The organism is Pseudomonas sp. UV AK001 (assembly GCF_046097675.1).
GTDB lineage: Bacteria > Pseudomonadota > Gammaproteobacteria > Pseudomonadales > Pseudomonadaceae > Aquipseudomonas > Aquipseudomonas kribbensis.
In genome coordinates this window covers 1-115,343 of sequence record NZ_JBJUVZ010000006.1, presented here as the reverse complement: position 1 = coordinate 115,343, position 115,343 = coordinate 1, and the positions used below count along the sequence as shown (strand labels likewise).

Sequence of the window (115,343 nt, the reverse complement as noted above, 5' to 3'; positions counted from 1 at the left end):
GATCTTGATCCATTGAAGACGAAAAATCAGAGCCCGGAGGAAATCAGGAAATTGCTTACAAACGTAAGCAAAGAAGTACTACAAATTATTCCGACATACCTGCCTCCGGAAAGGCAGGCTGCTTAAACCCGGAAGGCGCTGATCAACTGCTTCAACTCAACCACCTGCGCCGACAGGGCCCGACTGGCATTTTCGGTCTGACAGGCACCTTCGGCCGTGCGCTCGCCGGCGCGGTTGATCTCGACGATGTTCTGGTCGATGTCATGAGCCACGGCGGTCTGCTGCTCCACGGCAGCGGCGATCTGCTGGTTCTGATCGACGATCATGCCTACCGCACCGAGGATGTTTTCCAGCGCCTGCTGGACCTTTTCCGATTGTCCGACCGTGCCGCTGGCCATCGAATGACTCACACCCATGGCTTTCACCGCTGCACCGACCCCGCCGTGCAGCTTGGCGATCATCTGCTCGATTTCTTCGGTCGATTGCTGGGTACGTTTGGCCAGCGTCCGCACTTCGTCCGCCACCACCGCAAAGCCCCGGCCCTGCTCACCGGCCCGCGCCGCCTCGATCGCCGCGTTAAGCGCCAGCAGATTGGTCTGCTCGGCGATGCTCTTGATCACCTCCAGCACGCTGCTGATCGACTGACTGTCGCTGGCCAACTGATTGATTACCCGCACCGACTGATCGATCTCGCTGGCCAGTGCCGCGATGCTGCCCTGCTGCGACTCCACCAGGCCACGTCCGCTGATGGTTTCGTCGTTGACGCTGTGGGCGCTGCTCACCGCAGCCGCCGCACTGCGCGCAACTTCCTGCGAGGTCGCCGACATCTGGTTCATGGCCGTGGCCACCTGCTCGATCTGGCTGCGCTGACCGGCCACGGCCTGGTTGCTCTGCGCCGAGACGTCTTCCACTTGCCCGGCCTGACGCTCGACCTCGCCGACCGTATGGCCGACCCGCTCGATCAGGTCGTGGATCTTGCGCACCGTGCCATTGAACACCTCGCCCAGCTCGCCCAGTTCATCGCGGCTATGGGCAACGAAGTTGACCGTCATGTCCCCGGCCGCGACTTTGTCCATCATCGCGCCAAGGCGTTTTAGCGTATTGCGGGTCGAGGCGTAGAAGCCGCCATAAAGGTAGAAAATCAGTACGAACACCACCGACAGCGCCACAGCCTGCAACACCATGTGCGTGCGGTTCTGCGTCAGACGTTGTTGTAATTGGGTGTCGAGGAATTTCAGAGTGGCTTCGTTGAGCTGATACGTGCGATCCATCAACCCGGTGACCTGATCGTAAAAAGCCTGCCACGGCGCATCGAGGGTCTCGGCGACCACCACTTGCTCTTCGAATATTTCGCTGGCCTGCTTCAGCGTGGCCTTGCTGGCGTCGGCCGCCGCACTCAACGAATCCCGCGCAGCCTTGCTCGAGCCCAGCGCGTCCTGCAGTTTCAGCCCGTACTCGCCCTGAAGCTTTTCGATCTGCGCCAGCAGTTCATCGAAGCGGGTGCTGGAGGAGCTGTTGAGAAACCCCTGCCCCAACGAGAAAGATCCCATGGCCCGGCCTTCGCCAAGAGTCTGGGTGATGGCTGGCGTGATCGCGGTGACCAGTTCACTGAGTTGGCGGATGTCGCTCTGGTTGTCTCGGCTCAGGCCGGCCTGGCTGGCGACGATCTGGCTGAAAATCTGCGCACTGCCCAGCAGCTTGCCGATCAGCGCACTTTTGCTTTGCAGGGAGTTCTCCGCTTGCTGGGCCTTGAACGCGGCGATCATCTCATCGCGCTTGGCATCGAAGACCTTGATCTGTTCCGGGTCCTCGGTCATGGCCGTCAGTCCTTGCAGGCGCGCCAGAACGTTTTGCTCGAGGCTGGTGATTTGCGACTCGACATTGCCGGCCTTGCCCGACTGGCCGAGGGTGACGTTGATCTGCACCAGGTTATTCAGGGTTTCCAGATCCCGACGCAGGGTCAGGCTGCTGCCCAGCAGGTCGAGGCTTTGCAACTCCACCCGGGTGCCCTGGAATTCGCGATAGGAATCGCGCACCAGATAGAAGTTGGTCACCAGCATCGGTACCAGGAACAGCACGCTGATCAGGCTGAACTTCATGCCGAAGCTCAGGCGGTTCATCAGCGAGACGGCGGGATAGAGCAAGCTCTTCACTGGAAGTCTCCCTTGGTTTTTTCTTGTTTTTATTGGCAGGCGCGGGGCGACAGCAGATAGCCACTATCGGGCGCTATCTCTGTATAGCTCAAATCGAAGGGAGGTTTTGTAACTTAAGGTTAACGGCAGAGAATCGCCCGAACGCGGGCTGCGTTCGGGCGACATTTTGATCTTCAGGCAGGCATCAGTGGATCAGGACGGTCCAAAGGGCAAACCCGGCGTACCACAACACCGCTGCACGCAACAGCAGCTCCCACAGGCAATCGAGGGTGTTGATCCCTTCCGGGCCGACGACGGCGGGCGGAATTTCTCCGGCGGCCAGGCCGACCCTGTTGATCAATTGCGCGGCGCTGATGTTCCAGTTCAACAGCTCATGCAGCATGATCCGGCTGACCGCGACGAAGTTGCCAACCAGAGCCAGACTCGCCGCCAGCAGGCGCACCGGCACCCAGTCGAACGCGTGCCGCAGCTGCCCTGCCCGCTCGGCCAGTGCCGGGTTTTGTGCGTTTTCTTCCGCCAGCGCCAGCAGGCGATAGCTCAGCGCTGCGACCGGGCCAAGCAGGAAGTACCAGAAAATCACCGCAAAAAAGCTCTGGTAGGCCTGCCACAGCAGATGGCGCTGCACTTGTTCCAGCAATTGCTCGCCACTCTCGGCACAGATATCCAGATCGCGCTTGGCCACGTGAGCGGCGGCTTGCAAGTCTTCCCGGCGCCAGGCATCACGGAACGGGCCGAGACCGCCGAGCAGATCGCCGCGCCCCAGGCTGTAAATCACCACCAGCAAATGCACCGGCAGGGCCAGCAGGCCATAGGCAACCGGCTCCAGCACCAGCAGCAACAACCCCAGCAATGCCACCGGCAGCAGCACCAGAATGACCAGCACCAGCCACGGCCGTTTTGCCAGGTTGCCGCTTTCAAGCTTGTGCAGTTCGCGGATCCATCCGCCATCGCGTTGAACCCGATGGCGCAGGGCCGAGAACTTCTCGATCCATACCGCCAGCAGTAACACCAGAAAACTCATTGTCCTTCCTCTTGTGCCAGGGCGGCGCGGTAGCGTGCCCAGTCGAATGCGGGTCCAGGGTCGGTCTTGCGTCCGGGTGCGATGTCGCTGTGCCCGCAGATACGTTCGACAGTGATCGCTGGAAACGCTTTTTGCAAATGCCGGGTCAGCACGATCAACGCCTGATACTGCGCCTCGGTAAATGGCAGATCATCGGTGCCTTCGAGTTCGATGCCCACGGAAAAATCGTTACAGGTTTCCCGTCCTTCGAACACCGACACGCCGGCATGCCAGGCACGCTCAAGGCAGGAGACAAACTGGGTGACCTTGCCGTCACGTTCGATCAGGAAATGCGCAGAGACGCGCAGGTCGGCGATCCCTGCAAAATAGGGATGCTCCGTGACATCCAGACGATTCTGGAAAAATTCCTGCACCTTGCCGGTGGCGAACTGCGCCGGCGGCAGGCTGATGTTGTGGATGACCAACAGGGAGACTTCGCCCGCCGGGCGTTCATTGAAGTTGGGCGAGGGGCAGACCTGCACCCCGTGACACCACCCGCTTGCGGGATCCAACTGCATACCGATTCCTTCAACGCCGACTGTGTTGCGCCCAGTATGCCGTGATCGGCCCCCGGCGCGCGATCACTTGCCGCGATTGAGCCGTCGCAGATTGCCGAGCACCGACTCCAGCGCGCGGTCAAAGAGCAAGGTGTCATCCAGCGCCCGCACCGTCCCGCGGCGGAACTCCATGGCCAGGGCGATGCGGTTACGCTCCTGCACTTTCGTTCCGGTGCGGTCGACAAACACATATTTGCCGGTGGCCTCGATAATCGCCGCCAGTTTGCAGCGCAAGGTGTGTTCCTCATCCTCTTGGAACGCCACCCAGCTACCCAGGCGCAACTGGTCGACCTGACGCAAACTGGCGTCATCGGCCGGCAAACGCTCCGGACCCAACATCGGATGACCTTCGTCGGCGGACTGTAAAACGATGGCCTGAGACACCTGGATCATCGGCGGCGACTCGGCCTGATCCGGCTCCGCGGAAGGCTGGAGCAAACGGACGTGCAATGCTTCCAGCGCGCTGAAAAACTCGCTGGTGGCAAACGGGTCGAACGCCGAACTGCTCAGCCCGTCACGCAGCGACTTGAGCAGTCCCGGCACCAGCGACAGCAAACGCAGGCCCGACTCGGCATCCTCGTGACGCTGCACGCTCCAGATCAACTGCTCCATGGTCTGCACGTCGGCCTGCCATTCGGCGGACTGATCGCCGTGCTTGAGGCACGTCAGCAGCAAGACTTTGCTCCAGGCCGCCTGGACGAAAGTCACCACCGTCGGCGGCAGGACTTTGCCGAGCATTGCCTGGTTCAACGCCTGCTCGACACGCAGGCGGGCCAGTTCGGTTTTCGCCCGGCCCTCTTCGGCATCGCGCAGGCGCTGCTCTAGCAGTTCGCTGCGGCGGCGCTCGTCGCTGGTGAAGGTGAGGAAGTCCGCCAGCAGCTCGGAGAAAATCGCCGGGTCATCGACGAAATCCGTCAGCAAACGCTGCACTACTTGCTCGATGCGCAGATAGAGGCTGTCGCGCGCGTCGCCGTCGCATTCACCCCAGCCCATGGCCGCTTCAGCGATTTCATTGAGCAGGCGTCGTGCCGGATGGCTGCTGCGACTGAAAAAACTCTTGTCGATCACCGCGACTTTCAACATCGGGATCTGCAACCGGGCGATCAGCGCCTTGAGCGAATCCGGCAGGTTGCGGTCGTCGAGAATGCAGTCGAACACCATGGCGACCAGGTTGATCACATCCTCGTCCGCACCGCCGACGATCCGCGACTTGCCGCTTTTTACGCTGACCCGGGTCAGCAATTGCTCAAGCTGATTGCGCAGATCGAAGTCTTCCTGCCCCGCCAGCGCCGGCACGTATTGCTGCAAGTGCGAAAGCAGACGCAGCAGGTCACGGGTGGAAATCGGCTGGGGAGCCGCACTCGGTTCAAGGGTCGGCGCGACACTGCCACGCACGTGCAACAGCAACTCCTGGAGTGCGGCGAAAACTTCCTGCACGCCCGCGTCCGCCGGCGATTGATCGCGTTCGTCGAACTCGCTGTGCGCGCTGGCCGAGGCGTGATCCCTGGCCCGGCGGGCCGGTGCAGGCTTGAGCTCGGGCAACACCCCGGTGGCGACCAACAGTTGGTTGGCCTCCGCGAAGAGTTGGTCGGTGTCGGCCAGCACATAGCGCTCGAACAGTTTGAGCAGGATCAGCTTGACCTTGATCTCCACGCCCAGATTGCGCCCTGCCTGGAGAAAAAACTCACACAGCATCGCCGGGCCCAGCGGGTTGTGTTGATCGTCCAGGGATTTGCCGAGCAGCGCATTGAAGCGCGCGGTCAATTGATCAAGGGCGAATCCGTCGCGATTCAGCACACGACCGACCATCGTTTCGATCGCGACGCTGCGCTCCATATCGTCGGTGCGCGCCGTGGTGTCCTCGTACTGCAACGCATGAGGCACGACGTTTGGTACGGGATCATATTGAGTGAGGCCGACAAAGGCCTCGAAGAATTGTTCGAGAAAGCCGCGCTCGATGTTCTTGCGCTTGAGGCGCAGGTCGCGCATGGCTTCGAAAAAGATGTTCTGTTCGACGTCGTTGCGGGCCCGGTCGGCCATTTCGAACAGGGTATCGTCGGCGTTATCGAACAGTTCCTGCAGGCCGTTGCGCAGGCGCTGTGCAGCCTTGTCGCGAACCTGAAGCAGAATCACAGGCAGGCGGGCGAGCGGCGAGTGAGTCGCCTGATCGGTAGCAGCCTTGTGCAAAGGCACTACATTCCCGTCGTTGTGCATCCAAGCCTCCTGGAACGGTGATTTGCCGACGTCAAAGTCATGGCGTCAAATGCAAGGCGGATTATCTTGCAAAAGCTGTCTCCGGCGCCAGAGCCGTCAGGGTTTCCCCTATACGCCGTCACCTTCCAATGACCACGACGGAATCGGGTTTGCTCAAAGAAAATCGACCGGATGCAGCTCTACGGGGGAGTTCTCGCCTTGGGTTGGCCGGCGCCATGCCCCTATAATCGGGCCACTTAGTTTGTGGAGCCCGTTATGCCGAATCTACGTCTCGCCGATTTGACCGCCGAAATCGAAGCCAACGTGCGCCGTGCGTTGCTCGAAGACATCGGCAGCGGCGACATCACCGCGCAACTGATCCCGGCCGAACGCCTGGCCAAAGCCACCATCATTACCCGCGACGCGGCTGTCATCTGCGGCACAGCCTGGGTCGATACGGTGTTCCGTCAGCTCGACCCTCGGGTGGCGGTGCACTGGCAAGTGCGCGATGGCGAACGGGTTTCGCCGAACCAGCCTTTGTTTCATTTGGAAGGCCCGGCCCGTTCGCTGCTGACCGGTGAACGCAGTGCCCTGAACTTCCTGCAGTTGTTGTCCGGCGTAGCCACCCGTGCGCAATACCTCGCGGACTTCGTCGCCGAAACCGACGTGAAACTGCTCGACACCCGCAAGACACTGCCGGGCCTGCGACTGGCGCAGAAATACGCGGTCACCTGCGGTGGCTGCCATAACCACCGAATCGGTCTGTACGACGCGTTCCTGATCAAGGAAAACCATATTGCCGCCAGCGGCGGAATCCCGCAGGCCATTGCCGCCGCGCACAAGATCGCGCCGGGCAAACCGGTGGAAATCGAAGTGGAAAGCCTGGATGAACTGAAGGAAGCGCTGGCGGCCGGCGCCGACATCATCATGCTCGACGAACTGAGCCTCGACGACATGCGCGAAGCCGTGCGCCTGAACGGCGGCAAGGCGAAGCTGGAAGCCAGCGGCGGCATCAACGAAAGCACGCTGTTGCCGATTGCACAGACTGGGGTGGATTACATCTCGATCGGTGCGATGACCAAGGATGTGAAGGCCGTGGACCTGTCGATGCGCCTGAGCCTCTGAATCGAGCGCGCAATAAAAAACGCCAGCCCTTTCGAGGCTGGCGTTTTTGTTTCAGACCACCAGATTGTTCATCTCGCAGTACTCTTCCCAATCGACACCCAGCACTTCGGCCGCCTCCTTGTGCAGCTCCAGGCGCTTGGCCTCGAACTCTTCAGGGCTGCTGGTGTACTTGAGCGTCAATTCCCACGGTTGCAAACCCTGGGCTTCGGCTTCGTCTTCGAACGCCCACTGGATCTGGTCCTTCTGCTCATCGGGACTCAGGTCCTTGATCTCGTCCATCAACTCCGGCGCATCAAGTTTGTACTTCTCCAGCGCTTGTTCGTGGCGTTGCTCTTGGGTCAATTCAGTCATGGCGTTCTCGCTGATCGTAAGAATGGAAGATGGATCTGGATCATCAAGGATCTCTCTGACGCGGATTGTCCGGCCTTCGGAACCATTCGGGATCATCTGAAAACTGCTGGGCGATGCTCATGCAGACAGCGAATATAGGACGTTTGGCGAGCGAATTACACGGGTCTTTACATCTCTCCCACAAAAAGTTGACCTGCGGAACATAAACCGGATTTCCAAGTCATAGCGATGTGCCATATCGGCACTCACCTTCGCTGTTCACAAGGAAACCCAGTGATGCGCAGCTTTTCGAAGATTTCTTCTGTTGTGTCCGCCACCGCTCTGAGCGCCCTGCTGGGCACACTGGCCCTGCCGGCCAGCGCAATGGCCGTTGAACTGAGTAGCAGCAGCCCTTCCTATGGAGACCAGATCTCCGCCATTCACAACGATTTCGGCAAAGACGTGGTGATCAAAAGCGGCATCGGTGTCGAAGACCTGAAAAAGATGCGCGACACCGTCAACGACCAGTCGCGTCAGATCGAAGAACTCAAGCGCAACAGCGGTTCGAGCTCAAGCTCCAGCGGCAGAGAGATTGATGATCTGAAGAGCAAGGTCAAGGAACAGGACCGTCAGATCGATACGCTGAGCCGTCAGGTCGACGACCTCAAGCGCAACAGCGGCTCAAGTTCCAGTTCGAACAACAGCGAAATCTCCAGCCTGAAGCAGAAGCTCAACGATCAGGATCGTGCGATGGATCAGCTCAAACGTACCGTCGAGGAGTTGAGCCGCAAGGTGAAATAAGGGGAAGTGGTGCCCGAGACAGGAATCGAACCTGCGACCTTCGCGTTACGAGTGCGCTGCTCTACCGGCTGAGCTACACGGGCGGTGGGCTAAACCTAGCACCGGTATTGAAGGTCGGCAACTTCGTAGAATGACTCGATATTTCGCAGACAAAAAAATACCCCGCCGTTTTCACGGCGGGGCATTTTCATTGCGCTAAAGCGACGGGGTGATTAAACGCCCGAAGCCTTGGCTGCTGCCACGTCTTTGATGGACAGCTTGATACGGCCGCGGTTGTCCACGTCCAGTACCAGCACTTCCACTTCCTGGCCTTCTTTCAGGATGTCGGTCACTTTCTCAACACGAGCGTCGCTCAGCATCGAGATGTGCACCAGACCATCCTTGCCTGGCAGGATGTTGACGAATGCGCCGAAGTCGACGATGCGCTCAACCTTGCCGACGTAGATCTTGCCGATCTCGGCTTCTGCGGTGATACCCAGAACGCGCTGGCGTGCCGCTTCAGCCGCTTCCTTGGTTTCGCCGAAGATCTTGATCGAACCGTCGTCTTCGATGTCGATCGAGGCCTTGGTTTCTTCGCAGATCGCACGGATGGTCGCGCCGCCTTTACCGATAACGTCACGGATCTTGTCGGTGTCGATCTTCATCGCGATCATGGTCGGAGCGTTGGCCGACAGCTCGGTACGCGACTGACCGATGATCTGGTTCATCTGGCCGAGGATGTTCAGGCGCGCTTCCAGGGCCTGGCCCAGAGCGATTTCCATGATCTCTTCGGTGATGCCCTTGATCTTGATGTCCATCTGCAGCGCGGTAACACCTTTGGCGGTACCGGCTACTTTGAAGTCCATGTCGCCCAGGTGGTCTTCGTCACCCAGGATGTCGGTCAGAACAGCGAATTTCTCGCCTTCTTTAACCAGACCCATGGCGATACCGGCAACCGGTGCCTTCATCGGAACACCAGCGTCCATCAGGGCCAGGGAAGCGCCGCAAACGGAAGCCATCGAGCTCGAACCGTTGGATTCGGTGATTTCCGAAACCACACGGATGGTGTACGGGAACACGTCAGCAGCAGGCAGCATGGCCGAAACCGAACGACGGGCCAGACGGCCGTGACCGATTTCGCGACGACCGGCGCCACCCATGCGACCACACTCGCCCACCGAGAACGGAGGGAAGTTGTAGTGCAGCATGAACGGGTCTTTTTTCTCGCCTTCCAGGGTGTCCAGCAGCTGTGCGTCACGGGCGGTGCCCAGAGTCGCGACTACCAGAGCCTGGGTTTCGCCACGGGTGAACAGTGCCGAACCGTGGGTCTTCGGCAGAACGCCGACTTCGATGTTCAGCGGACGTACGGTGCGGGTGTCGCGACCGTCGATACGTGGCTTGCCGTTAACGATGTTTTCGCGAACGGTGCGGTATTCGATTTCGCCGAATGCAGCTTTGACGTCGGAAGCCGAAGGCTGGCCTTCTTCGCCGGACAGCTTGGCAACCACCTGGTCACGCAGCTCGCCAAGACGCGCATAACGGTCGGCCTTGATGGTGATGGTGTAAGCCTGGGAGATCGCTTCGCCGAACTCGGAACGGATGGCGGCCAGCAGCTCGGTAGCTTCCGGAGCAGGCGCCCAGGTCCAGGTTGGCTTGGCTGCTTCGGCAGCCAGTTCTTTAACGGCGTTGATCACGACCTGGAATTCGTCGTGAGCAAACAGTACCGCGCCCAGCATCTGGTCTTCGGTCAGCTCTTTGGCTTCCGATTCAACCATCAGTACGGCGTCCGAAGTACCGGCAACGACCATGTCCAGGCTCGAGGCAGCTTGCTGCTCGTAGGTCGGGTTCAGCAGGTAGCCGGTGCTTTCGTGGAAAGCAACGCGGGCGGCGCCGATCGGGCCGTCGAACGGAATGCCCGAGATAGCCAGGGCAGCCGAGGTACCGATCATCGCAGCGATGTCCGGATCGGTCTTCTTGCTGGTGGAAACGACGGTGCAGACAACCTGCACTTCGTTCATGAAGCCTTCAGGGAACAGCGGACGGATCGGACGGTCGATCAGTCGGGAAGTCAGGGTTTCTTTCTCGGAAGGACGGCCTTCGCGCTTGAAGAAACCGCCAGGGATCTTGCCGGCAGCGTAAGTCTTTTCCTGGTAGTGAACGGACAGAGGGAAGAAGCCCTTGCCCGGATCGGCTTGCTTGGCACCGACTACGGTCACCAATACGCTGACGTCGTCGTCAACGGTGACCAATACTGCGCCGGAGGCCTGACGGGCGATACGGCCAGTCTCGAGGGTAACGGTCGACTGACCGAACTGGAATTTTTTGATTACCGGGTTCACGGTGTCCTACCTTCTTTGTGGCTCTTGGGGGAACTGGTTTCTTGCGAAATTCTTGGGCAACGTCGGGAATCGGCCCGCTGATTGTCCGGGTAAAACGGTAGTTCAGATAAAACTTGAGGCTGGGAGCCTGCCATGCGCCAGCGGGAAACCCGTTGACGCACGACAGACAACCAACCTCTAGCGCAATCGCTGATTAGCGACGCAGACCCAGGCGAGCGATCAGAGCGCTGTAACGGCTCAGGTCCTTGCCTTTCAGGTAGTCCAGCAGCTTGCGACGCTGGTTTACCATGCGGATCAGACCACGACGGGAGTGGTGGTCTTTACCGTTGGCCTTGAAGTGACCTTGCAGTTTGTTGATGTTGGCGGTCAGCAGTGCAACTTGCACTTCTGGCGAACCAGTGTCACCAACAGCTTGCTGGTAGTCAGCTACGATTTGGGCTTTTTCTTGAACGTCGAGAGCCATGAGGCAATCCTTTTATCAGGAAACCGTTACAAAAACGGTTTCAACAGGCCAGGGACAAATCCCTGTATCTATAAATGAGTAGTGACCGTGCCTGTTAACAGCCACACTCGTTCGGTCATTCTGACCGAATCAGTCGACGCGGCGCGATGCGCCCGTCTTCGCTCACTTCACCGATACCGATGAAGCGACCGTTATGATCCTGTACCCGCACCATGCCGAACTTCGGAGCATCCGGGGCACGTACCGGCTGGCCGTTGAGCCAGTAGAACGCGCTCGCTTCCGAGAACTGCAGCAGTGGCCAATCCTGCAGGCCGCTGTCCGATGGCATCAGGAAGCGGTCGACCGCTTCGTTGCCGCCTTCGGCATGTACCGCTTCGAGCTCTTCGAGGGTCACGGTCTGCGCCAGGGTGAAAGGCCCGGCCTGGGTACGGCGCAATTCAGCGACGTACGCACCACAACCGAGCTGCTCACCGATATCCTCCACTAGGGTACGAATATAGGTGCCCTTGCTGCAATCCACCGCAAGACGCGCAGTATCGCCTTCGAAGGCCAGCAATTCCAAGCGCGCAATAGTAACAGAACGCGGTTCGCGCTCCACTACTTCGCCTGCACGGGCCAGCTTGTACAGCGGCTGGCCATCACGCTTGAGAGCCGAGTACATCGGCGGTATCTGACTGATTTGACCGCGAAATTTCGGCAGGACCGCTTCAATGTCGGCCTGACCAACGGTCACCGGACGCTCCTGCAAAACCTCGCCTTCGGCGTCTGCCGTGGTGGTGGTCTTGCCCAGTTGCGCAAGGGTTTCGTAACCCTTGTCGGAATCGAGCAGGTACTGCGAGAACTTGGTCGCCTCGCCAAAGCACAACGGCAGCACGCCGGTGGCCAGTGGGTCGAGACTGCCAGTGTGGCCGGCCTTCTCGGCGTTGAGCAGCCAGCGAACCTTCTGCAACGCGGCGTTGGAAGTGAACCCCAGCGGCTTGTCGAGCAGGATGATGCCGCTGACGTTACGACGGATACGTTTGACCTGAGCCACCGAGTTACTCCTTGGTGTCTTCGGGTGCAGCAGTTTCGTGCTGACTGTCTTCGGCCACCGCGCGCTCGATCAGAGCCGAGAGGTGCGCGCCACGGGCGACACTTTCGTCGTAGTGGAAGTGCAATTGAGGCACGCTGCGCAGCTTCATCTCGCGCCCCAGCTGCATGCGCAGGAAGCCGGCGGCGGCGTTGAGCACCTTGATGGTCTGTGCGATATCGGCAGCGCCTTCCTGCCCCATCACGGTGATGAAGATCTTCGCATGACCCACGTCACGGCTGACATCAACAGCGGTAATGGTGACCAGGCCGACACGCGGATCTTTGACTTCACGACGGATCAGCTGGGCCAGCTCGCGCTGCATCTGATCGCCGATACGTTGGGTACGGCTGTATTCTTTTGCCATGATTTGTTACCTGTTACTGCCCTGCGGTGAAACCCGCAAGGTCTGAAAGCGGCAAACGCCCGGCCTGACAAAAAGCCAGACCGGGCGTTGCGTTTAGAGTCCTGACGCCGTGTCGCGCATTTTCATGCGACGACCCGACGTGGCCCTTGAAGTGCGCGAGTCAGAGGCTGCGAGCAACCTGAACCTTCTCGAAGACTTCGATCTTGTCACCGACCTTGACGTCGTTGTAGCTCTTCACGCCGATACCGCATTCCATGCCGGCACGTACTTCGGAAGCGTCATCCTTGAAGCGGCGCAGGGATTCCAGCTCGCCTTCGAAGATCACGATGTCTTCACGCAGTACACGGATCGGACGGTTACGGTGAACAGTACCCTCGATCACCATGCAGCCGGCAATGGCGCCGAACTTAGGCGAGCGGAACACGTCACGGACTTCGGCCACACCGAGGATGTTCTCGCGAACATCGCTGCCAAGCATACCGGTCAGGGCTTTCTTGACGTCTTCGATGATGTCGTAGATCACGTTGTAGTAACGCATGTCCAGACCTTCCTGCTCGACGATCTTCCGTGCGCCGGCATCGGCACGCACGTTGAAGCCGAACAGTACAGCGTTGGAAGCCAGTGCCAGGTTGGCGTCGGATTCGGTGATACCACCGACACCGCCACCGACCACGCGCACTTGCACTTCGTCGTTGCCCAGGCCGTTCAGAGCGCCCTGCAGTGCTTCCAGCGAACCACGGACGTCGGATTTGAGGACGATGTTGAGCGTCTTCTTCTCTTCCTGACCCATGCTTTCGAAGATGTTTTCCAGCTTGCCGGCGTGAGCGCGAGCCAGTTTGACTTCGCGGAACTTGCCTTGACGGAACAGAGCCACTTCACGGGCTTTCTTCTCGTCGGCAACCACGCTCATCTCGTCGCCAGCGTCAGGCGTACCGTCCAGGCCTAGGATCTCGACCGGAATGGCCGGACCTGCTTCCTTGATCGGCTTGCCGTTCTCGTCGAGCATGGCGCGCACGCGGCCATAGTTCGAGCCGACCAGCACCATGTCGCCTTGACGCAGCGTACCGTCCTGAACCAGAACAGTCGCTACCGGGCCACGGCCCTTGTCCAGACGCGATTCAACCACGACGCCACGGCCAGGAGCCGATGGAGTGGCAGTCAGCTCGAGAACTTCGGCTTGCAGCAATACCGCTTCAAGCAGTTCGTCGACGCCGGTACCCATTTTCGCCGAGACCGGAACGAATGGAGTGTCACCACCCCAGTCTTCGGAGGTCACGCCGTGAGCCGACAGTTCGCTACGGATGCGATCGAGATCAGCGCCCGGCTTGTCGATCTTGTTCACCGCAACCACCAGAGGAACGCCAGCCGCCTGAGCATGCTGAACAGCTTCGATGGTTTGTGGCATCACGCCGTCGTCCGCCGCAACCACCAGGATCACGATGTCGGTCGCCTTGGCACCACGGGCACGCATTGCGGTAAACGCGGCGTGACCCGGGGTGTCGAGGAAGGTGACCATGCCGCGTTCGGTTTCAACGTGGTAGGCACCGATGTGCTGGGTGATACCACCCGCTTCGCCAGCAGCTACCTTGGCACGACGGATGTAGTCGAGCAGCGAGGTCTTACCGTGGTCAACGTGACCCATTACGGTCACGACCGGCGCACGAGGAACAGCCTCACCTTCAAACTTCAGGGACTCGGCCAGGGAATCTTCCAGGGCGGTGTCGCTGACCAGGGTCACTTTGTGGCCCAGCTCTTCAGCTACCAGCTGAGCAGTTTCCTGATCAAGCACCTGGTTGATGGTCGCTGGAGTACCCAGTTTGAACATGAACTTGATGATTTCAGCAGCCTTCACCGACATCTGCTGAGCGAGATCGCCAACAGTGATGGTTTCGCCGATCTTCACTTCACGCACGACAGGGCCGGTCGGGCTCTGGAAACCGTGGGCGTTGCGTTTCTTCAGCTTGGCCTTGCCGCGACCGCCACGACGGAAACCATCGCTTTCTTCGTCGGTAGTGCGTGGCGCCACACGTGGAGCCGGTGCCTTTTCCTTGACCGAAGCGCGATGCGGAGCGTTCTTGCGCTCGCCATCACCGCTGCCGCGACGGTTGTTGTCGTCGGCGCGTGGCTTGTCCGGACGGCGCTGTTCGTCACGCTTGCGAGTGTCGGCAGCTGGCGCAGCAGCCACAACCGGTGCAGCTTCGCGCACGGGTTCAGCGGCTGGCGCAGGCGCAGCAACAGGCTCGGCGGAAGCGGTCGGTGCAGCAGCAGGCTGGCGACGCGCTTCTTCTTCGGCGCGAACGCGGGCTTCTTCTTCAGCCTTTTGACGGGCAGCATTTTCTACTGCGCGACGCTCATCCAGTTCACGCTTGCGCTCGGCTTCGATTTCTTCCGGGCTACGCTGTACGAAAACTTTCTTCTTGCGGACTTCAACGCTGATGCTTTTGCTGCCAGCCACACGCAGGGTGCTGGTGGTTTTACGCTGCAGCGTGATCTTGCGTGGTTCTTCCACTTTCGCCTTGTGGCTGCTCTTCAAGTGAGTCAGCAGGGATTGCTTCTCACTGTCAGTCACATGTTCTTCGGCGGCGGTGTGCGGCAGACCTGCCTCACGCATCTGCTGCAACAGGCGCTCTACCGGTGTTTTGACCTCATCGGCCAGTTGTTTCACCGTGACTTGCGTCATGCATTTCTCTCCTCAGGCCGCGCCTAATTACTCGAACCAGTGGGCTCGGGCGGCCATGATCAACTTGCCGGCACGATCATCGTCAATGCCGTCGATGTCGAGCAGGTCGTCAATAGACTGCTCGGCCAGGTCTTCGCGGGTAATTACGCCGCGCACCGCCAGTTCCATCGCCAAATCCTTGTCCATACCCTCAAGCGAGAGCAGGTCTTCGGCCGGATGGGCGTCTGCCAGCTTTTCCTCAGTAGCGATGGCTTTGGTCAACAAGCGATCCTTGGCACGAGCACGAAGCTCGTTGACGATGTCTTCGTCAAAGCCGTCGATGTTGAGCATTTCTTCCAACGGTACGTAGGCAATCTCTTCCAGGCTGGTGAAGCCTTCGTCAACCAGCACCTGAGCCAGCTCTTCGTCGACTTCCAGCTCGTCGATGAAGTTGCGCAGGATGTCGCCGGTTTCCGCTTGTTGCTTAGCCTGGATGTCCGATTCGGTCATCACGTTCAGGGTCCAGCCAGTCAGCTGGCTCGCCAGACGCACGTTCTGACCACCACGACCGATGGCCTGAGCCAGATTGTCTGCGCCAACGGCGATGTCCATGGCGTGGGCATCTTCGTCAACGATGATGGCCGCCACTTCTGCCGGCGACATGGCATTGATCACGAACTGCGCCGGGTTGTCGTCCCACAGGACGATGTCGACACGCTCGCCACCCAACTCGCCCGACACGGCCTGGACGCGCGAACCGCGCATACCGATGCACGCGCCCTGCGGGTCGATGCGTTTGTCCTTGGAGCGGACGGCGATCTTGGCGCGCGAACCCGGATCACGGGAAGCGGCCATGACCTCGATGAGGCCTTCAGCGATTTCCGGCACTTCGATACGGAACAGCTCGATCAGCATTTCCGGCGCGGTACGCGACAGGATCAGCTGCGGGCCACGGTTCTCGGTGCGGATTTCCTTGAGCAGCGCACGCAGACGCACGCCGACACGGAAGGTCTCGCGAGAAATGATGTCTTCACGGGCCAGCAACGCTTCGGCGTTATTACCCAGATCGACGATCACGTTGTCGCGGGTCACTTTCTTCACGGTGCCGGAGATGATTTCTCCCAGGCGCTCGCGATAAGCGTCGACCACTTGAGCGCGCTCGGCTTCGCGCACTTTCTGCACGATGACCTGCTTGGCGGTCTGCGCAGCAATGCGGCCGAATTCGATGGATTCGATCTTTTCTTCGACGACGTCACCGACCTTGGCACCAGGATGCGTTTCGGCAACCTTGCTTGGCCAGGTTTCGATGGCCGGATCATCGAGATCATTCTCTTCGACGACCGTCCAGCGACGGAAAGTTTCGTAAGAACCGGTGTGGCGATTGATTTCCACACGCAGATCAACTTCGTCTTCAAAACGCTTTTTGGTAGCAGTGGCCAGAGCCAGCTCCAGCGCTTCAAAAATTACGCTTGCCGGTACGCCCTTTTCATTGGATACCGACTCAACAACCAGCAGTACTTCTTTGCTCATCGTACGCCTCGCCTTTCGCAAGCCATTGGATCCGCGGGATCCGCGTCTCAGTCAAAACTGGGAATAATGTTGGCCTTGTCGATCATATCGATCGGCAACAGGAACTCATGGTCATCTACCTGCACCACGACATCCTGTTCTTCTACACCGCGCAGAAGGCCCTGAAAGTTGCGTCGTCCTTCAAAAGGCGAGCGCAGCCTGATCTTTACTTGTTCACCGGCAAATTTGGCAAACTGCTCAAGAGTGAACAGTGGGCGTTCCATGCCAGGCGAGGAAACTTCAAGGGTGTATTCAACGGAGATCGGATCTTCAACATCCAGCACACCGCTGATCTGACGGCTGACGATGGCGCAATCGTCCACCAGTACGCCGCCTTCCTTATCGATATAAACGCGCAACATTGAGTGACGACCTTGAGCCGAGAACTCAATACCCCAGCATTCATAGCCCAGGGCCACGACCACCGGGGCCAACAAGGCCTGCAACTCTTCTAGCTTGCTCGACACCTGAACCCCCTCGTGCATGTATGTGCATGCTTTGCAAAATAAAAAAATGGGCGAAACGCCCATCCTTGAAACGCCGTCGAACAGCGGCGTTGAAAGTGTCCAGCTAACAAAAAGCCCCTTAAAAGGGGCTCCTTAAACTGGTTGCGGGGGCCGGATTTGAACCGACGACCTTCGGGTTATGAGCCCGACGAGCTACCAGACTGCTCCACCCCGCGACAAAGCTGGGGCGGAAGTATACGACCGATCCCCAGTAGGGTCAATGTAACCTTCCACCTGCAAGAAAGCCCGCAACAGCGGGCTCTCCTGACTAATTGGTACCGAGAAGGGGACTCGAACCCCTACACCCTATGGGCACAACCACCTCAAGGTTGCGTGTCTACCAATTCCACCACCTCGGCAAAACTACGTTTGAAACCCTTCTTACTTCTGCTCTTGAGCTGGAGGTACGTCAGTCGCTGGAGTAGCCGACTTTTGCTCTTGAAGCACCGGGACATCATCAGAAGCCGGTTGTTGCTTTGGAACTTCCAACACTGCCGGGTTTGGCAAACCTGCTTGAGTCAGCTGATGAGCCTTCTCTTTAGCAAAGTATCCTAACCCCAAGCTGGTTATGAAGAAACCGGCGGCAAGTATAGCAGTAAACTTACTAAGAAAGGTAGAGGAACCTTGGCTTCCGAACACAGTATTTGAAGCACCTGCTCCGAAAGACGCGCCAGCGTCCGCACCTTTACCCTGCTGCAGCAAAACCAGAGCAACTACGCCCAATGCACCCAGCAGATGAAAAACGACTACGACTGTTTCCAGCATTTTTTCAGTTTCCCGCGGCGCGACAGATCGCACCGAACTCATCTGCATTCAGGGAAGCTCCACCAATGAGCCCCCCATCGATATCCGGCATGCCGAACAGTTCGACCGCATTGGCCGCCTTCACGCTGCCGCCGTATAGAAGCCGTACATTTCGCGCGACTTCAGAATTCTCTGCCGCCAACTGCTCGCGAATGGCTTTATGCACATCCTGAGCCTGCTGCGGCGTTGCAGTCAGCCCGGTACCAATGGCCCAGACCGGCTCGTAAGCGATCACTGCATTGGCAAAAGCACCGACACCCAGCTCCTCGATGATGCTGCCCAGCTGACGCCCGACAACCTCAAGAGTTTTTCCGGTTTCGCGCTGCTCCAGGGTTTCCCCTACACACAACACCGGAATCAAGCCACATGCCTGTGCCGCTGCGAACTTGCGATTCAGCATTCCGTCTCGCTCACCCATGATCTGGCGGCGTTCGGAGTGCCCGACAAGCACCAGGGAACAACCTGCATCCACCAACTGACTCGGTGCAATTTCACCAGTCAACGCACCTTGCATCGATTCCACCGCAGAATTCTGCGCGCCGACCGAAATCGACTTTCCTTTCAAGCCATCAATCACTTGATTGATATGCAGGCAAGGCGGGAATACCGCGACATCAACACCGCTTGGCAAGGCCAGATGACGAAGGCCGTTGATCAGCTCAGCGACGCTGGCGCGGGTACCGTGCATCTTCCAGTTACCAGCTACCATAGGGCGACGCATGCTGTACCTCGTCGGTCAAAGTGGGCGCAGATGTTACCCAACACAATCATGGCTGGCAAGCCGTATCAGGCAGAAACTTCAGTTACCAGTTTTGCCAGTTCTTCGGCATAGCTGCGAACCTGGGTTTCATCCTCACCTTCGACCATGACACGCACCAGAGGCTCTGTGCCAGACTTGCGCAGAAGCACACGCCCACGACCCGCCATTGCCTCGGTCACACGCTTGCTGGCTTCCTTGACAGCCGGGTGATCGAGCGGACTGTCGCCACCGCCGAAACGGACATTGATCAACACCTGAGGACACTTGCGCAACGCCTGACGGGTTTGCGCCAGACCTTCGTTTCGGGTTTTCAGCGCCATCAACACCTGCAGGGCCGCGATGATCGCGTCACCTGTCGTGGTGTGATTGAAGCAGACAACATGCCCCGAGTTCTCGCCCCCGACCAGCCAATCGCGCTCAAGCAGTTCGGCAATCACATAACGGTCGCCGACATTTGCACGCACGAAAGGAATACCGAGATCAGCCAGCGCCAACTCCAGACCAAGGTTGCTCATCAGCGTACCGACCACGCCACCCTGCAACTTGCCACGCTCATGCAGGTCACGCGCAATAATGAAGATCAGTTCGTCACCATCAACAATTGCACCCGTGTGATCGACCATCAGTACCCGGTCGCCATCACCATCGAATGCAATCCCCAGGTCAGCGTGCTCGGACAGCACCGCCGCCTGCAACGGCCCCATATGAGTGGAGCCGCAGTTGTCATTGATGTTCAGACCGTTCGGCTGCGCGGACAGCACCACGACTTCAGCGCCCAGCTCGCGGAACACGCTTGGCGCGACTTTATAGGTCGCTCCGTGCGCGCAGTCGATCACGATCTTGAGACCTGCAAAACTGGTGTTGGTCGGCACACTGCTTTTGCAGAATTCGATGTAGCGGCCGGAGGCATCGTTGATTCGCGATACCTTGCCGATCTTGCTCGACTCGACAACGGTCATTGGCGTATCGAGCAACTCCTCGATCATCAGTTCGAGCTCGTCCGGCAATTTGGTGCCCCTGCCGGAGAAAAACTTGATGCCATTGTCATCGTGTGGGTTGTGCGAAGCACTGATCACAATACCGGCTTCAGCCTGGAAGGTACGCGCCAGGTAAGCGATGGCAGGCGTCGGCATTGGACCGAGCAACATTACATCGGCGCCCGCCGATGTCAGGCCGGCTTCAAGCGCCGATTCGAACATGTAACCGGAAATTCGCGTGTCCTTGCCGACAAGCACCTTGCAGGCACCCATTTTTCGGAATGCCATGCCCGCAGCCCAGCCAAGCTTGAGCATGAAGTCAGGAGTAATCGGGTATTCACCGACACGACCACGAATGCCATCGGTACCAAAGTATTTCTTGCTCATAAGCGCTCCATCATTCTTATTCGGCTGATTCCACGGCCGCGATCATCCGCACAACATCCACCGTCTCCGCCACGTCATGGACGCGCAATATACGCGCCCCCTTGACGGACGCCAGCGCCGCCAGGGCCAAACCACCATGCAGACGCTCGCCCACAGGACGATTCAGAGCCTGCCCAATCATGCTTTTTCGCGAGACACCAACCAGCAGAGGTCGCCCCAATGCATGAAGGGCATCCATATGCTTGAACAAGCTTAGATTGTGCTGCAGGGTTTTGGCGAAGCCGAAGCCAGGATCAAGAATGATCCGCTCGGCAGGAATGCCAACCGAAGCACATCGCTCCATACGCCCGGCAAGAAACTCACTCACCTCCCGGGTGACATCCTGATACTGCGGATTGTCCTGCATGTCACCAGGCTCACCCAGCATATGCATCAGACAGACCGGCAATCCGGTGGCAGCAGCGGCATCCAGCGCACCATCACGCTGCAGCGATCTCACATCATTGATCAACCCGGCGCCCAGTCGCGCAGTTTCCCGCATGACGGCCGGAGTCGAGGTATCGACAGAGATGATCACATCCAGCTCGCGATTGATCAGCTCCACGATCGGCGCCACGCGCTCCAGCTCTTCGAGTGGCGAAACCGCTCGCGCACCCGGCCGAGTGGACTCTCCGCCAACATCGATCAGCGTCGCACCGGCCAACACCATAGCCTCGGCATGACGCAGGGCCGCATCAAGCTGGCTATATCGGCCACCATCGGAGAAAGAATCGGGAGTGACATTGAGAATACCCATGACATGCGTCCGGGCCAAATCAAGAACCCGGTTGCCGCAAGGCAACCGGGTCAGGGACTGTACAGAAGTCATTTCAAACCTTAAACGTCAGCAGCCGGACCGCCAATCGGTGTTTCCGGACGCTCATCCTGAACCACCGGAGGAGGCGTGCCAGTTCCGGTGCCACCCGACCAGTCACGAGGTTCGCGAGGCGTGCGACCCGCCATGATGTCGTCGATCTGTTCAGCATCGATCGTCTCGTACTTCATCAAGGCATCTGCCATGGCATCGAGCTTGTCACGATTGTCGGTCAGGATCTGCTTGGCGGTGCCGTAGCACTGATCGATGATGCTGCGCACTTCCGAGTCGATCAGCTTGGCCGTTTCGCCCGAGAAGCTGGCGTTCTGACCGCCACCGCCACGACCGAGGAACACCTCGCCCTCTTCTTCCGCATACATCAACGGACCGAGTTTTTCAGACAGACCCCACTTGGTCACCATGTTCCGTGCAATCTGGCTGGCACGCATGATGTCGTTGGAGGCACCGGTGGTCACGCCATCGAAGCCCAGGGTCATTTCTTCGGCGATACGGCCGCCGTACAGCGAGCAGATCTGACTGATCAACGCACGCTTGGACAGGCTGTAACGATCTTCTTCCGGCAGGAACATGGTCACACCCAGCGCACGGCCGCGCGGGATGATCGACACCTTGTAGACCGGATCATGCTCAGGCACGACGCGACCGACGATAGCGTGACCCGCTTCGTGGTAGGCAGTGTTCTGCTTTTCTTTCTCGGACATGACCATGGATTTGCGCTCGGCGCCCATCATGATCTTGTCCTTGGCCAGCTCGAACTCTTTCATCTCGACGATACGCTTGCCGGCACGGGCAGCGAACAGCGAGGCCTCGTTGACCAGGTTGGCCAGGTCAGCACCGGAGAAGCCCGGAGTACCACGCGCAATAACGGCCGGAGCAACGTCGTCACCCATTGGCACTTTACGCATGTGCACCTTGAGGATCTGCTCGCGACCACGGATATCCGGCAGACCGACCACTACCTGACGGTCGAAACGACCCGGACGCAGCAGAGCCGGGTCCAGCACGTCAGGACGGTTGGTGGCAGCGATGACGATGATGCCGTCATTCATTTCGAAGCCATCCATCTCGACCAGCAACTGGTTGAGAGTCTGCTCACGTTCGTCGTGACCACCACCCATGCCAGCGCCACGATGGCGACCAACGGCATCGATCTCGTCGATGAAGATAATGCAAGGTGCGTGTTTCTTGGCCTGTTCGAACATATCGCGAACACGGCTGGCACCGACACCGACGAACATCTCGACGAAGTCAGAACCGGAAATGGTGAAGAACGGTACCTTGGCTTCGCCGGCAATCGCCTTGGCCAGCAAGGTTTTACCGGTGCCCGGAGGACCAACCATCAGCACGCCGCGAGGAATGCGACCGCCCAGGCGCTGGAACTTGCCCGGATCACGGAGGAACTCGACCAGTTCGCCAACCTCTTCCTTGGCTTCGTCGCAACCGGCAACGTCAGCCAGGGTGGTTTTCACCTGATCTTCGGACAGCAGACGCGCCTTGCTCTTGCCAAAGCTCATCGGCCCGCCCTTGCCGCCCGCACCGCCCTGCATCTGGCGCATGAAGAACATGAACACCGCGATGATCACCAGGATCGGGAAGCTGGCCACCAGAAGCTGGGTCCAGATGCTTTGCTGCTCAGGCTGCTTGCCTTCGACCACAACGTGGTTGTCGACCAGGTCGCCGATCAAGCCATTGTCCTGGATTGCCGGACGAATGGTCTTGAAGCTGTCGCCATCGTTGCGCTTGCCGGTAATCACGTAGCCGTCGACGGCCACGCGCTCGACCTTGCCATCCTTGACCTGCTGGATGAAGTCGGAATAGTTGAGGGTCTGCGGCTCGTTAGGGCTGGAGAAGTTGTTCATCACCGTCACCAGGACAGCCGCGATGATCAACCACAGGATCAGATTCTTTGCCATATCGTTCAATTAACTACCCTCTGAAGCAAGCTCCGCTACTGGCGCGCGCTTCGCATGATATTCACCGGCCTAACTTACTACATTACCTACAGCTCTGGCAGGCGCCGTCTGTAACCCTTTGTGAAACACTTTCTACACAATATTCGCTTATGCACGCGGGGCGAAATACGAAAAACCTATCACCCCGCCAAAAAACCTCGCTTTACTCGCTGCGACCGCGATAACCCCAAGCCAGCATGTATTGCTCGCGGGAACTGTCGCGGGAAGAGTCCGGCTTGATCATCTGGACCTTGTCGAATTTCCGACGAGCGTCCTTCAGGTAAACATCGAACCCTTCGCCCTGAAAAATCTTGATCAGGAAATTACCGCCCGGCTTGAGAATCCGCTCCGCCAGGTCAAGCGCCAGCTCGCAAAGAAACATGGCTTTCGGCATATCTACGGCAGGCGTACCACTCATATTGGGGGCCATATCGGAAATCACAAGGTCCACCTGCGAATTACCCACCGCCTCAAGGATTTGAGCGAGCACTTCATCCTGAGTGAAATCCCCCTGAATGAAGGTAACGTCCGGAATGCTGTCCATTTCCAGGATGTCCGAGGCGATCAGACGCCCCTGGCCACCGATCAGCCGGCTGGTGACCTGCGACCAGCCACCGGGCGCCGCGCCAAGATCGACCACGCTCATGCCTGGGCGGATCAGTTTGTATTTCTCCTGGACTTCCAGAAGCTTGTAACTCGCACGCGAGCGGTAGCCATCCTTCTGCGCCTGCTTCACATAAGGATCGTTGACATGTCGTTTCAGCCAACCAAGGCTTGTCTTGGAACGCGCCATTGGGCACCTCGTTGATTAGGGTCGTGATTAATTGGGCGGATCCACGAGCCCTCGGGTAAAATGGCCGCCATTTTACAGAATCCAGACGAAAGGGTCAGATTATGCCGCTCACTCCAGAGCAGAAGAAACAGTACAAATCCATCGGCCACCACCTCAAACCAGTTTTGACGGTAGCTGACAACGGTTTGACTGAGGGTGTTTTAGCCGAACTCGAACGCGCATTGGCGGATCACGAGCTGATCAAGATCAAGCTCAACATCCTCGATCGCGAGGCGCGCCTGGCGTCCGTTGCAGAGCTGTGCAAGGTCGGCAAGGCCGATCTGGTTCAGGTCATCGGCAAGATGGCACTGATTTATCGCAAGAACTTCAGCGTCAACAAGCAGCTGTCGAACGTCCATCGCTTCAAGTGATGGCAAGGGTCAAGGGTGTGCTTCGCGCACCCTGCTACTCCACCCCGGCACCGGTTGCAACACCAGTACCAGTCCGGAAAAGCCCAGAACAAGATAACTGAACACCTGCCAGCGCTGCGCATCCGGCCAGCCGACACGCACTGCGACATACATCGCACTCGCATACAACGCCATCAGCAGCACTTGCCCGCGAAAATCCCGCCATAGACTGGCAAGGCCTTCGGCCCGTACCAGCACCAAAGCCTGAAAAACCACGCACACGGCAGCAAAACCCACCACCGGCACTTCGAACGCACTGGCGACTTCGTCGATCAGCAGCGGTGCCAGGCCAATCTGGCCCAGCACCGGCCGCAGACCGAGGTGCACCAGCCATAAGCCGCCGACCCACAACATCTGGGTCAGCTGCCAGAGCATGGCGCCCGCCTGCAACGGGCGCCATGTTTCAGATGTGACGGACTTCGACAATCTCATACTCGATATCGCCGCCCGGCGTTTTCACGACGACCGTGTCGCCCTCTTCCTTGGCAATCAAGGCGCGGGCGATCGGCGAGCCGACCGAAATCTTGCCGAGCTTGATGTCCGCCTCGTCTTCACCAACGATCTGGTAAGTCACGCTTTCATCGGTCTCGACGTTGGCGATCTCGACGGTAGTGCCGAAAATCACTTTGCCGGTGTGCGGAATGGTCGTCACATCGATGATCACGGCATTCTGCATGCGACCTTCGATGTCACGGATCCGCGCCTCGACCATGCCCTGCTGTTCGCGGGCGGCATGGTATTCGGCGTTTTCCTTCAAGTCACCCAACTCGCGGGCCGTACCGATGTCCTGGCTGAGCTTCGGACGAACGACCTTGGTCAGATGAGCGTGTTCCTCTTCCAGGGCTTTCGCGCCCTGGACGGTCATTGGGTATTTATTCATGCCTTCAATCCTGCGTGTAGATCCTGCAAGCGGCGCACGGTCTTCTCGGGACCGAACTTCAGCGCTTCGCAGATGGCTTCGCCAGCAGCAATGGTGGTGGTGCAGTAGATCTTGTGCTGCAAGGCGTTACGACGAATGGAGTAAGAGTCGGCGATCGACTGACGACCTTCGGTAGTGTTGATGATCAGCGTGACTTCGTCATTCTTGATCATGTCGACCACGTGCGGACGACCCTCGGTCACCTTGTTCACGCGACGCACTTTCAGGCCTGCAGCCTCGATCAGCTTGGCAGTGCCGGCAGTGGCGACCACTTCGAAGCCCAAGTTGATCAGATCACGGGCCACACCTGCAACCAGCGGCTTGTCGTCATCACGTACGCTGATGAATGCGGTACCGCCGGTCGGCAGCACTTCGCTGGCGCCCATCTGAGCCTTGGCGAAGGCTTCGCCGAAAGTGTCGCCGACGCCCATCACTTCACCGGTGGACTTCATCTCTGGGCCAAGGATTGGGTCAACGCCAGGGAATTTGGCGAACGGGAACACCGCCTCTTTCACGCTGTAGAAGTTCGGGATGATTTCCTTGGTGAAGCCGATTTCCTTCAGGGTTTTACCAGCCATCACGCGAGCCGCGATCATGGCCAGGGAAACACCGATGCACTTCGACACGAACGGTACGGTACGGGAAGCACGCGGGTTGACTTCGATGACGTAGATGTCTTCGCCTTGCAGCGCCAGCTGAACGTTCATCAGGCCGACCACGCCCAGCTCCAGGGCCATTTTCTTGACCTGTTCGCGCATCTCGTCCTGGATGTGCGCCGGCAGCGAGTACGGCGGCAGCGAGCACGCGGAGTCACCGGAGTGAACGCCCGCCTGTTCGATGTGCTGCATGATCGCGCCGATCACTACGTCCTTGCCGTCGCAGACCGCATCCACGTCCATCTCGATGGCGCAGTTGAGGAAGTGGTCGAGCAGCACCGGGCTGTCGTTGGATACTTGCACCGCGTCACGCAGGTAACGCTTGAGCTCTTCTTCCTTGTAGACGATTTCCATTGCCCGGCCGCCCAGTACGTAGGACGGACGAACCACCAGCGGGTAACCGATCTTCGCGGCAGCGCGAACGGCTTCGTCTTCGCTGCGCACGGTGGCGTTTGGCGGCTGACGCAGATTCAGACGCTCAACCATCTGCTGGAAGCGCTCACGGTCTTCGGCACGGTCGATAGCGTCAGGGCTGGTGCCGATGATCGGCACGCCGGCTGCTTCGAGGGCACGAGCCAGTTTCAGTGGAGTCTGGCCGCCGTACTGGACGATCACGCCTTTCGGCTTCTCGACGCGGCAGATTTCCAGCACGTCTTCCAGAGTTACCGGCTCGAAGTACAGACGGTCGGAAGTGTCGTAGTCAGTGGAAACGGTTTCCGGGTTGCAGTTGACCATGATGGTTTCGTAGCCGTCTTCGCGCAGGGCGAGAGCGGCGTGTACGCAGCAGTAGTCGAACTCGATGCCCTGGCCGATACGGTTCGGACCGCCACCCAGGATCATGATCTTGTCGCGACCCGACGGCGCGGCTTCGCACTCTTCCTCGTAAGTCGAGTACAGGTAAGCAGTGTCGGTGGCGAATTCGGCGGCGCAGGTGTCGACGCGCTTGTAGACCGGGAACACTTCCAGCTTTTGACGGTGAGTGCGCAGGTTCTTCTCGGTCACGCCCAGCAGCTTGGCCAGACGCTGGTCGGAGAAACCTTTACGCTTGAGCTTGAACATCAGGTCGCGGTCGATAGCGGACAGACCCAGGGTCTTGACCTTCTCTTCGTCCTTGATCAGATCTTCGATCTGCACCAGGAACCACGGATCGATCATGTTCATGCCGAAGATTTCTTCGACAGTCATGCCGGCGCGGAAGGCGTCCGCCACGTACCAGATACGCTCGGCGCCCGGCACGGTCAGTTCGCGCTTGAGCACGCTCATGCTTTCCGGGTTGCTCAGGTCGACTTTCTCGTCCAGACCGCAAACGCCCACTTCCAGACCGCGCAGGGCTTTCTGCAGGGATTCCTGGAAGGTACGGCCGATGGCCATGACTTCACCAACCGACTTCATTTGAGTGGTCAGGCGAGCGTCAGCGTTGGCGAACTTCTCAAAGGCGAAGCGCGGCAGCTTGGTCACGACGTAGTCGATGGACGGCTCGAAGGACGCCGGGGTCTTGCCGCCGGTGATGTCGTTCGACAGCTCGTCGAGGGTGTAGCCGACCGCCAGTTTGGCTGCAACCTTGGCAATCGGGAAGCCGGTAGCTTTCGAAGCCAGGGCCGACGAACGCGATACACGCGGGTTCATTTCGATCACGACCATGCGGCCGGTGTCCGGGCAGATACCGAACTGAACGTTGGAACCGCCGGTCTCGACGCCGATCTCGCGCAGTACCGCCAGCGAGGCGTTACGCAGGATCTGGTATTCCTTGTCGGTCAGGGTCTGGGCCGGAGCCACGGTGATCGAGTCACCTGTGTGCACGCCCATCGGGTCGAAGTTTTCGATCGAGCAGACGATGATGCAGTTGTCCTTTTTGTCGCGGACAACTTCCATTTCATATTCTTTCCAGCCGATCAGCGATTCGTCGATCAGCAGTTCCTTGGTCGGCGACAGGTCCAGACCACGGGCGCAGATTTCTTCGAACTCTTCACGGTTGTAAGCGATACCGCCACCGGTGCCGCCCATGGTGAAGGACGGACGGATGATGCACGGGAAGCCCAGGCGCTCGAGCACCGCGTTGGCTTCTTCCATGCTGTGGGCGATACCGGAACGAGGGCATTCCAGGCCGATGGCTTTCATCGCCTTGTCGAAACGCGAACGGTCTTCAGCCTTGTCGATGGTGTCGGCGTTGGCACCGATCATCTCAACGCCGAACTTCTCCAGAACGCCTTCGCGCTCCAGGTCCAGGGCGCAGTTCAGAGCGGTCTGGCCGCCCATGGTTGGCAGCACCGCATCCGGACGCTCTTTTTCGATGATCTTGGCAACGGTCTGCCACTTGATCGGCTCGATGTAGGTGGCGTCGGCCATGTCCGGGTCGGTCATGATGGTGGCCGGGTTGGAGTTCACCAGGATGACGCGGTAACCCTCTTCGCGCAGGGCTTTGCAAGCCTGGGCGCCGGAGTAGTCGAATTCGCAGGCCTGGCCGATAACGATCGGGCCAGCGCCGAGAATCAGGATGCTTTTAATGTCTGTACGTTTTGGCATGGGTTTGTCACTCAAATCCGCAGGTCAGTCGGCAAGCCGTCTTGATCGATTTCTGAAGTCCCGAGGGGGCCGCCGGTTCCGGGGCCGCCCTCGAGGGGCTTCTCGCTACAGTCTCAAGGCGAGCGCTTAGCGTCGCTTGGCCATCTCGTTGATGAAGCGGTCAAACAGAGGGGCCACATCGTTCGGGCCCGGGCTCGCTTCAGGGTGACCCTGGAAGCTGAACGCGCTCTTGTCGGTGCGCTCGATGCCTTGCAGGGTGCCGTCGAACAGCGATTTGTGGATCGCGCGGACGTTGGCTGGCAGGGTCGCTTCGTCAACCGCAAAACCGTGGTTCTGGCTGGTGATCATTACGACGCCAGTGTCCAGATCCTGAACCGGGTGGTTGGCACCGTGGTGACCGTGGCCCATTTTCAGGGTCTTGGCGCCGGAGGCCAGGGCCAGCAGCTGGTGACCGAGGCAGATGCCGAACACCGGAATTTCGGTTTCCAGCACTTCCTTGATCGCCTTGATCGCGTAGTCGCAAGGCTCCGGATCGCCAGGGCCGTTGGACAGGAACACGCCATCCGGATTCAGGGCCAGCACGTCGGCAGCCGGGGTTTGCGCCGGCACTACGGTCACGCGGCAGCCTCGCTCGACCAGCATGCGCAGGATGTTGACCTTGACGCCGTAGTCGTAGGCAACCACGTGGTATGGCAGCTCGGAGGCTTCGATGGTCGCGTGGCTGTCGGTTTTCAGATCCCAGACAGTGGAGCGCCATTCGTATTGGGTCTTGGTGCTGACGACTTTCGCCAGGTCCATGCCCTTCAGGCCCGGGAAGCCTTGCGCAGCGGCGATGGCCGCTTCTTCGGAGATGTTGTCGCCGGCCATGATGCAGCCGTTCTGTGCGCCCTTTTCACGCAGGATGCGGGTCAGGCGACGGGTGTCGATACCGGCGATCGCCACAACATTGTTGGCTTTCAGGTAGTCGGACAGGGACATCGTGTTACGCCAGTTGCTCGCTACCAGCGGCAGGTCACGGATGACCAGGCCAGCGGACCAGACGCGATTGGACTCGGCGTCTTCCGGCGTGGTGCCGGTGTTGCCGATGTGCGGGTAAGTCAGGGTAACGATCTGTTGGGCGTAGGAAGGATCGGTAAGGATTTCCTGATAGCCGGTCATTGCGGTGTTGAACACCACCTCACCAACGGTCTGACCGTCGGCTCCAATGGCTTCGCCGCGAAAAATGCTGCCATCAGCAAGGGCGAGTATGGCTGGCTTAGTCAAGAAGACCTCCCGTAAATAACGCATGAAAGGGCAATCGCAGGTTGTAAAAAAGCGGAGTGACGTATGGACACGTCACCCCGCTTCTTCACTGAATTATTCTGCGCGCTTTTAGTGGACACACTAAAGCTGTAGCTTACAGAAAAAGGGATTTTTGGTCTACCGCCAATGAGCCTGAAAGGCCGGAGAATGCGACAGGGCGTCGCCAGGCGCAGCAAAACCGGCACAAACAGGGCGTTTGCGCCGGGTTCAAACAAGGCTCAACGCAGGTCGAGCACGTCCTGCATGTCGTAAAGGCCCGGCTCGCGAGCATCCAGCCACAACGCTGCACGCACCGCGCCCTTGGCGAATGTCATGCGGCTCGACGCCTTGTGGGTGATCTCCAGGCGCTCGCCCTCACAGGCGAACAGCACCGTGTGATCACCCACCACGTCACCGCCACGAACAGTGGCGAAACCGATGGTTTCACGCTCACGCGCACCGGTGTGACCTTCGCGACCATAGACCGCGACCTTCTGCAGATCACGATCCAGCGCACTGGCGATCACTTCACCCATGCGCAGGGCCGTGCCCGATGGCGCATCGATCTTGTGGCGGTGATGGGCTTCGATGATTTCGATGTCCGCATCATCACCCAGCACCCGCGCAGCCATGTCGAGCAGCTTCAGCGACAGGTTGACGCCAACGCTGAAGTTGGCCGCGAACACGATCGGAATGTCCTTGCCCGCTTCGGCCAGCAACTGCTTCTGGGCAGCGTCCAGCCCGGTCGTGCCGATCACCATCGCCTTGCCCGCCTTGCGGCAGAAGGCCAGGTTTTTCAGCATCACTTCCGGCAGTGTGAAGTCGATCAACACATCGAACTCTTCCGCCACCGATTCCAGATTCCCGGACAACGGCACGCCGATTCGCCCGAGCGAAGCCAGCTCACCGGCATCCACCCCGATCAGCGTACTGCCAGGGCGAACGATGGCCGCCGTCAAACCGGTCAGCGGCGCGCGCTGCTGCACGGCCTCGACCAGAATCTTGCCCATGCGCCCGGCGGCGCCCATCACAGCTATACGTCGCATGCCGACTCCTTACAGATCGCCGAAGAAGCGCTTCACGCCATCGAACCAACCGGTGGTTTTGGGCGAGTGGCTGTTGTCATCCGCCAGAGAGCTGCGGAACTCTTCGAGCAATTCACGCTGACGACGGTTCAGATTGACCGGCGTCTCGACCGCAACACGGCACATCAGGTCGCCCGCACCACCGCCACGTACCGGCGCCACGCCTTTGCCGCGCACGCGGAACTGCTTGCCGGTCTGAGTCCCTTCCGGAATCTTCAGCTTCACGCGACCGTCGAGGGTCGGAATTTCCAGCTCGCCACCCAGCGCCGCATCGACAAAGCTGATCGGAACTTCGCAGAACAGATGCTTGCCGTCACGCTGGAAGATCGCGTGCTCGCGCACATTGATCACAACGTACAGGTCGCCGGTCGGGCCACCCTGAGTACCCGCCTCGCCTTCGCCGGACAGACGAATGCGATCACCGGTATCGACACCGGCCGGCACTTTGACGGAGAGGGTTTTGTATTCTTCGACGCGACCGTCACCGTGGCAGGAGTCGCACGGATCGGAAATGATCTTGCCCTGGCCATGGCAGCGCGGGCAGGTCTGCTGCACCGAGAAGAAGCCCTGCTGCATGCGCACCTGGCCGATGCCACCGCAGGTCGGGCACGTCGATGGCGACGAACCTTTCTTGGCGCCCGAACCATCGCACGGTTTGCAGTTGACCAGTGTCGGAACGCGGATATTCACGGTGGTACCGCGCACCGCTTCTTCCAGGTTCAGCTCCAGGGTGTAGCGTAAATCGCTGCCACGCTGGGCGCCGCCACGGGAACCGCCGCGACCGCCACCGAAGAAATCACTGAAGACATCACCGAAGATGTCGGAGAAGTTCTGACCGCCGAAACCGGCACCGCCGCCACCCATGCTCGGGTCGACACCGGCATGGCCATACTGGTCGTACGCCGCGCGCTTGCTGGAGTCGGACAATACTTCGTAGGCCTCGTTGGCCTCTTTGAACAGTTCTTCCGATGCTTTGTCATCGGGATTACGGTCCGGGTGATGCTTCATTGCCAGACGGCGATAGGCCTTCTTCAGGTCTGCGTCGCTTGAGCCACGCTCAACACCCAACACTTCGTAATAGTCACGCTTAGCCATAAGTTCTTCATACTCTTGAGGACGTTCGGCAAACCTCTCCTGAGCTTCGCCAAACTCGTTGAGCCCCAATACAGGCCCGGACCCAACTCACGTCAATTCAACGATCCTGGTCTTTGATTCATGCGGTACTTGCGGCGCGAAAAGCAGGAGCATTTCCAGCCATACCGCCAGCACGCGAAGCTTGTCGCATGCTGTAAAAATTCGCGTATTCCAGATACGCCAACGCGGGAGCAAGCTCCCGCGCGGCGACATCCTACCAGTCAGTGCCCAAAGGCAGTCAACCGGCCGACCAACAACTTACTTGTGGTCTTTGACTTCTTCGAACTCGGCATCGACAACATCGTCAGCCTTTTCAGCTTTCTCGTCGTGCGGTGCCGCGCCTTCAGCAGGCTGAGCCTGTTCGGCGTACATCTTCTGGGCAACCGGCGCAGAGACTTTCGACAGTTCTTCAACCTTGGCGTCGATGGCAGCCTTGTCGTCGCCTTTGACGGCGGCTTCCAGGGCAACCACGGCGGCTTCGATTGCAGTCTTCTCTTCTGCAGTCACTTTGTCGCCAGCGTCAGCGATCATCTTGCGAGTCGAGTGAACCAGTGCATCACCCTGGTTACGGGCAGCGGCCAGCTCTTCGAACTTGCGGTCTTCCTCGGCGTTGGCCTCGGCGTCACGCACCATGCGCTCGATTTCTTCGTCGGACAGACCGGAGTTGGCCTTGATCACGATCGACTGGGTCTTGCCGGTAGCCTTGTCCTTCGCACCCACGTGCAGGATGCCGTTGGCGTCGATGTCGAAGGTCACTTCGATCTGCGGCACGCCACGTGGAGCTGGTGGAATGTCGGCCAGGTCGAACTTGCCCAGGGACTTGTTCTGTGCGGCTTGCTTGCGCTCGCCTTGCAGGACGTGAATGGTCACGGCGCCCTGGTTGTCGTCGGCAGTCGAGAACACTTGCGATTTCTTGGTAGGAATCGTGGTGTTTTTCTCGATCAGCGCGGTCATCACGCCGCCCATGGTTTCGATACCCAGGGTCAGCGGGCTGACGTCGAGCAGCAGAACGTCTTTCACGTCACCGGCCAGAACGGCGCCCTGGATGGCAGCACCCATGGCAACGGCTTCGTCCGGGTTCACGTCTTTACGAGCTTCTTTACCGAAGAAATCGGTAACTGCCTTCTGCACCAGAGGCATACGAGTCTGGCCACCGACCAGAATCACGTCGTCAATTTTGCTGGCGTCGATACCGGCGTCTTTCAGAGCGATGCGGCATGGCTCGATGGTACGGTTCACCAGGTCTTCGACCAGCGACTCGAGCTTGGCACGAGAAATCTTCACGTTCAGGTGCTTAGGACCGGTCGCATCTGCAGTGATGTACGGCAGGTTGACGTCGGTCGACTGCGAAGAAGACAGCTCGATCTTGGCTTTCTCAGCGGCTTCTTTCAGACGCTGCAGGGCCAGTGGATCGTTCTTCAGGTCCATGCCGGACTCTTTCTTGAACTCGTCGACGAGGTAGTCGATCAGACGCATGTCGAAGTCTTCACCACCCAGGAAGGTATCACCGTTGGTGGCCAGTACTTCGAACTGGTGCTCGCCGTCAACTTCAGCGATTTCGATCACGGAAACGTCGAAGGTACCACCACCCAGGTCGTAAACGATCACGGTGTGATCGCCCTTGGCCTTGTCCATACCGTAAGCCAGAGCAGCTGCGGTTGGTTCGTTGATGATACGTTTTACGTCCAGACCGGCGATGCGACCGGCGTCTTTGGTCGCCTGACGCTGGCTGTCGTTGAAGTAGGCCGGAACGGTGATCACCGCTTCAGTCACTGCTTCGCCGAGGTAGTCTTCGGCGGTCTTCTTCATTTTCTTCAGGACTTCGGCGCTGATTTGCGGCGGAGCCATCTGCTTGCCGGAGGCCTCGACCCAAGCGTCACCATTGTTGGCCTTGACGATCTTGTAAGGCACCAGCTTGATGTCTTTCTGCACGACTTCTTCGTCGAAGCGGCGGCCGATCAGGCGCTTTACCGCGAACAGTGTGTTGTGCGGGTTGGTCACAGCCTGACGCTTGGCGGACTGGCCGACCAGGATTTCGCCATCGTTGGCGTAAGCGATGATCGACGGCGTGGTACGCGCGCCTTCGGCGTTTTCAATAACTTTGGCTACGCCGTTTTCCAGCACGGAGACGCAGGAGTTGGTAGTCCCCAGGTCGATACCGATAATTTTGCCCATGTTCACTCTCCCGAAACTTTGGATTTGGTTGCCGCAGCAGTGGTGGCTAACTGCGGTAATACTTAAACGCTTGACTTCTAAATGGGGGCCTTGCGGCTAATTTCAAGCCTTCTCGTCAATCGAAGGCGAAACTGGCGCCGGCGCCTTGCTGACCACGACCATCGCCGGACGCAGCAGGCGACCGTTGAGCTGGTAGCCCTTCTGGAACACTTTCAGAACGCTGTTCGGTTCCAGGTCAGCACTTTCCTGCATGGCCATTGCCTGATGTTCCACGGCGTTGAACGGCTCGCCTTCCTGCGGACTGACGGCTACAAGCTGATAGCGCTTGAGGGTGTCCTGGAACATTTTCAGGGTCAACTCGATACCTTCACGCATCGGACGGATGCTTTCGTCGTCCGGGCTCGACAGCTCGAGGCCACGCTCCAGGCTGTCGACGATCGGCAGCAGGTCGCCGGCGAATTTTTCCAGTGCAAATTTGTGAGCTTTCTCTACGTCCTGCTCGGCACGGCGGCGGACGTTCTGCAGATCGGCAGCTACGCGCAGAGATTGATCCTGCGCGGCGGCCAATTGCTCTTCGAGCACTTGTACACGGGTCGCCAGGTCATCACCCGAAGCCTCGGGCGCCTGATTGGCTTCTGGATTTTGCGTATCTACTGTCTGTTCGTCAGCCATAGAATTCTCCTTTCAATATCGTCCGCGAGTTCGATTCGCGCTTCTGCCCCGGTATATGGGGCCGCAAAATCAGGCTTCAAGGGCTGACAATGATTAACCCTACAAAAAAGTGCTGCATTGTCATTCCCGGGCGCGATAAGCATTTGATCGGGTCAAGCCAATCGAGCTAAGCGAGGGCATTGTCAGGCCGAAACAAAACACTGTATAAATAACCAGACCTAAAGCCTGGGAGCGGCCTTTATGCTGGTGCACCTGTCCGTACACAACTACGCCATCGTTGAACATCTCGATCTCGAACTCGATCGCGGGATGAGCGTGATTACCGGGGAAACCGGCGCCGGCAAGTCGATCATGCTCGACGCCCTCGGCCTGACCCTGGGCGACCGTGCCGACAGCGGCGTGGTGCGTCCGGGCGCCGACAAGGCCGATATCCTGGCAACCTTCGATCTGGCCGACATCCCCGAAGCCAGCGCCTGGCTGGCCGAGCGCGACCTGGAAATCGACGGCCCGTGCATCCTGCGCCGAGTCATCACCTCGGAAGGCCGCTCCCGTGGCTATATCAACGGCACGCCCTGCCCGCTCGGCGACCTCAAGGCCCTCGGCGAGCTGTTGATCGACATCCACAGCCAGCACGAACACCAATCCCTGCTCAAGACGGATACCCACCGTCGCCTGCTCGACGAGTACGCCGGCGCCACCGATCTGGCCCGACAGATACAACTGGCCGCCCAGCGCTGGCGCCAGACCCGCCAGGAGCTGGAGCGTCTGTCCAACTCCGGCGACGAGCAACGCGCACGTCATCAACTGCTCAGCTACCAGCTCGAAGAGCTGGAGAACCTCGGCCTCGGCGAGAACGAACTGGAAGACCTTGAGCAGGAACACAAGAACCTGACCAACGCCGAAACCCTGCTGGGCATCTGCCGGCAAGTGGTCGAACAATGCAGTGAAAGCGATTCCGGAAATGTGCTGAATGCTCTGACCGCCAGCCTCAATCGCCTGTCCAGCGTGAACAACTCGATCGGCGCCCTGGGCGAAGCCAGCAGCTTGCTGACCAGTGCGCAGATCCAGGTCGAAGAGGCTGTCGGCGAACTCAACCGTTTCCTCGACAACTTCGACGCCGATCCGGCGCGCCTGCAGTATCTGGAAGAACGCCTTGATGCCATTTACACCTTGGCGCGCAAGCACCGGATCCAGCCGACTGAAGTCGCCGAGATGCAGCAAAAACTGCTGGATGAAATTGAAACCCTGAATGCCAATGACGAATCTATCGAGCGCTTGGGCGAAGAACTTGCTTCATATGCCCGTCACTACCAGGAAAAGGCTCGTGAGCTGAGCGATCTGCGTCATCAGGCTGCGGGCAGTCTGGCCAGCGCAGTGGAACAGGAGATTCAACGACTCGGCATGCCTGGAGGACGCTTCACCATCGAGTTGCGCCCCAACGCCAGCGGTGAGCTCCTGCCCAACGGCCTCGAACAGGTCGAACTGCTGGTCAGCGCCAACCCTGGCCAGCCATTAAAGGCCTTGGCCAAAGTAGCCTCCGGCGGCGAACTCTCACGGATCAGCTTGGCGATTCAGGTCATCACCGCCCAGACCTCACGCGTGCCGACGCTGGTATTCGACGAAGTGGATGTCGGCATCGGCGGCCCGACCGCCGAGATTGTCGGCCAGTTGCTGCGACGCCTGGGCGAACGCGGTCAGGTCCTGACCGTTACGCACTTGCCGCAAGTGGCCGCACAGGGCCATCAGCATTTATTTGTGCATAAGGTGCGAGGCGATCAGGCGACTCACACGGCCGTCTCGAAGCTGAGCAAAAATGACCGTATAGAAGAAGTCGCACGGATGCTCGGCGGCATCGATCTGACCAAAGAGTCTCTGGCACACGCCAAGAAGATGGTCGTGACCGCAAAGGTTTAAGCACAACAGAAAGCACGAAGGCGACCCTTGGGTCGCCTTCGTTCGTTTCGCGAACCTGAAATTCGCGCGACATGCTTACTTTTTCTTGCGTACGTACAGCACCAGGTTGTGATCCACCAACTCGACACCGTGCTCTTCGGCAATTGCCTTCTGGAGCTTTTCGATTTCGATGCTGACGAATTCGACAACCTCACCGGTTTCCACGTTGACCATATGGTCGTGGTGGCCACCGTCGGCCAATTCGAATACCGCGTGGCCACCGTCGAAGTTGTGACGGACCACGAGGCCAGCCGCTTCGAACTGGGTCAGGACACGGTAGACCGTGGCCAGACCGACGTCCTCGCCAGCTTCCATCAACGCCTTGTAGACGTCCTCGGCACTCATGTGACGCTGCTCGGTAGAGTCGAGCATTTGCAGGATCTTGACCCGTGGCAGGGTCACTTTGAGGCCGGCTTTGCGTAGTTCGCTATTTTCAACCATGGTCAGCTTTCTCGCGATGCTGCTTCGCAGCTTCTCTTAATGCGGGTATGATCGGCGTTTACGTTGTCCCAGCCAAGATAGTGGAAGTCGCCCACCGATGCAAAACACCAAGCTCTTGCTAACCAGTTTCACCTTTGTGGGACTGCTCGCACTCGCCGGTTGTTCATTCCCCGGGGTTTACAAAATCGACATCCAGCAGGGCAATGTCGTCACGCAGGACATGATAGACCAGTTACGCCCGGGAATGACCCGGCCGCAAGTACGGTTTATCATGGGCAACCCTCTGCTTGTCGACACGTTCCATGCCGATCGCTGGGATTATCTGTACAGCCTGCAACCTGGTGGCGGTGAACGCCAGCAGGAACGCATGAGTGTCATTTTCGACTCTAACGACCGCCTTGTCAGCCTGTCCGGTGACTTCATGCCGGGCGTGAGCCGTGACGAAGCCATTCTCGGCAAGGACAGTGGCACCAGCGTGACCGCTCCTGCCGAAAACGCCGAGAAGCCAAAACCGGAAAAACCGGTCAAGCCAGGTTCCTTGCTGGATCAGATCCAGAAGGACGTCGATGGTGTGGAAACCGTTCCGGTTCCGACACCAGAGCCGCTGGACACCTCGCCGCAATAATTTGCGACGCAATAAAAAACCCGGAAATTCCGGGTTTTTTATTGCCTGCAGATCAGCGCAATCACTGTTTTCCGGCTTTGGCCTCGGCAGCCTTGGCAGCCCGCAATCGGCGCACCTCTTTCGGATCAGCCAGCAGCGCTCGGTAGATTTCGAGGCGATCCCCTTCCTGAACAACCCGCACATCCGGATCGACAATCACTTTGCCGAAAATCCCGACCGGACAACCCGCCAGATCCAGCTCGGGAAAGTCGGCATCGATGCCGCTGGCCGACAGCGCAGCACGCACCGTCGAACCCTCTGCCACGCAGATCGTGCGCAACACCTGACGATCAACCGACGCGTACACCACTTCTATTTCGATCACCGGCTCAACCATGCATCTGCTTGGCGCGCTGGCAGAATGCATCCACCAGAGTGTTCGCAGCCTGATTGAACAGCGGCCCGAGCGTGGCGCGTACCAGCGGTCCGGCATAATCGAAGGACAGATCGAGGCTGATCTTGCAGGCCTTCTCGTTCAGCGCCTTGAATACCCAGACACCGTGCAACTGATTGAACGGACCTTCCTCAAGATTCATCTCGATCGATTGCCCCGGCACCAGCGTATTGCGTGTCACGAAGTGCTGGCTGAGGCCGCCCTTGGCCACACCGACGCTGGCGCGCATGTGCTCAGGCGAGCTTTCCAGGACTTCCGCAGACGAACACCACGGCAGAAACTCCGGATAACGCGCCACGTCATTGACCAGGTCATAGAGAAATTGCGCCGGATAAGGCAGCAGCGCTGATCGTTGAATATGTGTCGTCATGTAAGCGTCACTTCCAGAGCTGGGTGGCAAACACTACAAGAATGCCGATGGGCGCCACATAGCGCATCAAGAACAGAGACAGGGTGAACAGCGCCGGGCTGCGAATCGACAATTCGTCACGCACCGCTTCACGCCCCATCACCCAACCGGCAAACAGCACAAAGCACAGCCCGCCGAGCGGCAACATGATCCGCGAGGTGAAGAAGTCGATCACACCAAAGAAGTCCAGACCGCCTGCGGCACCCCATTGGTAGAGATGGAACATCCCGCCTTCGTTCACGAAAAATTTCGCTTCCTTCCAGATATTGAAGGAAAACACCGTGCCCAGACCGACAAACCAGCAGGTGAACGCCAGCCAGAATGTCACCCACGCACGACTGATTTTAGTCCGCTCGACCAGATAGGCGACCATCGGCTCCAGCAGGGAAATCGCCGAACTCCAGGCAGCGATCGCCACCAGCACGAAGAACACCACGCCCATCAACTGACCGAACAGCACGTTACCGAACGCAAATGGCAGGCTGACGAACATCAGCCCAGGACCTTCACTCGGGTTCAAACCGCCGGCGAACACAATCGGAAACAATGCCAGACCGGCCACCAGCGAAACGAAGGTATCGAGCAGCGCCACACCCACGACGGTGCCGGACAGCGAGGCTTCCTTGGTCATGTAGGCGCCGTAGATCATGATCGAGCCCACGCCCACGCTCAGGGAGAAGAACGCGTGCCCCATGGCCGGCAGCAAGCCGTCGAGGACTTTCTCCGGGTGGAAGTCGAACATGAAGTGCACGCCTTCCATGAAATGCCCGGTGGTCATGCTGTAGCCCAGCAGAACGAGGACCATCACGAACAGCAGTGGCATCATGATCCGCAGGCTGCGCTCAAGCCCGGCGACCACGCCTTTGGCGATCACCACCGCCGACAGCAGCATGAACACCGTGTGCCACAGCGTGATGCGCCATGGGTCGGCGATGACATTACCGAAGTAGGCACCGACCTGATCGGCCGTCGCCCCCTGGAAATCCCCGCGCCCCATATCAATGATGTAATCCAGCGACCAGCCGCCGACCACACTGTAGAAAGACAGGATCAGCAACGCCGTGATCATCCCGGCGAACGCGCCCCACGACCACTTGCCCGAGTGCCCGGCCTCCAGCGCCAGCACCTTCAGGGCATTCGCCGGACTCTGGCGTGCACGCCGGCCGATCAGGGTTTCAGCGAGCATCACCGGAATGCCGATCAGCGCGATACACGCCAGAAACATCAGCACAAAGGCGCCGCCACCGTAGACCCCGACCATATAGGGGAACTTCCAGATGCTGCCCAGTCCCACGGCCGAACCGGTCGCGGCGAATATGAAAACCCAGCGGCTAGCCCAACTGCCGTGGACAGAAACCTTGTCTGTCGACATCGTTTATCACGCCCAAGCGTTAGAAAAAGAGGCCGCATTGTCCGGGATTCACTCAACCTGCTCAAGCACGCAGCATCACCGTAGCCGACAGCCGTTTATCTCCATATAATGCCGCCCCTATGGCTAAACAGAAGAAACACCCAACAGGGACCATCGCGCAGAACAAAAAGGCGCGACACGATTACTTCATCGAGCACAAGTTCGAGGCTGGTCTGGTCCTGGCCGGCTGGGAAGTAAAAAGTCTGCGGGCAAGCAAGCTGCAACTGGTCGACAGTTACGTCCTGCTCAAGGACGGCGAAGCCTGGCTGCTCGGCAGTCACATCACGCCGTTGATGACTGCCAGCACCCACGTCATCGCCGACCCGGTCCGCACCCGCAAGCTGCTGCTCAACCGCCGCGAGCTGGACAAACTGGCCGCCGCCGTACAGCAGAAGGGTTACGCCTGCGTGTGCCTGTCCTGGTACTGGAGCAAGCACATGGTCAAGTGCGAAATCGCTCTGGGCAAAGGCAAGAAGGAATACGACAAGCGTGATACCGAACGCGAACGCGATGCCGGTCGCGAATTGCAGCGTGCGGTGCGCAACAAGGGCAAGGAAGACTGATTCTTCTGCCTGAATGACCGTTCCCGCGCTCGCCACGGGAACGGTCATGCTTACATCCCTTTGCGCCGCTCGGCCCGAGCCATGCGCTGCACTTCCTGACGCACTTCTTCCAGCACTTCCTGCACATACAGAATGTGTCGGCTGGACACCTCACGTGCCTGCTCCGCCCGCCCTTCGATAATCGCCTGATACAGTTCCCGATGCTGCGTAATGAGCATGTCGCGGGTTTCCGTGCGCTGTTTGTACATGCCGCCGATGTTGGTCACCACGTTGCGCTTGAGCAGGTCGAACAACCCGCGAATGGTGTGCAGCAACACAGCGTTATGGCTGGCCTCGGCGATGGCCAGGTGAAACTTTGCGTCCGCCGCGCCCTCTTCCGCCCGACTTACCTCGTCGTGACGCGAGTAGCAGTCCTGCAATTCTTCAAACGCTGCGGTCAGTCGCTCGCGATCCACATCGGTGGCGCGCAATGCTGCGTAATAAGCGCACGATGCCTCCAGTGTGTGGCGAAATTCCAGCAGATCGCGCTGGGCTTCAGGATTGCTTTCCAGCAATTGCAGCAAAGGATCGCTGAAGGTCGAGCCCAGGCTTTCCACCACGTAATTGCCGCCGCCCTGCTTGCTGACCAGCAACCCCTTGGCCGCCAGTTTCTGGATCGCCTCACGCAGCGAAGGTCGGGAAACACCGAACTGCTCCGCCAATGTGCGCTCGGCCGGCAGGCGCTCGCCAGACTTCAGCGTGCCCTCGAGGATCATCCCCTCGAGCCGCTCGACAATATCGTCAGACAAACGGCGCTGACGTATCTGATCAAACCCCATCACTCAATTCTCCACGAGCCCGACCACTCGCCGGGCTCTCTATTCTGGCCTATCGGCGCCTTGCCGACACCTGCCAGATGAAACGCCCCGGACCGGATCAGATCGAGTCTGCACCGGTGATTCGACGAAAGTTTCAGGGCGGCAAATTGACACACCGACATCAAGGCTTTTACCCTAGCCAACAGCGATTGTAAATTGGTCTTACCAATTAACCAAGAACGCTGACAGTGCCTGACCAACAACAATTAGGGGCCACCCCATATGCAAACCTGGCAACAGCTCTACAGCCCGCTCGGCAGTCTCGGCGTGTCCGCACTCGCGGCCGTCATCCCCATCGTTTTCTTCTTCCTCGCCCTGGCGGTGTTTCGCCTCAAAGGCCATGTCGCCGGCAGCATCACGCTGGCCCTGGCGATTCTTGTGGCGATCTTTGCGTTCCAGATGCCGGTCGATATGGCGTTCGCCGCCGCCGGGTATGGTTTCGCCTATGGTCTGTGGCCGATTGCCTGGATCATTGTCGCGGCGGTGTTCCTCTACAAACTGACGGTCAAGAGTGGTCAGTTCGAAGTCATCCGCAGTTCGGTGCTGTCGATCACCGATGACCAGCGTCTGCAGGTGCTGCTGATTGGCTTCTGCTTCGGTGCTTTCCTCGAAGGTGCGGCCGGTTTCGGTGCGCCGGTGGCGATTACCGCCGCGCTGCTGGTAGGACTGGGCTTCAACCCGCTGTATGCCGCCGGCCTGTGCCTGATTGCCAACACCGCACCGGTCGCGTTCGGTGCCTTGGGAATTCCGATCATCGTCGCCGGGCAGGTCACCGGTATCGACGCGTTCAAGATCGGCGCCATGACCGGCCGCCAACTGCCGCTGCTGTCGCTGTTCGTGCCGTTCTGGCTGGTGTTCATGATGGATGGCCTGCGCGGCGTTCGCGAAACCTGGCCAGCCGCGCTGGTTGCCGGCCTGAGTTTCGCCGTGACCCAGTACTTCACCTCGAACTTCATCGGCCCGGAACTGCCGGACATCACCTCGGCCCTGGCCAGCCTGATCGCGCTGACTCTGTTCCTGAAAGTCTGGCAGCCGAAACGCACTGCGGGCGCACAGATCGCCGGTGCAACATCGAACGTCGCGGTCACCGCCAGCGTCGGCGGTTTCGGCCAGAAACGAACCACCATCGAATCCCCCTACAGCCTCGGGGAAATCTTCAAGGCCTGGTCGCCGTTCCTGATCCTCACCGTACTGGTCACCATCTGGACGCTCAAACCATTCAAGGCCATGTTCGCCGCTGGCGGTTCGATGTACGCCTGGGTGTTCAACTTCGCGATCCCGCACCTGGATCAACTGGTGATCAAGACTGCACCGATCGTCGCGACGCCGACAGCCATTCCGGCCGTGTTCAAACTCGACCCGATCTCCGCCACCGGCACGGCGATTTTCTTCTCCGCGCTGATCTCGATGGTCATCCTGAAGATCAATTTCAAAACTGGTCTGACCACTTTGAAAGAGACCTTCTACGAACTGCGCTGGCCAATCCTGTCGATCGGCATGGTGCTGGCGTTCGCCTTCGTGACCAACTATTCCGGCATGTCCTCGACCATGGCTCTGGTGCTGGCAGCGACCGGCGCGGCATTCCCGTTCTTCTCGCCGTTCCTGGGTTGGCTGGGCGTGTTCCTCACCGGTTCCGATACCTCGTCCAACGCGCTGTTCAGTTCACTGCAAGCAACCACCGCGCACCAGATCGGGGTCAACGACACCTTGCTGGTGGCGGCCAATACCAGCGGCGGCGTGACCGGCAAGATGATTTCGCCCCAGTCGATTGCCGTGGCCTGCGCCGCGACCGGGCTGGTGGGCAAAGAATCCGATCTGTTCCGCTTCACCCTCAAGCACAGCCTATTCTTTGCAACGATTGTCGGCCTGATCACCCTGGCTCAGGCCTACTGGTTCACCGGCATGCTGGTGCACTGATAACGACAAGAAGACTACAAGAAGCATGGAAATAACCGACGCCGGTTCGTGATTCCGGCGTCAGCAATTCACGACCCGGTCTGTAAGGCTGCTGAAAGCAACACGCTCTATATTCGGCAGCCTCACAGACGGATAACCGGGCCCACCCGGAGACACGCCTGATGAGCGAGCTTTTTTACAACGCAGTGCCCAACGCCACTCGCGTCGCACCGCCACAGCCCGAACCCCGGCAGTACCCGAGCGAGAAACCGTCGCGGGTCTACCTGTTCGGCACTTGCGTGGTCGACCTGTTTTATCCCGAAGCCGGGATGGACGCGATCCACTTGCTGGAGCGCGAAGGCATTCGGGTCGAGTACCCGCAAGGGCAGAGTTGCTGCGGACAACCGGCCTACACCTCGGGTTACACCGAGCAGGCGCGGACAGTGGCGCGCTCGCAACTGGCGCTGTTTGCCGGGAATTATCCGGTGGTGGTGCCGTCGGGTTCCTGCGCGGGAATGCTGCGCGAGCATTACGCCGACTTGTTCAAGGACGAGCCGGAAACGTTAAAACAGGTTCAGGCCCTCGCGGCCCGCACCTATGAACTGGCCGAGTTCCTGCTGTTCGTCTGCAAGGTGCAGCTCAAGGACAGTGGCGAGCCGGTGAAAGTGGCGCTGCACACCTCGTGTTCGGCACGACGGGAAATGAACACCCACCTGCACGGCCGCGAGTTGTTGGCGCAGTTGAGCAACGTGGAACGGGTCAACCATGACCATGAAAGCGAATGCTGTGGCTTCGGTGGGACATTCAGCGTCCGTATGCCAGACATTTCCGGCGCGATGGTGGCTGACAAGACCCGGGCGTTGAAGGAATCCGGTGCGCATCAGGTACTCAGTGCCGATTGCGGCTGCTTGATGAACATCAACGGCTCGCTGGAAAAACAGAAGGAAGCGCTGCGCGGGCAACACCTGGCGAGTTTCCTCTGGCAACGAACCGGAGGTGCGCGATGAGCACTTCCACGATTATTCCTACGGTTGCCGTAGAAGAAGATTTCCGCACCCGGGCGCACAACGCCCTGGGCGACCAGCAGTTACGGAACAACTTCCGCACTGCGATGGATTCATTGATGACCAAGCGGGCAGCGGCTTTCAGCGATGCCCACGAAAGAGAACACCTGCGTGAACTGGGCAATGCGATCCGTGCCCGCGCGCTCTCCAAGTTGCCCGACCTGCTCGAGCAACTGGAACAGAACCTGACCCGCAACGGTGTGACAGTGCACTGGGCGGAAACGGTGGACGAGGCCAATGGCATCGTCCTTTCGATCATCCGCGCTCACGAGGCGCGGCAAGTGATCAAGGGCAAATCGATGGTCAGCGAAGAGATGGAGATGAACCATTTCCTCGAGGCTCAGGACATTGAATGTCTGGAGTCCGACATGGGGGAGTACATCGTCCAGCTCGACCACGAGAAGCCTTCTCACATAATCATGCCGGCAATCCACAAGAATGCCGGTCAGGTCGCGTCCTTGTTCCACGACAAACTTGGCGTGGAATACACCAAGGACGTTGACCAACTCATTCAGATCGGTCGCAGGGTCCTGCGGCAGAAATTCTTCGAAGCGGACATCGGCGTCTCCGGCGTCAACTTCGCCGTGGCCGAAACCGGCACCCTGCTGCTAGTGGAAAACGAAGGCAACGGGCGCATGACCACCACTGTGCCGCCGGTGCACATCGCCGTTACCGGCATCGAAAAAGTTGTGGAAAACCTGCGTGACGTGGTGCCGCTGCTGTCGTTGCTGACTCGCTCGGCGCTGGGCATTCCGATCACCACCTACGTCAACATGATCTCCGGCCCGCGCAAGGAACACGAACTCGACGGCCCGCAGGAAGTGCATCTGGTGCTGCTCGACAACGGCCGCAGCCAGGCCTTTGCCGACAGCGAACTGCGCCAGACCCTGAACTGCATCCGCTGCGGCGCCTGCATGAATCATTGCCCGGTCTACACCCGCGTCGGCGGCCACACCTACGGCGAGGTCTACCCCGGCCCGATCGGCAAAATCATCACCCCGCACATGGTCGGCCTGGCGAAAGTCCCGGATCACCCGAGCGCCTCTTCGCTGTGCGGCGCCTGCGGTGAAGTGTGTCCGGTAAAAATTCCTATCCCCGCACTGCTGCGCCGCCTACGTGAAGAGAACGTCAAAGCCCCCGACAGCCCTCGTCAAGTGATGCGCGGCCAGGGCAGCAAGTATTCGCGCAAGGAACGCTTTATCTGGAACGCGTGGGCAAAGCTCAACAGCTCGCCGACCTTGTATCGACTGTTTGCATTTTTCGCCACGCGCCTGCGGGCCCTGGCGCCGAACAACGTCGGTCCGTGGACGCAGAACCACAGCGCTCCGAAACCCGCCGCCCGCTCACTGCATGACATGGCTCGCGAGCATCTGGCCAAACAAGGAGACCGTTGATGAGCGCCAAGCAAAACATCCTCGGCAAGTTGCGTAAAAGTCTGACGGGCACCACACCGATTGCCGACAACTTCGATGTCGATCTGGTGACCCAGCCTTACACCTACAGCGCCGAACAACGGATCCCGCAACTGCGCAAACTGATGGAAGCGGTGCACACCGAAATCCATCTGACGTCTGCTGAAGCGTGGCCGGCGCTGCTGGCGCAATTGCTGCGCGACCGTCAGTTGCCGAGCCTGTTGATCGCACCGACGACGCCCCACGGGCAGCGCATCACACAACACTGGGCGAACAATCCTGATCTGCCGGCGCTGAAATCCTACGACCGGCCGATGGAAGAGTGGAAAGCCGAGTTGTTCAACGACACCCCGGCCAGCCTCACCGGCACCCTCGGCGCCATTGCCGCCACCGGCAGCCTGATTCTGTGGCCGACCCGCGAAGAGCCACGGCTGATGAGCCTCGTACCGCCGGTGCATTTCGCCCTGCTTAAAGCCAGTCAGATCCGCGACAACTTCTATCAGGTCCAACAGGAATTCGAGTGGGCACAGGGCATGCCGACCAACGCCTTGCTTGTGTCCGGCCCGTCGAAAACCGCCGACATCGAACAAGTGCTGGCCTACGGCGCCCACGGCCCGAAAGACCTGGTGGTGTTGATCCTGGAGGACCAATGACCTTACCGGCGACTTTCCTGCGCGATGCGCAGCAACTGATTCCTGCCGAACGGCGTTTCGACGATCCGCTGTCGACACTGGCCTTCGGCACCGATGCCAGTTTCTACCGACTGATTCCACAACTGGTGATCCGCGTAGAATCCGAAGATGAGGTGGTGGCGCTGCTGAAACTGGCCCAGCGTGATCAGGTCCCGGTGACCTTCCGCGCCGCCGGCACCAGCCTTTCCGGCCAGGCGATCAGCGATTCGGTGCTGATCGTGCTTGGGGATAACTGGAACGCTCGTGAGATTCGAGGGCAAGGCACGCAAATCCGCTTGCAACCGGGCGTGATCGGTGCCCAGGCCAACGCCTGGCTCGCGCCATTCGGGCGCAAGATCGGTCCGGATCCCGCGTCGATCAATGCCTGCAAGATCGGCGGCATCGTTGCCAACAACGCCAGCGGCATGTGCTGCGGCACCGCGCAAAACACCTACCACACGCTGGCCGGGATTCGTCTGGTGTTGGCCGATGGCACCCGACTCGACACCGAGGACGCTTCCAGTGTCGCGGCGTTTCGAACGAGCCACAGTGAATTGCTGGAACGCCTGGCGACATTGGGCCGAGAGACTCGCGCCAATGCGGAACTGGCCGCACGAATCCGCCACAAATACCGTCTGAAAAATACCACTGGCCTGTCACTCAATGCCCTGGTGGATTTCGATGAGCCTGTGGATATCTTGAGCCACTTGCTGGTGGGCTCCGAAGGCACCCTCGGCTTTATCAGCGCGGTGACTTACGACACGGTGATCGACCACCCGAACAAGGCCTCGGCGTTGATCGTTTTCCCCGACGTGGAAACCTGCTGCAACGCCGTCACCGTGCTGAAAAGCCAACCGGTGTCCGCCGTGGAACTGCTTGACCGCCGCAGTCTGCGCTCGGTGCAGGACAAACCCGGCATGCCGGATTTCGTACAGCAGTTGTCGAACAACTCCTGCGCACTGCTGATTGAATCCCGCGCCGCTTCTTCCACGTTGCTGCAGGAACAACTGGCGCAGATCATGGCCTCTCTCGGCGGTTTCCCGGTGGAAAAACAGGTCGACTTCACCGAAGACCCGTTCGAAAACGCCCGCCTCTGGGCGATCCGCAAGGACACCTTCCCCGCCGTCGGCGCCGTTCGCAAGACCGGCACCACGGTGATCATCGAAGACGTCACCTTCCCGGTGGAACAACTGGCCATCGGTGTGAATCGTTTGATCGAGTTGTTCGACAAACATCACTACGACGAAGCGATCCTTTTCGGACACGCACTGGAAGGCAATCTGCACTTCGTCTTCACCCAAGGCTTCAACAGCCCGGAAGAAGTCGCACGCTATCAGGCGTTCATGGATGACGTGGCACAACTGGTGGCCGTGGAGTTCGGCGGTTCGCTGAAGGCCGAACACGGCACCGGACGCAACATGGCGCCGTTTGTCGAACTGGAATGGGGCAGCGATGCCTATCAATTGATGTGGCAGCTCAAGCGACTGCTCGATCCCCAAGGCATTCTCAACCCGGACGTGGTGCTCAGCGAAGACCCGCAGATCCACCTCAAGCACCTGAAGCCGCTGCCGGCGGCCGACGAGATTGTGGATAAATGCATCGAGTGCGGTTTCTGCGAGCCGGTTTGCCCATCGAAAGGCCTGACCCTGAGCCCGCGCCAGCGCATCGTGATCTGGCGCGACATCCAGGCAAGAAAGCGCGCCGGAATCGACACCAACGAACTGGAAAAAGCCTACGAGTACCAAGGCATCGACACCTGCGCCGCGACCGGTTTGTGTGCCCAGCGTTGTCCTGTAGGCATCAACACCGGCGAGTTGGTGAAAAAGCTTCGCAACCGTCACGCCACGCATCAGAAAGCCGCCAACTGGATCGAAGGAAATTTCGCCACCACCCTGCAAGGGGCGCGCTTCACCCTGCACGTGGCTAACGGTGCGCGGATGCTGCTGGGAGCACCGCGTCTGGCGAAGCTGTCGGCGACGCTGACGCGCCTGTCCAAAGGCCAGGTGCCGCAATGGACCAACGCCATGCCGCAGCCGGAAAAAGCCATTCGCCTCAATTCGACCGTCTCGGACGAACGCCCGCGCGTGGTGTATCTGGCGGCCTGCGTATCGCGTGTGATGGGACCGGCAGCCGGCGACAAGGAGCAGATGTCGCTGTACGACAAAACCCGTGCCCTGCTGGAAAAGGCCGGTTATCAGGTGGTGTTCCCGGACAATCTGGACAACCTCTGCTGCGGCCAGCCGTTCGCCTCCAAAGGCTATGCCGAACAGGCCGAGCACAAGCGTCAGGAACTGATCGGCGCCTTGCTGCACGCCAGCCGTGGCGGACTCGATCCGATCTATTGCGACACCAGCCCCTGTACCTTGCGACTGGTGCAGGATGTGGGAAATGTTCGCCTTGATCTGTATGACCCTGTGCGTTTTATCCGTACGCATCTGATCGACCGACTGGAGTTCATCCCGCAGGAAGCACCGATTGCCGTTCATGTGACGTGCAGCACGCAGCATCTGGGGGAAAGCCAGGCGCTGATCGACCTGGCGCGCAAGTGCAGCAACAACGTGGTCATCCCTGAAGGCATTCATTGCTGCGGCTTTGCCGGCGACAAGGGCTTCACCACACCGGAGTTAAACAGTCATTCCCTGCGCACCCTCAAGGATGCGGTGCAGCATTGCAGCGAAGGGATTTCCACCAGCCGCACCTGTGAGATCGGTCTGACGCAGCACGGCGGAATCGACTACCACGGACTGGTCTATCTGGTGGATCGAGTAACCCGGGCCAAACCCCGTGAAACCGCCACCTGAAGAAAAATAGAACCCCTGCGAACGAGCGCAGTCCACAGAACAGGCCCCGAACAATCGGGGCTTTTCCTCCATTCGGTTGCCCGTCCTGACGGCCAGCGAAGTCGGGATCCCTCAGTTCAAGGAGATTCATATGAAACGTTCTGTACTGTTAGGTCTGTTCGTTACTGCCTCGATGATGGCTTCCACGTCCTTTGCTGCAGACAAGCCTGCCGACCTGTGCGATGCCAACATCCAGACCATCAACAATGCCAAGGGGCAGCTGTCATCGTCGCCCGAACTGAGTCAGCGTGCTGAAACCAGCGTGCAAAAGGCTCAGGCACTCAAGGCCCAGGGCAAGATCGATGACTGCGTTGCGGAAACCTCGCAAACCATTCTGGAACTGCGCAAATCCAGCGGCACCAACAATTGATCCAGGCCCGGCCAACCTTCGGGTTGGCCTTGCGGGCCGTTTGGCGTACACTGCGCGTGCTTGTTGCTCGAACAGATGTACCGGGCAATGAGTTCGGGGCCGTTTAGGATTCGACGCCGGTTGCGAAACTCTAGGTGCATGCCGACTTGGTAACAGAAGTCGTAAATCCACTGTTGCAACTTCTTATAGTTGCCAATGACGACCAATACGGTGCTGCTCTCGCTGCTTAATTGCAGCTGACATGCACTCCTGGTGCCTTCGGGCCCAGCAATCATCAGGGGATGTCTGTAAACCCGAAATGATTGTCATATAGAACAGAATCGCCGTGCAGTACGTTGTGGACGAAGCGGCTAAAACTTACACAACTCGCCCAAAGCACCCTGCCCGTCGGGTCGCTGAGGGTTAACTTAATAGACACGGCTACGCATGTAGTACCGACAGCGGAGTACTGGCGGACGGGGGTTCAAATCCCCCCGGCTCCACCAACTCTCAACGACAAGGCCCGCCAAGTGCGGGCCTTGTCGCATCTGGGGATTCATATCCGGAGAGCTCATGCGCCAGGCACTGCTGATCATCGACGTACAGCCCTGCTTTTCCCCGCCGCAATGGCTGGTCGACGGCATCCGGTCGCTCATCGGCACGCTGCCCAGCGTCGCCACGGTCGAGCGTCACGACGAAAGCCGCACCCCTTTCCAGCGCCAGCTCGGCTGGCATCCGGCGGCGGACGATGAGAGCCTGATCGATGCGGATCGTATTTTCATCAAGCACGGTTATGTGCCGTCGATGGACACGATCGAGTATCTGAAAAGCCTGAATCTGGATCGTGTGCTGGTTTGTGGTCTGCAGACCGAGACCTGTTGTCTCGCTGCCGGTTTTGCGCTGTTTGATGCTGGGTTGCAGCCGACGTTGCTGACCGATCTCACCGTGGGTTCTTCGCTGGATCGTTCGGGTGGATTGGGCGTGAAGTTATGGGAACATCACTTCAAGCACACTCTGACGTCGAGTGAACTTCGCTCCTGCCTGCACACGTCCTAGGAAATTTCCCGCAGCACGCGTCGATTTTAATGTGATGGTTCAAGATGCTTCCGAGCACTAGTCTTCGCAGATGGTTTAAAAAAGGAATTCGCCGGGAGCCTGAACCATAGAGCGTTGTCATGAAAAAGACACTCGAAGCCAAATGAAAAAAAAGGGAGGGAGGGGGGGGGGGGGCAGATTGATTTCATTGAAAATAAATCTGTCCCCTTTTCAACGAAAGAATGGCTAGTTCTGCTTCGAGGACGGTGTCACATTTGGCAATTTCTTGAGAGCTTAAAGGGGAAACCTGAAGGCAATTTAGGAAGGGGGCAATTGAACTTACCCCCCTCCCCACGCATCGCCTATTCAGGACTTCGGTGCATTTCAAAGGATCCCAAAAAGCACATGGTATTTTAGGATCACTGGCAGGATGGCTACTTAATGGGGCCCCAAGAACCGGTCGCCATTGAAGTGGATCATATGGGTAGGCGCATCAGCAACCCAGACCTCAGTTTCCCAAGCCAGGACTGACAAATACTTAACCATGGTTTTTCGATCTGGGAAGGCGCTGACATAGACAAGCCCAGCTTTAGCGGATGAAAATAGTTTAGCGAGCTCGCTATGGCGTTTCCCGTCAACTGGGCCGTGGGAAGTTACCGACTCAATAAGTAATAGCCAATCACGCTCAGGCCAATACAACACGACGTCTGGAAGTTTTCCTTTTCGGTCAACCACAACTCCTAGTTCGGCTAGGCGTTCTTTATCAAAGAAATCTTCTTTCGCTCCAGTATCCCCTAAGTAGATAACCTCCGCACCAGGTGCAAATCTAGGTCCGAACTCAGTAACGATGTCACTAATTAGTTGGCTATGGGCGCCGGGACTTAGTTTAATTTGTGTTTTTCCGTTTAGAACAAGAGGAATTAACTCCATTTCTCTACCCATAGCATACTGAGAAATTAGCGTTGGAGATGCTTGCAACCATTTTGCTAGCGCAGCATTCCAATCAGAGGTCCCATAAGTCAGTAAAACATGAAATAGTTCTAGTGCAATTTGATAACAGGCACTTGGAGAGTTAACTGGCCGATCAGGCTTGTCTGGATTATAGAGGCATAATCCTGCATCAACAAACTGGTGTAGTGTCTGCCGGCGGAATGTCTCTCTTGTATTCGGCGCATACTCTTTGCCGTACTTCTCCCTGACCCAAGTCATTATAGGGGTAACACCAATAAGTGGGCGCTGTAATTCGCTCCAAGATTGATCGGGCGCCAAATTCAAAAGAGCTAATAAAGTCAGGGCTGTTCTTTCATTATGCTGGGCTTTCGGAAGCCCAAGCAAAATCAATATCTTAAGCGCGTCATCAATTTTTTGTTGGGCGTCCATTGGGCTATTTCGCTCTCCGGTCATTCGAAAAATCTCTTCATCAATGAAATTATCTATTTCCATTTGCGTCGGAATGCGATCTTCCACGCAGGCGCCCAGCCGGAGCAAAGAATCCTTTGAAGGATAATTCAGGTTTTTTAGGTCTGTCGCATTAACCTGAGTGTGGCCGCCGAAATTCCTGTAATACTTATCGAGCAAAGTGCTATTCAAATAGATAAATAATCCACGAGCAATCATAGGATCAAAACCTATTTTCCCGGTGTGGAATACATTTAGGCCATTATCTAACCCAATGAGTTCTCCCGGTAGCTCTCCTTCATATAAGGTCGCGACAATTCGACGCTTTTCTTCCTTCGAGCTGAAGCGTCGCACAAATACAAATGAGCCATTATTAGCCCAGAGTGATTTTTTTGTATCGGGCGTTACATCTATCGCATTTGGCTTTTTTCCTATCTTAGGCCAGTTAACGCGTAACCCCAAGTGATTTGGTCCAAGCAATGGTACGGAATTATTATCCTTGCTGTCTTTCAGGTATTCCTTGGCGCGAAAACTTACCACGGGACCAGTCGAAACGCTGACGTTCAAATCCTGTAGTTTTGAAGAAAAAATTTCTAGCTTTTTGATGACAGCTCGGTCTCTGTCGTTCGCTGCGATATGGAAGAATTTTTCTTTATCATTAGGGTAAACTATACTGCTAAAATCGACACGTCGAATTGTCATATCGGACGCTGTAATAGTGTCGGACTCTTCATCTAGATGAAAATCAGATGATGGGCTTGAGGTAATAGTTACCGCACCTTGTCTTTTGCCTTTTGTTAAATGAATGATGATATTTTCTTGAAGTACTTCATCATCGGAAAAGGCCATGTTCCGGCTGTCAAAAATATGAATATGGTTAATTGCGCTGGTTTCGATTATTAGCTCGCGAAAAGCTTGATAGTAAGGGCCATTACAAAAGGATCGTGGGATTATAGCAATAAGTTCCCCATCTGGAAGAAGTTGCTTCAGGGCCAGAGAAACGAATCCCGAATACAGGTTCACTGACTCAATCCCTGCGCTGCGAAGCAGTTGCCTATGATCGCTTGTGGCTGAAATTTTTTTGTACGGCGGATTCATTAATACATGGGTGTATTTTTGCTCTACTTGCATGAGGCTATTTAGCAAAGCGCTGCGTATGTAATCTAGACCTTGCAGTGAAGTGTTGGCAGCTACTGATCTAGCAACTAATTCCTTCTTACATACTTGCAGGGTTCTATCTAGGAATGGATGTAATATGGGGTCTATCTCAAAGGCATCAATTGACAAACTAGTGGCAGAACCCCTACTAACTACTTCGTCAGTGAACGCGGCAGTTAATGAGCCTGGCCCTGCGCCGGGATCAAGTAGTTTAATAGTGCCTTTTATGCTTTCAAACAAACTAGCCATGTAAAGCGCAATAGGCTTAGGCGTAAAAAACTGCCCTAATGAAGGTTTGGTTTTTTTGTTGAGTTTAGAGTTCGCTTCGGATCGATAACTTTCAACTTCGTTCAAAATACTCAATTGCATGCTCGCCAGCTTAAAAATCATACGTGATTTTATCATGGTTAGGACGTGCCAGTTCGTCCGAGCCTACGGCATTTCTAGAGTTTGATTTGCTCGTAGGTGGGGGCCAAGCACCTGCTTATGTCGCTGTATGGCTTCAGGTCGAATGTCCGCTCTTGGCCGAAAGCGGCCTGTTGCTGCTGTCGACTAATCGCTCGCACAGCTGGCGGCCTGATGATTGAAGACCGCTAACCGCATCTATTGGGCAGGCCGGGAGCGGGAGCGGGAGCGGGAGCTCTCTTTCCTTCAGCATCATAGGCATGACCTCGCTCATTGATTTCTCATGCATCAAAAACGTTACACAAGATAGCAGAGTTACACGCCTCAAGACTGGTGTGCAAAGTTGATGCAATTTACAAAATACTCAACAAATACAATAGCTTACAAATAATCGCCACGCTATTACATGAGTCACACCATATTTGGAGGGATGTATCCCCCACACCCCGGAAGCATCAATCCCACCAGCGAACGTCAGGTGTGTCCCTCCTAGTGCCTGGGGCTACTGAGGCTTTCCTTTAGACACGGGATCGGAAACCCGCGGGAACGTGTTAGCTGAAAAATGCCCAGCTTAGTAAACAGGTGACCACGCAGTTCACCAGTGCATTCGCACAAGGTACTGTGAGGTCGCCGGGGACCCTGAGTATTTCTTAATGACACGGGGCATAAACCCGCGTGACCTTGGTGGTGGCTAATTATTTTACATTGGTTGACAGTCAAAGGTGTGCGGAATTATCAACGCAAAAGACCATCGTTACGAATGCGGGAACGATGGTCTTTGTTCAACCAGATCCTTTCGATTTCAATGACTGAAAATTCAGTAAGCTGGTGGGCCTGCCACTACCAAGATCTCGCGGGTTTCCGCCCCCGTATGATCCTAAAGCCTCCAGGGGCCCGGCAGCCGAGCGATTCGATGGGCGAAGCATTGATCAGCTTTTACGGAGGGGGAACCAAGAAGGAAGGCGTTCGCGGAAGCTCTTGGATCGAACTTTCCATGTCCCATTGTTGAAAACGACAAACCAATGTGTAACCGGACCTAATGTTTGGTCGAAAGGAACTCTCACCACGAATCGCTCGAAAGCATTCGGTTCAATCTTCACCGGATCGCCCTCATTGATCTTCTTGAGAAATTGACCACTATTTCGCCAAGCAACAAATCGTTTCCCGCCCGCACACTCGATGCCTACGTCCTCAACATAAGCAGGAATGGAGCTTATGTTTCTAACCTTAAATTTATGGCTTTCCAGTAGGGTATAACCGTGGTACGGCTCATGGTTCTGCTGCGTCCTAAATTGGGTTGCATGAAAATCCGCTATTTCCTCAACATCAACTCGGATGCGAGCCCGTCCTCTCCTGAAATCGATGAATGCCTTGATCAATGCACCAGGCTTCAAAGCACTCAATATGCCAAAAACGCCTACCGCCGCTAACGCTGCCCACCAACTCAGAAAATGTTCTGTCATCCATGCCCACATATTTGCCCCGCGATGTCAGTTAGCTGATGGTCACATAATAGATGCAAGCTGATGCCGTGAAGACGTGATAATGGGGTAGATACAACCGGGAGAATGGCCGTACCGTGTTTTTTGTATCCCAAAAATATCACCAACAAATTTAGGTCAATGATTACAAGCTCTTAAGAGACTGGTTCAAACGACCCGACCCCAACTCTTAACGTCAAGGCCCGCCAAGTACGGGCCTTGTCGCATCTGGGGATTTTTTATCCGGAGAGCGAACTTCGCTCCTCCCTACCAGCATCCTAGGAAATTTCCCTCAACCCGCGTCGACTTCCATGAACTAGCCCCCCCGCCCCTACCCGGTTACCCTCCACCCCTCGCAACAAACAGGTGAACGGCACTACCCCGCCGAAGCGCAAGGATCACCCTCACATGGAGTCCGGTCATGAAAAAAGACACCCACGATCCATCCGAAAATTCCCCGGTTGCCGAGTCCAGGACGATCTCGACTTCCGATCACCCCATTACTGTTTCCCGCAGGCGCAACTCCCGACTCCTCCCGGTTGATCAGATCTTCAGCGTGCGTCCCGACGTCGACCTGGTCACGCTGTTGACCCACGCCAGCCAGAATCTCGCGGCGCTCAATATGATGGCGCATGATCTCGTCCATCGACCGGATGAGGTGCAACGTGCGCGGATCGTTGCGATGCATCAGTTGGCGGGGTTGGCGGAGATGCTGGTCAGCAGCGCCCTGAGCAAACTTGATCCACTGCAGCAGGCGGCCGATTCGAAGCCGGTTATCTGCCACTGACCCTCTTGAAAGAGCCGAAATCAGGCGACTTGGCGTCTTGAACGAAGGTGCTGCGAGATGAATTTTTCTTCACTGCTCCGCTTCCGCCAAAGCTGTAAAGTCCGCTCGCTCATTCAAGAAACTACGGTTCGCCCGCTCTCCTGCGGGCTTTTTTTTGCCCGGAATTTGGCCACGCGTTTGTATTTTCCCGCCCACCGCGCAATTCTGGCGATCAACCCCGCCCCCCGGAGCCCCCAATGCCGCTGTTGACCCTCCCCTGCCAACGCCTGACGCTCGCGGTGCTCTCCCCGGATCAGGCGTCTCTGGAAAGTGATTTCTACCAACGCAACCAACGCCATCTCGCCCCGTGGTCACCGATCCGCACCACCGACTACTTCTCCACCGAACAGATCCGCCGACGCCTCGAAGTGCAGGCCAGCGCTTTCGAAGCCGGGCTGGCGGTGCATATGGCGTTGCTGACTCCGGATGGCGAGCAAATGATCGGCGCCTGCAACTTCAGCGGGATCATTCGTGGCGCGTTCCAGGCCTGTTATCTGGGTTATCACATCGATGCAGCCCACCAGGGTCAGGGTCTGATGCAGGAAGCGCTGGAGTCTGCGATCGCCTACATGTTCGAGACCCAGAACCTGCACCGGATCATGGCCAATTACATTCCCGGCAACGAACGCAGTGCGCGGCTGCTTGAGCGCCTTGGGTTCGAGAAAGAAGGCTACGCCAAGGCGTATCTGAACATTGCCGGGCGCTGGCAGGACCATGTGCTGACGGCGCTGGTCAATCCGGGGTTTGAGGCGCCGGATCAGCGCTGGTCGCGACGACTCGCGTGAGTTTTACAATTTGTTAAGCATTGACGAAGTATGCTCTCGCCTCTCGCCCCTTCCGGTTAACTGAAACCTATGTCGTCGCGTGCCGTCACTTCCCTGTTCCTGCTTGCCGCCCTGCTGTTTTTCTTCGCGTTGGGTAACCATCAATTGCAAGGTTCCACCGAGGCCCGCGTCGCCGGCATCGCCATGGAGATGCATCTGGACGATGACTGGGTGACGCCCCGTCTGTTCGGCGAACCGTTTCTGGAGAAACCGCCACTGAGTCTGTGGCTGGACGCCGGTGCCATGCGCGTGTTCGGTGTTTCGCCGTGGGCGGTGCGGCTGGCGTCGGCGGTGGCCGGTCTGCTCAGCGTGATGATCCTGTACGGCATGCTGCGGCGCTTCGGACGGCCGAAAGCGATTGCGTGGACGGCGGGGATTCTGCTGGCGACCATGGCCAGTTACTGGAGCAACGTGCGCGGGGTCGGCGAAGATGCGTTGCTCGCACTCGGCGTGACCACGGCGCTGCTGGCGTTTTTCCAGGCGCAACGAGCATCGACCCTCGGCAACTCGTTGCTGTTTGTGGTCGGGATCGCGATCGCCACCCTGAGCAAAGGCGTGCTCGGTCTGGCGATGCCGGGGGTGGTGATTTTCGCTTACCTGCTGACCGACAACCTGATGGACAAGCGCTTCAAACTGACCGAGTGGCTGCGGCCCGGTTTGTTGACCGCGCTCGGGCTGATTCCGCTGCTGATCTGGCTCGCGGTGCTCTATCAGCACAGCGGCGCCCAGGCCGTCAAAGAAGTCTTGCTGACCAACAGCGTCGGGCGTTTCAGCGGTTCCTTCGTCGAAGCCGGGCACTATGAGCCGTTCTACTACTACATCGCCAAACTGCCCGAAGCTTTCCTGCCGTGGAACATTCTGGTGTACCTGGGGCTGTGGCACTTCCGCAAACAATTGAAGGCCAATCGTTACCTGCTGTTTTTCAGCCTGTGGATCGTTGCGCAGTTCATCATGCTGACTCTGGCGTCGAGCAAGCGCACGGTGTACCTGATGTCGATGACGCCGGCAGCGGCAGTGATCGCGGCGGAATATGCAGCCGTACTGTTCGACAGGTTGAAGGACCGTAACAACGGGTTTGTCGGATGGATCGCCCGTCATCGTCAGGCATTGGCGGCCGGTATCCTGACGGTGGTGATCGCCAGCTACCTCGGTGCCGCACAATGGGCACTGCCGAAGGCGGACAAGGAATTGTCGTTCCTGCCACTGACTGAACATATTCAGAGCCTGCAAGCCAGCGGCCACCAAGTCGCCCTGTTCCAGGCCAACGAACGGGTCGGCGGCGCCAGCGTGTTCTATACCCAGAGCGTCCTCAAGGGCCTGGATACCGATGCGCAACTGAAGGATTACCTCAGTGCCTCGCCTTCGAACATCGCGGTGATGTCAGGCGACAGCGAACCCGCCACCCCGTTGAAAGTCCTCAAGACCATGATGGTCGGGCGCCAGGCGTACTACTTCGTAGGCTATTGATACAGCGATGCATCAACAAAAAACCCGCCGGTGATGGCGGGTTTTTCGTTTCAGTGGCGACGCTTCAGAGAGCAGCCTCGGGCTGTGCACTGAACACCTGTCGCTCACGCTTGCTCAACACCGGCAGTTCCAGACGCGCCCGTCCATAAAACGCCAGCGCCGTCAGCAAACACGCCAACCAGACGAAGATACCGGCCCAGAACGTGTGGGACATGTAATGCCAGCCCTGCAGGACGCGTGTGGTGCCGTAGACGAAACCGAGCAGCAGCGAGCCCCACAACAAGGCGCTGGAGAAGCGCCACTGATAACGCCGCGCGACAAAATACAACGCCAGCATGGTGAACCCGCCGGAGGCATGCCCACCCGGCCAGCAACGGCCGTCGCCAGCCTCATGGAACAGCTGGAAATTGTTGTACCACTCGATGTGCGCCATCTTGCCGCCGTACAGCGTCGTCTCGATCGGGCAGTAAACGCTGGTGTGAGCCTTGAGGAAGTGGATCACGCCGGTACACACCGCGAACGCCACCACCACAAACAGAAAATCCCGGCGATGGTCAGCGGCAAACCGCAGCACCGGAGCCACTTTGCTGCGCTCGAGAAACCCGGCGAGGCCCGGGCGCTTCTGCGGATTGACCAGCGGCCAGACCACCGACAGCATCGCACCGACCAAGGCAATTTCAGCGGTCCAGTTCGGAATGATCCTCGCCCACTTGTGGGTCAGCTTTTCAAAGAAGTGAATCTTGTCGAGGGGGAAGGTATTGGTCAGCGGATCGAACAGCAGATTACTGAAGGCGATGTCGATGTTCGTCATGTCGAACATCAGAAACACCACAGCAGCACAAAACAGCGGGATACCGAAGTTGTAAGCGTAAAAGCGAGAAGTCATCGGGTGGACACCGTGCGCCAGTCGGAGGCCTCGATGAAGCCGAGCATTTTCGGAGCCGCCGGGTTGGCCGCGGAAACGAACAGAGAGGATCCATAACCGAGGGTCGAGGCCGGCGCCTTGAGGTCTTTTTCCAGCTGCGCCATGCATTCACTGTGGGTGACCAGGATCAGGTTGCGCCCCGGGACCTTGTGCGCGAGCGCGTCCTGCAACATGCGCCCCTTGCAGCTGATCAACCAGTCTTCGCCGGTCGTCGCGTGGTTGAACATGTAACCGGCGGTCTGCACGGTGCGGGTCATCGGGCTGTTGTAGATGTCGGCATGGTTCAGGCCCAGGTGCTCGAACTGTGCGCCGACGGCGACCGCGACACTGCGCGAACGGTCGGTGATGCCGTCATTGCCGCTCAGGCATGGCGCCGGAGAGTGGTCGCAGCGCTCGACGTGACGCACCAGCACGATCATGTCGCCCTTGGCCCAACCGGCCGCCAACGCCTGCGCACCGGCCACATTGCCGTGGGCCAGATCAGGCACCGCCGCCGGCGCAAGCAGCCACAGGGTCAATGGCACCACCAGCGCCAAGGTTGCCAGAACAACCCCGGCGTTCCGAAAACGGGCCAAACCGCTCAGGTCGATCGAGCGTTTGACGCCGAACAGACTCAGTCTCAATTCCACAAAAATCCGCCTCGCCAGCTCGCAGCACTGTCATTTGATCCGGCGAAGGTACAGAGGCCCCCGTGGGCAGCCAGTGAAAGTCATGTGAAAAAAGTCTTGGGATCCCTTGTTACAAATTCCGTCGGACAAAATCCTTTCAGCTCTCGGATTTGCGGCCGATACAGTCCTGCTAACACCCTTGCTGGCTCAAAAAAACAACAATCTTCCAGCCTGACCGACGATCAAGACGCACAACGTTTTCTGGAGGAATTGTGATGAATAGCTGGTTCGGCAACATCAGCGTGAACCTCAAACTGGGGCTGGGTTTCGGTCTCGTCCTGGCCCTGACCTGCATCCTCGCCCTGACCGGCTGGACCAGCCTCGGCGGCCTGATTGACCGCAGCAACTGGATGAGCGACATCACCCAGCTGAACGCCGGCCTGACCAAGCTGCGCGTGGTGCGCCTGCAATACATGCTGACCAACGGCGATGAGACCGCCGCGCAGAACGTGCAGACCACCCTCGACGGTTTCGCTGCACAGCAACAAGCGCTGATCGGCAAATTCAAGAGCCCGGAGAACGTCAAGCTGCTCAAGGAGCAGGCGGCGACCATCGCCGAGTACCAGACGTCCCTGAACAAGATGCGCAACGCCTACCGCACCGGTAACACGGCGCGCGACACCATGGCCGCCAATGCCGAGACCGCGTACAACCTGATCGAGTCGATCAGCAACCGCGTGCAGCAAATGCCGCTGAGCGATACACGCTTCGAACAGTTCCAGGCCATCACCGAAGCCAAGGAAGCGTTCATCCTGGCGCGCTATGAAGTGCGCGGCTACACCGCCACCGCCAATGCCGACACCGAGCAGAAAGCCGTCGGGCAACTGGATGTGGCCATCGCCAGCCTGAAACAGCTGAGCGTGCATTTCTCCAGCACCCAGCAAGACACCCTGCGTCAGCTGGAAACCGCGCTGACCAACTACCGCAGTGCCCTGCAGGCGTTCAAGAACGCCAACAGCGAGGCGGTGCAGGCGCGCAAGGAAATGACCGACCAAGGCAACCTGATCGTATCCCTGAGCGAGCAGCTGTATCAGATCCAGCTCGACCGTCGTGACATCGAAAGCGCTCAGGCTCGCACACTGCAGCTGATCAGCACCTTGCTGGCGTTGCTGGTGGGCGTCATCGCGGCTTTCATCATTACCCGTCAGATCACCCGCCCGTTGCAGGAAACCATGGCCGTGGTCGACCGCATCGCCAGCGGCGACCTGAGCCACAACGTGATCGTCACCCGCCGCGACGAACTCGGCGTGCTGCAACAAGGCATCGCGCGCATGGGCGTGACCCTGCGCGACCTGATCAGCGGCATCCGCGACGGCGTGACCCAGATCGCCAGCGCCGCCGAAGAACTGTCGGCTGTCACCGAACAGACCAGCGCCGGCGTGAACAGCCAGAAGGTCGAGACCGATCAGGTGGCCACCGCCATGCACGAGATGACCGCCACCGTGCAGGAAGTCGCGCGCAACGCCGAAGAAGCCTCGCAAGCCGCAGCCGCCGCTGACGGCGAAGCCCGTGAAGGCGACAAAGTGGTGAACGAAGCCATCGCCCAGATCGAGCGTCTGGCCAGCGAAGTGGTGCGTTCCACCGAAGCCATGAGCGTGCTGCAACAGGAAAGCGACAAGATCGGCAGCGTCATGGACGTGATCAAGGCCGTGGCCGAACAGACCAACCTGCTGGCCCTCAACGCCGCCATCGAAGCCGCCCGAGCCGGTGAAGCCGGTCGCGGCTTTGCCGTGGTCGCCGACGAAGTCCGTGGCCTGGCCCAGCGCACCCAGAAATCCACCGAAGAAATCGAAGGCCTGGTGGCCGGTCTGCAGAACGGCACGCAACAGGTTTCCGCCGTGATGAACAACAGCCGCGCCCTGACCGACAGCAGCGTCGCCCTGACCCGCAAGGCCGGCGACTCCCTGGAAAATATCACCCGCACGGTGTCGAACATCCAGTCGATGAACCAGCAGATCGCCGCAGCCGCCGAACAGCAAAGCGCCGTGGCCGAAGAAATCAGCCGCAGCATCATCAACGTCCGCGACGTGTCGGAACAGACGGCGGCGGCGAGTGATGAGACGGCCAAGTCGAGTGTTGAACTGGCGCGGTTGGGTGGGCAGTTGCAGCAGATGGTGAGTCATTTCCGCGTTTGATGTTCAGCGTCGAATAGCAATTCACAACAAAAAGCCCGCGCCCGAAATGATTCATCATCACTTCGGGCGCGGGCTTTTTTGCCAGAGCGCTATAAACGGCTAAGGCATAGCTACGGTCACCCAAGGGTTAATCACCTCAACCCCGCTGAACTCAAAATCCTTCACATTGCGAGTAGCAATCGGCACTCCATGAGTTCGACAGATGGCTGCTATCTGTGCATCCGCCATCGATGCGGCTCGCCCCTTTGATTCGCAATCTGCAACCAGTGTTGCGTACTCGACAGCGGCATGAGCATCGAAGGGCAAAATGCGTCCGGCGAAATCCTCTTCGAACATCGCCATGGCAAGGGCTTCAAGATTTTGTTTGCGCTTTCCCGAAGGAAGCCGCGCGATTCCGTGGAGTATTTCTGCCACCGTTATCGCGCTGATTGCCAAATCCATCGAGGGTTGAGCATCAACCCAGGTAAGCACCCGGGTCTCAGGTTCGACGCGCATAAACTCTGAAAGAACGTTGGTATCGAGCACTATCATTCAGAAAAATCCACCCCGGCAGCTTTCTCTGAACGCTCAGGCAGATCAAGATCCACACCGCCGACAGCACTGAACCTATTACGTATCCGACTTCCAAGACCTCCGGCTCGGTCAACTGTTGCCAAGGCCCGGCCGAGTATCAGACGAGCCTCTTCTTCCATGGAGTGTCCATTGTGAGCAGCAGTGATCCGCAACTGCTCCTTGAGCTTTTCATCAAGGTTTCGAATGGTGATGCTGGCCATGATGCCTCCTGCAATCAATGAAATCATTGATTGCAGGCTAGCACACTGGATCTTGCTGAAGCTTGAAAAACTGCCGAACGGCCGATTTACCTGTTCACCGCGTCCCCCGCTGCCGCAACGCCGACGGCATGAAATACGAATCCTCCGGCACCGGTTGCGAGAAGTCGACGGTGGAGGCCTCTTCGTTATCCAGGTTTTGCACGTAGTACCGGCGGGCCTGCAAGTCGTGGAAGACGTCCAGTGCGCTCCAGGTGGTGGGCAGGTCGTAGAAGTTTTTCAGGTAGGCCATCGATACGCGCCACAGCTCCCCTCGCCCGTCGTACTGGTCGACCAGCGCGGCGCCCCAGCTGTCTTCGTCGAGGAACAGCACTCGCTTGGAATAGACATGCCGCGCACCCGGTTTGAGGGTGCCTTCCACCACCCAGACCCGGTGCAGTTCGTAGCGGGTGTATTGCGGGTTGAGGTGGCCGGGGGTCAGGAGTTGGGCGTATTTCACGTCGGGGCTGCCGACTTTGTAGTTGTTGTAGGGGATGTAGATTTCCTGTTTGCCCTTGAGCTTCCAGTCGAAGCGGTCCGGCGAGCCGTTGAACAGGTCGGTGTCGTCTGCGGTGCGCAGGCCATCGGAGGAAGCGATCGGCGTGTCGTACGCCAGGTTCGGTGCGCGGCGGACGCGGCGTTGGCCGGCGTCATAGATCCAGGCCTGGCGCGGGTCCTTGAGTTGATCCAGCGTCTCGTGCACCAGTGCGGCACCACCGGCGAGGCGCGCCGGGCTTTTCACGAAGGCGAGGTAGTAGAACAGGATGTTTTTCAGGTCGGCGAACTGGCCGCCCGGGCGGTAGTAGTTGAAGAAGCCTTCCTGCTGCGAGGTCACCAGCGCGAAGCTGCCGTTGCGTTGTACCGGTGCTTCGGAGGCACGACGGACCACGTAGATGCCGCGATAGCGAGTGATGTGGTTCCACAACACTTCGACCCCATCCTTGGGCACCGGAAACGGCACGCCGCCATAGGCATCGGCAAATCCGCTGCCACCCTCCAGCAGTTTGGCCGAGGTCGCATTTTTCAGGGTGTTGTCATACAGCCATTGCGGTGCGGAGCCGGATCGGCGCGATGGGTAGATTGGCATCTGGAAGGTGTCGGGGTAGCTGTTGAACAGGGCGATCTGGCCGGGGCTGAGGTGCGCCTTGTATTGCTCGAGATTGGCCTTGGTGATGGTGAACAGCGGTTTGTCCGCCGCATACGGATCGGGGTGATGCTGGCCGGGTTTGTAGCCGGCCGGCGCCTGGGTGATGCCGCCGGTCCAGGCCGGAATGGTGCCGGCAGCGTTGCCGGCGCGCTCGGCGCCCATGGGGGTGAGCGAGGTTTTCAGTTGTTCGGCCTGCTGGGCCGAGATGGCCGCCAGTGCGCTTGCGGCGGTGAGGCTCAAGAGCAACGCCAGTGTGGTCTTGGTCAGTCGTGATGCAGGAAACATGTTCGTTCTCCGAATTCAAAAAACCTGTGGACTCACAAGAAATACTTGAGGTTGAACCCGACGTTGTCGCGGTCGCGAATGCCGTTGTTCTGCCCGCCGCCCCAGAACTCGGTGTACTGCAGTTCGGCTTCGAGCTTGTTCTGGTAATTGGCCTTGACCCCCAGCGTGTACGCCTTGCGCCCGTCGATGGCGTTGCCGGCCTGGTAGCTGTTGCCCTTGAAGTCGTCCTTGTAGACGACGTAGGGCGAGACGTTGATCCCGGCGTACACGTCGTTCCAGGTGCCGTTGAACATCACCGTGTAGCTGTAGGAATTGCGGTTGACCTGATCGTCGCGATCACCGCCGGACACGTACGAAGTGTTGCCGGTGCCGGCGTAGTAACGGGTGCTGCCGTCGTAGGCGGTGTATTGCAGGCTGCTGCCACGCAGGTGCTCGGAGGCCAGTTCGAAGATGCCGAACATCGAGTCGAACGACAGCGTCGGGCCGAAGTTGTAGATGCTGCCCAGCGAGGTGTTGAACGCCTCCACCCGCTCGGCGTTGTTGATCTGGCTGTCGAGGGTGACCATTTGCCCGCCGACGTTGATGGCCTTGCCGGACACCGCCGCCGCAGCGCCGTTGGCCAGGTCGCCGATCAAATCGTTGGTGGCGGCGATGCCGATGGGCAGGTTCGGTCGATAGGCTAGTTCACCGAACACCGAGGCATTGCCCAGCGTGGTGTTGAAACTGAAACCGTACATGCGAATGTCTTCGGCATAGCGCCGATGGGCCTGGATGTTGCCCATCACATCGGCAGTCGCCAGCCCGTTGGCGAGGGCCCCGGCCTGACTGCCGGCGACGCTGGAGAGCATGTTGGTCAGGGCATTCATGTCGATGCCCTTGTAACCACCGAGGTCGGCGGCGATGGTCGGTTCCTTGGCGTGGTAGTTGACCATGTACAGGCCGAACTCGGTGCTGTTGAGTTCTTCGGCGATGTAGCGAAAGGCAAAGCCGAACTGGCCGTCGTTGCGCGCGTTGTAGTCCTTGCCGATGGACGCCACTTTCAGGGTGTTGCCGTAGGCCGGGGTCACGCCGTTGGCGTAGAGGCCGGTGGATTTCAGCGCCGGGCCGAGCAAAGGGTTATTGCCCAGTGCGCTGTACAGACCGATGACATTGCCGAACCCCGGCACCGGTGTATCGAGCGCGGTACCGCTGAAGTTGTTGTATGCGGTGTTGCCGCCGTCGGCGAACAGGTCGGTCTGCGAGTAGAAGGTGCCGACCGGGTCGATGCGGGTTTCCTTCCAGTTGGTCTGGTAGAAGCTCTCCATGGTCAGGCTGTCGGTCAGGCCGATGTTGAAGCTGACCGCCTCCACCGGCATCAGCACTTCCTTGACCTCGGCGCCGGGCAAGCGGTACTTGGCGGCGTCCACCGGGTTGGTGGTGTTGACCCCGCCGCGATAGAAAATCCCCTCGCCCCAGTTGAACACCTGACGCCCCACCCGTGCCGTCACCGGCATTTGCGCAACGTCCCAGCTGCCGTGGACGTAGGCGTCGAGCATCTCGATCCGGCTGCCGGCGATGTCGCGGGTCTGGCTGGTGAAGCGGTCGTCCTGGGGATAACTCTGGCTCGGTTGCGATGGGCTGTTGTTGTGGTAGTAGTCGTTGCGCTTGTCCATCAACTGGGTGTCGTAGAACGCCGTGCCGCGCAGGAACATCCCGTAGTTCTGGTAGTTGGCTTCCAGCTCCGAGGTGATCTTGTACACCTCGGAAACCAGCCCGGTGTCGAAGTTGCGATTGCCGTCGTTGGTGTTGACGTCATCGTTGTTCTTGTCCCGGCCCTGCACCCGCCACAAGCGGCCATAGGACAAGGTCGTGTCGAGCGAGCCGGTGACTTGATTGTCCAGCACGCTGAACTCGGCGGCCTGCACCGCGTCGACTGCGCAGAGTTGCAGCAACCCTGCCAAACCGACACCGGGGAGTGCTACGCCAGACAGGCGCAATCGAGTGTTGATCATCTGTTCCTCCTTCCCTGTTCTTATTGTTGTGTGTTGCCGCGATGCTTATGGCGCCAGTCCCGCGCTGACATAAATCCGGCTGTGGGCGCCGAAATGGCCGAGCAGTCTGAGTAGTTGCCGATTCAGTTCCGGATGGTCGAAATTCTCTTGCTGCAACTGATTGCCGGCGCTGAAATCGCTGGTGACCGGCGCCGTTTCCAGCCATTGGCCGATGGCGTCATCGAAGGCGGCAGAGTCGTCGACGGACTCGGCGCTCACCACTTCACGCAGGTAGTCCACGGAGTACGGCGGGTAATGCGCGTCCCCGGCGGCATCGGCGTAAGCGTCGAGCATCGGATGCGGCTGACCGGCGCGCAGCACACGACGCAGCCAGGTCGACTGGTATTTCTCGACTTCCATGTGGCGGGTCGCGACCCGTTCGATGGACGCCTGTTTGTCCTCCGCAAAACCGGCCAGGGCCTTGCCCTCCAGCAGCAGAAGGCTCGGCAGTTCGAGGCCCGGCAACGGCTTGGCGTGATACGGCTGGGTCAGGTCCTGAACGTGGTGCAGGCCCCAGCCGAGAAAGCGATAACCCCAGTAGGAATGACCTGTGGCAAACGCCAGCCGCGCCAGCCCCATGTATTGATACGCGCGCCAGTCCGGCCAGCTGCGCTCGAGAAATCCGGCAGCCGCGTATACCACCGGGCTTTCATGGAAGAAGCCCATATGGAACGGCGCCTGGGAGCTGTACTGGAAGCGCGCATCGCCAAACGGCTGCGGGCCGAAGCCGTACGACGCGGCGACTTCGCCGGGGTTGTCGCTGAACAGATTGATGTCGTGGCCGTAGTCCGGCTCATCGGCGGCGCTCGCCAGCACGGCCAGGGGCGCGACTTTTTCGTGATCGGCCACGCGGATGAAACGCTGGCGATTCCACGGCGAAAGCGTCTGTTCGACCATCACCTGATCGGCCTGCAGATGCTCGCGCTCGGGCAGGTCCTTGCCCGGCAACGGCTGGATGACCATCGCCAGATGGATCAGCGGATTGATCCGCAGCGCAGTGAGGAAGTCGTGGCGCAGATTGTCGCTCGGCGTGGCGGGCAATTTGAGGTTGTCGGGGCGCGGCGGGTATTGCTTGAAGTGCTCGCGGGCGAAGCGTTCCTGCTCATCGAGCAACACGATGATGGCCGGGTATTGCTCGGAGAGAAACTGCTCCAGCGGTTCGACTTCGACGGTTGGTGCATCGCGCAACGCCGGCAGATCCTGCAACGCCAGGTAGCTGCCCACCGTATGGTTCGACCAGCCCCACGCCGTCGGGGCCATTGCGCAAAGCAGCAGGAGGGAGATCAGCTTCATTGCTTCTGGTTCTTGTTATGTGTGCCGTGGGGATCGAGCCTAACAATCGACCCCGCCCCTGACACTGTCCGATCTCACCAGAAAAGTTCTCCGATAGCGCCACGTGCGCTGTTCATTCAGGCCGGGTAACCGGTGATCTTGCGGATGCTCTGATACAACGGCTTGAGCTGCCGGTACATGCGCAGATACACGTCTCTGTACAGTCGCTCATACACCTTTTGCGCCTCGGGCTGCGGCAGAAACACAGCACCAACCCGGGTCATCGCCGCTATCGCCGAAGGGAAATCCGCGTGCAGCCCGAGCCCCACCGCACAACAAATCGCCGCCCCCAGACCGGAAGCTTCATAGACGTGCGGACGCTCCGCCGGCAGGCCGAAAATGTTCGCCGTCAGTTGCATCGCCGCATCACTTTGCGAGCCACCGCCAGCCACCCGCAGACGCGTGACAGAGATCTTCGAGCGCTTCTCGATTTTCTCCATGCCCTGACGCAACGCATAGGCCAGACCTTCGAGGATCGCCCGGTAAATGTGCGCGCGGGTGTGCACGTCACCGAAGCCAATCATCGCGCCTTTGGCTTCGACACCCGGCTCGCGAATCCCCGGCGACCAGTACGGTTGCAGCATCAATCCCATCGAGCCCGGTGGCACCGCTTCGACCAGTGCGTCGAACAGCTGCTCGGGCTCGATGCCCTGCTCCCTGGCCTGCTGCATTTCCCGCAGGCCGAACTCGTTCTTGAACCAGCTGACCATCCAGTAGCCGCGATAAATCATCACCTCGCAGTTGTACTGATCCGGCACCGCCGACGGGTACGGCGGAATCAACGGGACGATTTCCAGATAGCGCGAGCGGGTGCTGGTGATCGTCGCCGTGGTGCCGTAGGACAGGCACACCGTGCCCGAGTCAACGACGCCGGAGCCGAGCACTTCACAAGCCTTGTCGGCGCCCGCCGCGATCAGCGGAATGCCTTCGGGAATGCCGGTGTGGCGACTGGCTTCGGCGCTGATATGGCCGAGGGTTTCACCGGGTTTGTGCAAGGTCGGCAGTTGCTCGGGACGTACCGCCAGCGCCTGCCATTTCCAGTCACGTGGAGCGGCCCAGCGCAGACGTTTGAAGTCGAACGGCAGGTAACCGACGCAACAACCCACCGAGTCGACAAAGCGCCCGCACAGGCGATGCGTGAGAAACCCCGAAAGCAGCAAAAACTTGTCGGTCGCCGCCCACACCTCTGGCTGATGGCAGGCGATCCAGTTGGCTTCGGCCTGGGCGCGAAAGTAATCCACGGTGGCCTGCGCGCCGGCCAGTTTGAACAGCCAGCCCCACGGTCCCTTGATCCCGCCTTCGACTTCGCTCTGGCGCTGATCGAGCCAGAGAATCGCCGGGCGCAGCGGTTTACCCTGCGCATCGACGTTGATCACCGTGCCACGCTGGGTGGTCAGGGAAACCCCGGCAATCTGCGAGCGGTCGATGCCGGTTTGCGCCCACACCTGCTGGCAGGCCTCGCCCAGTTTCGCCCAGTAATATTCCGGATCCTGCTCGGCCCAGCCCGGCTGCGTCGAGTAATAGGCTTGCAATTCAACCTTGCCCTTGCCGAGCAGATTGCCCTGCAAATCGAAGAGCAGCGCGCGCACGCTCTGGGTGCCATTGTCGATGGCCAGCAGGTAACGCTTGTTCGGGTGGTTGTCCATGGAGCTCTCTTCGAGGGGCATCACTGCGCGATTTCCGGCAGGCCGTGATGGCGTTGCCATAACGCCTGATAGCGTTGCTGTTCCTGTTGCCAGTATTCGTCGTCCCAGCCCAGTCGTAATTGGCAGAGTCGGCGAATGGCCGGGAAATACTCCGCGCCGCCATGGGGCAGCAACAGGCCGAGACGGGTGCGGCGCAGCAGCAGGTCATCCAGGTGCAGGACCATTTCCGCTTCGCAGGCGAAGGCCAGTTCTGCCCACAAGGTGTCGGTTGCGCCGACCGTTTCATGGCCCAGTTCGGCGAGCAGTTGCGCCAGCCTCGGCAGGTCCCGGCCATGTCGCCCGGCCAGACGTCGCCACTGGCCGGGGCTGAGACCGGGGATCGCCAGTGGCGGCACGGCGGCAAATACCGGCGCGGCATCGTCATCAAAAGAACGGCCGAGCATGTCGGCGCAGGCCTTGAGCACTTCGATGGCTTGCGGGCGGAACGTCGTGAGTTTGCCGCCGGCCAGCGTGACGCAACCCGGCTCCTGCCACAGCACATGTTCACGGGTTTCGTTCGACGGTTTGTCCTGATGCTCACCCACTGCACTGCCCACCACCGGGCGCACGCCGGACCAGGTTGAAAGCACGTCGGCGGCTGTCACTTCAGCGCCGGGAAACTGCTGTCGGCAGGCGGCCAGCAGATAGTCGAGTTCTTCGGCGCTGATGCTCGCGCTCTGGTCCAGATTCTCGCGGTGATCGAGGTCTGTGGTGCCGACCACCGTGGCGCCTTCCCACGGGAAAACGAACACCGGCCGCCGATCCTGCTCGTGCATAAACGTAAAGGCCTGCGCCACCGGCAAGCGCCAGCCCGGCAGCAGCAAATGACTGCCACGCAACGGGCGCAACTGGCGGGGCGCCTCGGGTGGACGCAAGCGTTCGGCCCAAGCACCGGTGGCCACCGCCAGCACACCACACCGCAATTGCAGCGATGCGCCGGCCTCGCAGTCCTCGACCTGAACGCCGCACACCCGCCCGTTTTCCCGCAGCAGATGTTCGACACGCACGCCGTTGAGCACCACCGCGCCGTCGGCCCGGGCTTCGCTCAACACGCGCATCACCAGCCGTGCGTCATCGGTCAGCGCATCGACAAAACAGGTGCCGCCCAGCAGGTCGTTTTCTTTCACGCCCGGCGCCAGAAATCGCAGTTGCTGCGCGTCATGGAAACGATGATCCCGGCGCCCGGCCAATGCGTCATAGACCGACAACAAACCACCCAGCACCCGAGGCCCGGGAAAGCCGCCGCGATAGTGCGGCATCATGAAACTCATCGGTTCCACCAGCCCCGGTGCTTCGTCGAGCAGGCGCTGGCGTTCGCGCACCGAATCCCGGGTCAGGCGCCACTGGCCCTTGGCGATGTAGCGCAAACCGCCATGGACCATTTTCGAGGATCGACTGGACGTGCCCCAGGCGAAATCACGCTGCTCCAGCAGCAGGCAACGCCAGCCACGGCGCGCGGCTTCGCGCAGGATGCCGGCGCCGCTGATACCGCCGCCGATGACGATCAGATCCCAGGTTTCACCCGCCAACGTCGGCAGGATTTGCTGGCGCCATTCGGCGTTCCAGTCCGCGCTCATCGCCGTCACTCCTGCAACAGCGTGCCGGGGTTCAGGCGCCCGGCCGGGTCGAAGTGCCGGCTCAGCGCCTGCAGGGTGTCCATCGCCAGTTCGCCCTTTTCGCGCAGCAGGTATGGCGCGTGATCCTTGCCCACGCCGTGCTGGTGGCTGATGGTGCCGTGGTTGTCGACGATGGTCTGACTGGCCGCGTGCTTGAGGGCCTTCCAGCGAGATAGCGTTGCGGGATAGTCCGCTGCCGGGCGAAATACGTAGGTGGTGTAGATGCTCGAACCTTCGCCGTAGACGTGGGACAGATGAGTGAACACATGCACGCGTTCACCCTCGGCCGCCAACGCATCGCGCAGGCTGTTTTCGATCCGGTTGAGCAGGTTGTCGACGTTGCTCCAGTCGGTGGCTGTTTCGAGGGTGTCGACCACATAACCGGCGTTCCACAGGTTCTCCCGCAGATACGGAAAGCGAAAGCGGTTCTGCTCCCACTTCTTGCCGAGCAGCGTGCCGGTGAATACCCCGCCGAACGCCTTCAGATGCTGGCGGGCCTGACTCAGGGACAGCGCATTCTGCTTGCGATTGCCGGTCACGCCGAAGGTCAGCAGGCACTTGCCCTGCCCGGCGCCACGCAGGTTCAGATACTTTTCCAGCCAGGCGATCTGCTGCGGATGGCCGGCCAGCGCCAGTTGGGTCTCAGTCTCCACCGCGTTGGAGAGACGCAGCATCGACAGCGGCACCCGCGCCTGGGCCAGTTGTTGAATGGCTTGCAGCGCCTTGCTCCAGTTGGGCAAAAACACGCCGTAGAAACGCTCGTCGGCCGGCAACGCACTGACTCGCACCTTGACCTCGGAAATGATCCCGAAACGCCCTTCGCAACCCAGCACCACTTCGCGCAAATCAGGGCCGGCTGCCGAGGCCGGGAAGGTTGGAATCTCTAGCGGCCCGGCAAAGGTTTCCAGGGTTCCGCCGGCAAACAGTTGCTCGATCCGCCCATAGCGCAGCGACTGCTGACCACTGGAACGACTGGCCACCCAGCCGCCCAGCGTCGACAACTCCCACGACTGCGGGAAATGCCCCAGCGTGTAGCCACGGGCGCGCAATTGGCTCTCTACTTGCGGGCCACTGGCGCCGGGGCCGAAAGTCGCCAGCAGGCTTTGTTCATCGAGGTCGATCAGGCGATTCATCCGCGCCAGAGACACCGTCACCACGGGCCGCGCAGAGTCTGGCGGGTTGATGTGCCCGGCCACCGAAGTGCCGCCGCCGTAGGGAATCAGGCACAGATCCTGCGCCTGGGCGAGCGCCAGCAACTGGCGGATGTGTTCGGCGGTTTCCGGGAACGCCACGGCATCGGGATAGTTGCCCAGCGCCCCTTCGCGCAACGCCAGCCAGTCCGGCAGGCTCTGGCCCCGGGCATGCAGCAAACGATCATGGGCATCGATGCTGTACAAGGCGTGTTCCGCCAGCCGTGAGACCGGCACCCGGGCCAGCGCTGCTTCAAGCGTTGCGTCGGGCAGCGCTCGACCTTCCCCTAGCCGTTCATGAAGAAAACTTGCGCCCTGGGCCGGCAGTTCGACCACCGTGGTTGCATCTCCCCAGCCGTTCCAGCGTCGCATGCGTGTGTCCTTCTGTGCAGTCTGATCAGTGAGATTTCAGGCCCTCATACTAGTCAGGCGGCCGAAAGTGTCACGGTCGCATCCGGCCAGTTCGAGTAGCCAATTGAGTCAAACGTCGCGCAAGCGTCAGCCATTTACTTTAGTCGTGGATTCAAATTACCTTTCAGGGCGCTCATCCGCCCGTGGCGGCTTCGATCAAGGGAATTCGGTCATGCAATCGCTCGGCTTCACCTCCGTTCCGCCACTGCTCAAGTACCTGCGCCATGCCGAACATCTGGGGCTGGCCATCGAGCCTGCGTTGGCGGCGGCCGGGTTGCAGGCGCAACAGTTGAGCGACAACAGCTTGCGCCTGCCGGGTGAAACCCATGAACGGTTGCTCGATTATTTCTGCGAACACTCGGGCGATCCGCTGTTCGGCCTCAACGCGGCGAATTTCGTGTTGCCCAACTCCTGGAGCGTGCTGGGCTACATCACCATGAACTGCGCGACACTGGGCGACGCCATGAGCCGCATCATGCCCTTCGAAAAACTGGTGGGCGACATGGGCGTCAGCCGCGCCGAGGTGCAGGACAGCCACGTGCACCTGATCTGGAGCTGCCGTTTTGAACGCCCGCGGATCCGCCGGCATCTGGTGGAAAACGTGCTCGGCTCCTGGCTGCAATATGCACGCTGGATCGCCGACACCCAGTTGTCTCCGGCTGCCGTGTGGCTGGAGCACTCACGCCCGGCGGATACGACGCTGGAACAGTACGAACAGTTTTTTGAATGCCCGGTGCTGTTCGATCAGGCGTATTCCGCGCTGGTCGTGCCGCTGCCGTATTTGCAGTTGCCGTTGCGCCAGGCCGATGCGCATTTGCTGCGCACCCTGGAAGAACACGCTCAAAGCCTGATGGCGACACTGGAGGATGCGTCGCTGGAGCAGCGGGTCAAAAGCATCCTGCGCCAGTTGCTCAAGGAAGGCCTGCCGCGCAAGGAACAGGTGGCCGAGCATTTGGCTGTCTCGGTTCGCACGCTGCAACGCCAGTTGCATCAGGCCGGCACGTCGTATCAGCAGATTCTCGATGACCTGCGCCAGGAGCTGGCCGAGCATTACCTGCTCAACAGCACCTTGCCGATTCAGGACATCGCCCAGTATCTGGGCTTCACCGAACCGCGCTCGTTTCACCGCACCTTCAAGAGCCGGCGCGGCATGCCGCCCGGCGAGTTTCGGCAGACTCACCGGGTATCGAACGACAGCTAGAGGCTGATCGCGTTGGTGAACACCAGACGATTGCCGAACGGGTCGGCGATAGTCATGTCCTGGCTGCCCCACGGCATGGCCTGAATGCCCGGGTGCGAGAACTTGTAGTTCTTGGCCAGCAGTTGCTGCTGGAACGCCTCCAGCTCATCGGTCTCGATCCGCAGGGCCGAACCCGGTGTCGCATCGCCGTGGTGCTCGGACAGATGCAGCACACATTCGCCCCGGGAGACTTGCAGATACAACGGGAAACCGGGTTCGAAACGATGCTGCCAATCGATCTTGAAACCGAGGAAGTCGACATAGAACTCCAAGGCCTTGGCTTCATCGAAAATCCGCAGGATCGGGGTGGTTTTGCCGAAGCTCATGGGGTGCTCCCTGACTGATTGGCCCCAGAGTGTAGCCGGGGTGGATGTCAGCAATTCGGCTTGGTGATGGCTTTCTTTAATCGCAATGTGCCATCACCGTGACACAGTCAGCAAAATTCAACGAAAGCCGTCGCGCAGATCGCCTTGCCGTGCCAGGAACCGCCCTGGCCTTTGCCCGTTGGCCTGGCCGTCGCGGTAACTCAGCACGCCATTGATCCACACGCCATCGATGCCTTGGGCGGCACGTTGCGGGTCGTTGAAATCCGCCACGTCACGCACGGTCGCGGGGTCGAACAACACCAGATCCGCCCAGTGTCCTTCGCGAATCTCGCCGCGCTCCTTCAAGCCGAAGCGCGCCGCCGAAAGACCGGTCATCTTGTGCACGGCGGTGTGCAGCGGAAACAGGCCGACGTCGCGACTGAAATGGCCGAGCACCCGTGGGAAGGCGCCCCACAGACGTGGGTGGGGGAACGGGTCTTCCGGCAAACCGTCGGAACCGACCATCGTCAGCGGATGGGCGAGAATGCGGCGCACGTCGTTCTCGTCCATGCCGTAATACACCGCGCCCGCCGGTTGCAGGCGTCTGGCGGCGTCGAGCAATGACAGATTCCACTCGGCGGCGATGTCGATCAAATCGCGACCGCCCGTTTCAGGATGGGGTGTCGACCAGGTAATGGTGATGCGGTGAGCATCGGTAACTTGTTTGAGGTCCAGCGTCGAAGAACTCGCCGCGTAGGGGTAGCAATCACAGCCGACCGGGTGGGTTTTCGCCGCTTCTTCCAGCGACGCGAGCAACTGCGGGCTGCGTCCCCAGTTGCCCACGCCGGCACACTTGAGGTGGGAAACGATCACCGGCGAGCGGGCGTGGCGGCCGATGCGAAAGGCTTCGTCCATGGCCTCCAGTACCGGTTCGAATTCACTGCGCAGATGGGTGGTGTACACCGCACCGAACGCCGTCAGCTCTTCGGTCAGTTGCATGACTTCATCGGTGGACGCGGAGAACGCGCTCGCATACGCCAGCCCTGTGGATAAACCAAGGGCGCCTGCCTCCAGGCTTTCACGCAACTGCTCGCGCATCGCGGCGATTTCATCGTCGGTCGCCGTGCGAAACAGATCATCGAGGTGATTGCTGCGCAGCGCTGTGTGGCCGACCAGCGCTGCGACGTTCAGCGTGGTATTGGCCGCTTCCACCGCTGCGCGGTAATCGCTGAATCGAGGGTAGACGAACGCCGCCGCAGTGCCGAGCAGGTTCATCGGATCCGGCGGATCACCGCGTAAACTGACCGGCGCCGCACTGATCCCGCAGTTGCCGACAATCACCGTGGTCACGCCCTGACTGAGCTTGGGCAGCATCTGCGGCTGGCGGATCACCACGGTGTCGTCGTGGGTGTGCACGTCGATGAAGCCCGGCGCCAGCACGCGGCCGGCGGCGTCGATCTCTTCGGTAGCGCGGGTATCGCCCAGATCGCCGATGCGCGCGATACGGCCGTCGAAGATTGCCACGTCGGCGGCGTAACCGGGAGTGTTGCTGCCGTCGATGACCAGGGCATTGCGAATCAGTGTGTCGTACAGCATGTCAGTCTCCCAGCGGCAGGTGATCGTCGCCGCCACGGTATTCGTCGAGGGCGAGTTTGATCCGCCGCAGACGTTCTTGATTGTCTTCAGGATTGGCCAGCGCCAGCTCGGTGGCCAGCACGTCGATGGCGAGCAGCATGCCGTAGCGCGCCGCCGTCGGTTTGTAGATGAACGAGGTCTCGGCGCCTTGCAGCGGCAGGACGATATCGGCCAGTTCCGCCAGCGGCGAGTCGGCGCGGGTGATGGCGAGAATCCGCGCGCCGTAGTTGCGCGCCAGCGCCACGGTTTCCAGCAGTTCCGGAGTGAGGCCGGTCAGCGAACAGACGATCACCACCTGCTCGGTGCTGAGGCTGGCGGCGGTGACGCGCATCATCACCGCGTCGTGGCACACCGCAATCGGATAGCCGAGACGCACCAGCCGCACCTGCAACTCATCACTGCACAAGGTCGAGCAACCGCCGATGCCGAAGGCGTGGATCATCCGCGCCTGACCCAACAGCTTCACCGCATCGGCGAAACGCGATTCGTCGAACGCCGCCAGATGCTGGCGCAAGGTGGTTTCGATATCGCCAACGATCTGCCCGTAAAACGCCGACTGCTCGGGCGTGCCCGCAGGGTCCAGGAAGCGGCTGCCGACGCCACTGGCCTGAGCCAGTTGCAGGCGCAGATCGCGCAGGTCGCGACAACCGACGGTACGGGCGAAACGCGACAGCGTGGCGGTGCTGACTTCGGCTCTTTGTGCCAGCTCATCAAGGCTGGCAGAGGCGGCAAATCCTACGTCGTCGAGCATCAGACGGGCGATGCGTCCTTCACCGGCGCTGAAAGAATCCTGACGGGCGCGGATCTGATAGAGGATGTCCATGGCGGAAAGCTCCGACTACAGCAGGTAAGAAAGACCGACGGTCAGGGCGAATGCGACAACCGAGATCAGGGTTTCCAGCACCGTCCAGGTCTTGAACGTCTGGGCCACCGTCATGTTGAAGTATTCCTTGATCAACCAGAAGCCGCCGTCGTTGACGTGGGAAAAGATAACCGAGCCCGCGCCGGTCGCCAGCACCAGCAGTTCCGGGTGTGGATAACCCAGACCGATGGCCACTGGCGCCACCACGCCGGAAGCCGTGGTCATCGCGACGGTGGCCGAACCGGTGGCGATGCGCATCAACGCGGCGAACAACCAGCCCATGATCAGCGGCGACAGGTGGAATTCGTGGGCCAGGCCGACGATCTGATCGGTGACACCGGCGTCCACCAGTATCCGGTTCAGGCCGCCACCGGCCCCCACCAGCAAGGTGATGCTGGCGGTCGGCGCCAGGCACTCATTGGTGAATTTCAGGATCGATTCACGGTTGAAACCCTGGGCCAGGCCCAGCGTCCAGAAACTCAACAGTGTCGCCAGCAACAGCGCGATCACCGAATTGCCGATGAACAGCAGAAACTGGTTGAAACCGCTGCCCGGCGTGGAAATCAGATTGGCCCAGCCGCCAATCAGCATCAGCACCACCGGCAACAGAATGGTCGCCATGGTGATGCCGAAACCCGGCAGCCTGTCGCGCGGCTCGCGGTCGAGGAATTGTTTTTCCAGCGGGTTATCCGCCGGCAACTGAATGCGCGGCACGATGAATTTGGCGTACAGGGGGCCGGCAATGATCGCCGTCGGAATACCGATGGCAATCGCGTACAGCAAGGTCTGCCCGACCGATGCCTGATAAGCCTGCACCGCCAGCATCGCCGCCGGGTGCGGCGGCACCAGCGCATGCACCACCGAGAGCCCCGCGACCATCGGCAGACCGACCATCAGAATCGACACCCCGACCCGCCGTGCCACGGTAAAGGCAATCGGCACCAGCAACACGAAACCGACTTCGAAAAACAGCGGCAGCCCCACCAGAAACGCGATGCACACCATCGCCCAGTGCGCGTTCTTCTCGCCAAAACGTTCGATCAACGTGCGCGCCATCTGCTCGGCGCCACCGGACTCGGCCATCATCTTGCCGAGCATCGTCCCCAGCGCCACCACCAGCGCAATGTGCCCCAGCGTCTTGCCCACCCCGGCCTCATACGCCCCCACCACACCGGACGGCGGCATCCCCGCTACCAGCGCCAGGCCGATGGAAATCAGGGTGATGACAATGAACGGATTGAGCCGGTAACGAGCGATCAGAACGATCAGGGCGATGATGGCAACGGCGGCGTACACCAGCAGCCAATAGCCGAAGGACGGTGTCATGCGGTACTCCTCGAAAGGGTCACGTTCGAATGGTTTGTGAAACTCATAAATCATTTCGAGATCGAGTTTTCAAACGAAGTGAAAGTAATTTTCGTGGAGGGATAAGGGTTGTCGTTTTTTGGTATGTCCTGTCGCGAATAATGAAAATCGCGGGGTGGGATTTTCATGACCCGGCTGAAGGTTTCGCCCAAGCCACAAGGTTTTCAACATCAGTCAAGACGCTATACTCGGCTGACGCTTCCTATCGAGTTCCTTTCATGACTGCTTCGCGCCGCCGCCCCAAAAAGCTCACTGCCGAAGCGTTGATACGCGCGATTGCCAGTTCGACAGCCATCGAAACGGGTCAAAGCGTCGAATCGATTGAACGCAAGCTGAAGCTCAAGGACAGCAAATTTTTGCACCTTTCTCTGGCCAAATAGAGTCGTCATTCAGTTACTGAAAAAGTGGCGAATTCACTCAATCTCGGCGCCAAGACAAATCCAAAAACACAAACGGCTGCCCAAAGGCAGCCGTTCACAGGTTAGTCGCAAAGCCCTCTCGGGTTTAATCAACCCTCACACCATTTCGTTACGAATCCATTCAACCACCGACGTGCGCTTCGGCGCCCAGCCCAGCAGTTCGCGGGCGTGTTTGCCGCGTACCCGGCTGTTGGAACCCAGGCCATAGTTGGCCATTTCGTAGCCCCATTCGGCTTCGGCGTCTTTCAGCGGCCAGTCTTGTGGCTCGCCCAGATTCAGGGCTTCGGCCATGGCGGTGGTCATGTCGATGAACGACGCTTCGCCGCTTTCGACAAAGTAGAACGTGCCCGGGACGTTTTTGGTCAGGGCCAGCAGGTACAGCGCCACCACGTCTTCGATGTGCACGTTGGACCAGATGTTCTGACCGGTGCCGACGTGACGCACCACGCCGCTTTTGCGCGCCTGTTTCAGCAGGCGCGGCAGTTGCACGCTGTCGCGATTGACGCCCAGGCTGTGGCCGTAAATCAGGGTGTTACAGATCACTGCCGAGTTCACCCCGTCCTTCGCTGCCGCGAGGATCAGATTGTCGATGGCCACGCGTGCAGCCTTGTCGACGGTCGGCTCCGGCAGGTTGTCTTCGAAGTAGATGACGTCGCTGGATTTGCCGCCCGAGGCATCACCGACGATGCTCGAACCGCTGGTGTGCAGGAACACTTTGTTCGAGCCGCGCAGGGCATCGAGCAAGGCTTCGACGGCACCACGATGGTCGCTGCTGGCGGCGTTGATCACAGCGTCGGCGGCGCGAGCCTGTTCGGTCAGCAGTGCCTTGTCGTCGAGGGTGCCGATCACCGGGGTGATGCCCAGTGCTTTCAGCTCATTGGCCTGTTCGGCGCTGCGCACCAGACCGGTGACGGTGTGGCCGGCCTGGACCAGACCGGTAGCGATGGAGCCGCCGATAAAACCGGCAGCGCCGGTGACGAATACGTTCATGGAGAAACTCCCTGCGTGAATAAGTGATGGAGCGAGTATCGACCGCCGGGCCCGGTGGAAAAACCCGCCCACAACCAAATCACTGTTGCGCAGGGATCACGAATCAGCCTTTGAAATCGGCGCTGGCGTAAGCCGCCAGTTTGCTCTGGATGAAATCCAGGAAGCACTGGATGCGCAGCGCCAGTTGCGAGTTGCGGTAGTACACCGCGTTGATCGGCTGGCGATAACCGCTGTTGAATTCCGCCAGCAACACCTTGAGGCGCCCGGCGCGAATGTCGTCGATGGTCATGAAATGCGAGAGGCAGGCAATGCCCTGGCCTTCCAGCGCCAGATGCCGAACCGTCTCGCCACTGGAGGCGCTGATCGCCGGGGTGATCGGCCAACGGTCGCCGTGCACGTAACGCAGCGGCCACTGGTTGAGGCCTTCGTTCTGGGTGAAGCCGAGCAAGGTGTGTTCGCTCAGATCGGCGACCTGGAGCGGCGCACCGTGTTTTTCCAGATAGGCAGGACTGGCGACGATCAGCAGCGGACTACAGCCGAGCGACCGGGCATGCAACGTCGAATCGGCGAGGGTGCCGATGCGGATGGCGACGTCGGTGCTTTGTTCCAGCAGGTCAATGATCAGGTCGTTGCTGTTGAGTTCGAGCTGGATGTCCGGGTACAGCCGCCGGAATTCGTCGATGTACGGCACGATGGCGTGGAGCATGAACGGCGACGCGGCGTTGATGCGCAGCCGTCCTGATGGCGTTTGCTGGCGCGAAGAGAGGCGCTCTTCGATCTGGTCCATCTGGTCGAGGATCAGCTTGGCCTGTTCGAAGAAATACTTGCCCTCCTCGGTCAGGTCCATGCGCCGCGTGGTGCGGTTGATCAGCGTGGTGTCGAGCTTGGCTTCCAGCCGCGACAGCGTGCGGCTGACCGCCGACGGCGTCTGTCCCACCTGCTCGGCGGCGGCGGAAATCGAACCGCATTCGATCACGCAGACGAAAATCTGCAACTCATCGGATCTGGCTTTCACGGGTGTCCTCGAATCGAAAGGCCTGCTGCACAGGCTCAGGCCTTCGATAGTAGCCGAGCGTCAGGCCTTGAGGCCAAACACCTCGCTCAGATGCTGCTCGTAACGCGCCACGTCGGCCTCGATGTTCGGGCGTTTCATCACGTCCACGCAGAGAAACGTCGGCAGGCCGGTCATGCCGAGGAACTCGTTGGCCTTGTGGAACGGGAAGTAAACGGCGTCCACGCCTTTGGCTTCGAAGAAGTCGGTCGGATCATCGAACGCCTGCTGCGGCGCGTTCCAGGTCAGCGACAGCATGTATTGCTTGCCGTGGATCAGACCGCCGCTGCCGTACTTCTGCGAGGAATCCGAACGAGTGCGGCCATCGCTGGCGTACAGACTGCCGTGGCCTTCGGTGAAGACTTCGTCGATGTACTTTTTCACGGTCCACGGCGCGCCCATCCACCAGCCCGGCATCTGATAAATGATCACGTCGGCCCAGAGGAATTTGGCGACTTCTTCGGCGATGTCGTAACCCTCGTCGATGAAGGTGGTCTTGACGTCGACACCGCCGCGATCCAGCACGCTCAGCGCCGCTTCGTGCAGGGTGGTGTTGTAGCGACCGTCGGAGTGGGCGAATTTTTTACCGCCATTGAGCAACAGTACTTTTTTCATGGGACAGCCTCGATCGGATGCCGATGCACAGCGCAGAGCGCCGGATGGACAAGGGGAGAAATTGGATGGCGGCAGATTAACGATGCGCCTCGCGCGGAATAAGCCGCGGTTGCGCAAAAATCATTTGAGTAAAACGCACGAATCGAGTGCAGATTGTTGCCGTAGGATTGGCCGCAATCTGAATCTGAATGGAGTTTTTTGCGATGAGCGAACGCCAGGGTTTCATCCTGCACGCCAAGACCCGCCCGGAAAAAGCCGAGGCCTTCGAAGCGTTTTTCCGCGCCTACGTCGAGCCGAGCCGCGCCGAACCCGGCTGCATCGAGTACCACATGCTGCGCGACAAGCAAGACCCGACCCTGTTCATCTTCTACGAGATCTGGGAAAGCCAGGCGCATCTGGACGTGCACTCGAACCTGCCGCACATGCAGCAGTTTCTCGCTCAACGCATGGAGTATCTGGAGCGGGATTTCGACATCCGCCCGATCGAGATGCTCAGCGTTTCGTCCGCTAGCCGCTGATCAAGAGATGGGCGCCGAGCGCGCCCAGACCGATGAAGAACACCCGCTTGAACAGCACGGCGCTGATGCGCTGACGCAGCCATTGGCCTAGCAGCATGCCGAGCACGGCGGGGATCAGCGCCAGCAGCGAGGCGCTCAGTTCCGCGCCGCCGAGCGACCCGCGCCAGAGCAATCCGCCGGCCAGCGCCAGGGTCGACACGGTGAAGGACAGGCCCAGCGCCTGCACCAGTTCATCGCGGCTCAAACCCAGTGCCTGCATGTACGGAACGGCGGGAATCACGAACACACCGGTGGCCGATGTGATGACGCCGGTGATCACGCCACACAGCGGACCGAGCCACGGTTCATGGCGGCGACTGACACTCAGCGTCGGCAGGAACAATCCACTCAACGCATAGAGCAACAACGCCGCGCCAAGTCCGCGCACTACCCAATGCCCACCCGCCATGCCGATCCACAACGTGCCGACGGCCGTGCCGAGAAAGATCGCCAGCAGCATCGGCCACAGCCGTTTCACCAGCCCGCGCAAATGCCCGCCGAACGCCAGTTGCCAGACGTTGGTCAAGGTCGCCGGAATGATCAGCAACGCCGCAGCCTGCGACGGAACCATAGCCAGACCGAGCAAGCCCATGGCGACGGTGGGCAGGCCGAGGCCGATCACGCCTTTCACCAGACCGGCAAGGACGAAGGTCATCAGCACCAGCAAAGACAGGGCCAGACCGAGGTTTTGATAAAAATCTGCGAGTGCGTTCATGGCGATACTGTGCGCCTGCGCGGATCAACTGAAAATCTGTCATACACTGAGACAGCCTCTCTCTAAACAAGAGCCACGCATCATGCACTTCGACCTCACCGACCTGCGCCTGTACCTGCACATCCTCGACAGCGGCAACATCACCGCCGGCGCCGCACGCAGTCATTTGTCACTGGCGGCGGCCAGTGCGCGGATCCGGGCCATGGAAGCGTCGCTGGGCACCGAGTTCCTTGAGCGCGGGCGACGCGGAGTCACACCGACGCCGGCCGGCAAGGCCCTGGCGCAACATGCGCGACTCCTGCTGCAACACGCCGAGCGCATGCAGCAGGACTTGAACGAATACGCCCGGGGTGTCAAAGGCCAGGTACGTCTGTTGTGCAATACCACGGCCATCAGCGAATACCTGCCGGAAGTGCTGGCGGATTTCCTGCGCGAACATCCCAACCTCGACATCGACTTGCAGGAACTGCCCAGTGCCCGCATCACCCACGCCTTGCGCCAGGGAGCGGCAGACCTTGGCATCGTCTCTGACGCCGTGGACACCCGCGACTTGCAGACCCGGGCATTTCGCGAAGACCCGCTGGTGCTGCTCGTGCCACCGGGCCATGCGCTGGCAGAACGTCTCTCGCTGACCTTTGCCGAAACCCTGGCCCATGACTATGTAGCGCTGGGTGCCGACAGTGCCTTGGCGATTCATCTGGAGGAACAGGCGCTGCACATCGGCCAGCGCTTGACGATCCGAATCCGCGTCGATGGCTTCGATGGCCTCATGCGCATGGTTGCGCGTGGCGCGGGGCTGGCAATCGTGCCCAAAGTGGCGGTTGAGCGCTGGCCCCGGACGAACTCATTTATCTGCGTGCCGCTGGACGACGCCTGGGCCAGGCGGACACTGCATCTGTGTTCACGAAATTTCGCTCATCTGCCGGCCTATAGCCAGGCCTTGCTTGATGCTCTGACGCCTTGACTCTACCGCTAGGGGCAGACTCTATCCTGTGAGCTTCTTTTCAGGAGTACACACAATGAGCAAACGAATGCTCGTGATTCTGGGACACCCCTCCACCGACAGTTTTTGCGGAGCACTGAGTGAAACCTACGTTCAGGCGGCCAAGGACGCCGGGCATGAGGTGCGGTTGATGCGCCTGGATGCGCTGGATTTCGACCCGGTCCTGCACGAGGGTTACAACAAGATTCAGCCGCTGGAACCCGATCTGTTGCAGGCGCAGGCCGACATCACCTGGGCCGAGCACCTGACCTTCGTCTACCCGATCTGGTGGGGCGGGATTCCGGCGTTGATGAAAGGCTTTCTGGATCGCATCTTCCTGCCCGGTTTCGCCTTCAAGTACCGCGAGGGCAAGGCCTTCCCGGACAAACTGCTCAAAGGCCGCACCGCCCATTTGCTGGTGACCATGGACACGCCGTACTGGTACTACAAGTGGTTCTACGGCATGCCGGGTCTGCACCAGGTCCGCAAGACCACGCTGGAGTTCTGCGGCGTGAAACCGATCAAGACCCTGACGTTCGGCCCCATGCTCGGCTCCAAACCGGAGCAGCGCGATGTGTGGCTGCAACAGGCGCGAGCCAGCGCCGCGTTCTGAATCTGACGCGACTGTTCAACTGACGGCGCCGCCGACGCCGTCAGCCCCTCCACGGGCTCTCCCCGAGCCCGTCCGTCAGCTGTGCGCGTCATTTACGCACAGTTGCAACCTGCCGATGGTATTCACCCTATAATCGCCCGCCGATCAGGCCTCGAGCCTGGTCACGCTAAGCCCTGTTTGATCATCGAGATGGATCTTTATGTATATCGGCAAAGCCGCCCAGCTGTCGGGCACCACAGTCAAAAGCATTCGCCATTACGAAGAAATCGGCCTGTTGCCCGAGCCCAAGCGTGAAGGCAAATACCGTATCTACAGTCAAGAAAGCGTCGAGGTACTGACGTTCATCAAATGCGCCCAGCAACTGGGCTTCAAGCTCAAGGAGCTGCAAGTCATCCTGAACAACTACCGCGGCGACGAATTCCCCTGGGACATGGCACAGAATGCCATCGCCCAGAAAAAAGCCGAGCTGGTGACCCAGATCGGCGATTTGCAGCAGTTGTACGATGGTCTTGAAGCGTTTGAAAACAACCTCCACGAGGCTCGACAGGAGTGTCAGTTCGAGCGCATCGCCCGGCATGGGGAAAAAACCCCGGGCGCTACGCTGAACTGAAAACCCTTCTGCGACGCATGGGCCGGTTCGCCTGTCGGATCAGGGCAGGCGGACCCGGTCCGGGCGCATTCAGCCCGGTACTGGCTCTGCGTCGACACGTTGCGCCTGAGCGGGCTGGACAACCGGCTCAATCGCACCGAAGAACCACGGCGAAACCAGCGTCACCAGAATGATGGTCATGACACCGCTGGAGAACAGCGCCATGGCCACCAGTGCCCCCAGGTCGACAATCGGCTTGAAGTCAGAAAACAACAGCGCCATGAAGCCGACGGAGAAGATCACCACGTTGATCACCGTCGAACGGCCGACGCTGTGCATCGCCTGCAGAATGGCCGCGTCGACTTCAATGCCCTGCTGCACCAGCAACTTGATGCGCGACAACAGGTGCACCGCGTAATCGACCACGCCCACCACCAGGAAAGTCACCAGCGTCGTGCCGATGTTCAGCTGGATCCCGAACAGGAACATGAAGCCGTAGACCGTGACCGAGGTGGTCAGCAGGGTCAACATGCCGAGGATGCCCAGCCGCACCGATTTGAGCCAGTACATCATCATCAGCGTGACGACCAGCAACGCCAGGGAAAAGCTCAGTACCTGGCCCTGGGTGATTTCCTGCAACACACCGGTCCAGATCAACGGCGTGCCGGCATGCGTCACCTCCAGGTTGGCCGGTTTGTTCACCAGCAGCCAGGCGTCGAGGCGATCGAGCATGCCCTGATAATCGCTGGCGACCGACGAGGTCATGGTGTACAGCGTCAAGGCCTTGGAGAAGTCGGCGTTGAGCACGTTGTTCAGGTCCGAGCCGCCACCGTTCTCGAACAGCATCACGTGCTGCTCGATCAGCGAATTGCCTGGTACTTCGAAATGCTCGACCTGCCCGTCGTCATTGACGGAGGTCACCTTTTCCATGGCGTCGGGAACGCGCAGGTAATCAGGGTTCATGTCGTTGAGCACCAGGTTCATGCGCTTGACGTAAGTGGCCAGGGAGTAGCCGTAACTCACGTTCGGCTGTTGCTTGATGAAGTGGTCGAGCCTGTCGATGAACTGCACCACCTCCGTGGTCAGCACCCCGCGTGGCTCCTTGCTGTCGATGGCAATCCAGCCCGGCGCCGTACCCGCCACTTTGGCGTGGTTGATGAACTGGTCCGAGACGCGGATATGGCTCTCAGACTTGAAGTAGGCGATGCCCGAGTCTTCGATATCGACGCGGAAGGTGAACACAGTGGCCAGCGCCAGCAACGGCAGCATGACCATGAGAATCGGTTTGCGAAAGCGGATCATCCAGGCGCAGAACGCCACCAGATAACGCGAGATGATCGATTCCTTGTGCGCGGCCACCCTGGCCTGCGGCGATTGATCCTTGCCCCAGATGGAAATCCAGGCCGGAATCAGCAGCAACGAAATGATCAGTGCCGCCGTCAGGCCGATGGACATGAACACGCCGAAGTTACGGATGCTGACGATGTTGTTGGTGGTGGAAATCATGAACGTGGCGATGGTCGTCACCGTCGTCAACACCACCGGCACGACCATCAGGCGCTGGGTTTCGCGGTTGGCGTCACGGTTGCTCTTGCCGGCGTTTTTCTGCTCGTAATATTCGGCCATCACATGGATGGCGTCCGAGCAGCAGATGGTGAACAGAAACACCGGCAGTACGCTGGTCAACAGGTCGAACGGCACCCGCAGCAGCGCCATCAGGCCCAGCGTCCAGATGGTGCAGAACAGAATGTTGAACAGCGGCAACAACACGCCCAGCGGTTTGCGGAAGAAGAAAATCAACAGCAGGGTGATCAGCAGAAACACGATCGGAAACAGCACCGCCAGGTCATGGTCGATGATTTCCTGCTGGGCCGCGATGAAGATCGGCATGCCGGCAATGAAGATCTCGTCCTTGTACTCGGGGTGCTCGGCCTGATACTGCGCGACGATGCCCCGCACGATCTGATAGGCGCGCAACTGCGCCTGGGCGTCATCCTGCTTGGTGCCGAGTTCGGCCACCAGCATCGCGACTTTCTTGTCCTTCGACACCACCCCGTCGACCATCAGTTCGTTGCCCATGATCTGTGACTCGACCACGGCCGGGTCCATGTCATAGGCGTTGAGGGTCTTGTGGATCAACAACTCGCCACCGTCGGTCAGCACGATGTTTTCCAGGTCGCCCATCGAGGCCATTTCGCGAATCGGGTTGATCCGCTCGGCGAGGAAGGTCAGGAACAACTGATCATGAGCATCCCAGTTCTGACTCTGGGCATGATCGCGCAAGGCCTTGGCCTGCGCGTAATCATTCTGGGAAAAACCGTCCTCCAGAATGTCCCGGGTCAATAACTGCGCGCGGCTGTCATTCGGGTAGCGGGCAACGATTTGCGCCAGTTGCTCCTTGTCGGCGTCGTTGGCCAGGATCATCTTGCGCACCGACTGCGACATCGAAAACAGCGCATTGAGCGTCTGTTTGTTGAAGACCGTCTGCGGGTTGTTCAGCGCCACCATCACCGAGTCGAAGGTGCCGGTGAACTCACCCTGCAAATCGATGATGGTCTTGCGCGCCGGATGGCTGTCCTTGAGCAGATAAGGGTTGGTGTCCGAGACCAGCGCGCCCAGCGTATAGGTGAAATACGCAGTGATCGCCACCAGCAGGAAAACGATCGCCCGCGCATGGCGCTCGACGAAGTTCAGGTATCTTTCCATGATCATGTGTTCCAGGGTCGTCGGGAGCGGCGCTTAGCGGGCAGTCACGGAAAATTCCGGCAGGTCACCGGTTTTCAGGCCGCGCTTGATGGCGGTCTGGGTAAACAGCCGGTCTTCGAGCGGGACGTTGTACTGCAACTGGTTGAAGCGCATTTCCGAGCGCGTACCGTCGATGAAGTGTTCGGTTTCACTGAGCAGGATGCTGTCGATCCCGTCGATGGTCTCGACCTTCTGGGTGCGCATCTGCTTGATCAGCACACCTTTGACGTCGAAGAAGTCCTGACGCATGACCAGGAAATTCTGCTTGTCGATCCACACCTTGAGTTTGTTGTAACCGGTCTTGGCCAGCACTTCAGGGGACGCCGGTTCACGTTCGATCACGTAGCAGTCGCGGCCCTTGATCTGCTCTTCACCCAACAATGTCTGCGAGTAATCCTTGACCCGGATCTTGTCCAGATCGGCATAGGAGTATTCGCTGCCCATGAACGAGCCACGCTTGTCGGTGGTGGAGATCCGGCGGGTCTGGCGACTGACCGGCAGGTACATCCACTGGCTGTCTTCCAGGCCCAGGGTCTCATGCGGGTTTTCGATGTGGAACGCGACGTCGCGCACATCGGTCGGCGCCGAGAAATACATGCTGAATTTGTCGCTGTCCGGGTAGTCCTTCTGCAGGTAGGTGAATTCACGAACCCGGGTATTGCCCTTCTTGTCGTGGAGGATCAACGACACCTGGGACATGAAGCTTTTACCGTCATTGCGATCACGCACCTGGCGAATGATTTCATCGGCATTGCTGCCGTCGGCAGCGCTGGCGCAGACGCCACTGAGGATCAACGCGGTGGCGGTCAGGCTTTTCAAAAGAGGCAACATCGGAATTTCCCTTTTCGTCGGATGAGTACATGCGGGCCTGCGCCACCGGCGGCAGGCAGGCGTCACGGGGTTAAAACAGATAGCCGGCGGACAGCCGCACTTGATCGCGCTTGCTGTACTCGCCGAAGGCCCTGTCGGGTTTGCCGAAGAACACGTCCACTTCCAGTCCCAGCTTGATGTAGTCCACCGGTTTGTAGGTGAAGATGCCCTGCAGCAAAGCGTTGTCCTTGAGCGGCGGCGAGGCAGCAGCCACCAGTCGGCTCTTGAGCCGGTCCTGCCAGTGAGTGCCTTCGGCCGACAGCGTGAACAGCGGCTCGCGCTTGTCCTGCAGCATCCCGTCCTGCCAGTCGAGCAGCACCTGTTCCTGCCATTGCGCGGAAATCAGCCAGTCGCGCCACAGATAGTCGACGCCCAGCAGCGACTTGACCATCGAGGTGCTGTCGGCACCGTAGGCGCGGGTCGGATTGGTCACGCGCCAGTTGTCGAACCAGGCGATCTCGCTGCGCACCACGATGCTGTGACCGGCGTCGATCGCCAGACCTGCACCGCCCATGGTGTAACGGGGAAACTGGCGTTCAAGGCGTGTACGACCGTCATCGGCCAGACCTTCGACGGCATACACCGGGTCCTGCTGACGTGCGCTCAGTGCCACGAAACTAGTGTCCACCGCACCGATCCGGCCGTTGGCGCTCAGACCATAGGAATAGCCCTTGTCACCGTCATAACCGGGTTTGGAATCAAGCAGGAAATACTCCGGATCGGGCGCCGCAAACAGCGGCGCGGCGAACTCGCTGCCCGCCACCGGCGGCTGGTTCTTGACGAAGTCGGTGATCCACAGCGCTTCCAGTTCCCACTCGCCCACGGGCTGCGTCACACGCACCATCGGCACGGCGATGCGGCTGTCTTCAAGCAACGGGGTCAGCCCATCGCGATAGTCCAGCGGGTTGATCTGGTCCAGCACACGCAATTCATCCGCTCGCCCCCAGACCACCTGCTGCCAGCCGACCGTCACTTCACCGTCGCCCAGCGAATGACCGACATACAGATGCCGCCAATCAGCGTCGAAGCGATATTTTTCCCGGGCGCGTTCGCTGTACGGGTTGTTGCCGTCGTAGCGGGTGTCATACCGCACACGGCCCTTGGCCTTGTAATAGCCGCCGTCCCAGTTGTCCTCCAGGTTGGCTTTGAAATACACGGCCTTCTGTGTGACCTGATCGTCACCGTGCAGGCGCAGTGCCGTGGCCACGCCGATTTCGGCGTCGGCGTAATCGGGCTTGAGATCGTCGACTTCCAGGGCCGCGACGGCCGCCGGAGCGGCCACGCACGCCCACATCGCCCAGGCGATGCGGTTGATAGATCCTGGCATCGCTACATTCCCAACCCGACGCCGCCATCGATCACCAGGCTCTGGGCCGTGACCCCGCCGGCTTCAGGACTGGCCAGGTAACGCACCATCGCCGCCACTTCTTCGCTCTGGATGAAGCGGCGCATCGGCAGTTTTTTCTTCGCGTTGCGCACGATCTGTTCCTGGGTCAGACCGGCAATCGCCGCTTGCGTCGCCAGTTCGCCCTGGAGCATCGGTGTATCGATCCAGGCCGGCAGAATCGCGTTGACCGTGATCTGCCGCGGCGCCAGGTCCAGCGCCAGAGCCTTGGTCATGCCGACGATGCCGTGCTTGGACGCGCAGTACGCGGTGTTGCGCACCTTGCCGGCCCGCCCGAGGATCGAGGACATGTTGATGATCCGTCCCCGATCCGGCATCAGCGCCAGGCACAACGAGGTCACGTAAAACGTACCGTTGAGGTTGACCGAAATCACCTTGTGCCAGTTGTGCAGATCTTCGGGCTCGTTTTCATTGCAGATACCGGCACTGTTGACCAGCACGTCGACCTGCTTGATCCGGGTGCCGAGCTGCTTGAAAAACGCTTCCATGGCAGACAGGTCGGCGATGTTCGCCGCGTGGGTCTCGACCCGCGCGTTGATCCGCTCCTGCTGCTCATCTACCCAGCCCTGCAGTTGCGGCAGATCCAGGTCCAGCAGGATCAGGTGATTGTCGCCATTGGCCGCGAAGTCCTCGGCCACCGCGCGACCGATGCCCTTGGCCGCACCGGTAATCAGAATGGTGCGGCTCATGGCATTTTCAACCCGCCGTTCACCGGCAGGACCTCCCCGGTCAGGTACAGGCCACGGTCGGCGAGGTACAGCACTGCCTCGGCAATTTCCTCGGGTTCGGCGTAACGCTTGATCAGCAGCCGCGACTGGATCTGCTCTTCCTGACTGCCGATCAGCGCGGTGCTCATCTCGGTCTTGACGATCCCCGGTGCCACCGCATTGACCCGGATATTGCGTGGCGCCAGCTCGACCGCCAGCGCGCGGGTCATGGCTTCGACCCCGCCCTTGGCCGCGGCATAGTTGCTCTGGCCCTTGCCGGGCTTTTGCGCGGCGACCGAACTGATATTGACGATGCAGCCGCTACGCTGGCGCAGCATGCCCGGCAGCACTTGCTGACAGCAGAGCAAGGTGCCGACCAGGTTGGTCTGGATCACCTCCAGGATGTCGCTGGCCGGCATCGTCGCCAGCAAGCCGTCACGGGTAATGCCGGCGTTGTTGACCAGCAGATCGACGCGCTGGAAATGCGCCTCGACCCGCTCGAAGAATGACCCGATGCTGTCGCCACGGCTGATGTCGCATTGCAGCGCCAGGCAATCCACGCCCGACGCTTGCACTTCATCACGCAAGGCGATCGCCGCTACTTCATCACGCACATAACTGAACGCCACTTGATAACCGGCACCTGCCAGCGCCAGGACGATGGCCCGGCCGATGCCACGGCTGCCGCCGGTCACTACTGCTACTTTGTTCGGCATGACCGTTCCTTACAGCGAGTTGTCGGTTTTGAACTGCGCGAGGCTGAACCCGTGGGTCGCGGCCAGTGCACGGATCTGTTGCACTTGCTCACGACTGATGTCGCCGTAGGAGTAGTGCTGTTTCATGCCCGACAACCCCATCAGTACCGACTCCGCCATGCAGGCGTACAACTGACCTTGCTTGAGGTAGGCGCGAACGTTGAGGGCCAGGCCATCGCCCAGCGGCGTCTGGACAATCCCGCCGTGCATGTACAGCACGTCGGAGCGCTGGCCGGCGAGGTTCTGGTCCACGTTCAGCGGAACGGCGATGTCGCAGATCACGCTGTTTTCGGCAAAGTGTTCGGCACCGAGAAACGCCTGCGGTGCATTCGCCGCACACAGCACGATGCGCGCCTGCTTCAAGGCATCGAGGTCGTTGCTGACGGTGATGAACGCGTTGCTTCCCAGTTGCTCATCGACCAGTTGCGCCACGCGCTGCCCGAGATCGGCACTGTTGCCATGGGCTTGCAGCAGGGCGTCGATACCCCGCAGTTGCTGCAGGCGACTGGCGAGACGATCGTGCTCGGCAACACCCTTGAGAATGGCCCGGGCGGCTTCGGCGTAAATCTGCTGAGCGGTTTTCTCCAGGCGTCGCAGCGAGCCGTCGCGACCACTGCCGATCAGGATCAGGTGCTCGACACTGGTCGACAACAGCGAGGCGTAGGTCGAAGCAATGTTGCCGGCAGCACCGACCACCGCAGCGGTCTGCCGGCTCAGTTCCAGCCCTTGCTGTTTGCAGCCCTGCTCGATGGCTTCCAGCCCCATGCCGATGGTCAGTGCGTTGCCCGAGGTCAGCGCCATGTCAGGAATTTTCAGCGCCTGACAGTTGTTGGTGACGATCGAGGTGTACATGCCCAGGCCGGCCACGCTATAGCCGTCGGCGCGGGCATCCTTGATGCGATTGCCGACTTCCTCGCGGATGGTTTCCAGATCGCCGCTGGCGATATAAGCCGCCATCGCATCGGAATCCATGCACAGCGGATAGAGGGTGAACTCCACCGCCGTGCCGAGTTTCGAGCGGATCTGCACCGGACCGATAGGCGCCGCGCGGCGCTCGGGGGCCATGCGTTTGATGAACTCGCGCTTCTGCTCCGGGCTCAGGGTCGACAGCGAAGGGTCGACATCACTGAGCATGTCTGCATCGATCAGGTGGTTGATGAACGCCACGCGTGCAACCACGCGCACGTTCTCGTCAGACTTTGGGAGGCTTTCGGTCTCCGTGAAGCTGACTTCGCGCGCCGGCACCTGGGCGATGCTGTCGGCACACACACCGGCAGCCAGCGGGAACGCGTCGCGACGACGCAGCATGTCGCAGACTTTTTGCAGCGAAGCGATCAGGCCATCGATTTCCTGGAAGGTGATGCACACCGGTGGTTCCAGGCGAATCACATTGGCATTGCTGCCCGACGGCGCCACGCGCAACGACTCGAACTGCAACAGGTAGCCGGCAATGATGTAGCCCAGCGCATCGTTGTACTGCGCCGAAGCCTGGACCAGCGAACTGGCGCCGGTCAGGTCATGCAGTTCGAACCCCAGCAGCAGACCGCGCCCGCGCACATCGGCGATCACGTCCGGATAGGCCGCCTTGAGCTCCAGCAGCGAAGTCTTGAGGTACTCGCCCTTCTTGTTCACATCCTTGAGCATGGCGCTGTCGTTTTCGAACAGCCGGCGCAGGGCCGACAGCGCGATGTGGCACGACGCATCGTCTTCAGCGAAGGTCGAGCTGTGGATGTAGCTGAAATCGTTTTCGTAATGGCTGGCGCGAATCACGGTGGCGGCGATTTTCATCAAGCCGCCGCCCAGCGCCTTGGACAGGCAGTAGTAGTCGCCCTGCAGGTTGAAATGGGTGGCGCCGAGCAAGGTGCCGGTGCGACCGAAACCCGACTGCACTTCGTCGATGACCAACGGGCATTGCTGCTCGTTGCACAGGCGACGCAGGCCCAGATAGAACTCTTTGGCAAACTCGTTGATCCCGCCCTCGCCCTGGATTGGTTCCAGCAGCACAGCAGTGATTGCGCTGAACGCTTCACGGCGCACGTGCAGGGTTTCGCCGCTCCACTCCAGGCTCAGCCAGTGATGCTGGTGGCGGGCCGGCAGGTCTTGCAGCTGCTGCGGTTGATGCGGATCGATGAATTCGACATTGAGCCCGAAACGGGCAAATGGCTTGCGGTATTGCTTGCCGTAAGTCAGTTGAACAGTGTTCACCAGTTTGCCGTGGAAGCTGCCTCGCACCGCGAGGAAGACCGGCTCGACATGCAGTTGCGCGAGGTTGTGCTGACGCACAGCCTCGGCCACCTGACGCACGGTCACGCAGGTCAGGTGCGGCGGCAACAGGCCGGCCGGCAGGTCGAGATCATCGATCTCCAGCTCGACATAGGCCTTGTCACTGGCCACCAGATTCGCCAGTTCAAAATCACGCTCGTCGAACTGTTTCTGCAGGTTTTTCTGACGACGGTACTCGGCATGCTTGACGGCGATTTCCACCGACTCGGCGCCACTGTTGGAGAACGTGGAAATGTAGCGCTCGGTGTTGTTCAGCTCACGGTTGAACGCTTCGCTGAGTTCGCGCCCCAACTGCCCCGCCGCGCCACGCACCGACATTTGCGCGTTGAACGGCACATCGGCGCGCAGCAGGCCGCACAGCTGATCGACGAATTGCGGATCGTTGTGACCGTACAGCGCGGCACCGTAGCCACCGAGAAAATCGGTGACGGTCACTTCGTCACCCAGCTTGTCGCGGTAGAACAGTTTGCTGCCCTGCGCCCGATGGAACTGGCACTCCAGGCCCAGGGCCTGCATCAATTCAACGAATTTTGGCCGAACGTAATCGCGGTAATCCATGACAGTCATATCCCTTGAGTAAAAATTCAGAAGCGATGTATTGCCTTGAAGCGGTCAGTCGTCCGCCTGCAAGTCGAGTTGGTAACAGGCGCTGAAGCCGTTGTCGTCGCGGTTGATCACCAGGCAATCGTGCAGAACCGCATCCCGCAATTCGCCCGATACAAACGGCAGATGCGTATCCACCGGCTGCGTCAGCCCGGCAATCGGCGCGATGCTTTGGGCCTGCAGCATCTGACGGGCGAGGATCAGGTCGACCAGACTCGGCGCACCGCTGAGGATGCCGGTCAGCGCCGTGCTGCTGGTGATGTGTGCGGCGCCGGTACGGGCCAGCGTGCGGGCCAGATCGGCGTCCTTGTGCGCAGTGCCGCTGGCACTGCTGATCAGCAAATCGACCTGTTTGTCCGGCAGGCTCAGAGCGTCCAGACGCGGGTGCGCGAACAGCGCCGACAGGCAGGTCTGCGGTCCCGGCGGCAGATCCGCGGCCCGCCGCAGCACCAGCGCGGCAGCGCCTTCGCCGGCAATGCCGCCCGAACCCTGGCGGTCGAAGGCGAGCATATGCTGTGAACCGTCGGTACTGATCACGCCCGCTTCGGCGAGCGTGGCCAGCGCCAGCGGGTCGAGCTCACTGCCGGCCCCGACCACGATGGCCACGTCGATGCGTCCACTCTGCAAGGCACTGTGCGCCTGGCGCAATGCCGCCAGATTGCCGGCCACGCCCTGCATGTAGGCGTTGCACTCGCACTCCAGTTTCAACGCCAGACTGACCACACCGAGCAAGCCGTTGCTCAGACTCTTGAGCACCAGAAACGGATCGAGCGCACGCTCCTGCAACACTTGCTGCGCGAGGCGGTTCATGTCGGCAGCGCTGTCGGTCCGGGACTCCTGAAGCAGTTCACCATAGGAAGCCACCGACGGATGGGTATACCCGCCCTGACAGCAATAGAGGCCGTAACGCAAACCGTCCTGGCCGGGTTCGACGCCGGCCTCGGCCAGCGCCTGACGCACCGCGCTGACACCCCAGATCACCGCCGGCGGGCAGTAACGCTGCAGGTTTTGCGCAACGTCCTGGCGACTGCGCTGGTGCGTGGCGTCATCGATCTGTCCGAACGCGGCGATGCGTTCACTGCGAAACAGCGGCGTTTGCAGCGGCGCGATCGCACTGCGACCTTCCCGGGCCGCCGCCCAGAAACCCTCGACGCCCCAACCCGTGGGCAACACACAACCGCTGCCAGCGATGGCAATGCGTGCAGTGGCGCTACTCATTGTCCGTGCTCCCGATATTTGCCAAGGGCCAGCGAGGTGTTCAGGCCGCCGAAGCCAAAGGAGTTGCTGAGGGCGTAATCCACACGACGGCTGACGGCCTGACCGGCGCAATAATCCAGATCGCAGCGTTCATCGGCCTCGTGCAGGTTCACGGTGGGTGTGACCAGATCGTTCAGACAGGCCAGCGCAGTGACAATGCACTCCGGCGCCCCGGCCGCCGCGATCAGGTGGCCGAATTGCGATTTGTTGGCACTGACAGCCAGCGCCTGATAATGCTTGTGCTGAGCGAACACCTGCTTGATGGCCAGGGTTTCGGCAATATCATTGAGGGGCGTCGAAGTGCCGTGGGCATTGATCAGGTCAATCTGCTGCGGCTGCAACCCGGCATCGTCCAGCGCCGCTTGCATGGCCAGCGCGGCGCCCCGGCCTTCAGGCTGCGGTGCGGTGACCTTGTAGGCATCCAGGCTGCTGCCGTAACCGAGCACTTCGGCATACGGGGTCGCCCCCCTCGCCAGGGCATGCTCAAGACTTTCCAATACAACAAACCCGCCGCCCTCGCCGGCGATCAGGCCGCTGCGGTCACGATCGAACGGACGGCACAGGTCAGCGCCCCAGCGCTGCTCGCCCGAGGCTGCGCCCAGCAGGTACAAAGCGGCCATGGTGTCGAGGTTGAGCACCGAGTCGGCGCCACCGGCCACGGCAACATTCACTTCGCCGCGACGAATCATCTGGAACGCATTGCCGATCGCCTGGGACGCACCGGCACAGGCACTGCTGATATTGATCACCGGGCCTTCACAACCGAGATCGTCGGCAATCACTCGCGCCAGCCGGTCGTTGGCCTGGCGCAGAGAACCCTCGGCGCTGACTTCTGTTGCCCGCGCCATCAGGTGTTGCCAGTCCGGTGCATTGCCGTCCGGCGCCTGGGTCAGGAGCATGTCGGCGAGCATGTGTTGCGGAGCCCCGGAGGCACACAGCACGGCAGCATCGCGCAACTGCTCGGGGTTCAACCCGCTGTCGGCGACGGCCTGGGTGGCGGCCACCCAGCCAAAGCGACTGCGTTTTTCCAGGGGCAGCGTCCAGGCCGGGTGGTTCTGCAAGTGCCCGGGCAACAACGTCATGTCCACGGGCGCCGCGTAGCGAACAGGAAATTCGTTCTCCTGCAAATCTTGCGGCTGCCACGGGCGCACGCAATGTTCGGCGCCGAGCATTTTTTCCCAGAGGGTCTGCCATTCGAAACCAAATCCGGTTACCGCGCCCATTCCGGTGATCACAATCCGTGTCGCACTCATGCGTACTTCTCCAGGGTTTCACTGGCCAACAGCAATGCGCCCCAGTGACCGGCGCGACCATGACTGACGAGCAACGTGTAGCCGGGCATGGCGCCTGCGTCGCGACTGCGGTGCAAAGCCATGGCGACCTCGGTCAGCAATCCGCTGGCGCCCAGTTCGCCGGTCATTGCGCTGACACTGCGCCGGCTGTGCGGCATTGATTCAAACAGGCTCATCAGTGGCCGGTCGGCGGGGTTGGCCACCACATTGGCAACGTCACCCATACACAGTTTTTCCTGGCTCAGGGCGCGCTCGATCACTCGTTTGCCGACGGCCAGCGTGCGCTGCGGATCCGTGCTGTAGCCCCGGGCAAACCCGGCCACGCGCAAGATCTGCGTGGCGTCCTGCACCGGTGTCGAACTGAGCAACAGCGCCGCAGCGCCTTCACCGTAAACCGGCTCGTCCGCCAGAGCGGGCTCGCGCAGGTACAGGGCCGGAGTCAGGTTCGGGCTGCTGCTGACCACCAGCGCCGCATCGGCGTGATGTTCGGCAATTTGCTGACAGGCCTCGATCAACGCATCGAGCCCGGCATTGTCCTGGGAGCAGAAGCCGCCCATCGGGCCATGGCAATTCAGCGCCTCGGCCACGTAAGCCATCACACTGCTGTTGAGCAGCGTCAACGCATGCAATGGCGGGGTGTTGGCCAACAGTTGCGACAGCTGTTTTTGCGGCTGTTCGAGGATCGCTTGCACTGCATCCCAGCAAGGGCTTGGCGCGTCCACCTCCGGAATGGCGGCGGTCAGGGCAATGCGTGCAGCAGGCAGTTGCAGCGCCGCCAGCGCGGGCGCCAGGCGTGCGGCGCAGTGCAGCAGACGCAACCCCTGGGGCTCGACGCTGCGCTGGATCTTGCGATCGAACAGATCGCTGGCCAGGCGCGGCGCGGGCAGCGCCAAGGCGTTGCGTTGCGGGTCGAAGGCCAGCGGTTGTGGCACCGGCGGTGTACCGAGCAGGTCGGCGCATTCGCTGCCGGCCGCATTGAGCACGGCAGCCGCATTGATGTAGAGGGCTCTGTTCATGTCATGCCCTCCCCAGAACCAGCGAGCTGTTGACGCCGCCGAATCCGAAGGAGTTGGACATCACCACGTTGATCGGCTGGCGCACAGGCTCGCTGAGGAACTTCAATGAAGGGTACTCGGCGCGCTCCGGTTCATAGTTCAAGGTCGGCAACAGCACACCGTCGCGCAACGTCATCAGCGATAGCACGGCCTCAATGGCACCGCTGCCCGCCAGGGAGTGCCCCATGGCCGACTTGTTGGCGGTGAACGTCATGAAGTCCTGGCATTCGCCAAACAGCCGTTGCAGGGCCAGGGCCTCGCAACTGTCGTTGGCCTGGGTGGAAGTCCCGTGGGTATTGACGTGTTGCACGGCACTGCGCAGCAGCCCGGCATCTTCGATTGCAGCGTCCATGCATTCCTCGTACTTGCTGCCATCCCGGCTGCTGGAGGTCATCTTCTGGGCTTCGCAGACATTGGCGTAGCCCAACACTCGTCCCAATGGCCTGGCCTTGCGCCGTTGGGCATGCCCGGCGGATTCGAGAATCACCAGAGCCGCGCCTTCGCTGAGCACAAAGCCACTGCGATCCGGCATGAACGGGCGGCTCTGCTCGCCTGCCGGCAGGTCGGCCTGGCACAGCGCGCCAAGGCTGTTGAACATGTAATACGGCAGCTCGTTGGCCATCAGTTCCACGGCGCCGCAGATTGCCAGATCCACTTCACCGCGCTCGATCGCCCGGTAGGCGCTGCCGATGGCCATGGTGCCGGCGGCACAGGCGTCGGAGTGGGTCGAGATGCAGTCGCGTATACCGAGCCAGTCCGCCAGGTGTTGCGTCTGTTGATCGACCCGACGCGCGAACGCAGCGCTCGAGGGTGCCGGATGGTCCAGCAGGCGATCCAGATCGACTCGCCCCGTGTCATCCATGCACCGACTGACCCGCTGCAAATCGTGACTGTCGGCACAGTATTTATTGGCCCCCAGGAACAGGCCGCTGCGGCTGTGGGCAAAGTCGGCCGGTGTCAGACCGGCGTGCTGCAATGCCTGACGCGCGACGTACTCCGCCAGCACGCTCTGGCGCGGGTGCAGCGCTGCGTTACCACCGAATCCGGCGGCAATCCGCTGCCACTGCGCGTCATCGATAAACCCGGCCGCACTGTTGCGAAACCCCAGTGCCTGGAACCGGGGATGTTCGCGGACACAGGATTGTTTCCGGCAGATGCGCTCGAACAACGTGGCAGCGTCCAGCGCCATGGGCGCCACCAGGCCGAACCCGCTCACATAGACTTCTCGTGCCCGCATGTGAGCTCCTACACCGTCTCTTTGACGTGAGTGGCCACAAACTGCTCGACCAGTTGACGGGAGACTTCGTCGCCATCGGCCGGCACCAGCCGTGCGCTGCATGCACCGCAGACCACTTGCTGACGCTCGTTGAGCACAGCTTGATGGGCGTTGCAGTCAGGGCAGCTCGATGGCAGGTAATTGAACAGATTGCGGCACTGCTGCGCCCAGTTGAGAACCGTGGTGGCCGCGAACACCTGCGCCGGTTGCATGCCGGCAGTGAGCTGGTCCGGCGCATAGGCGCTCAGGCTTTGCTCCAGCAGGGCCTTGCCGTTTTCGGTGATCCGGCCATTGGCCAGAAACTCGCTGGCATCCCCGCACACAGCCACCGCGTGGTCCAGCACGCTGGTCTTGGGCAAAGTGCAGCCATACTGACGGCCCAGCTGGAAGCTGAGGTCGACGATGTCCAGCGAATCCGCCCCCAGATCTTCGACGATGCTGCTGTGCTCATCGATTTCATCAGCGCTCATTACCAACAACTGCGCGAGAATGGCGCGGGTGCTGCCAATGACCTGTTCCAAGTCCAATGGATTGTTCATTTCTATCTCCCTATATGTCGTGGCTGACTCATATTTTCCGCATACGAGAAGTAACTTTTCCTACAGCAACTTCTCACGCGGCGGAAATCTAAACTCTGCCCTTAAGGGGAGAGTCAACGAACTATTCAAAGTTTTTTATTGATCTGAGACGGACGTGCACAAGCCCCGTAAATACTGCACTCGATTGGTGCGAGCGATTGGTCGGAGCGACATATTTACTTAACAAAGTCTGCGTAGGGTGGAGCGCGCCGCCCGCTCTCGGGGTCAACTATGGAAAGCAACTTAGCGATGACACCCTGACGTATCACCTGCCAAATTAAAGCAAGTAATTTTGTTATAAGTTCATAACCTTTGTTCCAGATCAGTACATCCCTTCAAGTAAAGTTTCAGGGTTATTGACTAACCGTTCAGTGCAATTGGCTGCTGCGTTTATGAGCAACTGAATGTCGAGCCCAGACAATTGGCAAAGTACCCCGCGCTATAGGGTGCAACTTCCGCTTCAAGGCCCACTCTGGAACTCACCAATGACCGCACCTATCACCGTTTTGCGCGACACCCACCCGCTGCCCGTACTCGACGCCTGTAAATGGGAAAAGCTCGAGGGCGACCCGCACACCGTCAACCTCAACGCCTACACCAGCGAAGACGGCAGCAAGATCATGGGCACCTGGATCTGCACGCCGGGCAAATGGCGGGTGGACTACGTGAAGTGGGAGTACTGCCATTTCCAGGAAGGCTACTGCGTCATCACCCCGGACGGCATGGAGCCGATCCATCTGCGTGCCGGCGACATCTTCGTGGTCGAGCCGGGCATGAAAGGCATCTGGGAAGTGGTCGAGACCGTGCGCAAATATTTCGTGTTCGCCTGATACAAAAAAGCCGGGAAACCACCCGACGTGATTTCCCGGCAATACAGACCTGTGCCGAGCACAGGCCTGGCGACATTTACTGCGGTTTGCGATAGCTGTTGATGATCGCCGAGAAGTCCTTGCCACCTTCTCCGCGCTGGCTCATCGCCTGATACAACTGCTGCGCCACCGCGCCGAGCACCACCGGCTGATGGGCCTGACGCGCCGCTTCGGTGGCCAGCCCCAGATCCTTGAGCATCAGCTCGGCGCCGAAGCCACCGGTGTAACCGCGCGAGGCCGGCGCCGTTTCGACGATGCCCGGCCACGGGTTGTACATTTCCGAACTCCAGCAGCGCCCGGTCGAACTGTTGATGATCCCGGCAAGCACACCGGTGTCGATTCCCAACGCATCACCGAGGGCCATCGCCTCGCTGACGCCGACCATCGAAATGGCGAGCAACAGGTTGTTGCAGATCTTGGCGATCTGCCCGGTGCCGACTTCACCGCAATGCACGATGTTACGGCCCATCTGCGCCAGCACTGGTTGCAGGGTGGCGAACAGTTCCGGGGTGGCGCCGACCATGAAGGTCAACGTACCGGCCGTGGCGCCACCGGTGCCGCCGGAGACCGGTGCATCGGCCATGGCCACGCCTTGTTTGGCAGCCGCCGCTGCCACGTCGCGCGCAGTCTGCGGATCGATGGTGCTGCAATCCACCGCCGGCACGCCTTTGCCGATTCCGGCCAGTACGCCGTCTTCACCGAGCCAGACACTGCGCACATGCACGGCGGCCGGCAACATGGTGATCACCAGCTCTGCGTCTTCGGCGGCCTCACGGGCCGAGGCACGGATGGTGCCGCCCAGTTGCTCGAGCTCCGCCAGCACGGTTTTGTTCAGGTCCACCAGATTCAGCGAATGCCCGGCCTTGATCAGGTTGCGCGCCATCGGCGCGCCCATGTTGCCCAGACCGATAAATGCGATTTTCATGGCCATTCCTCAGCGCAGGTTGATGGTGGTGTTCACGCCGTCGTTGACGCTGTCGTCATCGAACCAGCGAGCCGTGACCGTTTTGGTCTGGGTGTAGAACTGCACCACTTGCTTGCCGTACGGGCCGAGGTCGCCGAGTTTCGAACCGCGCGAACCGGTGAAGCTGAAGAACGGCACCGGCACCGGAATCGGGATGTTGATGCCGACCTGGCCGACGTCGATTTCAGTCTGGAATTTACGCGCCGCCGCGCCGCTCTGGGTGAACAGGCCGGTGCCGTTGCCGAACGGGTTGGCGTTGACCAGCGCGATGGCCTGATCGAGGGTGTCGACTTCCAGCACCACCAGCACCGGGCCGAAGATTTCCTGGGTGTAGATCTGCATGTCGGTGGTCACGCCCGAGAACAGGGTCGGGCCGACGAAGTTGCCTTTCTCGTAGCCCGGCACGCTGATGTCGCGACCGTCCAGCTCGAGTTTGGCGCCTTCCTTGATGCCGCTTTCGATCAGATCGAGAATCCGCGCCTTGGCCTTTTTCGAAATGACCGGGCCGACATCGGTGCCCGGCTCGTTGCCGGCGTTGACCTTGAGTTTCTGCGCCAGCGCTTTCAGATCCGGCAGCCACTGTTTGGCCGCGCCCACCAGCACCACCACCGAGGTGGCCATGCAACGTTGACCGGCCGCACCGAAACCGGCGCCGACCAGGGCATTGAGCGCTTGCTCGCGATTGGCGTCCGGCAGCACCACGGCGTGGTTCTTCGCGCCCATCATCGACTGAACGCGTTTGCCGTGTTTACCGGCGAGGTCATAAACGCGAGTGCCGACGGCGGTCGAACCAACGAACGAAACCGCCTTGATGTCCTTGTGGGTGCACAAGCCATCCACAACGTCTTTGCCACCGTGCACCACGTTGAGCACACCCGCCGGGATGCCGGCCTCGATGGCCAGTTCCACCAGCAGCATGGTCGACAGCGGATCCTGTTCGGACGGTTTGAGCACGAAGGTGTTGCCGCAGGCGATGGCCATCGGGAACATCCACAGCGGAATCATCGCCGGGAAGTTGAACGGCGTGATGCCGGCGCAAACGCCGATCGGCTGGCGCAGGGTATAGGTGTCGACACCGCCGGCCACGTTTTCGGCGAACTCGCCCATCTGCAGGCTGCCGATGGAGCAGGCGTGCTCGACCACTTCCAGGCCACGGAAAATATCGCCCTCGGCATCGGCAATGGTCTTGCCCTGCTCGGCGCTCAGTACCACGGCGATACGTTTGGAGTGTTCGCGGATCAGCGCCTGCAGCTTGAGCATGATGCGCATGCGTGCGCCGATCGGGGTCAGCTTCCAGGTCTGGAAGGCGCGTTGGGCGGCGCTGACGGCAGCGTCGACTTCAGCGGCGGTGGCGAACGGGACTTTGGCCAGCACCTGCTGGGTCGCCGGGTTGACGATGTCGTGCCACTCGGTGGTCTGCGACTCGACCCACTCGCCGTCGATCAGCAGCTTGACCTTCTGGACCGTGGTTTCGTTGGGCGTAAGCGATGCGTTCATGCTGGTCTCCAGAAATTGTTTTTATCTTGGGGAGCCAAGGCGAAAGGTTCGCCTTGAGATGAGGCGTGTGTCGCGATTGGTTGTCGGACTGTTTTTGGAGTATAGATGTGCAAACTTCTAATAAGAACGCACATATAAGCCCGTCCATCATGCAAAAAAACATCACGTCTTTAGGCTCGCTGAACTGGGACGACCTCAAGTTTTTCCTCGAAGTCGCCCGCACCCGCAAGGCCAGCACCGCGGCCAAACGCCTGGCGGTGGACTACACCACGGTGTCGCGGCGGATCAGTTCGCTGGAAGCCGCGTTGGGCACATTGCTGTTCGAGAAATCCCGCACCAGCGGTTTCGTGCTGACGGCCGAAGGCCAGCGTCTGCTGAGCTACGCCGAGTCGATCGAAAGTACGCTGCACATGGCCTGCGAACAGGTGTCCGGCTCCGGCGTCGCGCTGTCCGGGCATGTGCGGATGGGCTGCACCGAGGGTTTCGGCAGTTTCTTCATCACCCCGCAACTGAGCCACTTCGTCGACGCCTACCCGGCGATCTCGGTGGACATCCTGCCGCTGCCGCACTTCATCAGCCTGTCCAAACGCGAAGCCGACATCGTCATCGCCCTCGAACGCCCGGAACACGGGCCGTACGTGTGCTGCAAACTCTGCGACTACCGTTTGCAGCTCTACGCGACCCAGGAATACCTCGACAAGCACCCACCGATCCGCCGCCCCGCCGATTTGGGCAAGCATCAATTCATCAGTTATGTGGATGACCTGGCGTTCAGCTCGGAGCTGCTGTATCTGGCAAACGTAGTGCCCGGCGCCAGCGCGAACTTGCGCAGCACCAGCGTGATCGCGCAATTCGTGGCGGCGCAGCAGGGGCGTTCGCTGGCAATTCTGCCGTGTTTCCTCGCGGCCCAGGATCCGCGCCTGTTGCCGGTGCTGCCGGAGGAAATCGACATCACCCGGCAGTTCTGGATGTACTGCCGGGAGGACCTGCGCAAGCTCAAGCGGATCACCCTGTTGTGGGATTACATCCGCGAAGTGACCGAGCGCAACCAGGCGCTGTTGATGGGACAGACGCGGGAAATGCAGTTCGCCGACTAGTCGGCGCTGACCACGATCGACACCCGGCGGTTTTCGGTGCGGCCGGCGGCGGTGTCGTTGGAGGCTACCGGCTCGCGGCTACCGAGGCCTTGCAGCTGGATGTTCTCTTCCTTCATGCCGACCGTGGTCAGCACTTTGCCCACACTCTTCGCTCGGCGCAGCGACAGCTGCTGGTTGTAGGCTTCCTTGCCCGAGGCATCGGTGTGACCATCCACGCGAACCCGTTCGATGCCAACCCCCAACAAGGCCTTGCCGATACGCTCGACGATCTCGGTACTTTGCTTGTTCAGGCTTTCGATGTCGCTGCCAAACAGCACTTTACCCGACAGGCCGAACTCCCAGCCGTCGTCGGTCAGTTCAAAACCCTGCTGCTTGAGCACGGCAATCTGCGCCGGCGTCAGGCCTTTTTGCGGAGCGGTCTGGCAACCGGTCAGGGCCAGCATGGCGGTCAGTAACAGGGTGGAAAACAGTCGAAAGGAAATTGAGAACACGGGCATCAGCTCCTGGTTTGAACGGGATCGACCGGGTGCTCCGACCCGGCGGTGAATTGGGCGCCGCGGGACAGGCGCTTGGCTTGATACATCGCGGCGTCGGCCGCATCGAGCAAGGTGCCGGGCGTGGCGCCATGATCGGGGTAAACCGCAATGCCGATACTGAGCGAGGTCACCACACTGGTGTCGTCCGGCAATGCAATCGGGGTGTCCATGCTGGCGAGAATCTTGTCGGCAATGCGCTCGGCGTCTTCGGTCTTGTGCAACGGCGTCAACAGCACGGCAAATTCATCGCCGCCCAGACGCGCCACCAGATCCTCTTCGCGCAACTGCGCCCGCACCCGGTTTGCTACCGCCACCAGCACCGCATCGCCGGCCGCATGGCCAAAATTGTCATTGATCTCCTTGAAACGATCACTGTCCAGAAACAGCACTGCTACGCGCTCGTTGAGCTTGTTGGCGCTGCGCAATGCACGAATCAGGCGCCCTTCGAAAAACGCCCGGTTGGGCAGTCCCGTGAGGCTGTCGTGAGTGGCCTGGTGGGCAAGGGTTTCGTTCTCGTTTTGCAGGTGGGTCTGCCACGACTCCAGCTCATCGAGCAGAGCGTTGAAGTCGTTGCCGAGGTTGTGGAGCTCGGCGATTTTCGCCGGTGGCACCCGCCGGTCCAGTGCCCGTTCGCTGCGGGCGGCGTGGGCCACTCCCGCCAGGCTGTGCAGCGGGCCGATGATCCCGCGCAACTGACGGCGCGCCAGAAAGAGCGCCACCCAGGCGCTGATCGCGGTGCAGAGAATGATGCCCGCCAGACCGCTCAACAGAAACTGCATCAGACTGCCGCCGTGACCGATCAACAGGATCCGGCCGATCTCGCGATCCTGGTGCAGGATCGGCAGGCTGATCGGCTTTTCCAGCACTATCCGCGTGATCTGCATTTCCAGCCCGGAAAACAAACCGTTTTCCGGTCGCTGCCATCGCGCCAGCAACTGACCCTGGCTATCCAGCACCTGCGCGTCCGCCACCTCTTCGGTCGAGGCGATCAACGCCAGCGCCTCCGTCGCGGCAGGCTTGTCGTTGAACACCACCGCCGCCTCCACGGTGTAACTGATCGAACGAGCGATCAGGTGCAGGTTGTGATCGGCATAGACCCGCAGCGCCAGCACGCCCAGCAGGGTCAGGGACACACTGGCCATCGCCACGGCAACCAGCGCCACAATCAAATGCCCGCGACCGATGACCGAACCCAGGGTCGGACGCCCTGTGGATTTGTCGCGTCTCATGGAGCCGCCGGCTTGCGGCGCGACAACTGCAGCACGCTAGGATGAATGCGCACGCCGCTGCGGGCGACGGAGTCGAGATTGACTTCGAACGACACCTGCTCATCACCGACCCGCAGGCAGAACAGGCTGCCGACCGTGCATTGATCGCCGCCCTCGCTGATGCTCAATACCGGGTGACCGATCAGCGAAGCGAACAGACGGCTGCGTTCATCGGCGGTGAGCTTGCCGATATACACCGCATCGCACTCGCTGACGATGGACGGGTTGTCGGCTAGCAGACGACGCACCGTGACAGGTCGGCCCGTGGCCTGGGTCGTGCCTTTCACCAGGTCGTCGGTGTATTCGGTGGGACCAACGATGCACAGGCGCAATTGCGCAGGCTCGACCGGCCAACGGGCGTAACTGAGGATGCCAAGGACTACCTGAGTGACGGATTTGGCTCGTTGTTCAGCCATACCGACCGTTGTTTGCGGCTGGGCAGCAACCCCGCCTGTGAGCAAACAGAGCAGAACGGCAAGCAACGCTCGCTTGCTGCCAACTACGCGCTCTGTCGCCCAGACAGCCAGCTTCATGCAGGGATTCTCTTGGATCGTTACGAAATGATGCCGCAACGATAGCACAGCGTTGGAACGCCAGCGATACAGCCCCCTCTGACCGGTCGGTCAGATAACGCCGGCAATCACTGGCAACTTCACCCTCGAAGCGTCGCGCCTTCCTCCAGTTCCAGCATCAAACCGCTCAAGCGCTTGACCTTGCGCTGCACCGCTTCCTCGAATACCCCGGCTCGCGGTTCGATCAAGGTGAACCAGTGTTTGGCTCGGGTAATGCCGGTGTAGATCAGCTCTTTGGTCAATACCGGATTCAGTGCGTCGGGAAGGATCAACGCGGTATGGGCAAACTCCGAGCCTTGCGACTTGTGCACCGTCATGGCGTACACGGTTTCCACATCATTGAGCCGGCTCGGCAATACGAATCGTACCCCGCCGCGCCCGTCGTTACGCGGGAACGCCACCCGAAGGACAGGTTCACCGGCGTTTGGTCCATCTCGTTCGGGCAGTTTGAGAGCGATGCCGATATCACCGTTCATCAACCCCAGGCCATAGTCATTGCGCGTCATCAGGACCGGACGACCTTCATACCATTGCTGGTCGCTGTCGATCAGCCGCGCCTTGAGCAGCGCGTCGGTGATGCGCTGATTCAGCCCCTCGACACCCCACGGCCCTTTGCGCACGGCGCACAGTAACTGGAACGTATCGAACGCCTGCAAAACTGCTCGCGCCCAATCGAGCCAACCGGGATGCTCAAGTGGGGCACCGGCAGGCGGGCGCTGATTGCGCAAGACGCTCAGGTAATGCCGATAACCGTGAGGGCCCTCGCCATGCCCATCCAGAACGAGGCGTTCCAGTGCATGGTCATGCTCCCCTTTGAGTGCCAGCGAATAAACGTCGTCATGGCTTCGCGCTGCCAGCAAGTGGCGAGCCTCATCCGGCCGTTGTTGATTCACCCGGCGCGCAAGCTGGCCGATGCCACTGCCCTCGCCGAAACGCCGCGAGTGACGCAACATCACCACTTGCTGCGCCAGTGGGTGCGTACCGTCCGTGTCTTCGTGCAAACCGGCGTCATGCAAGGATTCCCCGCTCACGGACTCCAGCCACTGACGTGTCTGCGGACTGTACCAACCCGCCTCGGCATCGCGACACAGATCCCCCAGCACCGCACCTGCCTCGACAGAGGCCAGTTGATCCTTGTCGCCCAGCAACACCAGACGAGCATGTGAAGGCAACGCATCAAGCAGGTTGGCCATCATTTCCAGGTCGATCATCGATGCCTCGTCGACCACCAACACATCCAGCGGCAAGCGGTTACCCGCGTGATGGCGAAAGTGTCGGGTGCCGGGACGACTGCCGAGCAGGCGGTGAACGGTAGTCACCTCGGAAGGAATCTTCTCCCGAACGGCCTCGGCGACTTTCAGCGATTGCACTTGCTGGCTGATGGACTCGGTCAGCCGCGCTGCCGCTTTACCCGTAGGCGCGGCCAGGCGAATACGCAGAGGCTGGCCGGCTTCGACCGCCGGAGCCTGAAGCAACGCCAGCAAACGCACGACCGTGGTGGTCTTGCCGGTGCCCGGCCCGCCCGTGACGATGCTGAAGGCACCTCGGGTCGCCAGTGCGCAGGCAAGCTTCTGCCAGTCGATCGCACCGGATGACTTTGCCGATCCGAATAACTCGTCCAGTCGCTGTGACAGATCACCCGGCGTCGGCTCATGCTCTGCCAAACGCTGGCGCAGCGCCGTGTCGATGCGCCGTTCATAGGTCCAGTACCGGCGCAGGTACAGGCGTTTACCGGACAGCACCAGAGGGCATTGCCGTGCAGACTCACTCTCGTCGGCAGCCAGCGCCACCAGAGGGCTGCCGGCCAGCACCTTGCACCAGTGCGCGCCGTCAAGGGACTCAAGCAATTGCGATGGCAACAACACACCGGATTGCGCATCCCCCTCAGGTGGCAGGGACAGGGCAAAGTCAGGAGCCTTGAGGGTTTCAAACAAATCCAGGCACACATGGCCATGACCGAGCTGGTGACTGGTCAAAGCGGCCGCAAGCAAAACCAGCGGGTCGACGTCTGGCACCAACTCATGAAGAAACGTCACGAATGCCTTGTCCAGTGCCCGCAGCCACCCTCGCTCTACCCAGTGGGTCAGCAACTGCAGCAAGTCCTCGGCCTGCATCAGGGGCGCCAGTTGAGCAAGACTGTCTGCATCCAGCGCAATCGGCGACAAGTGCGCGAAGGTACGGCTCATAGCAATTCTCCCTGTTCCCATACCGGCTCGGATTTCGGTTCCGGTTTGCCTTGGAACATCCGGTCCAGACGTTCGATCAACTCCCGGGGCGGCCGCGCAAAATACACGCCACCGCTGTCTGCCCGGGTACCGCGCAGGAACAGATACAGCGCACCGCCCACATGCCGGTCGTAATCGTAATCGGCGAGACGGGCCTTGAGCTGGCGATGCAATGCCAGCAGATACAGCACGTATTGCAGGTCGTAGCGGTTTTCCAGAATCGACTGTTCCATGGCCTGCTCGGTGTAGGCGGCATCATCGACGCCCAGCCAGTTGGATTTGTAGTCCGCCACGTAGTAACGACCATCATGCTCAAAGGTCAGGTCGATGAAGCCTTTGAACATACCGTTGAGTTGCACGGCCTCGGCGGCCACCCTGGCAACGCCGTTGTGGGTGAACTTGCGTACCTGCTCGTCGAGTCTGACGACATCGACCTTGTGGCTGGCGAACCAGAACTCCATCTCGACCCGATACTGTTTCAGTTGCTCCAGCACGACTGAAGGTCGACCGGCGCCTGCCGGCATCGGCGATTTGAGCAGGTGCTGCAACCAGTCGCTGAGGGTCGTGATCCAGCCTTCCCAGCCACGACGATTGCAGCGCCGGGCGATCGCGTCTTCCAGCGCTTCGCGCGAAACCGCGAAACCTTCATCACCTGCCCATTCGAGCAATCCATGGAGAAACGTCCCCGGATTCGGCCCTCGGGGGAAACGATGAATTTCGGCGCCTCCCGGAATGATCTCGCGAGGGGCATCGGGCTCGAGGCGCTCGTCGTCGAACAGTTTCTGCGCTTGCGGGCTGTCCGGTGCTTCATCACTGCCCACGCTCAACACATCACTGATGCGCAATGCGCTATAAGAGGCGATCCACCAGTTTTCGCTGGCCTTGCGTTTGGGGATCAGCGTGGCACTTGGGGTCGCTTCATTGCGTGGTGGCTGGTAGCGCTCGCTGGTTGCCAGTGGCATTTCCACGACGCTCAGCGCTGGGCAATGTTGGTGCAAATCGTCGAGCCAACGGGTCAGACCGCTGGACTCGCTCAGTGACGCACCACCACCCAGCAGATAGCCAAGTGCCGAGAGGTGCAGAACCGAACTGCTGTTATTGCCGCGTTTAAGGTCCGTGACACCAAGCCAGCAGGTATGTTGTGCCCGGGTCAGCGCGACGTAGAGCAAACGCAGATCCTCCGCCAGACGCTCGTTGTCGGCCAGGGAAATCAGCTCGGCATCCGGTTTGAGACTGACCTGAGCCTTGCCGGATGCATCGTGGTAATGCAACGGCAGCCGGCTGCCGTCCACGGGTTTGGCCGAGCAGATGAAGGGCAGAAACACCAACGGATACTCAAGCCCCTTGGACTTGTGGATCGTCACGACCTTGACCAGTTGCTCGTCGCTTTCAAGGCGCAGGATTTGCTCCTCACCCGCCTGACCGGACAACGAAAGGTGCTCGGCCAGATGCCGGATCAGCGCCTGCTCGCCATCCAGTTCGGAGGCTGCCTGCTGCAGCAGCTCCGACAGGTGCAACAGGTTGGTCAGCACCCGCTCTCCATCACTGCGAGCAATCAGGGTTTGCGGTAGATGAAAATCATGAAGAAATCGCCGCAACATCGGCAGCACGCCTTGTTTGCGCCAGATCTCGCGATAGGCCCGGAACTGCATGACTCGTTCTTCCCAGACCAGCTCATCCTGATTCAGGCGTTCGAGTTCAGCCAACGGCAGATTCAAGGTAATGCAGGCCAGGGCTGCCTTTAGCGAGCGCTCTACATCCGGCTCGGCACACGCCTTGAGCCAGGCCAGAAGGTCATGGGCCTCCTGGGCCGCGAAGACTGAATCCTTGTCCGACAGATAGACGCTGCGCACCCCACGGGCGGCAAGCTCACCGCGTATCGCTTGAGCCTCCTTGCCATCGCGCACCAGAATTGCGATGTCCGCCGGTTGCAGGCCCCGGAAATCCTTGCCGTCCTGCGCGAAACCCGCGCTGCCGGCTTGTCCGCCATTGAGCAGGGCCGTGATTTCACTGGCGCAGGCAGCCGCCAATTGCTGGCGGTAGACCGCACCGGAGACTGGCTGCTCAGTGGAAAAGTGCCAGATAGTGAGGGCCGGAACGTCTTGCCCGGAAATCTGTAAACGCTCCTTGCGTCCTTGAGCATCCACGGGTTGAAACGGCACCGGGTTGTCACCGCCGTTCTCTCGAAACAGAAACGCACCACGTCCTTGTTCACGGGACTCGGCGCGCTCGAATACCTGGTTTACTGCACGGACCATCCCGTGGCTGGAGCGAAAGTTCGTACCCAGGGTATGCAGTCGCCCGGCGGTGGCTATTCGCGCGCGCAGGTAGGTGTAGATGTCCGCGCCACGGAAGGCATAGATCGCCTGCTTCGGATCACCGATCAAAAACAGGCCGGTCTCGGGATTGTTTTCCTCGATGCGATAGATGTTCTCGAAGATCCGGTACTGCACCGGATCCGTGTCCTGGAATTCGTCAATCAAAGCGACCGGAAACTGCTCGCGGATAAGCGTGGCGAGGCGCTCGCCGCCTTCGGATTGCAAGGCTGCGTCAAGGCGCAGCAGCATGTCATCGAAGCCCATTTCGGCTCGTCTGCGCTTCTCTTCCTCAAAGCGCGAACCTACCCATTTGGCGGCGTGCTGCAACACAGCCGCGTCAGGCGTCGGCAGCCCGTCGAGACTCGACTTGAGCCTCGACATCGCGTCCAGTCCCGGATGACTCGGGGGCTCGCCTTTCCAGGCTTCGGCCATGCCGTCCGGCGTCAGCCGGGTAAATCCGGTACCGATATCCAGTTGTTCCAGTGACTCGTCTTCCGCCCAGGCCTTGAGCTTCTCGAACCAGGGCTCGAAGTAGCGGGCCTGCATTTTGCGCCCGTCGACCGTCTTGCTGGCGACACCCTGATGACAAATGGCGAGCAACTCATCTGCCCACTGCTGCCAGGGCTTTTTCAATTCAACCAATGCTGCGCGGCGTTCCAGCAGGCACTCTTCGATCAATTCAGCTGGAGATCTGTCTTCCTTGCCATCACGTTCAGTGCCGAAGAGAGCACGTACACGAGGCAACAGGGCGGCCGGGCCTCCCCAGTTAGTACGAACCCAATTCAGGGCATCACCCTGCATCGGATAGCAGAACAGCCGCCAATAATCCCGAAGCACTTCGCCAAGCAGATCACTGTGATCGGTTTCCAGGGTCTGGGTAAACAGGCTGCCGCTGTCGAACGCATGTTCGCGCAACATTCGCTGACACCAGCTGTGGATCGTCGAGACCGCTGCCTCGTCCATCCATTGCGCGGCGATTTCCAGGCGGTTGGCGCAGCCGGGCCATTGCTGGGGATCGAACTGCGCGCGCAGCTCATCGATCAACGTATCAGGAGGCGGCGTCTCGTCACGAAAGAAGCGTGCGGCCTCGGCCAGACGTGTGCGGATACGCTCGCGCAACTCATTGGTTGCCGCATCGGTGAAGGTCACCACCAGAATCTGCGGTGGCAGCAACTCGCGACCGAAGCCACTCGCTTCGCCTCCATGACCAAGGATCAGGCGCAGATACAACGCGGAGATGGTGAACGTCTTGCCAGTACCCGCGCTGGCCTCGATCAGTTGACTGCCCTTCAATGGAAACGCCAGGGCAAGTGGCTGCTGTGTACTCATGAACGTACCCCCTCGCTGGCCAATGATTGCCAGGGGGCTTCGAGCACCGGGCGGTATAGAGCGTTACACCAATCGGGGAATGTCTCCTCGACCAGCAAAGCATCGTAATCCGGGAACTGCCGCGCCAATGCGGGGCTTTCACGTCTCTCGCCTTCGCTGGTCTGACCATCACCTTCATAGGCTTTGCGGGCGGCGGCTTCGGCCTTGAGCGAATCGGTCTGGCCCAGCCATGCGAAAGCGGTTTTCACTGCAACCGGGAGCGGTTGACGCATTCCTGACTGCCAGGCGAGCAGCAGATCTTCGAGTATCCGCCATGACCGATCCTGTTCCATCGGTTCAAGCAAAAGAGTGTCATCACTGGCGACCAGTGCTGTGGTCAAGGAAAGCCCACTCGCACAAGCGACCAGATGATCGACCCACGGTTTGATCAGACGGTGCCATTTTCGGCTTTTGATCGAGCCGATGCTGTTGGGAATCGTCGTCACCGACAGCACACCGCCATCGGCACGCTGATGCAGACCTCCAAGCCATCCTTCCAGGCGTAATCCGTGCCATTCAAGATTGATCGGGATAGCACTGGTCAGCGAAGTAGGCCAAAGCGTCAGCAGTTGTTGATAGCGTTGCAGCAAGTCAGGAAGCGGTTCGATCAGCTCTCGTTGCAGGCACTCCCCGAATCCCGCCATGGGCAGCAGCCCACTGTTTTGCAGGCGCCGGGCCTGAGCTTCAAGCGCCTGATCAACACTCTCCGGATGCCTCAAGGCCGCGTCGAGCAAACTGCTGCTGAGGGTGTATCGCTGCAATGCATCCAGCACAAAAGGCTCTTCATCGGCTTGAGGCACTTGCGCCGCTTCGAAGTAAACCTTCAAGCGTTGAGTGAAAAAGTGTCGAACCGGGTTACGCAGAAAATCCTGCAGCAGTGCAAGACCGAGCGGCTCCTCCTGGACATGGGGTTCAAGCATTCCTTTCACTTCGGCAGGCTCATGACGTTGATGCAGCACCTGCCATTCATTGGCATAGCTGAACAGCTCATCACCTTCATGGAAGTAACGTGAACTGAAAGGCTGCAGCGGGTGTTCCTGGGTCATGGCACTCAACAGATCCGCACTTTCATCAGTCGTTCGCCAACCATTGGCGAGATGATCGCGCAACTGACCGATCAGCACCGAGGGTGGCCGTTCACTGTTGTCACGAATGCTGCGTCCAACCCAACTGATGTAGAGCTGATGGCGAGCAGACAGCAGTGCTTCGAGCAACAGATAGCGATCATCTTCACGGCGGGAGCGATCTCCCGGCCGGTAATCGCTACCCATCAGGTCGAAGTCCAGCGGTGGTTGTGCCCGGGGATAATCGCCATCGTTCATGCCCAGAAGGCAAACCAGCTTGAAGGGAATTGCCCGCATCGGCATCAAGGTACAAAAATTCACCGCGCCAGCCAGAAACCGTTGGGACAAACGCCCTTGATCCAGCCCGGCCAGCCAGGCCTCACGAACAACGGTCAGCGGTAATTCGTCTTCCAGTCCGACAGACTCCCAGGTCTCCAGCCATGTTTCGCGCAGGTCCTCAAGCTGAGTCAACAAGTAGTCGTCATGCTCATTGCTCGCGTTGAAAAACAATTGCATCAGTACCTGTAACCGGCTCCCCCACTCTTGAGGTTTCGCAGGCTTGAGCAATTGCTGGTGCGAGTACTCCAAGGCATCCAGCAAGGCGGACAGAGGACCGATCAGCGCGGCATCGAGGCCGCCAATTTCGTCGTAGGGCTCAATGCCCGCACAGGCACTGGAATCGCCAACCGCATATCCGAGGAGCATCCGCTTCAGGCCGAAACGCCAGCTGTTCTGCTCCAGTTCATTTGGCAATCCCAGTCCGGCGCGCTGGTCAGCATCCATCCCCCAACGCACACCGGCGCCTTCGATCCAGCGATGCAGAGTCGGCAAATCCCGCTCCTCCACACCGAACCGTGCGCGTAACGCCGGCACATCGAGCAAGTCGAGAATTTCACTGACGGGGAAACGACTATCGGGCAGTTTGAGCAGATGTTCGACGGCGATCAGCAATGGGTCGCGACCGCGTTGCCCCTGGTCGGCCAGCGTGAAAGGAATGAACCTTGGATCATGACGATCCAGCTGTCCGAACACTGCACGGACGTGCGGCGCATAACTGTCGATGTCGGGCACCATCACGATTACATCGCGGGGGCGCAGTTCGGGATTGGCGCTGAATCGAGCCAGGAGCTGATCGTGGAGAATCTCCACTTCGCGCTGCGCACTATGGGCAATGTGAAATCGAATCGATTGATCCTGTTTCAGATCGATCTCAGGCCAGAGCTCACGCGTCTCGCTGAGTGGGCGCAGTTCCAGAATGTCGTCCTGCAGTTGATTGAGCATGTTTTGCGGGACTGTTTCGCTGAACAGATCGATACGACCATTGCGAAATGCGGCGCGATAGCTGCCGGGGTCGTCATAGCTGTCGAGCAGATTGATGTAGTCACGACCTTGCTTGCCCCAGGCGGCAAGCAGCGGATGGGCGTGCTGATGCAATGACTCTGGATCCAGCACTACCGGCATGCCGCTCTTGCGAGCCTGACGCTTGTATTGATGGCGCAGCAGATCCTTGTCGGCAACGATATCAGCCCAATGATAACGGCAAGGATTGTGCACGCAGAGCAGGACCTGGCTGAAACGGGCCAGCCCAGCCAATGCTTCGAGTACTTGCGCAGGCAGTGAGGAAATTCCGAAAACGATTACCCGTGACGGCAAGCCTGTCGGTGCTTTTTCAAGGTTGTTGATGCACTCGATGAATCGCTGGTGCACGCCTGCCCGACTTTGAGCCATGCCTTGCTCACCGACATCGTCAAGCAATGCACGCCATAGCTCTGCTTGCCAGCAACTGGTGCTGGGTAGCGGTTTCACCTCCCCCCTGACATTTCGTAGCTGATGACGACCCTCGGCCCAATCCTCGAGCCAGTCGGCACGGTACACCTGATACTGATCGAACAGATCCGCCAGGCGCTCGGACAACTGGTAGCGCTTTCGCAAGTCGGTGTCATGGGTCAGGAATCGTTGCAGGGGTTCGAAATGCGGCAGATCGATGACCTGCGGCAACAAGCGCATCAGTCGCCAGGTCAGAGGGGCCTTGTCGAGCAAGGACTTGGCCGGGATCTCATCTCGTCCAAGAACCATGCGGTAAAGCTGCCACATGAAACTGCCCGGCAGTTGCACATCAATTGCCGCAGCAATACCGCAGCCGCCAAGGTCATCCACTTCAGGATCCTCGGCTAATGCCAGCTTGAGCCACTGGGCGATGCCGTTGCTCTGCACAAGCGCAATTTCGTTTTCCAGAGGAGCCAGCGGATAACGCCGCATGATGCTGATCACAAGGCTGCGCAGCTCGTCCAGGCTGTTGCTCTGAACCACCATGAATGCAGCGTTGAGGGACTGTGTGTCCGGCATAAGGCTTCCTTGGAAAAATACAAAAGCTAGGGCTGAACCTTAGCATTGTCGGCTGACGAGGGCAGCCGCAAGGCGTCCGAGAATGCCGTACGA

Annotated in this window: 95 protein-coding genes, 3 tRNA genes, 1 other RNA gene and 2 pseudogenes; 27 read left to right on the top strand and 74 right to left on the bottom strand. The window is 59.8% G+C overall.

The genetic code is table 11. The features are described from left to right. Positions 1-122 precede the first annotated feature (122 nt). From ACKLNA_RS17705 to ACKLNA_RS17685, 5 genes and pseudogenes are all read right to left on the bottom strand, one after another. Complete coding sequence (locus ACKLNA_RS17705; protein ID WP_408986728.1) at positions 123-827, bottom strand: methyl-accepting chemotaxis protein; 705 nt, start codon at positions 825-827, stop codon at positions 123-125. Between the two features lie 153 nt (positions 828-980). Continuing rightward, positions 981-1,184: pseudogene (locus ACKLNA_RS17700) on the bottom strand (HAMP domain-containing protein); the annotation flags it as partial. Between the two features lie 1,153 nt (positions 1,185-2,337). Then, positions 2,338-3,174: a regulatory signaling modulator protein AmpE gene (gene ampE, locus ACKLNA_RS17695; protein ID WP_085711839.1), complete on the bottom strand. Its 837-nt coding sequence runs from the start codon at positions 3,172-3,174 to the stop codon at positions 2,338-2,340. Further along, complete coding sequence (ampD, locus tag ACKLNA_RS17690; protein ID WP_085711840.1) at positions 3,171-3,731, bottom strand: 1,6-anhydro-N-acetylmuramyl-L-alanine amidase AmpD; 561 nt, start codon at positions 3,729-3,731, stop codon at positions 3,171-3,173. Before ampD ends, ampE begins: the two co-directional genes overlap by 4 nt. A gap of 63 nt (positions 3,732-3,794) precedes the next feature. Next, the gene (locus ACKLNA_RS17685; protein WP_408986606.1) at positions 3,795-5,984 is read right to left on the bottom strand and encodes a DUF1631 domain-containing protein; all 2,190 of its coding nucleotides are present in this window, start codon (positions 5,982-5,984) and stop codon (positions 3,795-3,797) included. A gap of 255 nt (positions 5,985-6,239) precedes the next feature. On the opposite strand from ACKLNA_RS17685, the gene nadC reads away from it, so the two are divergent. Next, positions 6,240-7,088 (top strand): carboxylating nicotinate-nucleotide diphosphorylase, encoded by an 849-nt coding sequence (gene nadC / locus ACKLNA_RS17680; protein ID WP_085711842.1) that lies wholly within the window; start codon positions 6,240-6,242, stop codon positions 7,086-7,088. Positions 7,089-7,139: 51 nt separating this feature from the next. Here nadC and ACKLNA_RS17675 read toward each other — a convergent pair whose 3' ends face one another. Further along, entirely contained in the window at positions 7,140-7,439 is a 300-nt protein-coding gene (locus ACKLNA_RS17675; protein WP_085729552.1) for a DUF6388 family protein, read from the bottom strand. Positions 7,440-7,715: 276 nt separating this feature from the next. Here ACKLNA_RS17675 and ACKLNA_RS17670 point away from each other — a divergent pair, with 276 nt between their 5' ends. Further along, entirely contained in the window at positions 7,716-8,219 is a 504-nt protein-coding gene (locus tag ACKLNA_RS17670; RefSeq protein WP_408986605.1) for a hypothetical protein, read from the top strand. 7 nt (positions 8,220-8,226) lie between these two features. Here the strand turns inward: ACKLNA_RS17670 and ACKLNA_RS17665 are convergent. From ACKLNA_RS17665 to rlmE, 16 genes are all read right to left on the bottom strand, one after another. Continuing rightward, positions 8,227-8,302 (bottom strand) — tRNA-Thr (locus ACKLNA_RS17665). Between the two features lie 129 nt (positions 8,303-8,431). After that, positions 8,432-10,537 (bottom strand): polyribonucleotide nucleotidyltransferase, encoded by a 2,106-nt coding sequence (gene pnp, locus ACKLNA_RS17660; RefSeq protein WP_007953735.1) that lies wholly within the window; start codon positions 10,535-10,537, stop codon positions 8,432-8,434. A 193-nt stretch (positions 10,538-10,730) separates the two neighbouring features. Further along, positions 10,731-11,000, bottom strand: coding sequence for a 30S ribosomal protein S15 (gene rpsO / locus ACKLNA_RS17655; RefSeq protein WP_085698397.1), 270 nt, complete (start codon positions 10,998-11,000; stop codon positions 10,731-10,733). A gap of 115 nt (positions 11,001-11,115) precedes the next feature. Further along, on the bottom strand, positions 11,116-12,033 hold the full coding sequence (gene truB, locus ACKLNA_RS17650; RefSeq protein WP_007953739.1) for a tRNA pseudouridine(55) synthase TruB: 918 nt from the start codon (positions 12,031-12,033) through the stop codon (positions 11,116-11,118). 4 nt (positions 12,034-12,037) lie between these two features. Further along, positions 12,038-12,436, bottom strand: a complete 399-nt coding sequence (gene rbfA / locus ACKLNA_RS17645) for a 30S ribosome-binding factor RbfA (protein ID WP_119426654.1) — start codon at positions 12,434-12,436, stop codon at positions 12,038-12,040. A 160-nt stretch (positions 12,437-12,596) separates the two neighbouring features. Further along, positions 12,597-15,116: a translation initiation factor IF-2 gene (infB, locus tag ACKLNA_RS17640; protein WP_085711845.1), complete on the bottom strand. Its 2,520-nt coding sequence runs from the start codon at positions 15,114-15,116 to the stop codon at positions 12,597-12,599. Between the two features lie 27 nt (positions 15,117-15,143). After that, positions 15,144-16,625: a transcription termination factor NusA gene (gene nusA, locus ACKLNA_RS17635; protein ID WP_003221546.1), complete on the bottom strand. Its 1,482-nt coding sequence runs from the start codon at positions 16,623-16,625 to the stop codon at positions 15,144-15,146. A gap of 47 nt (positions 16,626-16,672) precedes the next feature. Then, entirely contained in the window at positions 16,673-17,131 is a 459-nt protein-coding gene (gene rimP / locus ACKLNA_RS17630; protein WP_065260004.1) for a ribosome maturation factor RimP, read from the bottom strand. A gap of 138 nt (positions 17,132-17,269) precedes the next feature. Continuing rightward, a tRNA-Met gene (locus ACKLNA_RS17625) sits at positions 17,270-17,346 on the bottom strand. Between the two features lie 97 nt (positions 17,347-17,443). Beyond that, positions 17,444-17,529, bottom strand: a tRNA-Leu gene (locus tag ACKLNA_RS17620). Positions 17,530-17,551: 22 nt separating this feature from the next. After that, positions 17,552-17,935: a preprotein translocase subunit SecG gene (gene secG / locus ACKLNA_RS17615; protein WP_011332406.1), complete on the bottom strand. Its 384-nt coding sequence runs from the start codon at positions 17,933-17,935 to the stop codon at positions 17,552-17,554. A gap of 4 nt (positions 17,936-17,939) precedes the next feature. Then, positions 17,940-18,695, bottom strand: coding sequence for a triose-phosphate isomerase (tpiA, locus tag ACKLNA_RS17610; protein ID WP_408986604.1), 756 nt, complete (start codon positions 18,693-18,695; stop codon positions 17,940-17,942). 65 nt (positions 18,696-18,760) lie between these two features. Then, complete coding sequence (glmM, locus tag ACKLNA_RS17605) at positions 18,761-20,098, bottom strand: phosphoglucosamine mutase (RefSeq protein ID WP_408986603.1); 1,338 nt, start codon at positions 20,096-20,098, stop codon at positions 18,761-18,763. A 16-nt stretch (positions 20,099-20,114) separates the two neighbouring features. Continuing rightward, positions 20,115-20,966, bottom strand: coding sequence for a dihydropteroate synthase (gene folP, locus ACKLNA_RS17600; RefSeq protein WP_408986602.1), 852 nt, complete (start codon positions 20,964-20,966; stop codon positions 20,115-20,117). Positions 20,967-20,974: 8 nt separating this feature from the next. Continuing rightward, positions 20,975-22,885 carry an ATP-dependent zinc metalloprotease FtsH gene (gene ftsH / locus ACKLNA_RS17595; RefSeq protein ID WP_085711849.1) on the bottom strand — a complete coding sequence of 637 codons (1,911 nt, stop codon included), beginning with the start codon at positions 22,883-22,885 and terminating at the stop codon, positions 20,975-20,977. Positions 22,886-23,087: 202 nt separating this feature from the next. Beyond that, the gene (gene rlmE, locus ACKLNA_RS17590) at positions 23,088-23,717 is read right to left on the bottom strand and encodes a 23S rRNA (uridine(2552)-2'-O)-methyltransferase RlmE (RefSeq protein WP_085711850.1); all 630 of its coding nucleotides are present in this window, start codon (positions 23,715-23,717) and stop codon (positions 23,088-23,090) included. Positions 23,718-23,818: 101 nt separating this feature from the next. Here rlmE and ACKLNA_RS17585 point away from each other — a divergent pair, with 101 nt between their 5' ends. Then, positions 23,819-24,127 (top strand): YhbY family RNA-binding protein, encoded by a 309-nt coding sequence (locus ACKLNA_RS17585; RefSeq protein WP_011332401.1) that lies wholly within the window; start codon positions 23,819-23,821, stop codon positions 24,125-24,127. 9 nt (positions 24,128-24,136) lie between these two features. Here the strand turns inward: ACKLNA_RS17585 and ACKLNA_RS17580 are convergent, their stop codons facing one another. From ACKLNA_RS17580 to grpE, 8 genes are all read right to left on the bottom strand, one after another. After that, entirely contained in the window at positions 24,137-24,541 is a 405-nt protein-coding gene (locus tag ACKLNA_RS17580; protein ID WP_408986601.1) for an MFS transporter, read from the bottom strand. Between the two features lie 28 nt (positions 24,542-24,569). After that, positions 24,570-25,046 carry a transcription elongation factor GreA gene (greA, locus tag ACKLNA_RS17575; protein ID WP_085711852.1) on the bottom strand — a complete coding sequence of 159 codons (477 nt, stop codon included), beginning with the start codon at positions 25,044-25,046 and terminating at the stop codon, positions 24,570-24,572. Further along, positions 25,043-28,264, bottom strand: a complete 3,222-nt coding sequence (gene carB / locus ACKLNA_RS17570) for a carbamoyl-phosphate synthase large subunit (protein ID WP_085711853.1) — start codon at positions 28,262-28,264, stop codon at positions 25,043-25,045. The genes greA and carB overlap by 4 nt, the downstream gene beginning before the upstream one ends. A gap of 126 nt (positions 28,265-28,390) precedes the next feature. Then, positions 28,391-29,527 (bottom strand): glutamine-hydrolyzing carbamoyl-phosphate synthase small subunit, encoded by a 1,137-nt coding sequence (gene carA / locus ACKLNA_RS17565; RefSeq protein WP_085711854.1) that lies wholly within the window; start codon positions 29,525-29,527, stop codon positions 28,391-28,393. A 257-nt stretch (positions 29,528-29,784) separates the two neighbouring features. Then, complete coding sequence (dapB, locus tag ACKLNA_RS17560) at positions 29,785-30,591, bottom strand: 4-hydroxy-tetrahydrodipicolinate reductase (RefSeq protein WP_114881376.1); 807 nt, start codon at positions 30,589-30,591, stop codon at positions 29,785-29,787. A gap of 9 nt (positions 30,592-30,600) precedes the next feature. After that, positions 30,601-31,725, bottom strand: coding sequence for a molecular chaperone DnaJ (gene dnaJ / locus ACKLNA_RS17555; RefSeq protein ID WP_249485688.1), 1,125 nt, complete (start codon positions 31,723-31,725; stop codon positions 30,601-30,603). A 297-nt stretch (positions 31,726-32,022) separates the two neighbouring features. Then, positions 32,023-33,939, bottom strand: a complete 1,917-nt coding sequence (gene dnaK, locus ACKLNA_RS17550; RefSeq protein ID WP_408986600.1) for a molecular chaperone DnaK — start codon at positions 33,937-33,939, stop codon at positions 32,023-32,025. Between the two features lie 102 nt (positions 33,940-34,041). Further along, positions 34,042-34,611 carry a nucleotide exchange factor GrpE gene (gene grpE / locus ACKLNA_RS17545; RefSeq protein ID WP_085685597.1) on the bottom strand — a complete coding sequence of 190 codons (570 nt, stop codon included), beginning with the start codon at positions 34,609-34,611 and terminating at the stop codon, positions 34,042-34,044. A gap of 240 nt (positions 34,612-34,851) precedes the next feature. On the opposite strand from grpE, the gene recN reads away from it, so the two are divergent. Further along, positions 34,852-36,525 (top strand): DNA repair protein RecN, encoded by a 1,674-nt coding sequence (gene recN, locus ACKLNA_RS17540; RefSeq protein ID WP_408986599.1) that lies wholly within the window; start codon positions 34,852-34,854, stop codon positions 36,523-36,525. A 75-nt stretch (positions 36,526-36,600) separates the two neighbouring features. On the opposite strand, the gene fur is transcribed toward recN, so the two are convergent. Next, a complete protein-coding gene (fur, locus tag ACKLNA_RS17535) occupies positions 36,601-37,005 on the bottom strand; it encodes a ferric iron uptake transcriptional regulator (RefSeq protein WP_064119476.1) in 405 nt (134 codons plus the stop codon). A 97-nt stretch (positions 37,006-37,102) separates the two neighbouring features. Here fur and ACKLNA_RS17530 point away from each other — a divergent pair, with 97 nt between their 5' ends. Further along, the gene (locus tag ACKLNA_RS17530; RefSeq protein ID WP_085711859.1) at positions 37,103-37,630 is read left to right on the top strand and encodes an outer membrane protein assembly factor BamE; all 528 of its coding nucleotides are present in this window, start codon (positions 37,103-37,105) and stop codon (positions 37,628-37,630) included. A gap of 61 nt (positions 37,631-37,691) precedes the next feature. Here ACKLNA_RS17530 and ACKLNA_RS17525 read toward each other — a convergent pair whose 3' ends face one another. From ACKLNA_RS17525 to ACKLNA_RS17515, 3 genes are read right to left on the bottom strand one after another with little or no spacing between them, the layout of a single operon-like run. Further along, positions 37,692-38,006 carry an RnfH family protein gene (locus ACKLNA_RS17525; RefSeq protein ID WP_408986598.1) on the bottom strand — a complete coding sequence of 105 codons (315 nt, stop codon included), beginning with the start codon at positions 38,004-38,006 and terminating at the stop codon, positions 37,692-37,694. Then, positions 37,999-38,433, bottom strand: coding sequence for a type II toxin-antitoxin system RatA family toxin (locus ACKLNA_RS17520; RefSeq protein ID WP_003221509.1), 435 nt, complete (start codon positions 38,431-38,433; stop codon positions 37,999-38,001). Before ACKLNA_RS17520 ends, ACKLNA_RS17525 begins: the two co-directional genes overlap by 8 nt. Positions 38,434-38,440: 7 nt before the next feature. Further along, entirely contained in the window at positions 38,441-39,844 is a 1,404-nt protein-coding gene (locus ACKLNA_RS17515; RefSeq protein WP_408986597.1) for a sodium-dependent transporter, read from the bottom strand. A 119-nt stretch (positions 39,845-39,963) separates the two neighbouring features. Between ACKLNA_RS17515 and smpB the strand changes: the two genes are divergently transcribed. Next, positions 39,964-40,446: an SsrA-binding protein SmpB gene (smpB, locus tag ACKLNA_RS17510; protein WP_007953781.1), complete on the top strand. Its 483-nt coding sequence runs from the start codon at positions 39,964-39,966 to the stop codon at positions 40,444-40,446. A gap of 50 nt (positions 40,447-40,496) precedes the next feature. Here smpB and ACKLNA_RS17505 read toward each other — a convergent pair whose 3' ends face one another. Continuing rightward, positions 40,497-41,264 (bottom strand): FCD domain-containing protein, encoded by a 768-nt coding sequence (locus tag ACKLNA_RS17505; RefSeq protein ID WP_085729535.1) that lies wholly within the window; start codon positions 41,262-41,264, stop codon positions 40,497-40,499. 261 nt (positions 41,265-41,525) lie between these two features. Here ACKLNA_RS17505 and ACKLNA_RS17500 point away from each other — a divergent pair, with 261 nt between their 5' ends. The 8 genes from ACKLNA_RS17500 (at position 41,526) to ACKLNA_RS17465 (ending at position 50,591) form a co-directional block, all read left to right on the top strand. After that, positions 41,526-43,220, top strand: a complete 1,695-nt coding sequence (locus ACKLNA_RS17500) for a lactate permease LctP family transporter (RefSeq protein ID WP_085729534.1) — start codon at positions 41,526-41,528, stop codon at positions 43,218-43,220. A gap of 161 nt (positions 43,221-43,381) precedes the next feature. Then, entirely contained in the window at positions 43,382-44,206 is an 825-nt protein-coding gene (locus ACKLNA_RS17495; protein WP_408986596.1) for a (Fe-S)-binding protein, read from the top strand. Beyond that, positions 44,203-45,657, top strand: a complete 1,455-nt coding sequence (locus ACKLNA_RS17490; RefSeq protein WP_408986595.1) for a LutB/LldF family L-lactate oxidation iron-sulfur protein — start codon at positions 44,203-44,205, stop codon at positions 45,655-45,657. The genes ACKLNA_RS17495 and ACKLNA_RS17490 overlap by 4 nt, the downstream gene beginning before the upstream one ends. Continuing rightward, positions 45,657-46,328, top strand: a complete 672-nt coding sequence (locus ACKLNA_RS17485) for a lactate utilization protein (RefSeq protein ID WP_085746872.1) — start codon at positions 45,657-45,659, stop codon at positions 46,326-46,328. Before ACKLNA_RS17490 ends, ACKLNA_RS17485 begins: the two co-directional genes overlap by 1 nt. Continuing rightward, positions 46,325-49,147, top strand: coding sequence for an FAD-binding and (Fe-S)-binding domain-containing protein (locus ACKLNA_RS17480; RefSeq protein ID WP_408986594.1), 2,823 nt, complete (start codon positions 46,325-46,327; stop codon positions 49,145-49,147). Before ACKLNA_RS17485 ends, ACKLNA_RS17480 begins: the two co-directional genes overlap by 4 nt. Before the next feature lie 130 nt (positions 49,148-49,277). Beyond that, positions 49,278-49,556 (top strand): hypothetical protein, encoded by a 279-nt coding sequence (locus ACKLNA_RS17475; RefSeq protein WP_192552867.1) that lies wholly within the window; start codon positions 49,278-49,280, stop codon positions 49,554-49,556. Positions 49,557-49,651: 95 nt separating this feature from the next. Then, positions 49,652-50,041: a transfer-messenger RNA gene (gene ssrA, locus ACKLNA_RS17470) on the top strand. A gap of 67 nt (positions 50,042-50,108) precedes the next feature. Next, complete coding sequence (locus ACKLNA_RS17465; protein ID WP_408986593.1) at positions 50,109-50,591, top strand: isochorismatase family protein; 483 nt, start codon at positions 50,109-50,111, stop codon at positions 50,589-50,591. Between the two features lie 417 nt (positions 50,592-51,008). On the opposite strand, the gene ACKLNA_RS17460 is transcribed toward ACKLNA_RS17465, so the two are convergent. Then, the gene (locus ACKLNA_RS17460) at positions 51,009-53,495 is read right to left on the bottom strand and encodes a BsuBI/PstI family type II restriction endonuclease (protein ID WP_408986592.1); all 2,487 of its coding nucleotides are present in this window, start codon (positions 53,493-53,495) and stop codon (positions 51,009-51,011) included. Positions 53,496-54,460: 965 nt separating this feature from the next. Continuing rightward, the gene (locus ACKLNA_RS17455; RefSeq protein ID WP_408986591.1) at positions 54,461-55,006 is read right to left on the bottom strand and encodes a hypothetical protein; all 546 of its coding nucleotides are present in this window, start codon (positions 55,004-55,006) and stop codon (positions 54,461-54,463) included. 427 nt (positions 55,007-55,433) lie between these two features. On the opposite strand from ACKLNA_RS17455, the gene ACKLNA_RS17450 reads away from it, so the two are divergent. The 3 genes from ACKLNA_RS17450 to ACKLNA_RS17440 all read left to right on the top strand — a co-directional run bounded on the left by ACKLNA_RS17450 (position 55,434) and on the right by ACKLNA_RS17440 (position 58,129). Continuing rightward, complete coding sequence (locus ACKLNA_RS17450; RefSeq protein WP_408986590.1) at positions 55,434-55,799, top strand: DUF6124 family protein; 366 nt, start codon at positions 55,434-55,436, stop codon at positions 55,797-55,799. 236 nt (positions 55,800-56,035) lie between these two features. Further along, entirely contained in the window at positions 56,036-56,623 is a 588-nt protein-coding gene (rimJ, locus tag ACKLNA_RS17445; protein WP_408986589.1) for a ribosomal protein S5-alanine N-acetyltransferase, read from the top strand. 69 nt (positions 56,624-56,692) lie between these two features. Further along, on the top strand, positions 56,693-58,129 hold the full coding sequence (locus ACKLNA_RS17440) for an ArnT family glycosyltransferase (RefSeq protein WP_408986588.1): 1,437 nt from the start codon (positions 56,693-56,695) through the stop codon (positions 58,127-58,129). A 64-nt stretch (positions 58,130-58,193) separates the two neighbouring features. Here ACKLNA_RS17440 and ACKLNA_RS17435 read toward each other — a convergent pair whose 3' ends face one another. Together ACKLNA_RS17435 and ACKLNA_RS17430 are read right to left on the bottom strand one after the other, a co-directional pair. Next, positions 58,194-59,015, bottom strand: coding sequence for a phosphatase PAP2 family protein (locus ACKLNA_RS17435; RefSeq protein WP_408986587.1), 822 nt, complete (start codon positions 59,013-59,015; stop codon positions 58,194-58,196). Then, positions 59,012-59,683 (bottom strand): histidine phosphatase family protein, encoded by a 672-nt coding sequence (locus ACKLNA_RS17430; protein WP_408986586.1) that lies wholly within the window; start codon positions 59,681-59,683, stop codon positions 59,012-59,014. Before ACKLNA_RS17430 ends, ACKLNA_RS17435 begins: the two co-directional genes overlap by 4 nt. A 254-nt stretch (positions 59,684-59,937) precedes the next feature. Between ACKLNA_RS17430 and ACKLNA_RS17425 the strand changes: the two are divergent. Then, positions 59,938-60,951, top strand: a pseudogene (locus tag ACKLNA_RS17425) (methyl-accepting chemotaxis protein); the annotation flags it as partial. Positions 60,952-60,993: 42 nt separating this feature from the next. Further along, positions 60,994-61,857, top strand: a complete 864-nt coding sequence (locus ACKLNA_RS17420; protein WP_371321019.1) for a methyl-accepting chemotaxis protein — start codon at positions 60,994-60,996, stop codon at positions 61,855-61,857. 99 nt (positions 61,858-61,956) lie between these two features. Here the strand turns inward: ACKLNA_RS17420 and ACKLNA_RS17415 are convergent, their stop codons facing one another. The 8 genes from ACKLNA_RS17415 to ACKLNA_RS17380 form a co-directional block, all read right to left on the bottom strand. Continuing rightward, a complete protein-coding gene (locus ACKLNA_RS17415) occupies positions 61,957-62,388 on the bottom strand; it encodes a type II toxin-antitoxin system VapC family toxin (protein ID WP_248738369.1) in 432 nt (143 codons plus the stop codon). Next, the gene (locus tag ACKLNA_RS17410; protein WP_248738370.1) at positions 62,385-62,630 is read right to left on the bottom strand and encodes a FitA-like ribbon-helix-helix domain-containing protein; all 246 of its coding nucleotides are present in this window, start codon (positions 62,628-62,630) and stop codon (positions 62,385-62,387) included. Before ACKLNA_RS17410 ends, ACKLNA_RS17415 begins: the two co-directional genes overlap by 4 nt. A 94-nt stretch (positions 62,631-62,724) precedes the next feature. Next, positions 62,725-64,098 (bottom strand): DUF1329 domain-containing protein, encoded by a 1,374-nt coding sequence (locus ACKLNA_RS17405; protein WP_408986585.1) that lies wholly within the window; start codon positions 64,096-64,098, stop codon positions 62,725-62,727. Positions 64,099-64,130: 32 nt separating this feature from the next. Then, positions 64,131-66,089 carry a DUF1302 domain-containing protein gene (locus tag ACKLNA_RS17400; RefSeq protein ID WP_408986584.1) on the bottom strand — a complete coding sequence of 653 codons (1,959 nt, stop codon included), beginning with the start codon at positions 66,087-66,089 and terminating at the stop codon, positions 64,131-64,133. A 45-nt stretch (positions 66,090-66,134) separates the two neighbouring features. Beyond that, the gene (locus ACKLNA_RS17395) at positions 66,135-67,421 is read right to left on the bottom strand and encodes a phospholipase (protein ID WP_408986583.1); all 1,287 of its coding nucleotides are present in this window, start codon (positions 67,419-67,421) and stop codon (positions 66,135-66,137) included. 116 nt (positions 67,422-67,537) lie between these two features. Continuing rightward, positions 67,538-69,106, bottom strand: coding sequence for an FGGY-family carbohydrate kinase (locus ACKLNA_RS17390; protein ID WP_408986582.1), 1,569 nt, complete (start codon positions 69,104-69,106; stop codon positions 67,538-67,540). A 20-nt stretch (positions 69,107-69,126) separates the two neighbouring features. After that, positions 69,127-70,722 carry a glycerol-3-phosphate dehydrogenase/oxidase gene (locus tag ACKLNA_RS17385; protein WP_408986581.1) on the bottom strand — a complete coding sequence of 532 codons (1,596 nt, stop codon included), beginning with the start codon at positions 70,720-70,722 and terminating at the stop codon, positions 69,127-69,129. Between the two features lie 5 nt (positions 70,723-70,727). Next, positions 70,728-72,323 (bottom strand): FAD-binding oxidoreductase, encoded by a 1,596-nt coding sequence (locus ACKLNA_RS17380; RefSeq protein ID WP_408986580.1) that lies wholly within the window; start codon positions 72,321-72,323, stop codon positions 70,728-70,730. Positions 72,324-72,534: 211 nt separating this feature from the next. Here ACKLNA_RS17380 and ACKLNA_RS17375 point away from each other — a divergent pair, with 211 nt between their 5' ends. Next, positions 72,535-73,563 carry an AraC family transcriptional regulator ligand-binding domain-containing protein gene (locus ACKLNA_RS17375; RefSeq protein ID WP_408986579.1) on the top strand — a complete coding sequence of 343 codons (1,029 nt, stop codon included), beginning with the start codon at positions 72,535-72,537 and terminating at the stop codon, positions 73,561-73,563. Here the strand turns inward: ACKLNA_RS17375 and ACKLNA_RS17370 are convergent. From ACKLNA_RS17370 to ACKLNA_RS17355, 4 genes are all read right to left on the bottom strand, one after another. Then, positions 73,560-73,928 (bottom strand): glyoxalase superfamily protein, encoded by a 369-nt coding sequence (locus tag ACKLNA_RS17370; RefSeq protein ID WP_085734057.1) that lies wholly within the window; start codon positions 73,926-73,928, stop codon positions 73,560-73,562. The two genes, ACKLNA_RS17375 and ACKLNA_RS17370, sit on opposite strands and share 4 nt — an antisense overlap. 117 nt (positions 73,929-74,045) lie before the next feature. Further along, the gene (locus ACKLNA_RS17365) at positions 74,046-75,503 is read right to left on the bottom strand and encodes an N-acyl-D-amino-acid deacylase family protein (protein ID WP_408986578.1); all 1,458 of its coding nucleotides are present in this window, start codon (positions 75,501-75,503) and stop codon (positions 74,046-74,048) included. A gap of 1 nt (position 75,504) precedes the next feature. Next, positions 75,505-76,365: a MurR/RpiR family transcriptional regulator gene (locus tag ACKLNA_RS17360; RefSeq protein ID WP_408986577.1), complete on the bottom strand. Its 861-nt coding sequence runs from the start codon at positions 76,363-76,365 to the stop codon at positions 75,505-75,507. Positions 76,366-76,380: 15 nt separating this feature from the next. Then, a complete protein-coding gene (locus ACKLNA_RS17355; RefSeq protein WP_408986576.1) occupies positions 76,381-77,730 on the bottom strand; it encodes a GntP family permease in 1,350 nt (449 codons plus the stop codon). Positions 77,731-77,870: 140 nt separating this feature from the next. Here ACKLNA_RS17355 and ACKLNA_RS17350 point away from each other — a divergent pair, with 140 nt between their 5' ends. Beyond that, positions 77,871-78,149: a hypothetical protein gene (locus ACKLNA_RS17350; protein ID WP_408986575.1), complete on the top strand. Its 279-nt coding sequence runs from the start codon at positions 77,871-77,873 to the stop codon at positions 78,147-78,149. A gap of 135 nt (positions 78,150-78,284) precedes the next feature. On the opposite strand, the gene ACKLNA_RS17345 is transcribed toward ACKLNA_RS17350, so the two are convergent. The 3 genes from ACKLNA_RS17345 to ACKLNA_RS17335 all read right to left on the bottom strand — a co-directional run bounded on the left by ACKLNA_RS17345 (position 78,285) and on the right by ACKLNA_RS17335 (position 80,844). Beyond that, entirely contained in the window at positions 78,285-79,178 is an 894-nt protein-coding gene (locus tag ACKLNA_RS17345; protein ID WP_408986574.1) for an NAD-dependent epimerase/dehydratase family protein, read from the bottom strand. Positions 79,179-79,281: 103 nt separating this feature from the next. After that, complete coding sequence (locus ACKLNA_RS17340; protein WP_408986573.1) at positions 79,282-80,193, bottom strand: LysR substrate-binding domain-containing protein; 912 nt, start codon at positions 80,191-80,193, stop codon at positions 79,282-79,284. A gap of 60 nt (positions 80,194-80,253) precedes the next feature. Continuing rightward, entirely contained in the window at positions 80,254-80,844 is a 591-nt protein-coding gene (locus tag ACKLNA_RS17335) for an NAD(P)H-dependent oxidoreductase (protein ID WP_265812382.1), read from the bottom strand. Between the two features lie 203 nt (positions 80,845-81,047). Between ACKLNA_RS17335 and ACKLNA_RS17330 the strand changes: the two genes are divergently transcribed. Beyond that, the gene (locus tag ACKLNA_RS17330) at positions 81,048-81,362 is read left to right on the top strand and encodes a putative quinol monooxygenase (RefSeq protein ID WP_248744035.1); all 315 of its coding nucleotides are present in this window, start codon (positions 81,048-81,050) and stop codon (positions 81,360-81,362) included. Here ACKLNA_RS17330 and ACKLNA_RS17325 read toward each other — a convergent pair. Continuing rightward, positions 81,352-82,116 carry a sulfite exporter TauE/SafE family protein gene (locus ACKLNA_RS17325; RefSeq protein ID WP_408986572.1) on the bottom strand — a complete coding sequence of 255 codons (765 nt, stop codon included), beginning with the start codon at positions 82,114-82,116 and terminating at the stop codon, positions 81,352-81,354. The two genes, ACKLNA_RS17330 and ACKLNA_RS17325, sit on opposite strands and share 11 nt — an antisense overlap. An 82-nt stretch (positions 82,117-82,198) precedes the next feature. Between ACKLNA_RS17325 and ACKLNA_RS17320 the strand changes: the two genes are divergently transcribed. From ACKLNA_RS17320 to ACKLNA_RS17310, 3 genes are all read left to right on the top strand, one after another. Beyond that, on the top strand, positions 82,199-83,080 hold the full coding sequence (locus tag ACKLNA_RS17320) for a LysR substrate-binding domain-containing protein (RefSeq protein WP_408986571.1): 882 nt from the start codon (positions 82,199-82,201) through the stop codon (positions 83,078-83,080). Between the two features lie 55 nt (positions 83,081-83,135). After that, positions 83,136-83,711: an NAD(P)H-dependent oxidoreductase gene (locus tag ACKLNA_RS17315; RefSeq protein ID WP_248744038.1), complete on the top strand. Its 576-nt coding sequence runs from the start codon at positions 83,136-83,138 to the stop codon at positions 83,709-83,711. Between the two features lie 199 nt (positions 83,712-83,910). Beyond that, complete coding sequence (locus tag ACKLNA_RS17310) at positions 83,911-84,321, top strand: MerR family transcriptional regulator (RefSeq protein ID WP_408986570.1); 411 nt, start codon at positions 83,911-83,913, stop codon at positions 84,319-84,321. A gap of 69 nt (positions 84,322-84,390) precedes the next feature. Here ACKLNA_RS17310 and ACKLNA_RS17305 read toward each other — a convergent pair whose 3' ends face one another. The 11 genes from ACKLNA_RS17305 to ACKLNA_RS17255 form a co-directional block, all read right to left on the bottom strand. Next, the gene (locus ACKLNA_RS17305; protein WP_408986569.1) at positions 84,391-87,006 is read right to left on the bottom strand and encodes an efflux RND transporter permease subunit; all 2,616 of its coding nucleotides are present in this window, start codon (positions 87,004-87,006) and stop codon (positions 84,391-84,393) included. 33 nt (positions 87,007-87,039) lie between these two features. Continuing rightward, positions 87,040-87,876 carry an outer membrane lipoprotein-sorting protein gene (locus ACKLNA_RS17300; protein WP_408986568.1) on the bottom strand — a complete coding sequence of 279 codons (837 nt, stop codon included), beginning with the start codon at positions 87,874-87,876 and terminating at the stop codon, positions 87,040-87,042. Positions 87,877-87,946: 70 nt separating this feature from the next. Beyond that, positions 87,947-89,242 (bottom strand): DUF1302 family protein, encoded by a 1,296-nt coding sequence (locus ACKLNA_RS17295; protein WP_408986567.1) that lies wholly within the window; start codon positions 89,240-89,242, stop codon positions 87,947-87,949. 2 nt (positions 89,243-89,244) lie between these two features. Further along, a complete protein-coding gene (locus ACKLNA_RS17290; RefSeq protein ID WP_408986566.1) occupies positions 89,245-90,009 on the bottom strand; it encodes an SDR family NAD(P)-dependent oxidoreductase in 765 nt (254 codons plus the stop codon). Further along, the gene (locus tag ACKLNA_RS17285; RefSeq protein ID WP_408986565.1) at positions 90,006-90,743 is read right to left on the bottom strand and encodes a 3-oxoacyl-ACP reductase family protein; all 738 of its coding nucleotides are present in this window, start codon (positions 90,741-90,743) and stop codon (positions 90,006-90,008) included. The genes ACKLNA_RS17290 and ACKLNA_RS17285 overlap by 4 nt, the downstream gene beginning before the upstream one ends. A 9-nt stretch (positions 90,744-90,752) precedes the next feature. Further along, positions 90,753-93,623, bottom strand: coding sequence for an aminotransferase class III-fold pyridoxal phosphate-dependent enzyme (locus tag ACKLNA_RS17280; protein ID WP_408986564.1), 2,871 nt, complete (start codon positions 93,621-93,623; stop codon positions 90,753-90,755). A gap of 54 nt (positions 93,624-93,677) precedes the next feature. Beyond that, positions 93,678-94,886 (bottom strand): beta-ketoacyl synthase N-terminal-like domain-containing protein, encoded by a 1,209-nt coding sequence (locus tag ACKLNA_RS17275; RefSeq protein ID WP_408986563.1) that lies wholly within the window; start codon positions 94,884-94,886, stop codon positions 93,678-93,680. Then, the gene (locus tag ACKLNA_RS17270; RefSeq protein ID WP_408986562.1) at positions 94,883-96,178 is read right to left on the bottom strand and encodes a beta-ketoacyl-[acyl-carrier-protein] synthase family protein; all 1,296 of its coding nucleotides are present in this window, start codon (positions 96,176-96,178) and stop codon (positions 94,883-94,885) included. Before ACKLNA_RS17270 ends, ACKLNA_RS17275 begins: the two co-directional genes overlap by 4 nt. Beyond that, positions 96,175-97,233, bottom strand: coding sequence for a beta-ketoacyl synthase (locus tag ACKLNA_RS17265; protein ID WP_408986561.1), 1,059 nt, complete (start codon positions 97,231-97,233; stop codon positions 96,175-96,177). The genes ACKLNA_RS17270 and ACKLNA_RS17265 overlap by 4 nt, the downstream gene beginning before the upstream one ends. A 1-nt stretch (position 97,234) precedes the next feature. Beyond that, positions 97,235-98,509 (bottom strand): beta-ketoacyl-[acyl-carrier-protein] synthase family protein, encoded by a 1,275-nt coding sequence (locus ACKLNA_RS17260; RefSeq protein ID WP_408986560.1) that lies wholly within the window; start codon positions 98,507-98,509, stop codon positions 97,235-97,237. An 8-nt stretch (positions 98,510-98,517) separates the two neighbouring features. Beyond that, the gene (locus ACKLNA_RS17255) at positions 98,518-99,087 is read right to left on the bottom strand and encodes an acyl carrier protein (RefSeq protein WP_408986559.1); all 570 of its coding nucleotides are present in this window, start codon (positions 99,085-99,087) and stop codon (positions 98,518-98,520) included. A 524-nt stretch (positions 99,088-99,611) separates the two neighbouring features. Here ACKLNA_RS17255 and ACKLNA_RS17250 point away from each other — a divergent pair. After that, positions 99,612-99,956, top strand: a complete 345-nt coding sequence (locus ACKLNA_RS17250; RefSeq protein ID WP_408986558.1) for a cupin domain-containing protein — start codon at positions 99,612-99,614, stop codon at positions 99,954-99,956. A gap of 76 nt (positions 99,957-100,032) precedes the next feature. Here ACKLNA_RS17250 and mmsB read toward each other — a convergent pair whose 3' ends face one another. Continuing rightward, positions 100,033-100,920, bottom strand: a complete 888-nt coding sequence (mmsB, locus tag ACKLNA_RS17245; RefSeq protein ID WP_085713193.1) for a 3-hydroxyisobutyrate dehydrogenase — start codon at positions 100,918-100,920, stop codon at positions 100,033-100,035. A gap of 9 nt (positions 100,921-100,929) precedes the next feature. Continuing rightward, positions 100,930-102,456, bottom strand: coding sequence for a CoA-acylating methylmalonate-semialdehyde dehydrogenase (locus ACKLNA_RS17240; RefSeq protein WP_408986557.1), 1,527 nt, complete (start codon positions 102,454-102,456; stop codon positions 100,930-100,932). Between the two features lie 149 nt (positions 102,457-102,605). Here ACKLNA_RS17240 and ACKLNA_RS17235 point away from each other — a divergent pair, with 149 nt between their 5' ends. Further along, a complete protein-coding gene (locus ACKLNA_RS17235; protein WP_114881330.1) occupies positions 102,606-103,553 on the top strand; it encodes a LysR family transcriptional regulator in 948 nt (315 codons plus the stop codon). Here the strand turns inward: ACKLNA_RS17235 and ACKLNA_RS17230 are convergent. The 6 genes from ACKLNA_RS17230 to recC form a co-directional block, all read right to left on the bottom strand. Then, positions 103,550-104,050 (bottom strand): OmpA family protein, encoded by a 501-nt coding sequence (locus tag ACKLNA_RS17230; protein WP_248738395.1) that lies wholly within the window; start codon positions 104,048-104,050, stop codon positions 103,550-103,552. The genes ACKLNA_RS17235 and ACKLNA_RS17230 overlap by 4 nt on opposite strands. After that, complete coding sequence (locus ACKLNA_RS17225; RefSeq protein WP_408986556.1) at positions 104,050-105,318, bottom strand: diguanylate cyclase domain-containing protein; 1,269 nt, start codon at positions 105,316-105,318, stop codon at positions 104,050-104,052. Before ACKLNA_RS17225 ends, ACKLNA_RS17230 begins: the two co-directional genes overlap by 1 nt. Then, positions 105,315-105,890 (bottom strand): YfiR family protein, encoded by a 576-nt coding sequence (locus ACKLNA_RS17220; RefSeq protein WP_408986555.1) that lies wholly within the window; start codon positions 105,888-105,890, stop codon positions 105,315-105,317. The genes ACKLNA_RS17225 and ACKLNA_RS17220 overlap by 4 nt, the downstream gene beginning before the upstream one ends. Before the next feature lie 119 nt (positions 105,891-106,009). Next, positions 106,010-108,115: an exodeoxyribonuclease V subunit alpha gene (gene recD, locus ACKLNA_RS17215; protein ID WP_408986554.1), complete on the bottom strand. Its 2,106-nt coding sequence runs from the start codon at positions 108,113-108,115 to the stop codon at positions 106,010-106,012. Then, the gene (recB, locus tag ACKLNA_RS17210) at positions 108,112-111,801 is read right to left on the bottom strand and encodes an exodeoxyribonuclease V subunit beta (RefSeq protein WP_408986553.1); all 3,690 of its coding nucleotides are present in this window, start codon (positions 111,799-111,801) and stop codon (positions 108,112-108,114) included. Before recB ends, recD begins: the two co-directional genes overlap by 4 nt. After that, a complete protein-coding gene (gene recC / locus ACKLNA_RS17205) occupies positions 111,798-115,250 on the bottom strand; it encodes an exodeoxyribonuclease V subunit gamma (protein ID WP_408986552.1) in 3,453 nt (1,150 codons plus the stop codon). The genes recB and recC overlap by 4 nt, the downstream gene beginning before the upstream one ends. Positions 115,251-115,343 lie beyond the last annotated feature (93 nt).

Coding starts and splice junctions, on each gene's coding strand:
- ACKLNA_RS17705 (WP_408986728.1), bottom strand. CDS start 827: ATGTCGGCGACCTCGCAGGAAGTTGCGCGCAGTGCGGCGGCTGCGGTG.
- ampE (WP_085711839.1), bottom strand. CDS start 3,174: ATGAGTTTTCTGGTGTTACTGCTGGCGGTATGGATCGAGAAGTTCTCG.
- ampD (WP_085711840.1), bottom strand. CDS start 3,731: ATGCAGTTGGATCCCGCAAGCGGGTGGTGTCACGGGGTGCAGGTCTGC.
- ACKLNA_RS17685 (WP_408986606.1), bottom strand. CDS start 5,984: ATGCACAACGACGGGAATGTAGTGCCTTTGCACAAGGCTGCTACCGAT.
- nadC (WP_085711842.1), top strand. CDS start 6,240: ATGCCGAATCTACGTCTCGCCGATTTGACCGCCGAAATCGAAGCCAAC.
- ACKLNA_RS17675 (WP_085729552.1), bottom strand. CDS start 7,439: ATGACTGAATTGACCCAAGAGCAACGCCACGAACAAGCGCTGGAGAAG.
- ACKLNA_RS17670 (WP_408986605.1), top strand. CDS start 7,716: ATGCGCAGCTTTTCGAAGATTTCTTCTGTTGTGTCCGCCACCGCTCTG.
- rpsO (WP_085698397.1), bottom strand. CDS start 11,000: ATGGCTCTCGACGTTCAAGAAAAAGCCCAAATCGTAGCTGACTACCAG.
- rbfA (WP_119426654.1), bottom strand. CDS start 12,436: ATGGCAAAAGAATACAGCCGTACCCAACGTATCGGCGATCAGATGCAG.
- infB (WP_085711845.1), bottom strand. CDS start 15,116: ATGACGCAAGTCACGGTGAAACAACTGGCCGATGAGGTCAAAACACCG.
- nusA (WP_003221546.1), bottom strand. CDS start 16,625: ATGAGCAAAGAAGTACTGCTGGTTGTTGAGTCGGTATCCAATGAAAAG.
- secG (WP_011332406.1), bottom strand. CDS start 17,935: ATGCTGGAAACAGTCGTAGTCGTTTTTCATCTGCTGGGTGCATTGGGC.
- tpiA (WP_408986604.1), bottom strand. CDS start 18,695: ATGCGTCGCCCTATGGTAGCTGGTAACTGGAAGATGCACGGTACCCGC.
- glmM (WP_408986603.1), bottom strand. CDS start 20,098: ATGAGCAAGAAATACTTTGGTACCGATGGCATTCGTGGTCGTGTCGGT.
- folP (WP_408986602.1), bottom strand. CDS start 20,966: ATGACTTCTGTACAGTCCCTGACCCGGTTGCCTTGCGGCAACCGGGTT.
- ftsH (WP_085711849.1), bottom strand. CDS start 22,885: ATGGCAAAGAATCTGATCCTGTGGTTGATCATCGCGGCTGTCCTGGTG.
- rlmE (WP_085711850.1), bottom strand. CDS start 23,717: ATGGCGCGTTCCAAGACAAGCCTTGGTTGGCTGAAACGACATGTCAAC.
- ACKLNA_RS17585 (WP_011332401.1), top strand. CDS start 23,819: ATGCCGCTCACTCCAGAGCAGAAGAAACAGTACAAATCCATCGGCCAC.
- ACKLNA_RS17580 (WP_408986601.1), bottom strand. CDS start 24,541: ATGCTCTGGCAGCTGACCCAGATGTTGTGGGTCGGCGGCTTATGGCTG.
- greA (WP_085711852.1), bottom strand. CDS start 25,046: ATGAATAAATACCCAATGACCGTCCAGGGCGCGAAAGCCCTGGAAGAG.
- carB (WP_085711853.1), bottom strand. CDS start 28,264: ATGCCAAAACGTACAGACATTAAAAGCATCCTGATTCTCGGCGCTGGC.
- dapB (WP_114881376.1), bottom strand. CDS start 30,591: ATGCGACGTATAGCTGTGATGGGCGCCGCCGGGCGCATGGGCAAGATT.
- dnaJ (WP_249485688.1), bottom strand. CDS start 31,725: ATGGCTAAGCGTGACTATTACGAAGTGTTGGGTGTTGAGCGTGGCTCA.
- dnaK (WP_408986600.1), bottom strand. CDS start 33,939: ATGGGCAAAATTATCGGTATCGACCTGGGGACTACCAACTCCTGCGTC.
- grpE (WP_085685597.1), bottom strand. CDS start 34,611: ATGGCTGACGAACAGACAGTAGATACGCAAAATCCAGAAGCCAATCAG.
- recN (WP_408986599.1), top strand. CDS start 34,852: ATGCTGGTGCACCTGTCCGTACACAACTACGCCATCGTTGAACATCTC.
- fur (WP_064119476.1), bottom strand. CDS start 37,005: ATGGTTGAAAATAGCGAACTACGCAAAGCCGGCCTCAAAGTGACCCTG.
- ACKLNA_RS17530 (WP_085711859.1), top strand. CDS start 37,103: ATGCAAAACACCAAGCTCTTGCTAACCAGTTTCACCTTTGTGGGACTG.
- ACKLNA_RS17525 (WP_408986598.1), bottom strand. CDS start 38,006: ATGGTTGAGCCGGTGATCGAAATAGAAGTGGTGTACGCGTCGGTTGAT.
- ACKLNA_RS17520 (WP_003221509.1), bottom strand. CDS start 38,433: ATGACGACACATATTCAACGATCAGCGCTGCTGCCTTATCCGGCGCAA.
- ACKLNA_RS17515 (WP_408986597.1), bottom strand. CDS start 39,844: ATGTCGACAGACAAGGTTTCTGTCCACGGCAGTTGGGCTAGCCGCTGG.
- smpB (WP_007953781.1), top strand. CDS start 39,964: ATGGCTAAACAGAAGAAACACCCAACAGGGACCATCGCGCAGAACAAA.
- ACKLNA_RS17505 (WP_085729535.1), bottom strand. CDS start 41,264: ATGGGGTTTGATCAGATACGTCAGCGCCGTTTGTCTGACGATATTGTC.
- ACKLNA_RS17500 (WP_085729534.1), top strand. CDS start 41,526: ATGCAAACCTGGCAACAGCTCTACAGCCCGCTCGGCAGTCTCGGCGTG.
- ACKLNA_RS17495 (WP_408986596.1), top strand. CDS start 43,382: ATGAGCGAGCTTTTTTACAACGCAGTGCCCAACGCCACTCGCGTCGCA.
- ACKLNA_RS17490 (WP_408986595.1), top strand. CDS start 44,203: ATGAGCACTTCCACGATTATTCCTACGGTTGCCGTAGAAGAAGATTTC.
- ACKLNA_RS17485 (WP_085746872.1), top strand. CDS start 45,657: ATGAGCGCCAAGCAAAACATCCTCGGCAAGTTGCGTAAAAGTCTGACG.
- ACKLNA_RS17480 (WP_408986594.1), top strand. CDS start 46,325: ATGACCTTACCGGCGACTTTCCTGCGCGATGCGCAGCAACTGATTCCT.
- ACKLNA_RS17475 (WP_192552867.1), top strand. CDS start 49,278: ATGAAACGTTCTGTACTGTTAGGTCTGTTCGTTACTGCCTCGATGATG.
- ACKLNA_RS17465 (WP_408986593.1), top strand. CDS start 50,109: ATGCGCCAGGCACTGCTGATCATCGACGTACAGCCCTGCTTTTCCCCG.
- ACKLNA_RS17460 (WP_408986592.1), bottom strand. CDS start 53,495: ATGCAATTGAGTATTTTGAACGAAGTTGAAAGTTATCGATCCGAAGCG.
- ACKLNA_RS17455 (WP_408986591.1), bottom strand. CDS start 55,006: ATGTGGGCATGGATGACAGAACATTTTCTGAGTTGGTGGGCAGCGTTA.
- ACKLNA_RS17450 (WP_408986590.1), top strand. CDS start 55,434: ATGAAAAAAGACACCCACGATCCATCCGAAAATTCCCCGGTTGCCGAG.
- rimJ (WP_408986589.1), top strand. CDS start 56,036: ATGCCGCTGTTGACCCTCCCCTGCCAACGCCTGACGCTCGCGGTGCTC.
- ACKLNA_RS17440 (WP_408986588.1), top strand. CDS start 56,693: ATGTCGTCGCGTGCCGTCACTTCCCTGTTCCTGCTTGCCGCCCTGCTG.
- ACKLNA_RS17435 (WP_408986587.1), bottom strand. CDS start 59,015: ATGACTTCTCGCTTTTACGCTTACAACTTCGGTATCCCGCTGTTTTGT.
- ACKLNA_RS17420 (WP_371321019.1), top strand. CDS start 60,994: ATGGGCGTGACCCTGCGCGACCTGATCAGCGGCATCCGCGACGGCGTG.
- ACKLNA_RS17415 (WP_248738369.1), bottom strand. CDS start 62,388: ATGATAGTGCTCGATACCAACGTTCTTTCAGAGTTTATGCGCGTCGAA.
- ACKLNA_RS17410 (WP_248738370.1), bottom strand. CDS start 62,630: ATGGCCAGCATCACCATTCGAAACCTTGATGAAAAGCTCAAGGAGCAG.
- ACKLNA_RS17405 (WP_408986585.1), bottom strand. CDS start 64,098: ATGTTTCCTGCATCACGACTGACCAAGACCACACTGGCGTTGCTCTTG.
- ACKLNA_RS17400 (WP_408986584.1), bottom strand. CDS start 66,089: ATGATCAACACTCGATTGCGCCTGTCTGGCGTAGCACTCCCCGGTGTC.
- ACKLNA_RS17395 (WP_408986583.1), bottom strand. CDS start 67,421: ATGAAGCTGATCTCCCTCCTGCTGCTTTGCGCAATGGCCCCGACGGCG.
- ACKLNA_RS17390 (WP_408986582.1), bottom strand. CDS start 69,106: ATGGACAACCACCCGAACAAGCGTTACCTGCTGGCCATCGACAATGGC.
- ACKLNA_RS17385 (WP_408986581.1), bottom strand. CDS start 70,722: ATGAGCGCGGACTGGAACGCCGAATGGCGCCAGCAAATCCTGCCGACG.
- ACKLNA_RS17380 (WP_408986580.1), bottom strand. CDS start 72,323: ATGCGACGCTGGAACGGCTGGGGAGATGCAACCACGGTGGTCGAACTG.
- ACKLNA_RS17375 (WP_408986579.1), top strand. CDS start 72,535: ATGCAATCGCTCGGCTTCACCTCCGTTCCGCCACTGCTCAAGTACCTG.
- ACKLNA_RS17370 (WP_085734057.1), bottom strand. CDS start 73,928: ATGAGCTTCGGCAAAACCACCCCGATCCTGCGGATTTTCGATGAAGCC.
- ACKLNA_RS17365 (WP_408986578.1), bottom strand. CDS start 75,503: ATGCTGTACGACACACTGATTCGCAATGCCCTGGTCATCGACGGCAGC.
- ACKLNA_RS17360 (WP_408986577.1), bottom strand. CDS start 76,365: ATGGACATCCTCTATCAGATCCGCGCCCGTCAGGATTCTTTCAGCGCC.
- ACKLNA_RS17355 (WP_408986576.1), bottom strand. CDS start 77,730: ATGACACCGTCCTTCGGCTATTGGCTGCTGGTGTACGCCGCCGTTGCC.
- ACKLNA_RS17350 (WP_408986575.1), top strand. CDS start 77,871: ATGAAAATCGCGGGGTGGGATTTTCATGACCCGGCTGAAGGTTTCGCC.
- ACKLNA_RS17345 (WP_408986574.1), bottom strand. CDS start 79,178: ATGAACGTATTCGTCACCGGCGCTGCCGGTTTTATCGGCGGCTCCATC.
- ACKLNA_RS17335 (WP_265812382.1), bottom strand. CDS start 80,844: ATGAAAAAAGTACTGTTGCTCAATGGCGGTAAAAAATTCGCCCACTCC.
- ACKLNA_RS17330 (WP_248744035.1), top strand. CDS start 81,048: ATGAGCGAACGCCAGGGTTTCATCCTGCACGCCAAGACCCGCCCGGAA.
- ACKLNA_RS17325 (WP_408986572.1), bottom strand. CDS start 82,116: ATGAACGCACTCGCAGATTTTTATCAAAACCTCGGTCTGGCCCTGTCT.
- ACKLNA_RS17320 (WP_408986571.1), top strand. CDS start 82,199: ATGCACTTCGACCTCACCGACCTGCGCCTGTACCTGCACATCCTCGAC.
- ACKLNA_RS17315 (WP_248744038.1), top strand. CDS start 83,136: ATGAGCAAACGAATGCTCGTGATTCTGGGACACCCCTCCACCGACAGT.
- ACKLNA_RS17310 (WP_408986570.1), top strand. CDS start 83,911: ATGTATATCGGCAAAGCCGCCCAGCTGTCGGGCACCACAGTCAAAAGC.
- ACKLNA_RS17305 (WP_408986569.1), bottom strand. CDS start 87,006: ATGGAAAGATACCTGAACTTCGTCGAGCGCCATGCGCGGGCGATCGTT.
- ACKLNA_RS17300 (WP_408986568.1), bottom strand. CDS start 87,876: ATGTTGCCTCTTTTGAAAAGCCTGACCGCCACCGCGTTGATCCTCAGT.
- ACKLNA_RS17295 (WP_408986567.1), bottom strand. CDS start 89,242: ATGCCAGGATCTATCAACCGCATCGCCTGGGCGATGTGGGCGTGCGTG.
- ACKLNA_RS17290 (WP_408986566.1), bottom strand. CDS start 90,009: ATGAGCCGCACCATTCTGATTACCGGTGCGGCCAAGGGCATCGGTCGC.
- ACKLNA_RS17285 (WP_408986565.1), bottom strand. CDS start 90,743: ATGCCGAACAAAGTAGCAGTAGTGACCGGCGGCAGCCGTGGCATCGGC.
- ACKLNA_RS17280 (WP_408986564.1), bottom strand. CDS start 93,623: ATGGATTACCGCGATTACGTTCGGCCAAAATTCGTTGAATTGATGCAG.
- ACKLNA_RS17275 (WP_408986563.1), bottom strand. CDS start 94,886: ATGAGTAGCGCCACTGCACGCATTGCCATCGCTGGCAGCGGTTGTGTG.
- ACKLNA_RS17270 (WP_408986562.1), bottom strand. CDS start 96,178: ATGAGTGCGACACGGATTGTGATCACCGGAATGGGCGCGGTAACCGGA.
- ACKLNA_RS17265 (WP_408986561.1), bottom strand. CDS start 97,233: ATGAACAGAGCCCTCTACATCAATGCGGCTGCCGTGCTCAATGCGGCC.
- ACKLNA_RS17260 (WP_408986560.1), bottom strand. CDS start 98,509: ATGCGGGCACGAGAAGTCTATGTGAGCGGGTTCGGCCTGGTGGCGCCC.
- ACKLNA_RS17255 (WP_408986559.1), bottom strand. CDS start 99,087: ATGAACAATCCATTGGACTTGGAACAGGTCATTGGCAGCACCCGCGCC.
- ACKLNA_RS17250 (WP_408986558.1), top strand. CDS start 99,612: ATGACCGCACCTATCACCGTTTTGCGCGACACCCACCCGCTGCCCGTA.
- mmsB (WP_085713193.1), bottom strand. CDS start 100,920: ATGAAAATCGCATTTATCGGTCTGGGCAACATGGGCGCGCCGATGGCG.
- ACKLNA_RS17240 (WP_408986557.1), bottom strand. CDS start 102,456: ATGAACGCATCGCTTACGCCCAACGAAACCACGGTCCAGAAGGTCAAG.
- ACKLNA_RS17235 (WP_114881330.1), top strand. CDS start 102,606: ATGCAAAAAAACATCACGTCTTTAGGCTCGCTGAACTGGGACGACCTC.
- ACKLNA_RS17230 (WP_248738395.1), bottom strand. CDS start 104,050: ATGCCCGTGTTCTCAATTTCCTTTCGACTGTTTTCCACCCTGTTACTG.
- ACKLNA_RS17225 (WP_408986556.1), bottom strand. CDS start 105,318: ATGAGACGCGACAAATCCACAGGGCGTCCGACCCTGGGTTCGGTCATC.
- ACKLNA_RS17220 (WP_408986555.1), bottom strand. CDS start 105,890: ATGAAGCTGGCTGTCTGGGCGACAGAGCGCGTAGTTGGCAGCAAGCGA.
- recD (WP_408986554.1), bottom strand. CDS start 108,115: ATGAGCCGTACCTTCGCGCACTTGTCGCCGATTGCGCTGGATGCAGAC.
- recB (WP_408986553.1), bottom strand. CDS start 111,801: ATGAGTACACAGCAGCCACTTGCCCTGGCGTTTCCATTGAAGGGCAGT.
- recC (WP_408986552.1), bottom strand. CDS start 115,250: ATGCCGGACACACAGTCCCTCAACGCTGCATTCATGGTGGTTCAGAGC.